General features: G+C 60.9%; 107 protein-coding genes, 5 tRNA genes and 5 pseudogenes (1 of these 117 running past the window's edge). 46 read left to right on the forward strand and 71 right to left on the reverse strand.

Annotated elements, in window-relative coordinates; translation table 11 throughout:
• Positions 1–283 precede the first annotated feature (283 nt).
• From L6963_RS07265 to L6963_RS07295, 7 genes are all read left to right on the forward strand, one after another.
• Positions 284–1,114 (forward strand): hypothetical protein, encoded by an 831-nt coding sequence (locus L6963_RS07265; protein WP_237222434.1) that lies wholly within the window; start codon positions 284–286, stop codon positions 1,112–1,114.
• Positions 1,115–1,151: 37 nt separating this feature from the next.
• Positions 1,152–1,523 (forward strand): hypothetical protein, encoded by a 372-nt coding sequence (locus L6963_RS07270; protein ID WP_237197527.1) that lies wholly within the window; start codon positions 1,152–1,154, stop codon positions 1,521–1,523.
• Between the two features lie 363 nt (positions 1,524–1,886).
• Positions 1,887–2,249: a hypothetical protein gene (locus tag L6963_RS07275; RefSeq protein ID WP_237207254.1), complete on the forward strand. Its 363-nt coding sequence runs from the start codon at positions 1,887–1,889 to the stop codon at positions 2,247–2,249.
• Positions 2,250–2,361: 112 nt separating this feature from the next.
• Positions 2,362–3,102 (forward strand): HAD family hydrolase, encoded by a 741-nt coding sequence (locus L6963_RS07280; RefSeq protein WP_237207255.1) that lies wholly within the window; start codon positions 2,362–2,364, stop codon positions 3,100–3,102.
• 27 nt (positions 3,103–3,129) lie between these two features.
• Complete coding sequence (locus tag L6963_RS07285) at positions 3,130–3,714, forward strand: hypothetical protein (protein ID WP_237207256.1); 585 nt, start codon at positions 3,130–3,132, stop codon at positions 3,712–3,714.
• Positions 3,715–3,799: 85 nt separating this feature from the next.
• On the forward strand, positions 3,800–4,036 hold the full coding sequence (relB, locus tag L6963_RS07290; protein ID WP_237188943.1) for a type II toxin-antitoxin system RelB family antitoxin: 237 nt from the start codon (positions 3,800–3,802) through the stop codon (positions 4,034–4,036).
• Position 4,037: 1 nt separating this feature from the next.
• Positions 4,038–4,310 (forward strand): type II toxin-antitoxin system RelE family toxin, encoded by a 273-nt coding sequence (locus tag L6963_RS07295; RefSeq protein ID WP_237196470.1) that lies wholly within the window; start codon positions 4,038–4,040, stop codon positions 4,308–4,310.
• Between the two features lie 235 nt (positions 4,311–4,545).
• Here the strand turns inward: L6963_RS07295 and L6963_RS07300 are convergent, their stop codons facing one another.
• The 4 genes from L6963_RS07300 to L6963_RS07315 all read right to left on the reverse strand — a co-directional run bounded on the left by L6963_RS07300 (position 4,546) and on the right by L6963_RS07315 (position 8,339).
• A complete protein-coding gene (locus tag L6963_RS07300) occupies positions 4,546–5,145 on the reverse strand; it encodes a methionine ABC transporter permease (protein WP_185174719.1) in 600 nt (199 codons plus the stop codon).
• Between the two features lie 59 nt (positions 5,146–5,204).
• Positions 5,205–6,257, reverse strand: a complete 1,053-nt coding sequence (locus L6963_RS07305) for a methionine ABC transporter ATP-binding protein (protein ID WP_237207374.1) — start codon at positions 6,255–6,257, stop codon at positions 5,205–5,207.
• A gap of 189 nt (positions 6,258–6,446) precedes the next feature.
• Positions 6,447–7,301, reverse strand: coding sequence for a MetQ/NlpA family ABC transporter substrate-binding protein (locus L6963_RS07310; protein WP_237199575.1), 855 nt, complete (start codon positions 7,299–7,301; stop codon positions 6,447–6,449).
• A gap of 231 nt (positions 7,302–7,532) precedes the next feature.
• Positions 7,533–8,339: a FadR/GntR family transcriptional regulator gene (locus tag L6963_RS07315; protein WP_237185149.1), complete on the reverse strand. Its 807-nt coding sequence runs from the start codon at positions 8,337–8,339 to the stop codon at positions 7,533–7,535.
• A 145-nt stretch (positions 8,340–8,484) separates the two neighbouring features.
• Here L6963_RS07315 and L6963_RS07320 point away from each other — a divergent pair, with 145 nt between their 5' ends.
• The 7 genes from L6963_RS07320 to L6963_RS07350 all read left to right on the forward strand — a co-directional run bounded on the left by L6963_RS07320 (position 8,485) and on the right by L6963_RS07350 (position 16,887).
• On the forward strand, positions 8,485–10,095 hold the full coding sequence (locus L6963_RS07320; RefSeq protein WP_237207257.1) for an ABC transporter substrate-binding protein: 1,611 nt from the start codon (positions 8,485–8,487) through the stop codon (positions 10,093–10,095).
• Between the two features lie 223 nt (positions 10,096–10,318).
• Positions 10,319–11,272, forward strand: coding sequence for an ABC transporter permease (locus tag L6963_RS07325; protein ID WP_237207258.1), 954 nt, complete (start codon positions 10,319–10,321; stop codon positions 11,270–11,272).
• Between the two features lie 2 nt (positions 11,273–11,274).
• Complete coding sequence (locus L6963_RS07330) at positions 11,275–13,368, forward strand: dipeptide/oligopeptide/nickel ABC transporter permease/ATP-binding protein (protein WP_237207259.1); 2,094 nt, start codon at positions 11,275–11,277, stop codon at positions 13,366–13,368.
• Positions 13,365–14,231 (forward strand): ATP-binding cassette domain-containing protein, encoded by an 867-nt coding sequence (locus L6963_RS07335; RefSeq protein WP_237207260.1) that lies wholly within the window; start codon positions 13,365–13,367, stop codon positions 14,229–14,231. The genes L6963_RS07330 and L6963_RS07335 overlap by 4 nt, the downstream gene beginning before the upstream one ends.
• A 75-nt stretch (positions 14,232–14,306) precedes the next feature.
• The gene (locus L6963_RS07340) at positions 14,307–15,227 is read left to right on the forward strand and encodes a dihydrodipicolinate synthase family protein (RefSeq protein WP_237207261.1); all 921 of its coding nucleotides are present in this window, start codon (positions 14,307–14,309) and stop codon (positions 15,225–15,227) included.
• A gap of 28 nt (positions 15,228–15,255) precedes the next feature.
• Complete coding sequence (locus L6963_RS07345; protein ID WP_237207262.1) at positions 15,256–16,191, forward strand: ROK family protein; 936 nt, start codon at positions 15,256–15,258, stop codon at positions 16,189–16,191.
• Positions 16,192–16,200: 9 nt separating this feature from the next.
• Positions 16,201–16,887 carry an N-acetylmannosamine-6-phosphate 2-epimerase gene (locus L6963_RS07350; protein WP_237207263.1) on the forward strand — a complete coding sequence of 229 codons (687 nt, stop codon included), beginning with the start codon at positions 16,201–16,203 and terminating at the stop codon, positions 16,885–16,887.
• Positions 16,888–16,935: 48 nt separating this feature from the next.
• Here L6963_RS07350 and nagB read toward each other — a convergent pair whose 3' ends face one another.
• Positions 16,936–17,745 (reverse strand): glucosamine-6-phosphate deaminase, encoded by an 810-nt coding sequence (gene nagB, locus L6963_RS07355; protein WP_237207264.1) that lies wholly within the window; start codon positions 17,743–17,745, stop codon positions 16,936–16,938.
• A gap of 72 nt (positions 17,746–17,817) precedes the next feature.
• Here nagB and L6963_RS07360 point away from each other — a divergent pair, with 72 nt between their 5' ends.
• Entirely contained in the window at positions 17,818–18,948 is a 1,131-nt protein-coding gene (locus tag L6963_RS07360) for an N-acetylglucosamine-6-phosphate deacetylase (RefSeq protein ID WP_237207265.1), read from the forward strand.
• Between the two features lie 210 nt (positions 18,949–19,158).
• Here L6963_RS07360 and L6963_RS07365 read toward each other — a convergent pair whose 3' ends face one another.
• Positions 19,159–20,877 (reverse strand): long-chain-fatty-acid--CoA ligase, encoded by a 1,719-nt coding sequence (locus tag L6963_RS07365; RefSeq protein ID WP_237207266.1) that lies wholly within the window; start codon positions 20,875–20,877, stop codon positions 19,159–19,161.
• A gap of 47 nt (positions 20,878–20,924) precedes the next feature.
• Between L6963_RS07365 and L6963_RS07370 the strand changes: the two genes are divergently transcribed.
• The 6 genes from L6963_RS07370 to L6963_RS07395 all read left to right on the forward strand — a co-directional run bounded on the left by L6963_RS07370 (position 20,925) and on the right by L6963_RS07395 (position 25,878).
• Entirely contained in the window at positions 20,925–21,074 is a 150-nt protein-coding gene (locus L6963_RS07370) for a hypothetical protein (RefSeq protein ID WP_237207267.1), read from the forward strand.
• A gap of 1 nt (position 21,075) precedes the next feature.
• Complete coding sequence (locus tag L6963_RS07375) at positions 21,076–21,717, forward strand: sugar O-acetyltransferase (RefSeq protein ID WP_237207268.1); 642 nt, start codon at positions 21,076–21,078, stop codon at positions 21,715–21,717.
• 27 nt (positions 21,718–21,744) lie between these two features.
• On the forward strand, positions 21,745–22,608 hold the full coding sequence (locus tag L6963_RS07380) for a hypothetical protein (RefSeq protein ID WP_237207269.1): 864 nt from the start codon (positions 21,745–21,747) through the stop codon (positions 22,606–22,608).
• A 179-nt stretch (positions 22,609–22,787) separates the two neighbouring features.
• Positions 22,788–23,501: a response regulator transcription factor gene (locus tag L6963_RS07385; protein WP_237185161.1), complete on the forward strand. Its 714-nt coding sequence runs from the start codon at positions 22,788–22,790 to the stop codon at positions 23,499–23,501.
• A 147-nt stretch (positions 23,502–23,648) separates the two neighbouring features.
• Positions 23,649–24,872: an ATP-binding protein gene (locus L6963_RS07390; RefSeq protein WP_237207270.1), complete on the forward strand. Its 1,224-nt coding sequence runs from the start codon at positions 23,649–23,651 to the stop codon at positions 24,870–24,872.
• The gene (locus tag L6963_RS07395) at positions 24,862–25,878 is read left to right on the forward strand and encodes a hypothetical protein (RefSeq protein ID WP_237207271.1); all 1,017 of its coding nucleotides are present in this window, start codon (positions 24,862–24,864) and stop codon (positions 25,876–25,878) included. Before L6963_RS07390 ends, L6963_RS07395 begins: the two co-directional genes overlap by 11 nt.
• Positions 25,879–26,390: 512 nt before the next feature.
• Here L6963_RS07395 and L6963_RS07400 read toward each other — a convergent pair.
• The 4 genes from L6963_RS07400 to L6963_RS07415 form a co-directional block, all read right to left on the reverse strand.
• Positions 26,391–27,929: a dihydrolipoamide acetyltransferase family protein gene (locus tag L6963_RS07400; RefSeq protein ID WP_237207272.1), complete on the reverse strand. Its 1,539-nt coding sequence runs from the start codon at positions 27,927–27,929 to the stop codon at positions 26,391–26,393.
• Between the two features lie 17 nt (positions 27,930–27,946).
• On the reverse strand, positions 27,947–28,948 hold the full coding sequence (locus L6963_RS07405) for an alpha-ketoacid dehydrogenase subunit beta (protein WP_237207273.1): 1,002 nt from the start codon (positions 28,946–28,948) through the stop codon (positions 27,947–27,949).
• 3 nt (positions 28,949–28,951) lie between these two features.
• On the reverse strand, positions 28,952–30,127 hold the full coding sequence (locus L6963_RS07410; protein ID WP_237207274.1) for a thiamine pyrophosphate-dependent enzyme: 1,176 nt from the start codon (positions 30,125–30,127) through the stop codon (positions 28,952–28,954).
• A 144-nt stretch (positions 30,128–30,271) separates the two neighbouring features.
• On the reverse strand, positions 30,272–31,408 hold the full coding sequence (locus L6963_RS07415) for a histidinol-phosphate transaminase (RefSeq protein WP_237207275.1): 1,137 nt from the start codon (positions 31,406–31,408) through the stop codon (positions 30,272–30,274).
• A 145-nt stretch (positions 31,409–31,553) separates the two neighbouring features.
• Between L6963_RS07415 and L6963_RS07420 the strand changes: the two genes are divergently transcribed.
• Positions 31,554–31,628 (forward strand) — tRNA-Thr (locus L6963_RS07420).
• 123 nt (positions 31,629–31,751) lie between these two features.
• On the opposite strand, the gene L6963_RS07425 is transcribed toward L6963_RS07420, so the two are convergent.
• The 4 genes from L6963_RS07425 to L6963_RS07440 form a co-directional block, all read right to left on the reverse strand.
• Positions 31,752–31,988, reverse strand: coding sequence for a hypothetical protein (locus L6963_RS07425; RefSeq protein ID WP_237199563.1), 237 nt, complete (start codon positions 31,986–31,988; stop codon positions 31,752–31,754).
• Positions 31,989–32,023: 35 nt separating this feature from the next.
• Entirely contained in the window at positions 32,024–32,875 is an 852-nt protein-coding gene (locus L6963_RS07430) for an HpcH/HpaI aldolase/citrate lyase family protein (RefSeq protein ID WP_423816777.1), read from the reverse strand.
• 86 nt (positions 32,876–32,961) lie between these two features.
• Entirely contained in the window at positions 32,962–33,720 is a 759-nt protein-coding gene (locus L6963_RS07435) for an ABC transporter ATP-binding protein (RefSeq protein ID WP_237196444.1), read from the reverse strand.
• A gap of 19 nt (positions 33,721–33,739) precedes the next feature.
• Positions 33,740–34,831, reverse strand: coding sequence for an ABC transporter permease (locus L6963_RS07440; protein WP_237207276.1), 1,092 nt, complete (start codon positions 34,829–34,831; stop codon positions 33,740–33,742).
• Positions 34,832–34,990: 159 nt separating this feature from the next.
• On the opposite strand from L6963_RS07440, the gene L6963_RS07445 reads away from it, so the two are divergent.
• Both L6963_RS07445 and L6963_RS07450 read left to right on the forward strand, forming a co-directional pair.
• Positions 34,991–36,400 carry a sensor histidine kinase gene (locus L6963_RS07445; RefSeq protein ID WP_237207277.1) on the forward strand — a complete coding sequence of 470 codons (1,410 nt, stop codon included), beginning with the start codon at positions 34,991–34,993 and terminating at the stop codon, positions 36,398–36,400.
• Positions 36,397–37,026, forward strand: a complete 630-nt coding sequence (locus L6963_RS07450) for a response regulator (protein WP_272878415.1) — start codon at positions 36,397–36,399, stop codon at positions 37,024–37,026. The genes L6963_RS07445 and L6963_RS07450 overlap by 4 nt, the downstream gene beginning before the upstream one ends.
• On the opposite strand, the gene L6963_RS07455 is transcribed toward L6963_RS07450, so the two are convergent.
• On the reverse strand, positions 37,023–37,400 hold the full coding sequence (locus tag L6963_RS07455) for a hypothetical protein (protein WP_237196438.1): 378 nt from the start codon (positions 37,398–37,400) through the stop codon (positions 37,023–37,025). The two genes, L6963_RS07450 and L6963_RS07455, sit on opposite strands and share 4 nt — an antisense overlap.
• Before the next feature lie 178 nt (positions 37,401–37,578).
• Here L6963_RS07455 and L6963_RS07460 point away from each other — a divergent pair, with 178 nt between their 5' ends.
• Positions 37,579–37,818: a hypothetical protein gene (locus L6963_RS07460; protein WP_237196437.1), complete on the forward strand. Its 240-nt coding sequence runs from the start codon at positions 37,579–37,581 to the stop codon at positions 37,816–37,818.
• 12 nt (positions 37,819–37,830) lie between these two features.
• On the opposite strand, the gene L6963_RS07465 is transcribed toward L6963_RS07460, so the two are convergent.
• The 5 genes from L6963_RS07465 to L6963_RS07485 all read right to left on the reverse strand — a co-directional run bounded on the left by L6963_RS07465 (position 37,831) and on the right by L6963_RS07485 (position 43,390).
• Positions 37,831–38,997 (reverse strand): acyltransferase family protein, encoded by a 1,167-nt coding sequence (locus tag L6963_RS07465; protein ID WP_237207278.1) that lies wholly within the window; start codon positions 38,995–38,997, stop codon positions 37,831–37,833.
• A gap of 147 nt (positions 38,998–39,144) precedes the next feature.
• Positions 39,145–39,630 carry a dehydrogenase gene (locus tag L6963_RS07470; protein WP_237207279.1) on the reverse strand — a complete coding sequence of 162 codons (486 nt, stop codon included), beginning with the start codon at positions 39,628–39,630 and terminating at the stop codon, positions 39,145–39,147.
• Positions 39,631–39,765: 135 nt separating this feature from the next.
• On the reverse strand, positions 39,766–39,954 hold the full coding sequence (locus L6963_RS07475; protein ID WP_185174047.1) for a YbdD/YjiX family protein: 189 nt from the start codon (positions 39,952–39,954) through the stop codon (positions 39,766–39,768).
• Positions 39,955–39,963: 9 nt separating this feature from the next.
• Positions 39,964–42,234: a carbon starvation CstA family protein gene (locus L6963_RS07480; protein ID WP_237207280.1), complete on the reverse strand. Its 2,271-nt coding sequence runs from the start codon at positions 42,232–42,234 to the stop codon at positions 39,964–39,966.
• A 163-nt stretch (positions 42,235–42,397) separates the two neighbouring features.
• Positions 42,398–43,390: an NAD(P)H-quinone oxidoreductase gene (locus L6963_RS07485; RefSeq protein ID WP_237207281.1), complete on the reverse strand. Its 993-nt coding sequence runs from the start codon at positions 43,388–43,390 to the stop codon at positions 42,398–42,400.
• A gap of 169 nt (positions 43,391–43,559) precedes the next feature.
• Here L6963_RS07485 and L6963_RS07490 point away from each other — a divergent pair.
• Positions 43,560–43,650 (forward strand) — tRNA-Ser (locus tag L6963_RS07490).
• Positions 43,651–43,761: 111 nt separating this feature from the next.
• Here L6963_RS07490 and L6963_RS07495 read toward each other — a convergent pair.
• Positions 43,762–44,148: a hypothetical protein gene (locus tag L6963_RS07495; protein ID WP_237205635.1), complete on the reverse strand. Its 387-nt coding sequence runs from the start codon at positions 44,146–44,148 to the stop codon at positions 43,762–43,764.
• A gap of 177 nt (positions 44,149–44,325) precedes the next feature.
• Between L6963_RS07495 and L6963_RS07500 the strand changes: the two genes are divergently transcribed.
• Positions 44,326–44,417 (forward strand) — tRNA-Ser (locus L6963_RS07500).
• 155 nt (positions 44,418–44,572) lie between these two features.
• Here the strand turns inward: L6963_RS07500 and L6963_RS07505 are convergent.
• From L6963_RS07505 to L6963_RS07550, 10 genes are all read right to left on the reverse strand, one after another.
• On the reverse strand, positions 44,573–45,100 hold the full coding sequence (locus L6963_RS07505) for a SixA phosphatase family protein (RefSeq protein WP_237199555.1): 528 nt from the start codon (positions 45,098–45,100) through the stop codon (positions 44,573–44,575).
• Positions 45,101–45,109: 9 nt separating this feature from the next.
• The gene (locus L6963_RS07510; RefSeq protein ID WP_237207282.1) at positions 45,110–45,892 is read right to left on the reverse strand and encodes an alpha/beta fold hydrolase; all 783 of its coding nucleotides are present in this window, start codon (positions 45,890–45,892) and stop codon (positions 45,110–45,112) included.
• 165 nt (positions 45,893–46,057) lie between these two features.
• Positions 46,058–46,831: a winged helix-turn-helix domain-containing protein gene (locus tag L6963_RS07515; protein ID WP_237185177.1), complete on the reverse strand. Its 774-nt coding sequence runs from the start codon at positions 46,829–46,831 to the stop codon at positions 46,058–46,060.
• Positions 46,832–47,293: 462 nt separating this feature from the next.
• On the reverse strand, positions 47,294–47,932 hold the full coding sequence (gene upp, locus L6963_RS07520; protein WP_237207283.1) for a uracil phosphoribosyltransferase: 639 nt from the start codon (positions 47,930–47,932) through the stop codon (positions 47,294–47,296).
• Positions 47,933–48,103: 171 nt separating this feature from the next.
• Positions 48,104–48,194, reverse strand: a tRNA-Ser gene (locus L6963_RS07525).
• Positions 48,195–48,259: 65 nt separating this feature from the next.
• Positions 48,260–48,910, reverse strand: coding sequence for a TetR/AcrR family transcriptional regulator (locus L6963_RS07530; RefSeq protein ID WP_237207284.1), 651 nt, complete (start codon positions 48,908–48,910; stop codon positions 48,260–48,262).
• Between the two features lie 107 nt (positions 48,911–49,017).
• Entirely contained in the window at positions 49,018–49,506 is a 489-nt protein-coding gene (gene tadA, locus L6963_RS07535) for a tRNA adenosine(34) deaminase TadA (RefSeq protein ID WP_237207285.1), read from the reverse strand.
• Between the two features lie 18 nt (positions 49,507–49,524).
• On the reverse strand, positions 49,525–51,744 hold the full coding sequence (locus tag L6963_RS07540) for a RecQ family ATP-dependent DNA helicase (protein ID WP_423816778.1): 2,220 nt from the start codon (positions 51,742–51,744) through the stop codon (positions 49,525–49,527).
• Complete coding sequence (locus tag L6963_RS07545; RefSeq protein WP_237207286.1) at positions 51,744–52,481, reverse strand: hypothetical protein; 738 nt, start codon at positions 52,479–52,481, stop codon at positions 51,744–51,746. The genes L6963_RS07540 and L6963_RS07545 overlap by 1 nt, the downstream gene beginning before the upstream one ends.
• 72 nt (positions 52,482–52,553) lie before the next feature.
• Entirely contained in the window at positions 52,554–53,060 is a 507-nt protein-coding gene (locus tag L6963_RS07550; protein ID WP_237185208.1) for an asparaginase domain-containing protein, read from the reverse strand.
• 446 nt (positions 53,061–53,506) lie between these two features.
• Here L6963_RS07550 and L6963_RS07555 point away from each other — a divergent pair, with 446 nt between their 5' ends.
• The 3 genes from L6963_RS07555 (at position 53,507) to L6963_RS07565 (ending at position 55,813) form a co-directional block, all read left to right on the forward strand.
• Positions 53,507–54,223: a hypothetical protein gene (locus L6963_RS07555; RefSeq protein WP_237207287.1), complete on the forward strand. Its 717-nt coding sequence runs from the start codon at positions 53,507–53,509 to the stop codon at positions 54,221–54,223.
• A 30-nt stretch (positions 54,224–54,253) separates the two neighbouring features.
• Entirely contained in the window at positions 54,254–54,823 is a 570-nt protein-coding gene (locus tag L6963_RS07560; RefSeq protein ID WP_237207288.1) for a hypothetical protein, read from the forward strand.
• 150 nt (positions 54,824–54,973) lie between these two features.
• Entirely contained in the window at positions 54,974–55,813 is an 840-nt protein-coding gene (locus L6963_RS07565; RefSeq protein WP_237207289.1) for a sulfurtransferase, read from the forward strand.
• 2 nt (positions 55,814–55,815) lie between these two features.
• On the opposite strand, the gene L6963_RS07570 is transcribed toward L6963_RS07565, so the two are convergent.
• Entirely contained in the window at positions 55,816–56,727 is a 912-nt protein-coding gene (locus L6963_RS07570) for a 3-hydroxyacyl-CoA dehydrogenase NAD-binding domain-containing protein (protein WP_237207290.1), read from the reverse strand.
• A gap of 481 nt (positions 56,728–57,208) precedes the next feature.
• Here L6963_RS07570 and L6963_RS07575 point away from each other — a divergent pair, with 481 nt between their 5' ends.
• Together L6963_RS07575 and L6963_RS07580 are read left to right on the forward strand one after the other, a co-directional pair.
• A complete protein-coding gene (locus L6963_RS07575) occupies positions 57,209–57,865 on the forward strand; it encodes a hypothetical protein (RefSeq protein WP_237207291.1) in 657 nt (218 codons plus the stop codon).
• Positions 57,852–58,478: a class I SAM-dependent methyltransferase gene (locus L6963_RS07580; protein ID WP_237207292.1), complete on the forward strand. Its 627-nt coding sequence runs from the start codon at positions 57,852–57,854 to the stop codon at positions 58,476–58,478. The genes L6963_RS07575 and L6963_RS07580 overlap by 14 nt, the downstream gene beginning before the upstream one ends.
• A 208-nt stretch (positions 58,479–58,686) precedes the next feature.
• Here the strand turns inward: L6963_RS07580 and L6963_RS07585 are convergent.
• Both L6963_RS07585 and L6963_RS07590 read right to left on the reverse strand, forming a co-directional pair.
• A pseudogene (locus L6963_RS07585) lies at positions 58,687–59,833 on the reverse strand (IS3 family transposase); the annotation flags it as partial.
• Between the two features lie 8 nt (positions 59,834–59,841).
• Positions 59,842–60,711, reverse strand: coding sequence for a 5-methylcytosine restriction system specificity protein McrC (locus tag L6963_RS07590; RefSeq protein ID WP_336603541.1), 870 nt, complete (start codon positions 60,709–60,711; stop codon positions 59,842–59,844).
• A gap of 137 nt (positions 60,712–60,848) precedes the next feature.
• On the opposite strand from L6963_RS07590, the pseudogene L6963_RS07595 reads away from it, so the two are divergent.
• Positions 60,849–61,508 (forward strand): annotated as a pseudogene (locus L6963_RS07595) (IS6 family transposase).
• A gap of 273 nt (positions 61,509–61,781) precedes the next feature.
• Here the strand turns inward: L6963_RS07595 and L6963_RS07600 are convergent.
• Together L6963_RS07600 and L6963_RS07605 are read right to left on the reverse strand one after the other, a co-directional pair.
• Positions 61,782–63,281 (reverse strand): multicopper oxidase family protein, encoded by a 1,500-nt coding sequence (locus L6963_RS07600; RefSeq protein WP_237207293.1) that lies wholly within the window; start codon positions 63,279–63,281, stop codon positions 61,782–61,784.
• A gap of 71 nt (positions 63,282–63,352) precedes the next feature.
• Positions 63,353–63,928 carry a CueP family metal-binding protein gene (locus L6963_RS07605; protein ID WP_237196406.1) on the reverse strand — a complete coding sequence of 192 codons (576 nt, stop codon included), beginning with the start codon at positions 63,926–63,928 and terminating at the stop codon, positions 63,353–63,355.
• A 405-nt stretch (positions 63,929–64,333) separates the two neighbouring features.
• On the opposite strand from L6963_RS07605, the gene L6963_RS07610 reads away from it, so the two are divergent.
• The 5 genes and pseudogenes from L6963_RS07610 to L6963_RS07630 all read left to right on the forward strand — a co-directional run bounded on the left by L6963_RS07610 (position 64,334) and on the right by L6963_RS07630 (position 69,634).
• Positions 64,334–65,056, forward strand: coding sequence for a response regulator transcription factor (locus tag L6963_RS07610; RefSeq protein WP_143539176.1), 723 nt, complete (start codon positions 64,334–64,336; stop codon positions 65,054–65,056).
• Positions 65,053–66,180: a sensor histidine kinase gene (locus L6963_RS07615; protein ID WP_237207294.1), complete on the forward strand. Its 1,128-nt coding sequence runs from the start codon at positions 65,053–65,055 to the stop codon at positions 66,178–66,180. Before L6963_RS07610 ends, L6963_RS07615 begins: the two co-directional genes overlap by 4 nt.
• Positions 66,181–66,294: 114 nt before the next feature.
• A complete protein-coding gene (locus L6963_RS07620; RefSeq protein WP_237207295.1) occupies positions 66,295–66,621 on the forward strand; it encodes a heavy-metal-associated domain-containing protein in 327 nt (108 codons plus the stop codon).
• A gap of 51 nt (positions 66,622–66,672) precedes the next feature.
• Complete coding sequence (locus tag L6963_RS07625) at positions 66,673–68,907, forward strand: copper-translocating P-type ATPase (protein ID WP_423816779.1); 2,235 nt, start codon at positions 66,673–66,675, stop codon at positions 68,905–68,907.
• Between the two features lie 47 nt (positions 68,908–68,954).
• Positions 68,955–69,634 (forward strand): annotated as a pseudogene (locus L6963_RS07630) (DUF305 domain-containing protein).
• Positions 69,635–69,828: 194 nt separating this feature from the next.
• Here the strand turns inward: L6963_RS07630 and L6963_RS07635 are convergent.
• Positions 69,829–70,338, reverse strand: a pseudogene (locus tag L6963_RS07635) (recombinase family protein); the annotation flags it as partial.
• A gap of 75 nt (positions 70,339–70,413) precedes the next feature.
• Between L6963_RS07635 and L6963_RS11905 the strand changes: the two are divergent.
• Positions 70,414–70,566 (forward strand): annotated as a pseudogene (locus L6963_RS11905) (helix-turn-helix domain-containing protein); the annotation flags it as partial.
• 91 nt (positions 70,567–70,657) lie between these two features.
• Here the strand turns inward: L6963_RS11905 and L6963_RS07640 are convergent.
• Positions 70,658–70,730: transfer RNA gene (locus tag L6963_RS07640), tRNA-Lys, on the reverse strand.
• 360 nt (positions 70,731–71,090) lie between these two features.
• Here L6963_RS07640 and L6963_RS07645 point away from each other — a divergent pair.
• Positions 71,091–71,801: a histone acetyltransferase gene (locus tag L6963_RS07645; RefSeq protein ID WP_237207296.1), complete on the forward strand. Its 711-nt coding sequence runs from the start codon at positions 71,091–71,093 to the stop codon at positions 71,799–71,801.
• Between the two features lie 120 nt (positions 71,802–71,921).
• Here L6963_RS07645 and L6963_RS07650 read toward each other — a convergent pair whose 3' ends face one another.
• Positions 71,922–75,821 (reverse strand): S8 family serine peptidase, encoded by a 3,900-nt coding sequence (locus tag L6963_RS07650; RefSeq protein WP_237207297.1) that lies wholly within the window; start codon positions 75,819–75,821, stop codon positions 71,922–71,924.
• A gap of 370 nt (positions 75,822–76,191) precedes the next feature.
• On the reverse strand, positions 76,192–76,332 hold the full coding sequence (locus L6963_RS07655; RefSeq protein ID WP_237207298.1) for a hypothetical protein: 141 nt from the start codon (positions 76,330–76,332) through the stop codon (positions 76,192–76,194).
• Between L6963_RS07655 and L6963_RS07660 the strand changes: the two genes are divergently transcribed.
• The 4 genes from L6963_RS07660 (at position 76,319) to L6963_RS07675 (ending at position 80,505) form a co-directional block, all read left to right on the forward strand.
• Complete coding sequence (locus L6963_RS07660) at positions 76,319–76,936, forward strand: DUF47 domain-containing protein (RefSeq protein WP_237196394.1); 618 nt, start codon at positions 76,319–76,321, stop codon at positions 76,934–76,936. The genes L6963_RS07655 and L6963_RS07660 overlap by 14 nt on opposite strands.
• A complete protein-coding gene (locus L6963_RS07665) occupies positions 76,936–77,946 on the forward strand; it encodes an inorganic phosphate transporter (protein WP_237207299.1) in 1,011 nt (336 codons plus the stop codon). The genes L6963_RS07660 and L6963_RS07665 overlap by 1 nt, the downstream gene beginning before the upstream one ends.
• 94 nt (positions 77,947–78,040) lie before the next feature.
• Positions 78,041–79,018, forward strand: a complete 978-nt coding sequence (locus L6963_RS07670; protein WP_237207300.1) for a glycosyltransferase family 2 protein — start codon at positions 78,041–78,043, stop codon at positions 79,016–79,018.
• Between the two features lie 2 nt (positions 79,019–79,020).
• On the forward strand, positions 79,021–80,505 hold the full coding sequence (locus tag L6963_RS07675; protein WP_237207301.1) for a polysaccharide pyruvyl transferase family protein: 1,485 nt from the start codon (positions 79,021–79,023) through the stop codon (positions 80,503–80,505).
• Positions 80,506–80,710: 205 nt separating this feature from the next.
• Here the strand turns inward: L6963_RS07675 and pstB are convergent, their stop codons facing one another.
• The 4 genes from pstB to L6963_RS07695 form a co-directional block, all read right to left on the reverse strand.
• Complete coding sequence (gene pstB / locus L6963_RS07680) at positions 80,711–81,490, reverse strand: phosphate ABC transporter ATP-binding protein PstB (RefSeq protein ID WP_135011575.1); 780 nt, start codon at positions 81,488–81,490, stop codon at positions 80,711–80,713.
• A 63-nt stretch (positions 81,491–81,553) separates the two neighbouring features.
• The gene (gene pstA, locus L6963_RS07685) at positions 81,554–82,651 is read right to left on the reverse strand and encodes a phosphate ABC transporter permease PstA (protein ID WP_237207302.1); all 1,098 of its coding nucleotides are present in this window, start codon (positions 82,649–82,651) and stop codon (positions 81,554–81,556) included.
• Complete coding sequence (gene pstC / locus L6963_RS07690) at positions 82,651–83,619, reverse strand: phosphate ABC transporter permease subunit PstC (protein WP_237205616.1); 969 nt, start codon at positions 83,617–83,619, stop codon at positions 82,651–82,653. Before pstC ends, pstA begins: the two co-directional genes overlap by 1 nt.
• An 83-nt stretch (positions 83,620–83,702) precedes the next feature.
• Entirely contained in the window at positions 83,703–84,812 is a 1,110-nt protein-coding gene (locus L6963_RS07695; RefSeq protein ID WP_237205615.1) for a phosphate ABC transporter substrate-binding protein PstS, read from the reverse strand.
• Positions 84,813–85,029: 217 nt separating this feature from the next.
• On the opposite strand from L6963_RS07695, the gene L6963_RS07700 reads away from it, so the two are divergent.
• The gene (locus L6963_RS07700; protein ID WP_237205614.1) at positions 85,030–86,511 is read left to right on the forward strand and encodes an FUSC family protein; all 1,482 of its coding nucleotides are present in this window, start codon (positions 85,030–85,032) and stop codon (positions 86,509–86,511) included.
• Here L6963_RS07700 and radA read toward each other — a convergent pair.
• The 3 genes from radA to L6963_RS07715 all read right to left on the reverse strand — a co-directional run bounded on the left by radA (position 86,508) and on the right by L6963_RS07715 (position 89,921).
• The gene (radA, locus tag L6963_RS07705) at positions 86,508–87,911 is read right to left on the reverse strand and encodes a DNA repair protein RadA (RefSeq protein WP_237196379.1); all 1,404 of its coding nucleotides are present in this window, start codon (positions 87,909–87,911) and stop codon (positions 86,508–86,510) included. The two genes, L6963_RS07700 and radA, sit on opposite strands and share 4 nt — an antisense overlap.
• Positions 87,912–87,962: 51 nt before the next feature.
• Entirely contained in the window at positions 87,963–89,030 is a 1,068-nt protein-coding gene (disA, locus tag L6963_RS07710) for a DNA integrity scanning diadenylate cyclase DisA (RefSeq protein ID WP_237196376.1), read from the reverse strand.
• Between the two features lie 96 nt (positions 89,031–89,126).
• A complete protein-coding gene (locus tag L6963_RS07715) occupies positions 89,127–89,921 on the reverse strand; it encodes a hypothetical protein (protein WP_237207303.1) in 795 nt (264 codons plus the stop codon).
• A gap of 86 nt (positions 89,922–90,007) precedes the next feature.
• Here L6963_RS07715 and L6963_RS07720 point away from each other — a divergent pair, with 86 nt between their 5' ends.
• A complete protein-coding gene (locus L6963_RS07720) occupies positions 90,008–90,973 on the forward strand; it encodes an A/G-specific adenine glycosylase (RefSeq protein WP_237207304.1) in 966 nt (321 codons plus the stop codon).
• Here L6963_RS07720 and L6963_RS07725 read toward each other — a convergent pair.
• From L6963_RS07725 to L6963_RS07840, 24 genes are all read right to left on the reverse strand, one after another.
• Positions 90,970–91,269: a hypothetical protein gene (locus L6963_RS07725; protein WP_237205610.1), complete on the reverse strand. Its 300-nt coding sequence runs from the start codon at positions 91,267–91,269 to the stop codon at positions 90,970–90,972. The two genes, L6963_RS07720 and L6963_RS07725, sit on opposite strands and share 4 nt — an antisense overlap.
• A complete protein-coding gene (locus L6963_RS07730; RefSeq protein ID WP_237205609.1) occupies positions 91,263–91,829 on the reverse strand; it encodes a hypothetical protein in 567 nt (188 codons plus the stop codon). The genes L6963_RS07725 and L6963_RS07730 overlap by 7 nt, the downstream gene beginning before the upstream one ends.
• Positions 91,830–91,854: 25 nt before the next feature.
• Complete coding sequence (locus L6963_RS07735) at positions 91,855–92,184, reverse strand: hypothetical protein (RefSeq protein ID WP_237205608.1); 330 nt, start codon at positions 92,182–92,184, stop codon at positions 91,855–91,857.
• On the reverse strand, positions 92,169–92,726 hold the full coding sequence (locus L6963_RS07740; RefSeq protein ID WP_237205607.1) for a hypothetical protein: 558 nt from the start codon (positions 92,724–92,726) through the stop codon (positions 92,169–92,171). Before L6963_RS07740 ends, L6963_RS07735 begins: the two co-directional genes overlap by 16 nt.
• Positions 92,727–92,816: 90 nt before the next feature.
• Positions 92,817–93,323, reverse strand: a complete 507-nt coding sequence (locus L6963_RS07745) for an amino-acid N-acetyltransferase (protein WP_237205606.1) — start codon at positions 93,321–93,323, stop codon at positions 92,817–92,819.
• A gap of 397 nt (positions 93,324–93,720) precedes the next feature.
• Entirely contained in the window at positions 93,721–96,339 is a 2,619-nt protein-coding gene (locus L6963_RS07750) for an ATP-dependent Clp protease ATP-binding subunit (protein ID WP_237205605.1), read from the reverse strand.
• Positions 96,340–96,663: 324 nt separating this feature from the next.
• Positions 96,664–97,017: a histone-like nucleoid-structuring protein Lsr2 gene (locus tag L6963_RS07755; RefSeq protein ID WP_237207305.1), complete on the reverse strand. Its 354-nt coding sequence runs from the start codon at positions 97,015–97,017 to the stop codon at positions 96,664–96,666.
• A 204-nt stretch (positions 97,018–97,221) separates the two neighbouring features.
• Positions 97,222–97,419 carry a hypothetical protein gene (locus tag L6963_RS07760; RefSeq protein WP_237196360.1) on the reverse strand — a complete coding sequence of 66 codons (198 nt, stop codon included), beginning with the start codon at positions 97,417–97,419 and terminating at the stop codon, positions 97,222–97,224.
• Between the two features lie 196 nt (positions 97,420–97,615).
• Positions 97,616–99,073, reverse strand: coding sequence for a lysine--tRNA ligase (gene lysS, locus L6963_RS07765; RefSeq protein WP_185174710.1), 1,458 nt, complete (start codon positions 99,071–99,073; stop codon positions 97,616–97,618).
• Positions 99,074–99,170: 97 nt separating this feature from the next.
• On the reverse strand, positions 99,171–100,037 hold the full coding sequence (gene panC / locus L6963_RS07770; RefSeq protein ID WP_423816780.1) for a pantoate--beta-alanine ligase: 867 nt from the start codon (positions 100,035–100,037) through the stop codon (positions 99,171–99,173).
• A 90-nt stretch (positions 100,038–100,127) separates the two neighbouring features.
• Positions 100,128–101,030 (reverse strand): Rossmann-like and DUF2520 domain-containing protein, encoded by a 903-nt coding sequence (locus L6963_RS07775; protein WP_237205603.1) that lies wholly within the window; start codon positions 101,028–101,030, stop codon positions 100,128–100,130.
• A 52-nt stretch (positions 101,031–101,082) separates the two neighbouring features.
• A complete protein-coding gene (locus tag L6963_RS07780) occupies positions 101,083–102,459 on the reverse strand; it encodes a hypothetical protein (protein ID WP_237205602.1) in 1,377 nt (458 codons plus the stop codon).
• Positions 102,453–103,157, reverse strand: a complete 705-nt coding sequence (locus tag L6963_RS07785) for an ABC transporter ATP-binding protein (RefSeq protein WP_237207306.1) — start codon at positions 103,155–103,157, stop codon at positions 102,453–102,455. Before L6963_RS07785 ends, L6963_RS07780 begins: the two co-directional genes overlap by 7 nt.
• On the reverse strand, positions 103,157–104,815 hold the full coding sequence (locus tag L6963_RS07790) for a PH domain-containing protein (RefSeq protein ID WP_237207307.1): 1,659 nt from the start codon (positions 104,813–104,815) through the stop codon (positions 103,157–103,159). Before L6963_RS07790 ends, L6963_RS07785 begins: the two co-directional genes overlap by 1 nt.
• On the reverse strand, positions 104,816–105,373 hold the full coding sequence (locus tag L6963_RS07795; RefSeq protein WP_237207308.1) for a PH domain-containing protein: 558 nt from the start codon (positions 105,371–105,373) through the stop codon (positions 104,816–104,818).
• Between the two features lie 84 nt (positions 105,374–105,457).
• Positions 105,458–105,985, reverse strand: a complete 528-nt coding sequence (locus tag L6963_RS07800) for a DUF3180 domain-containing protein (RefSeq protein WP_237207309.1) — start codon at positions 105,983–105,985, stop codon at positions 105,458–105,460.
• A complete protein-coding gene (gene folK / locus L6963_RS07805; RefSeq protein WP_237207310.1) occupies positions 105,982–106,488 on the reverse strand; it encodes a 2-amino-4-hydroxy-6-hydroxymethyldihydropteridine diphosphokinase in 507 nt (168 codons plus the stop codon). Before folK ends, L6963_RS07800 begins: the two co-directional genes overlap by 4 nt.
• Positions 106,478–106,888 (reverse strand): dihydroneopterin aldolase, encoded by a 411-nt coding sequence (gene folB, locus L6963_RS07810; RefSeq protein WP_237207311.1) that lies wholly within the window; start codon positions 106,886–106,888, stop codon positions 106,478–106,480. The genes folK and folB overlap by 11 nt, the downstream gene beginning before the upstream one ends.
• A 267-nt stretch (positions 106,889–107,155) precedes the next feature.
• Positions 107,156–108,049 (reverse strand): dihydropteroate synthase, encoded by an 894-nt coding sequence (gene folP / locus L6963_RS07815; protein ID WP_237207312.1) that lies wholly within the window; start codon positions 108,047–108,049, stop codon positions 107,156–107,158.
• 6 nt (positions 108,050–108,055) lie between these two features.
• On the reverse strand, positions 108,056–108,622 hold the full coding sequence (gene folE / locus L6963_RS07820) for a GTP cyclohydrolase I FolE (RefSeq protein WP_237196337.1): 567 nt from the start codon (positions 108,620–108,622) through the stop codon (positions 108,056–108,058).
• Positions 108,622–110,715 carry an ATP-dependent zinc metalloprotease FtsH gene (ftsH, locus tag L6963_RS07825; protein WP_272878932.1) on the reverse strand — a complete coding sequence of 698 codons (2,094 nt, stop codon included), beginning with the start codon at positions 110,713–110,715 and terminating at the stop codon, positions 108,622–108,624. The genes folE and ftsH overlap by 1 nt, the downstream gene beginning before the upstream one ends.
• Positions 110,716–110,928: 213 nt before the next feature.
• Positions 110,929–111,480 carry a hypoxanthine phosphoribosyltransferase gene (gene hpt / locus L6963_RS07830; protein ID WP_185173992.1) on the reverse strand — a complete coding sequence of 184 codons (552 nt, stop codon included), beginning with the start codon at positions 111,478–111,480 and terminating at the stop codon, positions 110,929–110,931.
• A gap of 84 nt (positions 111,481–111,564) precedes the next feature.
• On the reverse strand, positions 111,565–112,758 hold the full coding sequence (tilS, locus tag L6963_RS07835) for a tRNA lysidine(34) synthetase TilS (RefSeq protein WP_237207313.1): 1,194 nt from the start codon (positions 112,756–112,758) through the stop codon (positions 111,565–111,567).
• Positions 112,758–113,801, reverse strand: partial view of a zinc-dependent metalloprotease gene (locus tag L6963_RS07840; RefSeq protein ID WP_237207314.1) — the 3' portion only. The gene runs 84 nt beyond the window's last position; only the last 1,044 of its 1,128 coding nucleotides appear in the window; the start codon falls outside the window, past its right edge; the stop codon is at positions 112,758–112,760. The genes tilS and L6963_RS07840 overlap by 1 nt, the downstream gene beginning before the upstream one ends.

Consider the following 113,801-nt stretch of genomic DNA (forward strand, 5'->3'; position numbering starts at 1 on the left):
TCCGTTGGTGTCGCCGGTGGGTGCTGGTTGGTCTGCGAATGTGTATGCGTTTGTGGGTTTTGCTCCGGTGGGTTTGGTGGATCCGTGGGGTTTGTCTCCGATGACGGCGGGGGAGTTTCGGGAGTATCGGCAGGATACTCGCGGTAGAGCCTGGACACGGGTAGGTGGACAACTAGGCAACTGGGCCAATAAAAACGCAGATGGCCTTGCACTCCTAGCCATAGGCGTTGGCGTTATCGTAGGCGGAATAGCTCTCGCTGCAACCGGCCCTGTAGGGCTCATCGTGGCAGGAGCAATTTCAGGAGCAGCGCTCTCTGGTGGTCTTTCTATCCTGACGAATAAGAATGAGGATGGAACTGTGGACTGGAAGAAGGTTGGCTTAGATACAGTCATCGGTGGTGTTGCCGGCGGTGTCGGTGGTGCTGCTGTGTCACTAGTTGGTAAAGCAAGCTCACTCATGAATGCTGGCAGAGCAACGCGCACTGCTTTAAAAGCTGAGCGTGTAGGGGCAAAGGCGGGTGCTTTGGCTCAGAAAGCTTCTGGGGCTTCGTGGTACAACCCTATGAAGTATATGAATTCTTGGCGTGCTCAGCAGTTTGGTCAAAGGGCTGCTTCTTTGAGTGCTCGTGCTGATGAGTTTTCGCAGTTTGCTGCGCATTATGGTGATGTTGGTGGGTTTGCTAGGTCTATGTCTGGGCAGACTGTACAAGGTGTTGCTACGAATGTGACGAGTAATAATTTGGCGTATGCGACGGGTGATTTTAAGGAGCATACTGCTGGTGGGTATGCTCGTGCTACGGTTTCTGGTGTGGGTGTTGGTGTTGTGTCGCCAAGGATTACGCCGCTACGACAGCAAGTGTTTTCCTCTGCTAACCCTGATGCAGGATTGGTGGAGAAAACATTGAGGCCGGTTACTGCCTTTGCTGCTGATCGATTTGCTGATTTTGGTGTGGGTGTGGGTAATTATGTGGTGACTCCTCAGGAAAAAGATTTGACCTGGGACGACGCCTTCAAAGAAGGTGTTAAATCTACTGTTGGTGGTGGTGCTGGTGAGTTTAGCACTCGGCGTGCTGATGGTGTTCGGCCGGCAACTCCTCGGATGAGTGGTGAATAGGTTTAACGTAAGAATAAGTTCTTTGGAGTTAGGAAAAATGTCTAAGCGTGAAATTGTTTTTTCAGTTGTTACTCTATTCTTGGGGGCAATCGTTTTTGGTGGCTACCCTCTTATGAACAAATACCGACAAACCCACCCCATAGACAAACAGTGCACCATCGAATCAGCTGAAGTTTTTAACAGCTCCAGCGGTACAGGCGGAATCTCAACATCAAGTACCGAACTCAAAATCGACACTCTTGAGTGCGGGACGGTCTACGTAGACTATTCCATCGAGCCCAAGAAATCTTATCAAGAGATGGCTGATGACCTGAATCAATATCAAGGGCAGCAAGTGACCCTGATATTTCCCCCGTTTCAGCTACCTGCGGGCGGAGACTACGCCCTGGGTTACGGGTATCGTCTATAAAGACCCATCCAAGGCCCTAGCAGAATAAGTACGCCACATAAGGCTCAGACGCTCTTGGGCGGAAGTATGGATTGGGGTGCTACTAGTAGCGTATGGTTGAGAAGTCGACTGGTGAGGCTATTGATGCTTTGATTCCTGAGCGTTTGGAGGGTGTGATGTTTTCTCGGCGTGATGTGTTGAGTGGGGATTTGTCGGGGGTTTCTTCTGTGGATGTTTCTGGTGTGTATGATCAGCGGCGTCAGTAGCTGGGGGTGTCTTTTATGAACAAAGAATTTGACCAGAAACGCAATACTCAACCTACCCCAACAAAAAATAGTGATTCTCCTCAAAAGACAACGCAACAGGAAGGTGCTCTAGGCCCTCGTGGGCAAAAAAATCGGTAAAGCTTTACTTGCCTCATTTATAGTGCTGGTAATCGGTTATTACATTTTTAACCTCAACTTTTACCGCACTATTGATTGCACGGTGGTAAGTGCTGAGGCTACCAGTGGTGGGGGTGGTCTTCGGTCTTCTTCTTCTCGGCAGGGTGTTAATACCCAGACTGAGGAGTGCGGGTTGATCATCTTTGTGAAGATGCAGAATGAGGGGTTTGATAGTGCTCAGGATCTGGCGGATGAGTTGAACCGGCATAAAGGCGAGACTTTGACTTTTCGGGTAAGTTTCTTAGATTTTGGCAACTACGAGGCTCGTGCTGTTGAGTTGGAGGGGTTCCCAATTCGCGATTAGCCCCGGAGCCGGTGGCGTGTGGGCTAGGTCTTGCTACCGTCTCGCGTCCTTGCCCCACGGCGTCCGCCCCAGGCCCTCGCAGGCAGTCACCCCAATATGAGAGCATAGAACTATGTTTGAACTCCACTCAGCCCCCACCGATTTTGCCCCCGCCTGCGCTGTCTTCGACTGCGACGGCGTCCTGCTCGACTCCGAAACCCTCTGGGGCGAAATCCAGGCCGAAATGTTCAAGCACTACCGGGTAGACCTCACCCCCGAACTCGAAGCCTCCCTCGTCGGCGTCTCCGCCGGTGACCTCGCCGACCGTCTCTCAGCCCTCACCCCGCTGGCGTCCGAATTCGACGGCTCCCCCGAAGCCTTCCGCGACAGCGTCTACACCACCATCACCACCACCGAATTCGACATCATCGACCGCGGCGTCACCGCCATCGACGGCGCTCTCAGAGCCATTCAGCTGCTCTCAGCCAAGATTCCCGTGGCGGTGGCGTCCAACTCCGGCGACAAGCTGCTGACCAAAAAACTCACCCACTTCGGCTACGCCCCCTACCTGGACACCTGGGTCTCCTTCCACGACGTCGAAGAAGGTAAGCCCGCCCCCGACATCTACCTCGAAGCAACCCGCCGTCTGGGCTTTGCCCCCGAGCAGGCCCTCACCGTGGAAGACTCCGTCACCGGTACGACCGCCGCAACCGCAGCTGGCACCAACTGCCTGATTTACCAGGTCGAGCCGGACGCGGCCACCCCCGCTCCCCTACTGACAGCAGGTATCGGGCGGTTTAGCTCCTTCACCGACCCAGCCTTCCTCGCCCAACTCGACGCCTGGGTAGGGCACCTGCCCGACCGCGACCGCTAACCCTCACCACCTTCTCAAGGATGAGCAGTGATAGACCCCGAGAAGAACCCGCGCCCCTCCCGCTACGGCCGCCGCCTCGAAGACCTCAGCGACGACGAACGCGCCTACTACCGCGACTTCCTCCCGCCCCAGGCCTTTACCGGGGAGCAGGTGGCGGGGCAGGCGTCCGCCCCGCTAGAGTCAGAGGACGCCGCCCGCCCGGCGCGGACGGGCCCCGACACCCAGCAGGGCAAACGGCCCCGCAGCCGCTGGTACTGGCTACCACACTCCCTCACTATCGTGGCAGTGATTCTGGCAGTGGCTTCTTTTCTGGTGGTGCCTGCCATCTACAGCGACGCAACCCCGGAGCTACGCCGTAACTACGTGATTATGTGGGCTGAGCTTGCCTTCTTCTTCCTGCTTTTTGCGGCCCTGCTGTACGGCATCTTTGCGCTCTCGCGGTTCACCGACCACGATGATGAGGATGACGAGCGGCTCATGCGCCCCACCGATTTTGCTGAGCGTCTCTACGAGCAGGAGCTTGAGCGCGGCTCTGGCCGAAACGGCGGGAACGGGCCGGGGGTGGGAGGGCTCTACGACTCGTCCTGGATTAGCGGCAAGAAAAACGACTAGAGAGCAAAAGGGCCGGCTCCCGAGGGGGAACCGGCCCTTAGCTAAATCTATTTCTTTCATGTATTCACTGTCATACAATGAATACATGACTGTTGCCGATAGCGTCCTCACCATCCGCATTCCCTCTTCCTTGAAGGAACGTCTCAGCAAACTTGCTACTGAGTCTGACCGTTCTGTGGCGTATTGTGCCCGGAGCATCATTGAAGAGCATATCGCTGAAGCTGAACATGCAGCGCAGCTGCACGCCAAGGTCCAGGCTATCCAGAAAGGGGAAAGAGCAACCTACAGCACCGCAGAAATCCGGGCTGAACTAGGTCTCTAAGATGGCCGCGGAACAGTGGAATCTTCGCTATGACCCAGACTTCCTCAAGGACCTCAAAAAGCTAGATAAGCCGGTAGCTCGACGAATACTGGCTACTTTAGAGAGACTTTCTGAGTCACCGGAGCCTGTTGCCCAGTGCAAGGCCCTTACCGGTAATTACTCGGGGCTTTGGCGCTATCGGATTGGGAATTACCGGGTCATCCTCCACTTCAATCAGGGCGAGTTCATCATCCTGGCTCTTGAAGTTGGCCATCGTTCTAAGATTTATTTATAAAGATTTAGGGCCGGCTCCCGACGGGGAACCGGCCCTTAGCTACCCCGGTTTTTGTGCGAGTACCCCCGTTTTTACCCGGGGTATCTGCACCAAAACTGGGGTACTTAGTAGAAGGGGCTGGCAGGCATGCGCGGCGTCTGCTGGCTCGGGGCTGGCGTGAATCATGACGAGCCCCCAGGCGAGGAATGAGAGGGTCGCAGACGCAAGCATGCCTGCCAGCCCACCCTGTACTGCCTTATCGGCGCATGACCTTGCGGGCCAGCATGTTGCCCACCAGCTGGATGAGCTGCACCAGAATAATAATGACGGCGACAACCGACCAGGTGATGACTTCGTTGAAGCGCTGGTAGCCGTCCACCAGGGCGACCTTACCCAGGCCGCCACCGCCGATGTAGCCGGCCATAGCTGACATATCGACCACGCCGATGACCAGGAAGGTGTAGCCCAGGATCAGGGGCCCGAGGGCTTCGGGGATCATGACGGTGAAGAGAATACGCATCTTGGAGGCACCCATGGCGCGGGCGGCCTCAATAACACCGGGGTCAATCGATACCATGTTCTGCTCGACGATGCGGGCGATAGCGAAGGTTGCGCCGAAGACCATGGCGAAGATTGCGGCGTTGACGCCCAGGCGGGTGCCGACCACCATCTGGGTTAGGGGGCCCAGGGCTGCGAGCAGGATGATGAAGGGGATAGGGCGTACCACGTTGACCACGACGTTCAGCAGGATGTTGACGAAGCGGTTAGCCAGGATGTTGCCCTGGCGGGTGGTGTAGAGCAGCAGGCCGAAGATCATGCCCAGGGCGCCGGCGACCAGCATGGTCAGTGAGACCATGTAGAGGGTGTCGCCAAGGGCGGGGATGAGTTTGTCGGTGACGAAGGTTGAGTCCACGGTTAGCGTACCTCCTGCACGCGGGTGACGGTCTTGAGTTCAGCGACCACAGCGTCGAGGCTGGTGACGTCGCCCAGCAGTTCGAGGGTGAGGTTGCCGTAGCTCTTACCTTGCAGGGTTTCGAGGCCGCCCTGCACGATGTTGAAGGAGACGTTGCGGGAGCCCAGGTAAGAGAGGACCTTGCCGATGCCGTTGTTGCCTTCGGTGATTTCGATGTTGATGAGGTAGCCCTTGTGGCGGGCTTTGAGGTCGGCAGCTTCGTCGCCTACGGGCAGGGACTTGACGGTGGTGCCGACGAAGCGGCGGGCGACTTCGGTTTGGGGGTTGGAGAATACGTCGTAGACGTTGCCTGATTCGACGACTCGGCCGTTTTCCATGACGGCTACGCGGTCGGCGATGGTTGAGACGACGTCCATTTCGTGGGTGATGACGATGACGGTGATACCCAGCTCGGCGTTGACCTTTTTGAGCAGGTCGAGCACTTCAGCGGTGGTTTCGGGGTCCAGGGCGCTGGTGGATTCGTCGGCGAGCAGCAGGGAGGGTGAGGTGGCGAGGGCGCGGGCGATACCGACGCGCTGCTTCTGGCCGCCTGAGAGCTGGTCGGGGTAGTTTTTGGCCTTGTCGGCGAGCCCTACGAAGTCGAGCAGTTCGGCGACGCGTTCGGCGCGCTTGGCTTTGTCCCAGCCTGCGATGATGAGGGGGAATTCGACGTTGCCGGCAACGGTGCGGGAGTTCATGAGGTTGAACTGCTGGAAGATCATGCCGATGTTGGTACGGACCTGGCGCAGCTGTGATTCGCGTTTGCCTGCGATTTCAAAGCCGTCGACGGTGAGTGAGCCTTGGGTGATGGCTTCTAGGCCGTTGATTAGGCGAACCAGAGTTGATTTACCGGCACCGGAGTAGCCGATGATGGCGAAGATTTCACCCTTGTTGATGGTGAGGTCTACGCCGTTGACGGCGGTGACGGTTTTTTTGCCGACCTTGAACTCTTTGGTCACGTTGTTCAGCACGACCATGGGCTGGGGCCCGGTTGGCTGTAGTCGCTGTTCGGTCATGTCTTCTTCTTCGGTTGGGGTCTTGCTGTGGCTGTGGGCGGACGCACCTGCTGGGGGTATGCGCACAGCGGCAGCCTTTGCGGGGCTAGAGCTGGCACCGGACGGGGCCGAAGTGTCTAGCCTACCGCAGTTGGCTGCCGCTGTTGGGGGTGCGTGAGCTAGCTCAAGGGTGAGCTTTCACCTAGTGTTTTAGCCGTTGCGCTTCTGCTCTTCGAGGGTTGCCAGGGTGGAGCGCAGTTCGGAGACCTCGGTGGTAACTTCTACTGCGGTGCCCTGGGTGTCTTCCTGTACCACTGCCTGTACTTCTTCGGTGTGGTAGAGCTCTACGATCTTCTTGTAGGTCTCGTTGTCGGCGTTATCGGCGGTGGAGACGAAGAGGTTGACGTAGGGGCGGGCTGACTCATTAGCGGGGTCGTCCTGGGCCAGGGCGTCCTTGGGGTTCAGGCCGGCGTCCTTGAGGAAGTCGTTGTTGATGACGGAGCCGTCAACGGATTCGAGGGCGAGCACGGTCTGGGCTGCGTCGACGGGGGTGACGGTGACCTTGGAAGCAGCGGTGTCGACGTCGTCAACGGTGGGGCTGGTGGTTTCTGAGGTGAAGGAGACCAGGCCGTTAGCTTCGAGCAGCAGCAGGGCGCGTGCTTCGTTGACGGTGTCGTTGGGGATTGCGATTTCAGCGCCCTGGGGCAGCGCTGAGATGGAGTCGTGCTTGTTGGAGAACAGCGCCATGGGGTAGATAACGGTGGGGCCTACGATCTGCAGGTCGTCGTTAGCTTCTACGTTGTAGTTGGAGAGGTAGGCGATGTGCTGGAACCAGTTGAGGTCGATTTCGCCGGAGCTCAGGGCGGGGTTGGGCTGGGTGTAGTCGGAGAATTCAACGATTTCGATGTTGATTCCCTCTGCCTTAGCGACCTCGACGAGCTTGTCGTTGGAGGGGTCGGTGCCTACTACGCCGATTTTGACGACGTCGTCGCTGGATGATGAGCCGCAGGCTGCAAGACCGAATGCGAGGGGTACGAGAGCCAAGGTGGCAACAAATTTCTTCACGGCTATGAATCTTTCTGTTGAGAAAAGTGGTGTATGCGGCCACGATTCAGCGGCACCGTCTCTAGCGCTGTGTGCTGATGTGGTTTCGGGCGTCCAGGCTAGACGCCTCTTCTATTAGAACACTGTGGCGCCACCGCTCCTCAATACGGCTTCTTTTTGGGTCATATGTCACGTGTGTGACCGCAACAAAAAGTTACGGCGTCATAAAACGTCATAAAAGGACGGCCGGGTTCAGCTTTCTTTTTCTGCAAGCCAATTGGCCTGCCAGGAGGTGAGGCGGGCGCGAATACCCACAAAATGTTCACTCATAAGCCGGGTGGCGGCGTCCGCGTCCTTATCTCGTATGGCCTCGTAGAGCTTGCGGTGGGCATCGAGCAGGGTGCAGGTTTGCCCCTCGTCGAGGGGGGCTACCGTATCGAGCACGCCAGAGATGTTGTTGTAGACCTGCCAGAAGACATCGAGCATGCGGGAGAGCAGCTCGTTGCCCAGAGGCTCGAAGATAGCGGCGTGGAAGCGCTGGTCGCATTCGGCCAGCCAGATGCCGTTGTGCACGCTGGCTTCCATATCGTCATAGGCGGCTTTGATTTTGGCCAGTTCGTCGGGGGTAATGACTGGGATGACCGCGCGTAACAAACCGACTTCGAGGGCTTCGCGCACTTCAACCAGCTCGAGGGCTTCTTGGCCGCCGTGGTAGAGGGCTAGTTGGCCCCGGAAACTCAGGGCTCGGGCCATGGATGTCAGGGCGTTGCCGCCCACGAAGGTGCCAAAGCCGTGGCGCACCTCGACAATACCAAGGGCCTCAAGCACCTTGAGGGCTTCTCGCACGGAATTTCGGCCCACCCCGAGCTCGTCAATGAGCTCTTGTTCGGTGGGCAAGGGGTCGCCCTGGCCCAGCTGGCGCCGGAAGATGAGGGCGATGATGTCGTTTTGCAGCTGCTGCTGGCGTTTTTGGGCCGCGCTCAGTGAGGACGCCGGGGGCGGGAAGGAGGGCAGGGCGGCTCCTGCCGGGGTGCTGGTGAATGAGTCGTGGTGGTTCATACTACTGATTCTTACATCTTCTGCTTGACCAAGTTAGACGTCCGTCACTACTATACAGGATATAGGTAGGACGTCCTACCTCCACTTTAGTTAGACAACCTCCCGCTCCTTCCCGGAGCGCAGCCCCTAAAGGAGTGAGACATCGATGTCACAGCTCACCCGAGTCAAGGAATTTGACACCTCACGTCGCGGCTTCTTCAAGATTGCCGGCGGTATCAGCGCAGCCACCGCCTTTGCCGCCTCCATCGCAGCCTGCGGTAACTCATCAACCACCACCGACTCGTCCGCTAGCGGCAACGCCGCAGGTGCCAACAACGACGGCACCATCACCGCCGCTATCGCCTACGACGTCTCCACCACCTTCGACCCCTCGCAGGCATCAGGCGCAGCCCCCTTCGCCGCCAACATGCACATCTTCGAGGGCCTCTACGGCCTCGACCCCGCTACCCGCGCGCGCTACAACGCCCTGGCAACCGGCGACCCCGAGGTCGTTGACGAGACCACCTACCGGGTCTCCCTGCGCGAGGGCGCTAAGTTCCACGACGGTGCAGCTGTCACCGCCACAGACGTTGTCTCCACCTTCGAGCTCTACACCTCAGAAGAATCCCTCTTCAGCCAGTTCCTCTACTTCATCGACACCGTCACCGCTGTAGATGACGCCACCGTAGAGTTCAAGCTCAATCAGCCCTTCCCCCTCTTTGCTGACCGCATCGCCCTGGTCAACATCATGCCCGCTTCGGCAACCGATGACATCGAGGCCTTCGGTGCCCACCCCATCGGCTCCGGCCCCTACAAGTTCGTCTCTGCCACCAAGGGCGACCACATCGCCTTCGAGCGTTTCGACGACTACAACGGCCCCCGCCCCGCTCTCGCTAAGAACATGAAGTGGCTGATCCTGGTAGAGTCCTCAGCCCGCGTTACCGCCATGAGCTCCCAGCGCGTCCAGGCCATCGAGTCCGTGCCCTACGACAGCATCCCCGTACTGGAGAACACCAACGGCGTCACCGTTGAATCGGTGCAGTCTTTCGGCCTGCTCTTCATGATGTTCAACTGCGCCAAGGCCCCCTTCGACAAGAAGGAAGTACGCCAGGCCCTCTTCTACGCCATCGACATCGAGAAGGTTATCTCCACCGGCCTGCTGGGCAACGCCACCGCAGCCACCTCCTTCCTGCATAAGGAGCACCCCGACTACACCGAGGCCTCCACCGTCTACAGCTACGACAAGGCCAAGGCCCAGCAGCTGCTTAAGGACGCCGGGGTCGAGAACCTCTCCATCACCCTGCGCACCACCGACCATGATTGGGTCAAGCAGTGCTCCCAGCTGGTTCAGGAATCCCTGAAGGACGCCGGTATCGAGGTCAATCTGCAGGACTCCCAGAGCTCATCCCTCTACTCCGACTACGTTGACACCGGCGACTTCGACGTCGTCCTAGCCCCCGGTGACCCCTCCGTCTTCGGCAACGACCCCGACCTGCTGCTCTCCTGGTGGTACCGCGGTGCCACCTGGCCCGAGAAGCGTTTCCGCTGGTCAACGACCGAAGAATACGCCCAGCTGCAGGACGCCATGGCCAAGGCCGTCGCATCAGACAGCCCCGACTGGAAGGGCATCTTCGACATCGTGGCAGAGAACGTCCCCCTCTACCCCCTCTTCCACCGCAAGCTGCCCACCGCTTGGTCGGCTGATACCCTCACCGACTTCGCCCCCATTCCCACCACCGGCCTGTCCTTCCAGAACGTAGGCACCACTCAGGCCTAGGTGGTTCCACCGGCCCAACCTCCCCCAGCTGGATCAGCCGGTAACCCGTGAAAAGGTAACCCCATTTCCACACATCACACCCCCTTTTCACACCCCGCCCGGCACCTGCCCGCCCTCTACTGGGCAGGTGCCGGGCCCCACACAAGACCTCTAACCCCACCGGGGCGCCCATCCACCCCCAAGCTGCCCCGTCCCCGTCCTAAAACTTCAGGGAGCCAGACCCGTGTCAAACTTTCTCAGACTGCTCGGCAGGCGCCTTATCGCCCTGCCCATCATGATTCTGGGCGTCACCATCTTGGTCTTCGTCATCCTGCAATTCACCCCCGGCGACCCCGCAACCATCGCCCTGGGTGAGGGAGCCTCAGAAGAAGCCAAAGAAGCCTACCGAGAATCACGGGGCCTCAACGACCCGCTCATCGTCCAGTACTTCGCCTTCCTCTCCCGGCTTATCCGATTCGACCTGGGCATGACCACTCCGCCGGCTCAGCCCGTCATCGACCAGATCAAGGTAGCCTTCCCCACCACCTTGCAGCTGACCTTCCTGGGCGTGCTCATTGCTGCGGTAGCCTCCCTGATTCTCGGCGTCATCGCCGCCCTCTACCGCGACCGCTGGCCTGACCAGATTATCCGTGTGCTCTCCATGGCCTCCATCGCTACCCCCTCCTTCTGGCTGGGTATTCTGATGATCCAGTACTTCGCCCTGGGCCTGGGCTGGTTCCCCACCGGCGGCTCCGCCCCTCCCGGAAGCGGCTTTGGCACCTGGCTCTCCCACATGTTCCTGCCCGCGGTGGCCCTCGCTATCCCGGTTAGCGCATCGCTGACCCGAACCGTCCGTACCTCCATGGTTGAAGAACTCGACAAGGACTACGTGCGCACCGCCATCGGCAACGGCGTTCCCCGCCGCGAGGTCATCACCAAGAACGTGCTGCGCAACGCCCTCATCACCCCGGTCACCGTGCTCGGTCTGCGCATCGGCTACCTGCTCGGCGGCGCCGTGGTCATCGAAATGATTTTCTCCCTCAACGGCATGGGCAACCTCATCTTCATCGGTATCACCGGCAACGACATCAACCTGGTTCAGGGCGTCGTGCTCACCATCGCCGTCACCTTCGTGCTCGTCAACATCATCGTTGACCTGCTCTACCTACTCATCAACCCCCGTATCAGGAGCGTCTAACCATGCGTAGCGGACTAGCAGAACGCCTCTCAGCGCCAGGCATCCGATTCAGGGCGCTCCCCACAGGCTCCAAAATCGCCCTCAGCTTCCTCGCCATCATCGCCCTGGTCGCGATTTTCGCCCCCTGGCTGGCTCCCCATGACCCGCTGGCCTCCACCGGTGCCCCCATCGGTGCACCCAACTCCGAGTACCTCTTCGGTACCGACCGGCAGGGCCGAGACATCCTCTCCCGCCTTATGTACGGTGCCCGCGCCTCCCTACAGGTCGGCCTGGGCGCCGTTGCCCTGGCCCTCATCATGGGCGGTATTCTCGGTGCTCTGGCAGCGACCAGCTCCAAGTTCGTCTCCGAGCTGATCATGCGCGTCATGGACGTGCTCATGGCCTTCCCCGGCATCGCCCTGGCAGCCGTCCTGCTGGCTTCCCTGGGTAACTCGGTAGGCACCATCATCTTCACCATCGCCGTGGTCTACACCCCGCAGCTGGCCCGTGTGGTCCGTGCCCAGGTGCTGGCCGCTTGGGACGAAGACTATGTGCGTGCCGAGCGTGTTATGGGAGCCCCCCGCTTCTACATCCTGCTCAAGCACGTTGTACGCAACACCATCGCCCCCGTGCTGGTCTTCGCCACCGTCATGGTCGCCGACGCCATTATCCTCGAAGCATCCCTAAGCTTCCTCTCAGCCGGTGTGCGCCCGCCTAACCCCTCCTGGGGTAACGTCATTGCCGACGGCCGTGCCCTGGTACTGGCAGGCGGCTGGTGGGCTACCACCTTCGCAGGTGCCGTCATTCTGCTGACCGTGCTGGCCCTCAACGTGCTCTCTGAGGGTATGACCGACGCCATGGTCAACCCCAAGCTGCGCCGCAAGGTCAAGATTGATGACTCCTCCGTTATCGCTGGCACCACCGCCGGTGCCCTGACCGCAGCGCCCTCCACCGCCGACGATAAGTCCATCGCGGCCACCTCCCCCGATGCACAGGGGCAGGACGCCACCCCCTGGGGCGGGCCCGTCAAGCACGCTGGCTCCCGCTCGGCAGCCGAAAGGGACGCCGTCGCCGCAGCTAACCTGGCAGGTGTGCTCGAAGAGCTCAAGGGGGCAGAAGCCCGCCGTACCGACCGGCTGCAGGCGGATGCGTCCGCCCGTGTCATCCTGGAAGTCAAGGACCTCTCCATCTACTTCCCCGAACGCTTCGGCGACACCCCGGTCGTCGATCGTGTCTCCTTCACCGTCACCGAGGGCCAGACCATGGGCCTGGTAGGTGAGTCAGGTTCGGGTAAGTCCATCACCTCCCTGGCGATTATCGGCCTGCTCGATAAGAAGGCTAAAATCACCGGTTCCGTGCTCTTTGAGGGCCAGGAACTGGTCGGAGCCTCAGAGGCAGACTTCCAGAAGCTGCGCGGCTCGGTGATTTCCATGGTTTACCAGGACGCCCTGAGCTCGCTGAACCCCTCCATGCTCATCAAGGACCAGATGAAGCAGCTCACCCGCCGCGGCGGCCGCAAGAGCCCCGAAGAGCTCCTGCGCCTGGTCAAGCTCGACCCCGAGCGCACCCTGGCCTCCTACCCCCACGAGCTCTCCGGCGGTCAGCGCCAGCGCGTCCTCATCGCTATGGCCCTCTCCCGCTCCCCCAAGCTGGTCATTGCCGACGAGCCCACCACGGCCCTCGACGTCACCGTCCAAGCCGAGGTCATTAAGCTCCTCAACGAGCTGCGGGAACAGCTGGGCTTCGCCATGATCTTCGTATCCCACGACCTAGCCCTGGTAGCCCAGGTCGCCCACCGCATCTCGGTCATGTACGCCGGCCAAATCGTAGAAGCAGGCGCCACCAGCCAGCTCCTGAGCAACCCCATGCACGAGTACACCCGGGGCCTGCTCGGCTCCGTGCTCTCCATCGAATCCGGCTCAGAGCGCCTCTACCAGATTCCCGGCACCGTGCCCTCCCCCTCCGACTTCGCCACCGGCGACCGCTTCGCCCCCCGCTCCCAGCGCCCCGATGCTGACCCCGAGCAGAAGCTGGTCTTCACCCCCGTCCCCGGCGATACCGACCACCACTGGGCCTCCCACCTGGCCCCCGCCACTACTTCACAGGAGACAGCATGAACACCCAGCCTGTGACCCCCACAGCAGAAAACCTGCTCAACACCACCGGCCGTGCCGCCGTCCGCCGCGTCAGCGAACCCATCATTGAGCTCAAAGACGTGCAGGTACACTACCGGGCCCGCACCGGCGGCATCTTCAAACCCAACATTGTCAAAGCTGTGGACGGGGTGAACCTGGCCGTCCGCCGCGGCGAAACCATCGGCCTGGTCGGCGAATCGGGCTGTGGCAAGTCCACCCTGGCCTCCATCATCGTGGGACTGCAAAAGCCCACCGGGGGCGACGTGCTCTTCAAGGGCAAGAGCGCTCTCAAGCGCAATGCGGCCCTGCGTAAGGAGTTCGGTTCGGACGTCTCCATCGTCTTCCAGGACCCCTCCACCGCCCTCAATCCCCGCATGACCGTGCAAGACATCCTCAAGGACCCCCTCGATGTGCACGGCATCGGTGATAAGGCCGGGCGCGACCGCCGCGTCCGTGAGCTCCTACACCTGGTGGGCCTGCCCGCCTCAGCAGCGGACGCCCTACCCTCCCAGATCTCTGGCGGCCAGCGCCAGCGCGTCGCCATCGCCCGCGCCCTGGCCCTGGAACCCAAGGTGATTGTGGCCGACGAACCCACCAGCGCCCTCGACGTCTCGGTGCGCGCCCAGGTGCTCAACCTGCTCTCAGACCTCAAGGAAGAGCTCTTCCTCGGCATGGTCTTCATTTCCCACGACATTCAGACCGTCCGCTACGTCTCTGACCGTATCTGCGTGATGAATAAGGGAAAGATCGTCGAAGAAGGCAGCGCCGAACAGGTCTTCGATACCCCCAGCCAGGATTACACCCGCACCCTGCTCGGGGCAGCTCCCACCCTGCTCCACGTCTAAACCACCCACCCGGGCGGCGCGGCCCCTCACAGTCGAGCCACCGCGCCGCCCCCACCCAACCAAGGAGAACACCCCATGACCGCACCCGCTTTCTCCGGCGTCATCCCGCCCCTGCTCACCCCCCGCACCGCTGACGGTGCCCTCGATATTCCCTCCCTGCGCCGCCTCATCGACCACCTCATCGACGGCGGAGTAGACGGCATCTTCGCCCTGGGCTCCTCATCCGAGGTCCTCTACCTGACCAACGAAGAACGCGAAACCGTGCTCACAACCTGCGTGGACGCCATCGCCGGCCGGGTCCCCCTCATCGTCGGTATCAACGACATGACCACCGCCCGCGTCATCGACGAAGCCCAGCGCCTGCTGGCTATCGGTGGTGACGCCATCGTGGTCACCAGCCAGTTCTACGCCATCGACAACGCCTTCGAAGAAGAACGCCACTTCCGCGCTATCGCCGACGCTGTCGACGTCCCCGTCTTCGCCTACGACGTACCCGTGCGCACCAAGCAGAAGCTCCCGCTGCCCCTGCTCACCAAGCTAGCCCGCGAAGGCGTCATCGCCGGTGTTAAAGACTCCTCAGGCGACGACGTTTCCTTCCGCCAGCTGGTCCTCGCCACCCGCGACATCGACGGTTTCGCAGCCTTCACCGGCCACGAAGTCGTCTGCGACGGGGCCATGCTCTCAGGCGCCGCAGGCCTCGTACCCGGCCTCGGCAACGTCGACCCCGCAGGCTACAAGCGTCTCTACGAAGCCGCCCGCGCAGGCGACTGGGAAACCGCCCGCACTGAACAGGACCGCCTGACTAAACTCTTCGACATCGTCTTTGTCGAAACCCCCAGCGTCTCCGGCGGTGCAGCAGGCCTTGGCGCCTTCAAAACCGCCCTGCAGGTCATGGGAGTTCTTGACTCCAACACCATGTCCCAGCCCATGGAAACCCTCTGCGACACCGAAACCCAGCGTATCCGCTCTATCGTCGAATCAGTCGGGCTCATCTAGCCCCTCCACCTGAGAAAGGGACGCTCTCATGACCCACCAGCCCGTAGCACTCACCGCAGATCTCGGCGGCACTAAAACCGCCCTCGGCATCATCTCCCCCACCGGCGACGTCCTGCACCGGGATAAAATCCCCACCCAGGCCCAGGCCGGAGGAACCAAACTCGCCGAGCACACCGCGTCCGCCCTCGCCGACCTCGCCGACCTGGCCCGCAGCCGCGGCTACCAGCCCGTCGGCATCGGTATCGGATCCGCAGGCGTCATCGGTGAAGAAGGGCAGGTCATTACCGCGGCCAACCTCATCCACGATTGGAGTGGCACCCCGCTGGCAGCCATCGTCACCGACCGCACCGGCCTGCCGGCCTACGCCGTCAATGACGTCCACGCCCACGCCCTGGGTGAAGCCTGGCAGGGTGCCACCTCCACCGCCGAAACCAGCCTCATGGTAGCCTTCGGTACCGGCGTTGGCGGCTCCTACATCAGCGGTGGTACCCAGATGAGAGGAGCCCATTCCCTAGCAGGGCACGTGGGCCACTTCTCCTCCCCCTGGGCAGTCGGCATCACCTGCACCTGCGGCGGAGTAGGTCACGTAGAAGCTGTCGCCTCAGGCACCGGCATCGTCTCCAGCTACCACCGCCTCGGCGGCGAAAGCCCCGCCGCCAACCTCTTCGACCTTGAAAACCTGGCCGATGCAGGTGACCCTATCGCCTGTGACGCCATCGCCCTTGGAGCCCGCACCGCCGGTATCGCCCTCGGGGACCTAGCCACCATCCTCGACCCCCACCTCATCGTCGTCTCCGGGGGTGTCGTTAACCTCGGCAAACGCTGGTGGAACGACATGGCTGCCGCCTACCTCGGCGCCGCCCTGGGGCAGGCTGCCGAAACCACCATCGTCCGCGCCACCCTCGGCTCCGACGCGCCCCTACTCGGGGCCGCCACCCTCATCCCCGACTTCGTCACCCGCTAGGAAAACACCGTGTTCACTCCCGACCAGCTCACCGACCTCCTCGCAGGCCAGCTCATCGTCTCTGCCCAGGCCTACCCCGGCGAACCCATGCGCGACCCACGAACTACTGGCCAGGTCGCCGCCTCCGCCGTCCTCGGTGGAGCCGCCGCCGTACGCGTGCAAGGCCTAGCAGATATCCAGTTCACCCGCACTGCCGTGGAGGTACCCGTCATCGGGCTCTGGAAGGACGGCCACGACGGCATCTTCATCACCCCCACCCTGCACCACGCCCTCGCCGTTGCCCAGGCAGGAGCCCACATCGTCGCCCTCGACGGTACCCTGCGCGACCGGCCTGACGGTCTGAGCCTGGCTGAGGTTGTGCGCGGGGTTCATGAGGGATCAAACGCCCTGGTCATGGCAGACTGCGACTCCCTCGATTCTGCTCTTGCCGCGGCAGAGGCCGGTGCCGACTTCATCGGAACCACCCTGGCTGGCTACACCGGTGCCCGCCCCAAAACTGACGGCCCTGACCTGGAACTCCTCGAAGCCATCGCCGCCCGTAACCTTGGTCGCCCCCTCATCGCAGAAGGACGCGTGCACACTCCCGCCCAGGCCCGAGCTGCTCTCGATGCTGGCGCCCACGCCGTCGTCGTCGGCACCGCCATCACCCACCCCATTTCTATTACGGGTTGGTTTAAAGAGGCAATGACTCAATAAATAAAAAGGCCGGGGCAATATTTACGCCCCGGCCCTTTTTATATATTTTTATGCCCCGATATTTTCTGGCTTTTGGAAAAAGGGAATATTGTTTTGGGCAAAACGGTAATATTCTGCATTTTTAAGCTGGGAGGCAGCTGCCTCGTCGATAACCACGGTGACGTCAGGGTGCAGCTGCAAAATTGACCCCGGACAGGAAGCCGTTACAGGCCCCTCAGCCATACCGGCGATAGCGGCCGCCTTGTTCTCACCGTCAGCAACCAGCACAATTTTGCGGGCCTCCATGATGGTACCGATGCCCTGAGTAAGGCAGTGAACCGGCACCTTTGAGGTATCACCGTTGAAGAAGCGGGCATTATCTGCCACGGTCTTGAGAGCCAGAGTCTTGATGCGGGTACGAGATGCTAGGGAGGAGCCAGGCTCATTAAAGCCTATATGCCCATTGGCACCTATACCAAGGATCTGCACGTCAACTCCGCCTTCGTCCTTTATGGCGGCCTCGTAGGCGGCGCACTCAGCCGGAATATCTTCGGCCATACCATTGAGCACATGCACGCGTTCGGAACTCAGACCTACCTTCTGCACCACCTGGTCATCAATGACACTGTGGTAGGACTCCGGGTGGGCAGGGTCAAGCCCCACATACTCATCGAGAGCAAAAGCGCTCACTGCGCTCACATCGAGACCAGCTTGAACCCGGGCAGCAAGATGCTCATAGGTGCTCTCGGGTGACGAACCGGTTGCCACCCCCCACACGGTTGAGGCCCCGCGCTGATTATTTCGCTCGGTCACCATAGCAATAAGGGAGGCAGCATAAGCTCCCGCTTGATCCTTTGAATCACATATAATTATTTCCATAAGAATATAGTACGAAAATATATGTATAAATACCCACCAGCACAAAAATATGACGCATTGATAAGGGGCCCCATGCCGCGCACTATTCTTTTTCATTCCCTGACTCGACTCACCTCACCGGCCAGCCCCACCGGCTGGGCCCTAGTAGAAGGTGAGCGCCTGCTGGCTGCCGGTGAGGGTGACACCTGGAAGCAGCAGCTAAGTGCTGCCCAGCTAGCCCAGGCTGAGGTGCGCGATGCGGGAGGCTGGCTCCTAGCCCCGGGGTTCACCGATATTCATTGCCATGGCGGGGGCGGCACAGCTTTTGAGGATGCCCCCGATGTAGCTGCCGCCTTGAGCGTGCACGGGCAGGCGGGTACGTCCGCCCTGGTAGCGTCCCTGGTCTCTAACCCCCTGGAGCAGATGCAGGCCACGATGAAGGCCCTGCTCCCCTTGATGGGTCAGCAGGTGCCGGGGCAGGCCACCCTGCACGGGTTTCACGCTGAGGGGCCCTTTATCTCCCCCGCCCACAAGGGGGCCCACGCCCCCGAGACTCTCCAGGTGCCCACGCCCGACGCCCTTGAACAGCTCTGGGAGGCCTCTGAAGGTAGGCTCCTACAGATCACCCTGGCCCCCGAAACCGACCCCGGCTTGGCCACTCTGCAGCGCTGTGTGGAGCTGGGTATCAAGGTAGCGGTCGGGCATACCGACGCCACCTATGACCAGGCTAAAGCTGCCTTCGACGAGGGCGCGTCGCTACTGACCCACACCTTTAACGCCATGCGCCCCCTCCACCACCGGCAGCCGGGCCCGGTGGCCGCTGCTGTAGATAGCCCCCACGTCACCCTGGAGGTTATTTGCGATGGGGTCCACGTGCACGGGCCCATGGTGCGGGCCGCCTTCGCTCTGGCGCCGGGTCGGGTAGCCCTGGTCACCGACGCTATGGCGGCTGCTGGTTGCGCGGACGGCCCCTACCGGCTGGGTTCTTTGGCGGTAGAGGTGCAGGATTCGATTGCCCGCATCAGGGGCACCGAAACGATTGCAGGGAGCACCCTCACCCTAGCGCGAGCGGTAGAGCAGGCTGTCGCCTTCGGCATTCCCCTCACCGAAGCAGCCAGGGCTGCCACCAGCGTCCCCACCGCGGCCCTCGGCCTAGCAGAGCCCACAGACAGCTACGCCCTGCTGGGCGCCGATGGCTCCCTGCAGGGCGTGTTGCGAGGTTAGCTCTTTTTATCAGGATAGGCGGAGCAGGCTCGCAGCGCAGCTGCTGGCTGGGATGAAGTGAGCGGGTGCGAGCGCGCGAGCACGCAAGAGCGAACGAAATCCGCCGTCAGGCGGGGCGTGAGGGTCAGGCTTGCGCCTATTCCGCCCGCAGATTTATTTCCTCGCGCGCTCGGAATCTGCTGGGCTCCATCCAGCGCGAGCCTGCATAGCCTAGCTGTATTTGGCTTCGAGGCTTTCGCGCACCTTGCGACGCAGGGTCTTGCCCAGCATGGAGCGGGGCAGCTCCTCGACCTCGTAGTAGTTCTTGGGCACCTTGTAGCGGGTCAGGCGCTCGTAGCAGTGCTGTTTGAGCTCTTCGGGGTCGATGGCGTGGCCCTCAGCAGGGATGATTGCTGCGGTAACCTTTTCACCGCCTGAGCCATCGGGCAGGCCGACAACGGCGCAGTCCGCTACCGAGTCGTGCTGTTTGAGTACGTTTTCAACCTCGGTGGGTGAGACGTTGAAGCCGCCGGTGATAATGACTTCCTTGATGCGGTCGACGATTTCGATGAAGTAGTCGTGGTCCAGGCGCACAATGTCGCCGGTGCGTAGCCAGCCTCCGGGCAGCAGGGTCTTGCTGGTGTCTTCGCCGCGCTTCCAGTAGCCGCGCATGACCTGGGGGCCGCGTACCAGCAGTTCACCTTCGGCGCCGTCGGGGACGTCCTGGAGGGTTTCGGGATCAACGACGCGGATATCGGTTGAGGGGAAGGGCACACCAATAGAACCGGCTCGGCGGGTGGAGTTGAGGGGGTTGCAGGAGACCAGGGGTGAGCATTCGGAGAGGCCGTAGCCCTCTACGAGCAGGCCCCCGGTGGCTTCTTCCCATTCGGCGACGAGTTCGGTGGGCAGGTGCATAGCACCAGAGACCGCATAACGGATACCCTGCAAAGAGACGTTGCGTTTCTTGGCTTCTTCGAGCATGCGGCGGTAGACCGGGGGAACTGCGGGCAAAATGGTGGGGGTGGTGCGCTTCATGGCCCGGAAGATCAGGTCCATGTCTACGGTGGGGAAGAGCACCAGGCGTGCCTTACACACTGCCGCGATGGTCTGCCCCAGGGTCATGCCATAGGCGTGGAAGAGGGGCAGGACGGCGTAGATGACCTCGTCGTTGCCGGGCTGGATCCACTCTTCACCCATGCGGCCGTTTGATTCGAGGTTGCGGTGGGTGAGCATGACGCCCTTGGGTAGGCCGGTGGTACCCGAGGTGTATTGCAGTAGCGCCAGGTCGTGGGCGGTAGGACGGTGGTGGTCGGCGGCCAGGGGCTGGTTCTTCATGAACTGGCGCCAGGGGGTGGTGCCGCGAGCAGTACCTTCGAGCTTTTCACGGGATTCCTTGAGCTTGCCGATGGGCAGCTTGAGGGCGGTGCGCATGGTGAAGGGCATTTCTTCAATCATGTTGACCGCGTAGATGTTCTTGGGGCGAATATCGGTGGGCAGAGAGGTGATGTTGTCTGCAATCTTGTCCCAGACGATGGCGGCCTTCGCGCCGTGGTCTTCGAACATGTGGCGTAGTTCGGAGGAGGTGTAGAGGGGGTTGTGTTCAACCACCACAGCGCCCAGGCGCAGAATCGCGTAGAAGGCCACGATGTGCTGGGGGCAGTTGGGAAGGACGAGGGCCACGCGGTCACCGTGCTGGATACCGGCTTTGCGCAGGCCTTCGGCCACGCGCAGAATCTGGTCGCCCAGTTCACCGTAGGTGGTGGTGGCGCCGAAGAATTCAAGGGCGATTTTCTGCGGTACGGTACGCACTGCTTCTGCCATGAGATGGCTCAGTGAGGTTTCAGGTAGGGCAACGTCTCTGTTGCTTTCTGCCCTGTAGTTCTTGACCCAGGGGCGGTGGGCCAAGGGGAAGTCGGTGTGGGTCTGGGGTGAATTTTCGGCTGACTGCATACACACGATTGTGCCACAGGGGCGGTGGAGCTGACATACTTAGGGGTATGGCTCGACGTAGAAATGACGATATTAGCCCCGAGGAATTCCGGGAGCTCATGCGAGAGATTAACAAGCGCATGATTATTGCCGGTCTCATTGTGATCGGGGTTGGTCTGGCGATTATTGCTCTAATGACCCTGATGTATGGGAGCTAGCATGACGAACTGGGATGAACTGCGCGCCGGTAAGAGCGTCTTTGAACAGATGACGGCGGGCTTTGCCTACCGCCCCGACCAGGAGTGCGCCGATACCCATTACCGGGTGGTGGAGCTGGTTGAGGAGTACACCCGACTGTACCGGGCCCGCGATAGTCGCAAGCAGGAGGTGTTGGCCCAGATTGTGGGGTCGCTTGGCGAGGGGTCGATGATTCGTCCTTCGGTGGCCTTCGATTACGGGGTCAACACCCATATCGGGGCGGGCTGTTTCTTTAACTTTGGTTGCGTTTTTCTGGACGTTGCCCCCATTACCTTTGGCGATGCCGTCCTGGTGGGCCCCAACGTGCAGTTTTTGACCCCCACCCACCCCCTTAACCCGGTAGACCGCGAGGCCCTGTGGGAAGGTGGCCTGCCGATTACGGTGGGCCGCAACGTCTGGATTGGCGGCGGGGCTATCCTCTGCCCCGGCGTCACGGTGGGCGAGAATACCGTGATTGGGGCCGGGGCCGTGGTGACCAAGGATGTTCCGGCCAACGCTGTGGCTGTCGGCAACCCCGCACGGGTCATTAAGTATGTGAATGCCGATGAGCGCCCCGCCGACCCGGCCCACCAGTACAGCCCCCAGGCTCTGGGGCTAGCCTAAGTATTTCCACTACAGAAAGGGGTACCGGTGACCGAGCCGTCCCAGAACCGCCGCGACTTTGATGAGTGGGATGCCGTCTTTGAAGACTCCGACCCCACCCGGATTCTCGATCCGCGTACCTTTGGGCAGGACGCCCGCGGCAGCCAGGGTTCTACACCAGCGGACGCCGGGGTTTCGGCTACCCGCTACCAGCGCGTCCCGCCCGCAGAGCAGAACCACCAGCAGACCGCACCGCCCCAGGCGCAGCCCCAGCCCACGCAGCAGGTTTATTCTGCTGAACCGGCAACTCCTGCCCAGCCCCTGCAGGCGGTACCGGCGTCCGCCCGCCCGGCAGCGAATCTGGGTGCGACGGCGCCCGCTGCTGCCCTCAAACGGGTGCAGTTCATTCCGGCTTTCTGCGGTGCCCTGGTTGCCTACGGTTTGACCACCGGGGGCCTGGCCCTAGCTCGAACTCTCATGGGGCTGCTGGGAGTGTCCACCTACAGCGGCCTGACCGAAACGGTTCTGGCGGTCACCGCACCCGCTAGCCGCGCCCAGGCCCTGCCCTGGCTCATCACGGTCGCGATTCTTCTCTCCCTTGCCTTCGGTCTTGGCGGCTACGCTGCTACGCGCATGACGGCCTTTGCCCCCGGTAAGCAGGCTGTGGGCGTCCTGGCGGTCAGCGCCCTCGGCAGCCTGCTTGCCACGCTTCTCACCTGGGCCACAGCCCAGCTAGCCCACCCGCTGGCCCCCAGCTACGCTCTGCAACCGCTCCTATCCCCAGATGTGGCAATCGGCGCCCTCACGGTCCTGGCGGCCGGCGTCCTGGCTCTTCTTGCGGCCCTCGCCGGGGCCGGGCTTGGCTTGCGCTACCACCGTGCTCTGACCGGTGCGGACGCCCGCGCCAGCTAGCAGACGTGAAGGCGCGTCACAGCGCCCACAGTTCAGCCCACGAAGCACACTTTGCCTGTAAAATATTTTCGTAAGAAAAATACCCCAGTCTGCTCACCGCACTCCAGTTACAGGGCAACCGACGAGCAGCCACCACCCACAGGTGAAGGTTGCACCAGCACACGAGGTAAGTAGGGAACATGAGCGTAGTACGCGTAGGCATTGTCGATGACCACGAAGTTGTCCGTGAGGGCATGCGAGCCGTCGCAGCAGGCGCCAGCGAGATCGAACTGGTCGCCGCAGCCCCCACCGCAGCCGACCTGCTTGTTGCTCTGGGCCGCAGTCTCTCCGACCCCTCGTCCGCTGACCTGGGCAAGCTCAAGCGCGACTGCGACGTCGTACTACTCGACCTCTCCCTGCAAGATAAGTCCCGCCCCTCAGAAAACGTCGATATTCTGCAGCGCGCTGGCATTAAGGTGCTCATCTTCAGCATCGGCGAGAACCCCGGCCTGATTCGTGAAGCCCTCAAGGCAGGTGCCCTTGGTCTGGTTCGCAAGTCAGAGCCCCTGGAACACGCACTGGCAGAAGCCAAGAACATCGCCGAAGGCAAGGCCGTTGTCACCAAGGAACTGGCAGCAGCAATCGACGGTGACCACGAGTTCTCCCGCGCCAACCTCTCCCCTCGCGAGCAGGAAACCCTGCGCCTCTACGCCTCAGGTTTCGCACAGGTACAGGTAGCCCGCCGCATGGGCATCAAGCAGTCCGCTGTTAAGACCAATATCGACCGCATCCGCGAAAAGTACGCCCGCGTCGGCCGCCCCGCCCCCACCAAGATCGACCTGCGTATTCGCGCCATCGAAGACGGCCTGGTTGATTCCATGGAAGACACCTCCACCGCAGACCGCAACCTCTAAGAAGCGAAGACCTAAGGACGCACCCTGTCTACCACCACCGGCGGCGCCTCCCGGGACCTAGCCCACGCGCTACAACCGTCGCGGGCAGACCGCATCCGTTCCTTCTCCTTCAAGTCACTCTCCCTCACCACAGGGCAGCAGCGACTCATGGGGCCGAGCTCCTTCGGCCTCTACTGCACCCTGGAAATCATCTACTCCCTCATCGCTGTAGGTCTGCTATTCCAGTCGCTTGCCAACATCTCTGAGATTCGCGGGGGTGACTCCTACTGGTATCTGGCGATCATTCCCTTACTAGTAGCCCACGCTGCCCTGCTGATGTTCAACGGCATTCGCAAGGAGGTCTCTGCTAAGGTTGTGAGCTTTATGCTGGCAATCGCCTACGGCTCTTACCTTCTGTGGCCCTTCACGGTAGGGGCTGAACACTCCGCAATTCCCTGGTCTTGGCTCTTTGGCATCTATGCCATGCTGGTTCCGGTCTTCGAAGAAAGCCCGCGAGAGAGCATCATTCACAGCATCGTTTTCCCGGTGCTACTGGTCATCAGCTCGGTGTCTGCCCACGTGATCAAAGGCTCCCCCCTCGATGCCACCGAACTTCTCATTCGTGTGGCCTATCTAGGCTTCTGCTGCGCCCTGCTGGCCGGCCTGGCCCGCTTTGCCCTGAACGCCGTCCGCGAATCAGATAAAACCTACTACGAGACCCTCTCTGCCCAGCTTCTGCTCAACCGCTCCCGCGACTACGCCAAGGAGCTGCAAGACTTCGACAAGCTGGTGCACGATAACGTCATGGCAGCCCTGCTCGACGCCAGCCGCAACCCCGGCGAGCTACCCCAGCGCACCCGCCTACTGGCTCGCCGCGCCATCGGCGTACTCGAAGAAGAGGCGCTCAAGTCCCAGCCCCAGCGCCCTATCACCTTCCAGGCCCTAACCGAGCAGATTGCCGAGGGCGTGGAGCCCTGGAACCAGCGCCTGCGCTTTGTCTCCGACTCCATCGAAAAGCACCCCCTGGCCAGCCCAGACTCCACCCTGCCCTACACCGCGGCTAGGGCCTTCACCCACGCCGTCACCGAGGCTGTGTCTAACTCTGCCCGCCACTCGGGCACCCGCACCACCCAGATCTCGATTCGCACCGAGATGCGCCGCCCCTTCAACTCCACCCGCTCCGACGAGGTACGCCCCTATATTCTCTGCACCATCTCAGACAAGGGCCAGGGCTTCTCAATGAGCGACATCGACTTCCGCCGCTTGGGCGTGCGCGTGTCGATGATTCGCTCCATGGAGGACGCCGGCGGTATGGTCACCATTACCTCGGCACCTGAGAAGGGTACCCGCGTCGTCGTCCAGTGGCCCAACGAGGAACCCAATGCTGGCTAAGTACTACCGCTCCCGCATCCTCACCCTCATTCTGAGCACCGTCACCCTGCTGATCCTGGGGTCGTTCTTCTTCTGGTACGACCACTACACCGTCACCCGCGCCCCCCACTGGGCTATCCTGCTGAGTCTCTACGCGCTAGCGGCACTGCCGGTATTCCTACCCACCAAGCGCCTGGCTCTGCCCGACGTCATGATGCCCATCATCATGGTGCTGGGGCTTAACTCGGTTGATACTACGCTGAGCGCTATCAGCCACTCGATTACCTTCTCCAATCTCTCCTGGCCCCTCATGGCTTACACCCTGCTGGCTGCGGGGCTGGTCTTGCGCCGCCATACCTTCTTTGGCTGGCTCTTCTTTTGTGGCTTTGTGGTGCTGGTGCTGAGCTGGCACACCAACTATTTCGATACCCGTCTGACGCTCTCTACCGAGTTTGCTATCCCCTTCCTGCTCATGCTGGTGAGCATGATTGTGCCTAAGCAAATTGAGCAGGCGGTCTCTAAGACCAGGCAGGCCCGCGGTATGCGCATTATCGCGGACGCCGGGCGCGCTGAAGAGACCGATATGGGCGCTATCGCTACCCAGCGTGTGCAGGAGGTCCGCGCCCTGACCGAGGATATGCTGCACCGCATCGCCTATAACGAGTCACCGGTGACCCGCGCCGAGATGGACGAATTCCGCTTCACCGAGGCGCAGCTGCGCGATACGATTCGCGGTCGCTACATCGTGAATAAGGAGATTCTGGACGCCGCCTGGCTGGCCCGCCAGCGCGGGGTCAAGGTCGATATTCTGGACGAGCGCGGCTCGGCCCTACCCTCCCGCGTATCGCTGGCGCTTACCCAGTGTGCGGTTGATCTTTTTGATAACGCGTCAGGCGGTACTATCACGGTGCGTGCCTTCCCCGCTGACGATCAGACCGCTGTCATGCTGGTGCACGATGGCAATTCAGAGGACGAAGAACCTAGTGCCATTGAGATTTCTCAGACCGGCGTGGTGGAACGTTTCTAGAGCTTATTTAGTCTGGGCACCCTATCTATGGTGGGGCAGTCTTGTGGGCATTTTGAGGGAAGCGGTTAGCCTCCTACCCACGGTGTAGGCGCTAGTGTCGCCCTATATGAGGACATACAGACCGAGCCACCCTCGACTAAGATTTACAGTAACTTGAGTGTTTCTTGCACTGAGTCGGGGGACTCAGTGTTCTGGCGACGTTGGGGGACTGACCCAGAGATTATCGACAGGAGCACCTCAAGGGCATAAGGTAACCTACGAGACCTGAACTTATGTGGGCTCAGTGCCCATAGATTCGGATTTCTTGGGGGAGATAATTCGGATTATGCTCCAGGTTTCGTACCTTGGCGTTGTGAGGCTCCCGCCCTAACCGGCGGGAGCCTCACTCTGTTCACACTCGTTCCGTTGGTTTTTAGCCATCAGGTTGAACTTTCGACGGAGCCAGCGAGGTTACCGTGTGCTGCAAGGCCCGGGCGCTCTTTGAGTGCCCGGGCCTTGTGCTTTTCTACCCTTTACATATCGAGGAGGAGCGCGGGTTCCTCAAGGATTGAGGCGACGTCTGCCAGGAACTTAGCCGACAGATCGCCGTCGAGGACGCGGTGGTCAAAGGACCCGCCTAAGGTGGTAACCCAGCGGGGGATCACTTCACCGTCTACGACCCAGGGCTTCTGCTTGATGGTGCCGAAGGCAATGATGGCAGCCTCACCGGGGTTGATAATCGGGGTTCCGGTATCAATGCCCAGAGAACCGATGTTGGTGATGGTCATGGTGCCCTGCTGCATTTCGGCGGGCTGGGTTTTGCCTTCGCGGGCCCGGGTGGTCAGGTCGTTGAGAGCGAGCGCCAGCTCCCGCAGGTTCATGGTCTGGGCATCCTTGATGTTGGGGACCATCAGGCCGCGCGGGGTGGCTGCGGCTATTCCGAGGTTCATGAAGTGCTTAATCTGAATCTCGGAGTCAGTCCATGTGGCGTTGACCTGCGGGGTGCGGGCGGTTGCCCAGATGACGGCCTTGGCCAGGATCAGTAGCGGGGTTACTTTGACTCCCTCGAACTGGGGGGATTTCTTGAGGCGCTTGACAAACTCCATGGTGCGGGTGGCGTCTACATCGACGAAGATCGAGACGTGGGGGGCCTTGAAGGCTGATTCAACCATGGCTTTGGCGGTAGCCTTGCGGACGCCCTTGACCTTGATACGTTCGATGCGGTCGCCGCCAACACCTGCCGGGATCCAGAAGCTCTTGGGGTCGGTGGTGTCGGTGACGTTGGCCTGTTCGCTGAGGCTCAGGTGGGCTGCATAGTTGAGCAGGTCGCGTTTGGTGACCTGCCCCTGATCGCCGGTGGGGGTGACCTGGGCTAGGTCGATTCCCATGTCTTGGGCTGCTTTACGCACGGGGGGCTTAGCGAGGGGCTGGCGGCGGGGTACCTCGCTGGTGCCGGTTTCTACGGGTAGCTCGTGGCTTCCCAGGCGGCGGAGCACTCCCTTGCCGCCTTCGCCCAGGAGCTTGCCTGCGCGGGCGGGCAGGCCGGTCAGTAGCTGACGGCGGCTGTCGGTGGTCAGTGGTGCTGCTGCAGGTACCGGAGCGGACGCGTTTGCCCCAGCGCTTGCCGCAGGCTGGGGGACGGCGGCGGGCTGGGTAGCAACCGGGTGGGTAGCGGCTGTCTTCTTACGGGCCCGGCGCTTGACGGGGTCGGCCTTGGGGCCTGAGCCTACCAGGGCGTTGCCGCCGCCCTGCTCCCCTGCCGGTGCGGCAGACTGCTGGGGGGCGGCGTCCGGACGCTCTGCCGCAGGCCTACTCCCCCCGCCAGCTTCGGCGCCTTCCCCGGCGATAGCGATGATGGGGGTGCCGACCTCTACCGTCTCGCCCTCGGCAACCAGCAGCTCCTGCACGGTGCCCTCGTAGGGGGAGGGTAGCTCGACCACTGACTTGGCAGTCTCGATTTCAACAAGTACGTCGTTGATCTCGACGGTGTCGCCGGAGGCTACCTTCCAGCTGAGGATTTCTGCCTCGGTGAGGCCTTCGCCCACATCGGGCAGGTTAAAGATCTGTGACATGGTGTGCCTTTCGGGCTTTAGTAGGCCAGGGAACGGTCGACGGCTTCGAGCAGGCGGTCTATGCCGGGCACGTACTCTTCTTCGACGCGGGAGACCGGGTAGGGCATGTGGTAGCCGCCCACGCGGATCACGGGGGCCTCGAGGTGGTAGAAGCAGCACTCGGTGATGGCGGCTGCGATGTCTGAGCCGATACCGCCGAAAGTGGGGGCCTCGTGGGCCACGACCAGGCGCCCGGTTTTTTGTACCGAAGCCTCAATAGTGGGGATATCAAGCGGTGAGAGGGAGCGCAGGTCGATGACCTCGATGGAGTGGCCGTCCTCAACCGCGGCCTGGGCGGCAGCCAGAGCCACCGGAACCAACGGACCATAGGTGGCAATGGTGAGGTCGTCGCCCTCTCGCACCACCTGGGCGGTAAAGGGGTCGAAGTCGGTATCTGCGAAGTTGACCTCGCCCTTCATCCAGTAGCGGCGCTTGGGCTCGAAGTAGATGACCGGGTCGGGGTGGGCGATGGCTTTGCGGAGCATCCAGTAGGCGTCGTGGGGGGACGAGGGAGTCACCACGCGCAGGCCCGGGGTGTGGGTGAAGAGGGCCTCGGGGGACTCTGAGTGATGCTCTACCGAGCCAATCATGCCGCCGTAAGGGATACGGACGGTAACGGGCACCTCGTACTGGCCGTGGGTGCGGCCGTGCATTTTTGCCAGCTGCGAGGTGATCTGGTTGAAGCCGGGGAAGACGAAACCGTCGAACTGAATTTCGGGTACGGGCCGGTAGCCACGCAGGGCCATGCCGATGGAGGTACCGATAATGCCGGATTCGCCCAGGGGGGTGTCCATGACGCGGGTGGGGCCAAAGGTCTTTTGCAGGCCGTCGGTTACGCGGTAGACACCGCCGAGTTTGCCGATGTCTTCGCCCAGGGCCAGAACCTTGCGGTTGGCGGTCATTTCATCGTGTAGAGCGCGGGTAATAGCCTTAGCCAGGGTTAGGGTTTCGGTGCCCTGCTGAGGGGTCTGGTCTGACATGGTTTAGTCCTCCTCGAAGCCGTCGTTGTAGGCGCGGTAGAAGGCGCGGTCGTCCTCAACCTGCTGGTGGGGGGCCGCGTAGGCGCGGTCCAGGTAGGTTTCGAAGGTGTCGGGTTCACTGGAAAGAACGTAGGAGCGGACGCCCTTCACCTGCTCTTTGGTGTAGGCGGTGACCTCGTCAAAGAAGGCGTCATCGGCATGGCCTGTTGAGCGCAGGTAGGCTTCGAGACGCACCATGGGGTCGAGCGGCTCGTAGGTGGCGCCGTGGTCTTCGGGGCGGTACTTGGTGGGGTCGTCGGCCGTGGTGTGGGGGCCGAGCCGGTAGGTTTCTGCCTCAATCAGCACGGGCCCCTCCCCCGCCCTGATTTTGTCCATAGCGTAGCGGGTGGCGGCGTAGACGGCTAGCACGTCGTTGCCGTCCACGCGCAGGCCCTCGAAGCCGTAACCGGCGGCTCGGGTTGAGATGGGCACGCGGGACTGCACGCTAAAGGGCACAGAGATGGCCCAGTGGTTATTTTGCACAAAGAAAAGGACGGGCGCGTTGTAGCTGGCCGCAAAGACCATGGACTCGTGCACGTCGCCCTCGGTGGTGGAACCATCGCCGAAGTAGACCGCTACGGCCGGTTTCTCGGGGTCCTGGGTAGGGTCGGTAGCCTGCCCCTGGCCGGTTTGGGCTTCACCCGTTTCAGCCCGGATCTCAGCATCGAGGTTCAGCCCCATGGCGTAGCCAGTGGCGTGGAGCACCTGGGCGGCCAGCACCAGGGTGTAGGAGTGCACGTTGTGTTTTTTAGCGTCCCAGCCCAGGGTGCCTGAGCCCCGGAAGAGGGGGGTGATTTCTTCGGGGGTGATACCGCGTTCAAGGAGCACCCCGTGGTCGCGGTAGGAGGGGAAGATGTAGTCGTTGGCGGCAAGGGCCCGGGCGGACGCCACCTGGGCAGCTTCCTGCCCGCGGGAGGGAACCCAGAGGGCCAGCTGCCCCTGGCGCTGCAGGGAGGTCATTTCGTCGCAGAAGCGGCGGGTCAGGGCCATGGTGCGGTACATGTCTTTGAGGTCTTCGCCGGTGAGTTCGTCGGCGTAGGCTGAGAAGCTGGTGTGGGAGGTGGTCTCACCCGCTTCGTTCATGAGCTGGATACGCTCTGGTATTCCCCAGGGGTTACCTGGGGTTTGTGTCTGTGACATGGGGTCTCCGGTCTTGCTCTGTTACTACCTTTTCTTAACCCTACGCCTGCCGGTGGACAGAGAGGGTCCATTTTTAGAATTTTGAGGGATTAATTGCAAATAAGTTGAGGTAGGCGGGCGGTCAGATGGCCCCGTCCGCCTGCCCTAGAGGGGCTTGGTGGTGCGTTCTTCGAACTCTGCTGCGATGGCGAGCAGGCGGGCGTTGGCCTCGTCCTCGCCAATACTCACGCGCACGCCCTCGCCGGCGAAAGCGCGCACGGACAGGGCGTTGGCTTCAGCCAGGGCAGCGAAGGCTGCCGAGTGCTCACCCAGGGGGAGCCAGACGAAATTGGCCCGGGTTTCGGGTACCCAGTAGCCCAGCTCCTGGAGGCCGGCGACGACCTTTTCGCGCTCAGCGACCAGGTGCTCCACTCGCTCCATAACCTCGTCGTTGTGATCGAGGGAGGCCACGGCGGCCTTTTCAGCCAGGGCGCTGACCGCAAAGGGGGTGGCTCCCACGCGCAGGTGGGCGGTGACCTCGGGGTGGGTGATGGAGTAGCCCACGCGCAGGCCAGCCAGGCCCTGAGCCTTGGAGAAAGTGCGCAAAATAGCGACGTTGGGGTAGTCGGGGTAGACGTCCAGGCCATTGACGGGAGGCTCTTGCCCTTCAGGAATCTCGGAGGCCGCGCAGAACTCGAAGTAGGCCTCGTCAATCACCACGAGCACGTCACTGGGCACCTTGGCCAGGAAGTTGCGCACCTGTGACTCGGTGACGGCCGGGCCGGTGGGGTTATTGGGGGTACAGATAAGGATGACGCGGGTCTTGTCGGTCACGGCAGCGGCCATGGCGTCCAGGTCGTGGGCACCGTTGGGCAGGTTGGGTACCTGCACGCTCTTAGCACCGGCCAGGCCAACGCAGATAGGGTAGGCCTCAAAGGAACGCCAGGCGTAGATAACTTCGTCCTGCACACCGTCGGCGTGGGTACCTGCAAAGGTGGTCAGAATCTGGGTCAGGGCACCTAGGCTTCCTGCACCGGTAACGATATCCTCGGGGTCAACCTCCAGGTGCTCCCCCAGGGCAGTGCGCAGGGCAGTGGAGAGCGGGTCGGGGTAGCGGTGGACGGTATCAAACTCAGCCAGAATCTGAGCGACCGAGGCCACCGGCCCGAAGGGGTTCTCGTTGGATGAGAGCTTGTACTGAGTAAGCCCCTCAACCGGTGCCGGGGGTTTACCTGCGGCGTACTTGGGGAGCTGATTGAAAACCGGGCGGGGGTGCAGCCCGGAGCGCTGTGAACTTGTCATGCCATCCATTCTAGTGTCGCAGGCCACAAAATCTAGGGTTGGGGGTACCGCTCTTTTGGTCAGCAGCGCCCGCAACCGGTGGTTGCAGCCCTCTCTTTCTGGTAAAGTTTTCTTTCGTTCGCCCCCGATAAAGGGGTGGGAGCATGCCTCCATAGCTCAGGGGTAGAGCATTTCCCTCGTAAAGAAAAGGTCGTCGGTTCAAATCCGACTGGGGGCTCCATCAGTAAAAATCTCGCGGCCCGCACCGGTTCAGGTGCGGGCCGCGAGATTTTTTGTTGTCTATAGACCGCCCGTGCGGACGCGTCCGCCCGCTTCCGGCGACACCCGAGCCTGCGCGGGTGGGCTAGTCGTTGTCCATGTGGTTTTCGGCCCCGTAGCCAATTAGATAGGCCCAAATCCAGGCGGTGATAACCGCCAAGAAAGGTACCACCAGCAGGTGGGTGTCGTTGGCAAAGAGCCAGCGGTAGAAACCCCAGAGGGCCAGTGAGGGCACGAGGAGCAGGGCAAAGAGCAGCAGGAACCCGCGGGAGAAGCCGCCGCTGGGCGTCCTGCGCGTTTGAAAACCAAGATATTTCTTCACGCTGCCTATCCTACCGCTGCCACCTGGGAGTTCTTCTAGCTACGCCACAGGCCGTAGGTCTTAGCCAGGGACGAGACCTTGCGGGCACGGGCCAGACGGGGCAGGTAGGAGCCGTCCTTGGGCACGGAGTCGCCTTCGCTCTTCTGGAGCAGTTCGCGGGCCCATTCGATTTCATCAGCGCTGGGGGCCAGGCCCACGTTGATGGTTTCGGTCTGGCCGGGGTCGAGGGTGAGCTTGCCGGTCATACCGTGACTGGTGGTTACCGCGCAGTCTTTGAGCAGGTCGCCGCCGTGCTTGCCGACGGAGGGGCCGTCGATGGGGCCAGCCAGGCCGCCCACGCGGGAGGCCAGAACCAGCTGGGAGCGCGCATAGGCCAGGGCGATAGGGTCTGCGGAGACGCCGGTGTCGCGGCGGTAGTCGCCCACGCCGAAGGCCAGGCGGAAGGTGCCGGGGGCCTTGGCAATGCGCACCACGTTGACCATGCCCAGGGCGGTTTCGATGAGGGCAATGACGGGGGTACCAGCAGGGAGCATCATGGCGGTGCGGGTGACGTGGTCGGGGTGCTCGGTCATGGCCAGCATGACGCCTTTGAGCCCGGTTGCCCGGTTGAGGGCTTCAAGGTCTTTGGCCCAGTGGTCGCTTTCAATGCCGTTGATACGTACCCAGGCTGAGGCGCCCTGGTTGAGCATCTCGATAGTGTGCTCGCGGGCCTCGTCCTTCTGCTCTTCGGGGCAGCCGTCCTCTAGGTCGATGATGACCGAGTCAGCTTCAGATTCTAGGGCTGCGGCGATGGTTTCTTCGCTGGCGGCGGCAGATACTAGTAACCAGGAGCGGGAGAGACGGGCGGGCAGGGAGGCTGCGCGTTCGTTGCGGTGAAAGTTAATCACGGGTGTGTCCTTGTAAAGGTTATTTTGACCGCTTCAAGTTTACCCTGCCCGCTTGCCCCGGGGCTGGCTGTCTCTCGGAGTAAAGCCTAGGCTGCCGGTGAACTCTCTAGGCGGCCGTCGACCATGTGCTCGACCCGGTCGGTGAGCTGCACCTGTTCGAGGTCGTGGGTAATCATGAGGGTTGCGGTGTTGAACTCGGCGGTGACCTTGGCCAGGAGCTCGACGATGGCGGTGGAGCGTTCGGCATCGAGGGCGCTGGTGGGTTCGTCGGCCAGGAGTAGGGAGGGTGAGCCCATGAGGGCGCGGGCGATGTTGACGCGCTGACGCTGGCCGCCGGAGAGCTGGTGTACGCGGCGGTTGGCGGCGTCGCCCAGTCCTACCATGTCGAGTAGGTCGGCGGCGGTGGCGCGGGCGGCTTTGAGTTCTGCTCCGCGGGCACCGCTGATGCGGGCGGTGAGTTCTAGCTGTTCGGCGGCGGTGAGGGAGGCAATGAGATTGGGCTGCTGGAAGATAATTCCGATGTCGGTGCGGCGCAGGGCCGCAAGGTCGGCGTCCCTATAGGCGGTGGTGTCGGTGCCGTTGATCAGGCGGGCCCCGGCTGTGGGGGTGATGAGCCCGGCGGCAACCGATAGCAGGGAGGACTTACCCGAGCCAGAGGCACCGGTCAGGGCGATGAACTCGCCGCGGCTCGCGGTGAGGTTCACGTGATCTAGGGCGCGCATGGTGCGCGGGTTTCCCTTCTCGTCTACGCCGTCGGGGTAGTCCAGCACGATGTCGCGCAGTTCAAGGACGCTGGGGGCAGCTAGGGTTTCTTCGGCCAGGGGGCGGGTGAGGAGGTCAGTCATGGTGAGGCTCTTTTCTGTTCTAGTTGCCGCCGAGGGCAATCATCGGGTCGACGGTGGCGACGCGGCGCAGGGCGATGAGGGCCCCGCCCATGCCCAGGGCCCAGATGCCTGCGGCGGGCCCGGCGATGGTGAGGGCGGAGAGTTGGAAGGGTACGGCTCCTGCTGCCAGGGTGCCGAGGCCCCAGCCCACCAGGGCTCCCAGGGCGGCACCGACTGCCAGAATGACGGCGGCCTGGGCGAGGGCGTCCTTGGTGAGGAAGGCGCGGGAGGCGCCCAGGGCGCGCATGACGGCGATGTCGCGGGTGCGCTGGATGGTCCAGACGGTCAAGAAAGAAATAATGACTAGGGCAGAGATTCCGTAGAGGAAGCCCTGCATGGTTTTGAGGGAGCCGTTTTCTGAGGAGTAGGCGGGCAGGGCTGCGAATGATTCGCGGGTGGTCAGGGCCTGGGTTCCGGTGGCCTCTGCGGTAGTGGTGTAGTCTGCGCTGCCGGTTACTGCTAGGACGGTGCCGAGCACGGCGCTCTGCCCCTCGATTTCACGCTGGTGGGTGATGTTCTGCCAGGTGGCGGTGGTTGCCCAGCCTGCGTTGGTGTGGGAGTAGAAGGTGTCTTCGGTGATGCCTGAGATGGTTACGTCGGTGCCTGAGAAGGTAACGGTATCGCCCACGGTCGCGCCAATCTCTTCAGCGACGCCAGCGGGTAGGGCGATCTGGCCGTCACCGGGCTCGGCGCCCTGGAGCAGGGGCGCAGTGTGTTCAGCCAGGTCAGAACCGGCAGGGGTAGCGATCAGGCTCATCGAGGTGGCCCCGTTGCCCTCAACCTTGCCGGTGAGGAAACCGACCGGGGTGGCGTCCGCCCCGGCTGCCTGCCACTCATCCTGCAGCCCGGCAGTGACAGCAGAGTCGGTGAAGGATGCCTTGCCCCCGCTCTCAGACGGGGCGAATACGAAGCGGTCAGCCCCCATCTTTTCAAGGGCATCGGTGTTCTGGTTGCCCAGCCCGCCGGTCAGACCGGTCAGCATGACCAGCAGCAGGGTAATCAGGGCTACGGTCGCCCCAATCAGGGTGAAACGGCCCTTAGCGAAGAGGATGTCACGCCAACCAACGAACATGACTGCACTACCTTTCAAACACAGGAAAACTTGATACTTCTATTCAAGCTCCCACCGGGGGTTGCCCACATCGGGGTAAGGGTTGAACCTGGAATCAACCATTTGGTTGATGCGGCCTCGCCAGCTGCACCGGGTCGGCAAAAGGTAAAGTGAGTTTGTATGACGACCGCACCCAGCCCCCTCCCCGCTACCTCCTCGCAGCAGACCCTGCTGGTGCTCAAGATTCTGCGGGTGAGTCTGCACGTCATGTTCGCTTTTCTGCTGTGTTTTGGTGCCGTTCTGGCCGTGGTCGGCAGCGTCTACCAGGTGCGGCATACCGTTATCGGGGTGCTCTCACTGGCGCTCGGTGGAATCTATCTGGCCGGTACGGTCTACGAGAACCGGCGGGGGCTACCTGCAACCTTCACCGACTTCTTCCCCCGGCCGGGTGCGTCCGCCCGCTACCGGCAGGCAGCCCGCTTTACCCCTGCCCACCTGTGGCTGCTAATCATTACCCTGCTGTGGCTGGGGCTTATGGCGCTCGATAGCTCCTTCACCTGGGTGGTCTTCCCCATTATGTTCCTCTACCTGCACCTGCTCGCTCCCGCAGCAGGGGTAGCTGCCACCCTCGTCCTCTGCGCCCTGGCCATTGCCCTGCCCCTGGTGGGGCCTGCCGGGTTTGGCCTCGACTACCTTCACTCCGAGGGGCTAGCCCCCGGCTACCTCATCGGCCCCACCCTGGGGGCCCTGCTCGCCATCGTCATCTCCTTCACCTACCGCGCCCTGCGCGCCGACGCTGCCCGCCAGTACCAGCTCGCCCAGCAGCTTCGCGCGGTGCAGGCTGAGCTCGTCCAGCAGCAATACAGCGCCGGTAAGCTCGAAGAACGCGAGCGCCTGGCCCGCGAAATCCACGACACTCTGGCCCAGGGGCTTTCGTCTATTGTGCTGGTTTCCCGGGCAGCAGCGTCCTCCCTCCAAGAGGGAAAGGCGGACGCCGCAGCCGCCCAGGTGCGCGTCATCCAGGACTCTGCCGCCGCCAACCTGGCCGAAGCCCGCCGCTTTATCCGAGACCTCTCCTCCCCGGCCCTCGACGACTCCCTGGTCTCTGCACTCAGGGCGCTTGCCGCCTCCACCGAAACCGCCCAGGGGGCCGCAGGTAAGCCCCTCACCTGTGCCTTCATTCTTGAAGGTGACGAAGAAACCGCCAAGGCCCTGCCCGAGGCGGTTTCGGCAACCCTCATGCGTGTAGCCCAGGGTGCCCTCGCCAACGTCGCCGCCCATGCCGACGCCAGCCGCGCGGCCCTCACCCTCAGTATCTGGCCCGGCGAAGTCACCCTCGATGTCTTCGACAACGGCCGGGGATTCACCCCTCGTCCCTTGGGGTCTGGGGCCCTCACAGCCAGCACCCTCAGCGACACCGGAACCGGCTACGGACTCATTTCCCTCACCGAGCGAGTCACCCGCATCGGCGGTAGCCTAGACATTGAAAGCACCCCAGGCGAAGGCACCGTGCTCACAGCCCGGATCCCCCTCAACCAGACCAGTCAGCGGCCACCCCACCAGCCGCTACCCACCCAGGAGGCCCAGTGACCGTCCGCGCCCTACTCGTTGATGACCACCCCGTTGTGCGCGCCGGCCTGCGCGCCATGTTCGAAAGCTTTGAAGGCATCGATGTGGTTGCCGAAGCAGCTGATGGGTCGGCGGCGCTCGCCGTGGCTGCGGAGCAGGCCCGGGCGGGGGCGGCGCTGGATGTGGTGGTCATGGACATTCAGATGAAGCCCATGGACGGCATCGAGGCAACCCGCGCTTTCAAGGCTGCGGGCGGGCCGCCGGTGCTGATTTTGACGACCTTTGACACTCAGGGCGATATCGTTGCGGCTATTGAGGCAGGGGCCCTGGGCTATCTGCTGAAGGACGCCCCGCCCGAGCAGGTGCAGGCGGCGGTACTGGCGACGGCGCGGGGTGAGCGGACGCTGTCGCCCGAGATCACGGCGGCCCTGATGGAGCGTATGCAGCGGCCCGCTATTTCTCTGTCGGCCCGTGAGATGGAGCTGCTCAAGCTGCTGGCTACCGGGGCTACCAATAAGGAGCTGGCTGAGGCTCTCTTTATTTCTCAGGCCACGGTGAAGACCCACCTGGTGCATATCTACACCAAGCTGGGCGTCGATAACCGCACGGCAGCTATCGCGGCGGCCCGGAGCGAGGGGCTACTCTAAAAGTTTTCTTGCTGACGGAAGCGCGGAAACAGAAGGTAAATAGCGTAAGCGGCAGGAACAGCTAGCAAGAGAAAGACCAGGGCGGAACCTACCAAAACAATGGGGTCGGTAAGGTCAGATATATTTACCCCGAACATGCGGTAGGCATAGAGTACAACTCCAAGAATGCCTGAAATCTGTGCAATCCAGGCTGCGAGCTTATTACGAAGGTACGTCGCAAGCCAAGACCAGAAACAGGCGGCTACGAAGCATCCAGCACACAGCTCTACCAGCCGGGTGTTCATCGCATTTTCATTGGGTGCCTGAAAGATAAGGCTCTGAACCAAAAATAAAAGAGCGATAGCAAGAAAAATGAGTGCGGACTTGTACTTCACAGTGGCCTCCCGGCGTGGGCTAATGTGTCTTTAACATGAGACTACTCCTTGTTACACCTCGGGGGGAGCCACCTTACTTTAAGTAAATATTTCTTGATGTATTGACCTGGCAGGGCTGAGGCCTCACCATAAAAACAACCGTATACACGGGTATAAGGTTTCATGGGAGGTGGGCCTCATGGCATTCCAGAAGTCTCTACTACAGGCACGAAAAATACCGGCGGCTCTAACCCTGCTCTTTATGGTAGCGGCCCTAGGCTTCTACATGTCGGCGCGGGTCAGCGAGGAGCATTACATCGGGCTTGGAGTCCTATCGCTCTACATGTTTCTTGGGGCTCTGCTCTCTGGGGCTGTGTGGGTCGCCTGCATTGTGATAAGGCGGCACACCAGCCCCGCTCGCCCATCAGATAAACCGTAACGAGGGGCTGCTCTAGCTCTTGGTTCCCATGGGGCCGGGGGTATCGGCTGCTGCTGTCTGCTTCTTCCAGTTCGCCCCGAAGTAGCGGTCTTTAAAACGCATTACCGGCACTTCGACCACCAGATACATCGCCACACCGGCGGCCACGCCCAGCGGGGCCAGCAGGGCAACCTGGGCCAGGGTAGGCAGCCCGTGCAGGTGGGGTTCCAGGGCCTTGAAGAGCACGTCGTGCACCAGGTAAATGCTATAGCTCGACAGGCCAATCAGCTGTAGGGGTCGCCAGGCCAAGAAGCGGTGCACAGTAGCACCCAGCGGCTGGCGCGAAGCAACCAGGCCCCAGAGCATCACAGCGGACGCCGCCCAAGCCTGGAGTGAATAGCGCACCGTATCGCGGAAGGTATCATCACGAATCACCAGGGTCAGCAGGTAGACCCCCAGGGCGGCACAAAGCACCCAGTTGCGCCCCAGAAGCGGGATGGTGCGTCCGTCCTGAATCAGGGCCCCCGACCGGTAGCGGCGGCCCACGACCTCACGCCCCAGCACCATCTCATCCGCGGCGTAGCGGTGGTACCACAGGGCGGTAAGCATGCCGATGGCAATAGCCTCCATACGGGTGTCAGTACCGAAGTAGATGCGATCGGCGCTAGCACCGGCGTCATGCAGAACCCAGCGAGAGAGCGACGAGTAGAGCACCACGGCCACACCCAGCACAGTCAGGGCCCGCCGGTAGGCAGTCCAGCGCACCAGCACCAGCCAAATCAGGGCAAAGACCAGGTAAAACTGCTCTTCAATCGACAGGGACCACATCACGTGCGTACCCGGCAGTACCGTAATCTGCGAGTCCAGGTAGCGCAGGTTAAAGAAGAAGAAGACCTGCCCCAGGAAGTCCAGGGTATCGACGGCCCCACCCATCGACCGATAGACCAGCGTGGGTATCACAATCGCCAGAATCAGGGGCGGAGCGATTTTGAGCAGGCGGCGAATATAAAAGCCTGCCAGGTCGAACCCGCCGGTCTTATCACGCTCCCGCAGCAGCAGGTAAGTGATGATGAAGCCCGAGATAGCAAAGAAAATCGTTACGCCCGACCCTCCCGGCACAAAGGTTAGTCCGGCATGGGAAAACACCACCAGCAGCACCGCAAAAGCGCGCATCGCGTCAATGTGGGCATAGCGGTTCATGGCGTAGAAATCCCCTCTAAATCAAGTGCGGTGTGTGGCGGTGCCCTGAGAAAGCGCGAACAGGCACCCACCTACCTTACCGGCTAGCAGCGCAGGTGGGCAGGCACTTTTTAGGGGATAGCTACGCGATATGGGTGACAGAACCGGTTAGGACGCCGGGGCCAGCACCTCCTGCCGGGCGGCATCCAGGCGGGCTTCGGCGTCCGCAACGTGCTGCTGCACCGTTTCGACCCGACGGGCGATGGTGGCGGTGCGGGTGCAGTCGGTGCCGCAATCACCGGCGCAACGGGTCATAGCCAGGGCTTCAGCGCAAAGGGCTAGGGAGTTACCCGCCTTGGAAAGCGCCCGGTGCAGGTCGGAGTACACCCCGGTAGGAGAAGCGGGGATATCGTTTGATTCGCTGGGGGCCAGGCGCTGAGCCTCAGCGGCAATAGTGCGGACGCGCGGCAGCAGGTCAGCCAGGTCATTAGCCAGGGGGACAAGCTCTTCAAAAGTGGGACCGGCGGGCACACGCTCAAGAATCTGGTGGAAGCGGTCGAGGCCACGGACGAAGCGGTCGTGGGCGCGACGCCAGAGGCCTTTGCCGAGTTCGGCGTCGTCCCTGCGGCTCTGCAGGAAGTCTTTGATACCCACGGTTACTCCTTTCACGAGGTCTACATACTTAGGTTACCCTAATATCGCTGTTCCCCAGAGAAGGTACCATCGTAGTCAGAAATACCCAGCTAGTTCGTGGGTTTTTCTGACTACGATGGTACCTACCGTGGTCAGCTAGCAGCACCGAGCTCCCGGGTTCTTATCGAGGGAGTCGGTGTAGTCTTTCCAGAACTCCCGCTCGGTCATAGGAGCGTGGGCGCAGCCGCTGGCGCGGTGGTGGGCCAGGTACTTCTGGTACTTATCTGCGCCCATAACTCCGTTAGCGAACCAGCGGACGCGGGCGAGGAAAGAACGGATGCTCATACTCCCCTCCTAGTGGCCACTGTGCCCGGCAGAACCGCTGATCTGGTCGGGGTGCTTGCGGTAGAACTCCTGCCACTGGGCCTCTAGCTCCCGCTCGGCGGGGGTGGCAATCATGCCAGCCGGGGCGTAGAGCTTCGACTCGATGTAGGGGTTTTCCTTGCTTTCCTTCGCGTGGCCGTTCTTAGCCTTGACGACCTCAATCAGGGCGGTAACAACGACCACCAGGGTCAGCACCACGAAGAGGATTGAAAGCGAGCCCTGCACGAAGGTGTTGCGTACAACCGCCTCCATGGCAGCGACGTCCTTCGCCGCACCCAGCGAGGTTTCACCGGCCGCCAGGGCGTCCTTGTAGCGGAAGTGGTTAGCCCAGTAGCCCACAGCGGGGTTGGACGAGAAAATCTTCTGGTAGGAGCCCACCACCGTAACGACCAGGTCGAAGACCAGGGGCAGGGCGATAATCCAGAGGTACTTGAAGCGGCCCTTGTTCGCGGCAATCGCCAGGCAGACAGCCAGCGCAACAGCAGCCAGCAGCTGGTTGGCGATACCGAAGAGGGGGTAGAAGGTGTTGATGCCGCCGAGCGGGTCGGTGACACCCAGAATCAGAATCGAACCCCAGCCTGCCACCATGACGGCGGTGGTCAGCCAGGCGCCCAGTCGCCAGTTATGGTCGCGGAACTTGGGGAAGAAGTTGCCCAGGGTATCCGAGAGCATGAAGCGGGCTACGCGGGTACCGGCGTCCACCGCGGTGAGGATGAAGAGGGCCTCAAACATGATGGCGAAGTGGTACCAGAAGCTGGTGAGTTCGAACCAGGGCAGCATCTGGTTGAGAATCAGCGCCATACCCACAGCCAGGGTGGGGGCGCCACCGGTGCGAGAGACGATAGAGTGCTCGCCGACGGCGTCCGCAGTGCCCTGCAGCAGTTCGGGGGTGACGTGCACGCCAGTCAGGCCCAGGGAGTTAACGAAAACGGCCGCTGATTCGACGGTACCGCCGGTTGCCCCGGCTGCTGAGTTCATGGCGAAGTAGATGCCGCGGTCGATGGTGACAGCAGCGACCAGGGCCATGATGGCGACGAAGGATTCCATGAGCATGCCGCCGTAGCCAATGAAACGGGTCTGGCGTTCCTTTTCAACCATCTTGGGAGTGGTACCCGAGGCGATGAGGGCGTGGAAGCCAGACAGAGCACCGCAGGCGATGGTGACAAAGAGGAAGGGGAAGAGGGAACCTGACCAGACGGGGCCGTCGGCGCGGCCGGCGAACTCGCTGATGGCGGGGACGGTGATTTCGGGGCGGACGACGATAATGCCGACAGCCAGCAGCACGATGGTGCCCACCTTCATGAAGGTTGAAAGGTAGTCGCGCGGGGCGAGCAGCAACCAGACGGGCAGGACGGCGGCGATAAAGCCGTAGATAATGACGCACCAGGCCAGGGTAACGCGGTCAAGCAGCAGGTACTCCATACCCCAGGCGGTGTTGGAGACCCAGCCGCCGCCCACGATAGCGGCCATGAGCAGGACGAAGCCAATCAGCGACACTTCGCCCACCTTACCGGGGCGCAGGTAGCGCAGGTAAACGCCCATAAAGAGGGCGATGGGGATAGTCATACCTACCGAGAAAACACCCCAGGGGGATTCACCCAGGGCGTTGACCACGACCAGGGCAAGGATAGCGGTAATGATGATCATGATGGCCAGGGTTGCCAGAATGGCGGCGTAGCCACCTACGGTTCCTAGCTCTTCCTTGGCCATCTGGCCCAGGGAGCGTCCGCCCCGGCGCATGGAGAAGAAGAGCACCAGGTAGTCCTGCACGGCACCGGCAAAGATAACGCCGACGATAATCCAGATGGTGCCGGGCAAAAAGCCCATCTGGGCTGCCAGGACGGGGCCCACCAGGGGGCCAGCGCCCGCGATAGCGGCGAAGTGGTGGCCGTAGAGTACGCGGCGGTCGGTGGCGGCGTAGTCCTTGCCGTCAGCGTCGTATTCGGCGGGGGTCGCGCGGCGGTCATCGGGCTGGGTGAGCTTGGCTTCGATGAAGCGGGCGTAGAAACGGTAGGCAATCAGGTAGCTACAGACGGCGGCGAAGACGAACCAGATGGCGTTGACGGTTTCGCCGCGGAAGATAGCGATCATGGACCAGGAAACCGCTCCGACCAGGGCGATGAGGGCCCAGATGGCGATAGTTTTGGGCTTCCAGGTACGGTGTTCGGCATCGAGCACGTCGGGGTCGACGTAGGGCTTCGGCCGCTCCTGCTCTAGGGTTGAAGAGCTCTGTGGTGACATGGTGAGGCTCCAATGTGACTGTGATATCCCACAACTGTGTGGGTGTGTGCACTCACACAATACTCTCCTATGGGCGCCAGGTCACATATTACGGCGCTTGTGACGCTGCTTTTCGCTTACCTGCCGGTAGGGCACCCGCCTCAGAGGCGCGGACGCCCGCAGATTAGGGGGTCAGCAGGATTTTGCCGCGATGCTCCCCGGCTTCTAAATGGGCGTGGGCTTCTGATGCCCGCTCAAGCGGGAAGACAGCGCTGGTATGGTTCGAGATTTCCCCACTTTCGATTAGGGGCCACACGAGCTGCCCCACACCGTCCACAATGCGGGCCTTATCAGCAGCCGACCGCGAGCGCAGGGAAGTGGCGTGCACGCTCAAGCGGCGCGGGAGCATATAGCCCAGGTTGAGCTGCCCCTTGGGGCCGCCCTGCAGGCCGATGACGGCCATAGAGCCATCTACCGCCAGGGTCTTAATGTTCTCTTCTAGGTAGGCTCCCCCCACAACGTCCAGGATGTAGTCGGCCCCGCGTCCGTCCGTAAGCTGGCGAGCGGTTTTGCGAAAGTCCTGAGTGCGGTAATTGATAGCCTCAGCGCCCAGGGTCCGGATGAAGTCGCACTTTTCATCACTACCACCGGTGGCAAAAACCTGCAGCCCCAGGGCTCGGGCCAGTTCGATAGCGTGGGTGCCGATGCCGCCGGTGCCACCGTGAATGAGCAGGGTTTTGCCGTTGTTGCCCTCGGGGCGGGGTGCAACCCCCAGGGTAAGAACCAGGTTGGAGTAGACCGTTGCAGCCACCTCAATGAGGCCGGCGGCGTCTTCGAGGCTGACGCCTTCGGGCACCGGCAGGGTGTGGTTCAGGTCCACCGCCACGTACTCGGCATACCCACCGCCAGCGAGCAGGGCGACCCGCTCCAGGTTCAGGTAGGCTTCATCGACACCCTCCCCCATGGCTTCCACCGTGCCCGAGACCTCCAGGCCGTAGATGGAACTAGCCCCAGGGGGCGGAGGGTAAAAGCCCTGCCGCTGGGAGACGTCCGCCCGGTTGACCCCGCTGGCCGCCACCCGCAGCAGCACCTGACCGGGGCCGGGTGTCGGCGTAGGCTGCTCGCTCACGATCAGCACCTCGGGGCCGCCGTGTTCTTCTTCGAGGATGGCGCGCATGGGGACTCCTTTTCTCACAGGGTTTTCTGCCCCTTACCGGGGCAGCTAGGCGGACGGACGACTGCTATCCACCCTTACACCTCAGCCTAACGAGAGCAAGGGCACAAAGACCACTATTTTGCTTTAGGGCGGCAACTGTGTACCATGGTAGGAGTGCTCAGCACAGTTTGGATGGTTGTCCGAGCGGCCGAAGGAGCTGGTCTTGAAAACCAGTAGGCGGCAACCCCGTCTCGTGGGTTCAAATCCCACACCATCCGCCACGAAGCCCGCTTCCGTAAGGGAGCGGGCTTTTTCATGCCCGGGTTCAGAGACAGAAGCAGGGGCAAGGCCTCAGCCTACCCCCGCTCGTTCTACGTCAAAAACTTCTAGTATTAGTAGCTAGAAGAAGTGCCGGCGGTGCCAATCAGAATAACGATAAAGGCAATATAGGCGATGATAAACAGCAGGGAAAGGATGCCCAGAACCAGACCAATCCAGCCGGTGACCTTACCGACGGTTGCTTCAGCTCCGTAGGATTCAGCCTTACGAACCTGAGAAAGGGCAAGGGGGCCAAAAACCACGCCGAGGCCCGCAATCACGATGGACAGAATGCCGAAAATCATGGCGTTCTGGGCGTGCTTCTGCCCCTCGGGGTTTACAGCAACCTGGCCGTAGGGCTGGTTGTAGTTCTGGGCGTAGGGCTGCTCGCTGGGCGCACTGTAGGAGCCGTAGTTCTGCTGTGAGTTCTGTGGGTCGTGCTGGTTATACGATTCTGACACGCCTATTTCCTTACCGCTGATTATTGGACGCTATCTATGCCAGTTTATCAAGCTGGTCTCAGCCACCTCCAGGGTGAATGCCTGCATCTCACGGGGTTTTGACCGCCGCTACTTTTGTCGCTAGTATGGGTAGAGCTGTGTTGCTAGGCCACGTTGACGAGCCTCTACACAGACTATGGAGACGTGCCAGAGCGGCCGAATGGACTTCACTGCTAATGAAGGGTCGGGGTTAAACTCGACCGGGGGTTCAAATCCCCCCGTCTCCGCCACAAAACCCCGGTTGACCTTGGTCGACCGGGGTTTTTCTGTACCTTCACGGCACTCTGCTGGCAAGTGTGCTGCTAACCGCCAAATGTGGCGATGCCGCCGCCACATTTGGCGGTTAGCGCCACAGGTGCGGACGCCCCACCCGCGCGGACGTCCGCTAGAAGGTCGCGAAGTGGGTGAGGCGGGCCTCGCCCTCAATCAGCTGGTCCCAGTCACCGCTTACCTCAAAAACGGTCAGGGACGAGGGGGCATACCCGTAGGAGGCATCCATCAGCGCCTCGTACTCTGAATCGGGGCGGGCAAGCTGCAGGGCGGCGTCCTGCACTCCGGGGAGGTGGGCAATCAGCATCAGGGACTGCACCCCGGCGGGGGTGCGGTTGATAGCTGTGAGCAGGGCTGAGGCCGGTGCGTTGTAGAGGCGTTCATCCAGACTAGCGGTGGGCGCTTTCTCTCCCAGGGCGTCTGAAACCCAGGTAGTGGTCTGCCTGGTACGTAGTGCCGCTGAGCTGACCAGCATCTCGGGTATCAGCCCCTTCTCCTTCAACCATGCCCCGGCCCGCTGAGCCTGCTCACTCCCATGACGGGTCAAGGGGCGGTTGAAATCGTCAAGCCCCCAGTCAGCTTCAGCATGACGCATGATAATGAGGGTGCGGGCATCGTGACGTGGCAGGGCGAAATCGGTCATACACCCATCCTAACCGTCGAGGCCGATAAAGCGCTTGAGCAGGTAAATGGTCTCTTCAGGCTTCTCAGAGTGTACCCAGTGCCCGGCTCCCTTGATCACCACACGGCGCACCAGGGGGAAAAGCCGTTTCATGGGCTCAAGGTCGGCATCTGTAATATAGGGGGATTCCCCACCTGCGACCCACAGTACCGGCTTCTCAAAAACTCCGTCAGCCCCCGGCCAGCCCATAATCTCGGGCAGGTGGCGACGGAGCATCTGTAGGTTGGGTTCCCAGGAGTTACCGGTCTTAGACATGGTCAGATTCTGTAGAAGAAAAGCTCGAGTGCCGGCAGCTGGTACATTGACTGCCAGGTCAGCTTCGGCCTGGGAACGGGTAGTGTAGGTGTCGATCGGCAGGTTCAGCATAGAATCCATGAGAATCTCAAAGCTACCCTTAGATTCCCCCGGGGCGATATCGATAACGACCAGCTTGCTCACCAAGTGGGGGTGGCGCAAGGCCAGCAGCATAGCGATTTTGCCGCCCATAGAGTGCCCCATGAGCACGATGGGCTCACCGGCACTATAGTTTTCCACTGCCTCAGCTGCCAGGTCTGCCATCTGCCGATAGTCGAAGCTCTCTGTCCAGTAGCTAGCGCCGTGGTTAGGCAGGTCAACCAGCAGGGTCTGCACGCCCTCCCCCAGTCCCTTGGCGATACGGGTGAAGTTCTTTCCACGCCCCAGCAGGCCGTGCAGAAATACGGTTTTAGTGGGCCCAGAGCCAACCAGGGATGTTTTCAGAGCGGGTACAGTCATGCCCTCTACTCTACTACCGCCCGCTCACCCGGCGGCGGGGAGCCGGGGCGGGAGCGTCCGCTCATCCGGCGGCGGGGAGCCGGGGCGGGAGCGTCCGCACACACAAAGAGCGCCGCACCCAGCCTGCATAGCTGAGCGCGGCGCTCTCGTCTGATTGGTGTGTGCCTAGATAGAGTATTCCGGTGCCGCCCAGACAACGACCTCGGGGTGCTCGTAGAAGCGGTAGCCCTGGCCGCGCACGGTACGCACGGTATTCGATAGGCGACCCAGCTTAGAGCGCAGACGGCGGATATGCACGTCGATGGTGCGCTCATTGGGGATTTCTTCAGCGTCACGCCACAGGCTGGTGAGCAGCTCTTCGCGGGCAACGGTGCGCTGGCCGTTCTCAACCAGGTAGTTGAGGAGCTCAAACTCCTTGTAGGTGAGGTTGAGCAGTTCGCCGTCCAGGTAAACCTCGCGGCGGGAAAGATCAATCAGCACGCCCACTGAGTGGGTGGGCTTGGCGTCCTCGCCACCGTGATGAGCGGACGCCGGTACCGCCTCAGGCTGGTAGTGCACAGCGGTGGGATCGCCCAGAGCATTGCGGACGACCTCAAGGTCGCTACCCTGTGCATCGGCAGGGGCCAGCGCCACAGCGGCGTAGGACTCTGCGCCGGGCACCTGGTTCTGCACGTAGGCGCGGGTATCTTGGACGATTCGCACCAAAGAGGTTCCGTGGTTAGCGGCAGCTTCTTCGCTAAGGCCAACATAAATGACGAAGCCGCGAGCTTCGTTCTCCTGCGCAGCTGCGCGCGGAGGCTCAGGCTTGTAGGTCATAGGGCGAAGATTAGCGGGCTGCTGCTTTGCAATACCACGGCTATGACCGGCTACACCCTGCTGGCGCTGAGCGGCAGAACGGTTGCGCTGCGAGATGTGAACATACCCCGGTGCACCTGACATTTTGCCTACCTTCTCCCTGTATGAGTCGAGCATTAGTGTGTGGTTCCGCTAGAAAGCAAACCCCGTGTGCGGGTGGGCCTGCTGTCTACTTTTAATCGTTGTCCGAATTTGTATTTAAAGCAAGTAATATTCGCGTATTTTTTCAACTTATCTGAGTCTAGCCTCTGGGTGGGCGTCAGCAAACATGAAAACCCTTACACCCCACGGCATACTTTTACACTCTAGGTTCTGAATAAAGCCTTGACACCCCCGGTTTTCTGCATATTTTTACCTACCGAAAAAACCAGACAGCTAGAACGCCTGAAATTCAAATGTCAATACCTTTTTGTGGCCAAATCTCACCATGCAATATATTTGCCATCACGCACCGGGCCCGCAGCAGGCGTCCGCCCCTATAAAAACAGGGGCAGCCCGCCACCCGGCGAGCTACCCCTAGGCTAAAGGCAGTGAGCTAAAAAATCCCTACTCAGCGACCCCGTAGAGGCGGTCACCGGCATCGCCCAGACCGGGCACAATGTAGGCCTTCTCGTTGAGGCGCTCGTCCTGGGCGGCCAGGAAGAGGTCGACGTTCTCAAGGCCGTCAACGCCCTTCTCAAGGGCCTCAATACCCTCAGGGGCACCCAGTACGCATACGCAGGTGATGTGCTCAGCGCCGCGAGCGCGCAGGAACTTGATGGACTCAATCAGGGTACCGCCAGTGGCCAGCATGGGGTCCAGCACATAGACCTGACGGCCGGTGAGATCCTCGGGGAGACGCTCGGCATAGGTGACGATATCCAGGGTTTCCTCGTTGCGAGCCATACCCAGGAAGCCCACCTCAGCGGTAGGAATAAGGCGGGTCATGCCCTCTAGCATGCCCAGACCAGCGCGCAGGATCGGCACAATCAGGGGGCGGGGGTTGGCAATGTGCGAGCCGACGGTGGTAGCAACCGGGGTTTCAACTTCGCGGGGCTCAACGCGAATCTCGCGGGTAGCCTCGTAGGCCAGCAGAGTGACGAGCTCGTCAACAAGCTGGCGGAAAATCGGGGAGGGGGTGTTCTTATCGCGAAGAACGGTAATTTTGTGGTCAACCAGGGGGTGGTCCAGAACTTTAATACGCATAGTTAAAAGCTACCACTGGGCGCCAGTCCGTGAAGAGTTGGAGGGCAAACGAGTATCATGCGGGTAGCACGGCTGGGCAGGTTTATGTCAGATTTACGTTGCAGAGCCTTTCTCAGGCACGAAAAAACCCGCTCCCTCTAGCTCTCACTAGGGGAAACGGGTTTTTACTTGTGGCGGTGACGGAGGGATTTGAACCCTCGGTACGGGGTTACCGTACACAACATTTCGAGTGTTGCACCTTCGGCCGCTCGGACACGTCACCAAACTCTGGAAATTTTACCCTAGATACCCTGGTCACTCAACTCAGTGGGGCCAGTAGGCAGGGCTCTAGCCCTGGATGTAGCCGTCGATGGTGAGCATAGCCAGCTCGGCTCCCTCGTCGGGGGTGCGCTCTGCGCCGTGGCGGGTTTCGTCCATGGAGAGCATGAAGACCGCGCCAAAGATAATGAGGGAGACCCCCTCGATGGAGCGGTCCGTTCGAACGGTGTAGCGGCTTGCCAGTCGGCTAATGAGCTCGCGGATAAAGCGCATAATATCTGCACGGATCAAATCTGTGGTGGGTGACCAGTCAGCACCGGCCCGCCAGAGTTCTGAAACCCAGAGCCGGGCGAAGCCGGGGTGCTCGCGCAGGTAAATAATGGCTGCATACAAGGCGCTGCGCAGGGCTTCCCTGGGGTCCTCATGGTCGCTGGCAACCGTCATTTCAGCCAGCAGGAGCTTGGCACCATACTGCAGGAGCTGGTCAATCATGGTCTTCTTCGACCCAAAATTGTAGTAGACCGTACCTTTGGAAACCCCAGCGCGCTCTGCAATGTCTTCTACTGTGGTAGCGGTGGGTCCGCCCTCGCTCATGATGTCCATGGCAGCTTCGAAGAGTTTGAGTTGGGTCTTATTGGTGCGTCCGGGGCGGCGCTTGCTCGCCTCAACCACCGGTGTTTGGTGTGCGTAGACGACCGTTTCTGCCTGCTGCGCGGCCATGCCCTCCCCCTTACGGTACTTGAAAAAATGATGTTTCTTTTTCAAAGATACATGATGACGGGGCGGGGCAGGCAGTTTTCTGCCGTACGTTTGCGGGGCAATTCGGCCTAGGAGCGATGTTTTCTAAAGAAAGTAGTCAGGAGCTCGGCGCATTCCTTCTCAAGCACACCGGGGTAGACCTCCACCCAGTGGTTTACCTTGCGGTCGCGCAGCACATCGTAGACACTTCCCGCCGCCCCGGTTTTTTCTTCCCAGGCCCCCATGACTACCGTGGACAGGCGGGCTAGCAGGATAGCCCCGGCGCACATGAGGCAGGGTTCGAGGGTGACCACCAGGGTGCAGCCCTCTAGCCGCCAGCTTCCCAGGTGCTCCGCGGCCTGGCGGATAGCGATAACCTCGGCATGGGCGGTAGGGTCGGCGTCCGCCTCGCGCCGGTTGTAGCCACGCCCGATAACCTGCCCGGCAGCGTCCACAACTACCGCACCGATGGGCACATCGTCGCTGGCTAGGGCCAGCTTTGCCTGGTCGATGGCCTGGCGCATGAGGGCTTCGTGCTGTAGGTTGCGCGGACGCGTGGGCAGGGCGGATCGGGGCATGGTTCCTTCGGCGCGTGCTTAGTTGGTAAGGGCCAGGGCGTAGGGCAGGACGGCGGTCGCACCGGCTGCCCGCAAGGTGCGAGCGGTGACGGTGGTTGACCAGCGAGAGTCAATTCTATCGGTGACGAGGAGAACCGGGCCCGGGTTGGTCGCCAGATAGTTGGCCGCTGCCGGGGGCAGGCGGTAGGCGTTCAGCACCCCGGCACAGCGGAAGACGCTGTTGCCGCCGAAGTGGGCGGGGGCGTCCGCCAGTTCAAAGTCGCCCAGGTCGGCCAGGCGTCCGGCTGCGGCAATACCGCGGGCCAGTGAGGATGCCAGCTGCGGACGCACTGGCGAGGGCAGCCCAATGACGGCGACCGGGCGCTCCGCCCAGCCCCATTCGGCCAGTACCTGCAGGCTGGCCCTGCCCAGGTCGGTGGGGACGGGGCCGTCCACGGGCTGTCCGTCGGGTCCGGGGGCGAAAATCTCGCGCAGGCGGTTGCCCCAGCCCAGGTCGGTCAGGCGGGCTAGTGCCCGGCCCTCACTAGCGCGTTCAGTCTCGGCGATCTTGCCGCGCAGGGGCTTGCCGGTGACTTCATGTACCGCCTGGGGAACCAGGCGGTCAAGGCCGGTGGGCCACATGCCGCGCGGCTCAATGAGTACGCCCACGCGGGCCAGGGCCGCCCCTGCCTGCTCGGTCAGGGCCGGGTTGAAGCCGGTGGGGTACCAGGGCCCGGCGCACACGTCGCAGATGCCGCAGGGACGGGCTGTGGTGTCGTCCAGTTCGCGGGCGAGGAAGACCATGCGGCAGGTATCGGTGTGCTGGTAGGCCAGCATGGCTTCCTGCTCACGCTGACGGGCCTGACGCACCCGGGCATAGCGGGGGGCGTCATAGTGCCAGGGAGCTCCGGTCGCCACCCAGCCGCGGGAACCGCGTTCCACAGCCCCCTCTACCGCTAAGACCTTGAGAAGCAGGTCAAGAGAGGAGCGTCTAACATCGACTCGGGTTTCGAGGGCTGGCACGCTCAGCTCTGTGCCCGCGGCGGTTGCCTCGGTCAGCGCCGCCAGCACGGCACCGGTGTTTTCTTCGGTCGGCATCGAGGCGGTGGCGAAGTACTCCCAGATTTCCCTGTCTTCGCTGCCGGGTAGCAGGAGCACATCGGCCTTGATAGCGCCACGACCGGCTCGGCCCACCTGCTGGTAGTAGGCTACAGCGCTGGAGGGCGCCCCAAGGTGCACCACAAACCCCAGGTCAGGCTTATCAAAGCCCATCCCCAGGGCACTGGTAGCGACCAGGGCTTTGACCCGATTTTCTTTCAGGGCACTTTCGGCCTCGCGCCGTTCATCGGGGTCGGTTTTACCGGTATAGGCCAGCACCTCGTAGCCGGCGGCCCGCAGGGCTGTAGCGGTATCTTCAGCCGCTGAGACGGTCAGGGTGTAGACAATGCCAGAGCCCGGCAGGCTGCCAAGGTGGGTGGCCAGCCAGCCCAGGCGATCGCTGGCGGTAGGCAGGGTAAGGACGCCCAGGCGTAACGAGTCGCGGGACAGCGGGCCCCGCAGAATAAACACGTCATCAGCGGAGCCCGCACTACCCTGCTGCCGGGTGCCGAGCTGCTCGGCGACGTCCTGCACCACCCGCTCGTTAGCGGTTGCGGTGGTAGCCAGCACGGGGACGCCGGTGGGCAGGGCCGCAATCAGGTCGCGGATACGGCGGTAGTCGGGGCGGAAGTCGTGCCCCCAGTCAGAGATGCAGTGGGCCTCGTCAATGACCAGCAGGCCGCAGGTACGCACCAACTCGGGTAGCCAGTCTGAGCGGAAGGAGGGGTTATTGAGCCGCTCAGGGCCTACCAGCAGCACATCGAGTTCACCGGCAGCGAGCTGGGCGCGCACGGCGTCCCACTCGGTCACGTTCGACGAGTTGACCATAGCTGCCCGCACCCCGGCACGGGCAGCGGCCTCTACCTGGTCGCGCATGAGGGCCAGCAGGGGCGAGACGATGAGGGCGGGCCCGCTCCCCCGCCTGCGCAGGAGCAGGGCGGAGAGGAAGTAGACCGCCGACTTACCCCAGCCAGTTCGCTGGATTACCAGGGCCCGGCGGCGCTGCTGTACCAGGGCCTCAATGGCCTCAAACTGGCCGGGATGGAAGGCGGCAGCCGGGTTGCCGGTCAGGCGGGCAAGGAGCTCGGTAGCCTCGGCCCGCAGGCTCCCGGGCGAAAGGACGCCGCCCGCCACCGGGTCTGGCTGTTGAGGCAGGGGCACTAGCGCTGGCCCCGGTCAGCACCCAGGTAGGCCTGCTGCAGCTTCCACTGCTGGTAGGCCTTGATCTGACGCATGTAGGTTGAGACGGGGTTCTTCCAGACGAAGACCAAAAAGACGATAGCTAGCACACCAGCGAGCAGGTCTACCAGCATGGTCCAGTGGAAGACCAGAAGCAGGGTCAGCGCGCCCATGAGCAGGTTCAGAGCCTGGATGCTCGCCACGACGGTCAGAACGATACGGGCCCAGTTATGACCCTTGTTCATCATGATGGTGAAGAAGACGAGCAGGGCTGACCAGATAAGACCAAAGACCAGACCCATAATGAGGCCGGCAGTAGCGAAACCTGCATCTGCGCTCGCAGTTATCTCAGCCTCCGCCGCAGCGAAGTCTTCTTCGGTCATTATCCCGCTGAAGAGGGAGAGGATGCTGTTGCTCGTTGCCTGCTGAATCTCCTGATAGAAGATAGTGCCCAGAATAGACCCCAGAACGCCCAGGCCAATCATCACGTACATGATGAGGCTGGCGGTTTTGAGGGCCTGCGGGCGCTCGGGTGCATCCATGTGGGCGGGGAGGCCCTGCCCGTAGGCCTGGGCATAGCCGGCGTAGGCGCCCTGCTCGGTGTAGTAGCCGGGCTGGGTTGCCGAATAGGCCGGGGGCTGGGCCTGGTTGGGGTAGGCCGGGGGCTGCTGGGGCTGGTAGTTACCGGTGGTGTTGTCGTTGCCGGGGTACTGGCTCACGGGGTCCTCCTGGTCAGTGGGTGGCCGGTGCTTGCTTTAAGCCTACCGGCCGTTAGCCCCGCTCACCAGGGTTTACGCGATTTCGAAGATGCCGCGAGCCCGGTCCTTTTTTACGGAGGAGGCAGGGAAGATACGGCCGCTCATCGAAATGTAGACGCCGGGTTCGAGCAGGTTGAGGGCGGCGACTGCTGCGCCCAGGTTGAAGCTGGCGTCGGACTTTCGCATAGACGCCGGCTGCATGGCCCCGGTGAGCACAACTACCTTGTTGCCGAGGGTGGCGTTGGCTTCGAGGTAGCGGGCGGTTTCGGGCATGGTGTCGGTGCCGTGGGTGATGATGATGCGGTCGTTCTGTACGGCGTTGAGGGCCTCGGTCAGCACGGCACGGTCGGCATCAACCATATCGAGGCTGTCGAGCTTGAGCACGCTTTGAACCTCAAAAACGGTATCGGTAAGCACGTAGCTGAGCAGCTCGGGCACTGAGGGTTCGCCGATTTCCAGTTCACCGGCGACGGAGTAAACCTTGTCGAAGGTGCCACCGGTGGTCAGGATAGTAACGGTTTCTGCGTTGTTGATGGGCATGGCTTCCTTGAGGGTTGTGGGGTGCTTGTTTCTAAGTCTAGTGGAGGGGCAAGCGGACGCCCGTGGCTGGCCCAGTGGGCGGAATTAGGACTTCCTGCCCCTGATTTAATTCGCTCATAGCGAACATGGGCAAGAGAGCACTCCGTAAACACAGGGTAAACAACAGGAAAAGTAAGGTGCAACACAAAATTTTACCCCGAAAACGTCAAGTCTATACAACCTTAAAGTCGTCACAACTTTAAGGGATAAGCCCACCTATTTTTAAAGAAAACCCAGCAATATTTCAAACACTAAATAAACCCGCCCACCACCAAAGTCAAGACCCCGCACCCACCCCAAGCAAGGGCGTCCTAACCTGCGATATAAGCGCGCCAAAACCCGCTCCTAGAATGACTCGTAAGCCCCCAGAGGCCCACCCACACACCACCTCACCCTAGGAGCAAACCATGAAGCTCGCACCCAAAGTAGCAGCAACCCTCTCAGCAGCTGCACTCGCCTTCTCCATGGCGTCCGCACCCGCCACCGCCGCCGAAAGCACCGACGCGGGCAACGGCACCATCATCAACACCTACCCCGAAACCCCGGCCCTCAACGCCACCCTGCCCATCGTGGAGACCTACCACAAGAGCGACTCCCTCAAGGCCAACATCCTCAACGCCCGCCCCGTCTGCAACGCCTGGGAAGACTACCGCACCGTGGTCTACAAGGTCACTGACAACTTCACCCCCGTCGGTACCATCTCAACCACCAACAGCACCTCAGCCCCCGTCAACCTCACCCAGAACCTCTCCAAGACCCAGACTGTCACCATGAGCGTGAACGGGTCAAAGACCGAAACCGCTTCCTTCAACCTGGGCGGCACCCAGAACCTCGATAAGGGCAGCATCAACGCCGGTATCGCCTACTCCATCGCTAAGACCGTAGGTGGCGACGCCTCCTATTCCCTCTCCTGGAGCGTCGGCCAGACCATCGGCCCCTACGAAGTACCCGCAGGCTACACCGGCGAAGCCACCTACGGCTTCCGCACCATCGCTATGACCGGCACCCAGCAGTACTGCATGCTCAACGGCACCTGGTCCAACCCCGTGGCCTGGCGCGCCAACGTTCCCATCAAGAACCAGGTCACCGTCAAGCTCTACAGCAACCCTGCTGACTCCTACTAAACCGCCCCGTCTTTGAGAGAAGGTACCACCATGCAGACCGCTATCACCCGTCGCACCGCCCTCACCTCCCTAGCCCTGGGCACCGCCTCCCTAGCCTTTGCCACCTCAGCCCAGGCAGCCACCCCCGCCTACGACCTGGAACCAGTACTCACCGTCTCATCCTGGAAGGCAGAAGGCTACGCTGGTCTGGTCGCCCTGCGCCTGAAGAACGTGGGCACCGACCGCTACTACGGGGACTTCCCCGTCGTGTCCTTCCGCATCGACGTGAAGACCGCCTCGGGCCCTACCGGCGTTGACCGCCTCATTACCCCCGGCTGGTTCAACGGCGCCTACACCCGCGATCTGGGCTTCAACGCTGCCACCTCAACCCGTAGCTTCCTGGTCACCCTGGCCAACCCCATCAAGGTTGGTGAAACCCAGCTGGTCGCCAACCTCAACTTCGGTGATGGCCTCACCTCAGAGGGCCGCCTGCGCAACTACATCACCGTCACCCAGGTAGGCCGCATCGCCGGGGATACCTCAACCGGCAACGACCAGAACCGCGATTCTCGCGAGATCACCCTGACCGATACCGGCCGCAAGGCAAGCGGCATCTTCTAAGCCGCCCGGCCTCCAGGCCTCGATTACCCGGATTACTGCACCCCGGCGTCCTTCTGCTCCCCGCATGAGGACGCCGGGGCGCAGCCTTTCGCGGGTAGCGGCAGAGTCAGTAGCATGGGAGGGTAACAATCCCCCCGTGAAAGGCTGATCGTGCCCGAAACTTCCACCATTAACCTGCGCTTCCCCATCGTGGGAGCCCAGTGGCTGGCAGCCAATATTGCCGCCCCGAACCTGGTCATTCTGGACGCCTCCGTCGGCGAATTCGCCGGCGCTAGCACCGGCATACCCGGTGCCCGCCGCTTTGATATCGACGGTGAGTTCAGCGCCCCCGAGGGCGTGCACACCATGCTGAGCGCCGAGGACTTTGAAGCTAAGGTCCGTGCTCTCGGCATCAGCAAGGACGCCGCCATCGTGGTCTACGACCGCCAGGGCATGCTCTCTGCCGCTCGCGGCTGGTTTATGTTTGTGGCCATGGGGCACGACAACGTGGCCGTCCTTGACGGCGGCCTACCCGCTTGGGAGGCAGCAGGTTTCAACCAGCTCCCCCTCAATGAGGGGCCTTTCACTCCCGGTTCATTCGTGGCAGAAGACCGCGGCCTCTTCGTTGACGCGCTCACTACCAAGGCCTTTGCAGAGCGGGAGGATGCCGCCGTCATTGACGCCCGCAGCGCCGAACGTTTTGCCGGCACCGCACCCGAGCCCCGCCCAGGTCTGCGGGCTGGCCATATTCCCGGCTCCGTCAACCTGCCCTTCACCTCCCTGCTCGATGAGCAGGGGCGCTTCCGGGCCCCCGAAGAAGTCAAGGCAGCCGTGGATGCAGTGGCAGGGGATGCTGAAACCCTGATTTTCTCCTGCGGCTCCGGCGTGACCGCCTGCATTGACGCCCTCGCAGCCTATGTATCGGGCTATACCGAGCTGGCTGTCTACGACGGTTCCTGGGCCGAGTGGGGCGCAGAGGACCCGGCGGGCCTGCGCCCCGTTGAGCAGTAGCGCTACTTTCCGAAGTTTTCGGTCCAGTAGTCGTTGGCTCCGGTGATGTTGCCATCCTCGTCGTAGAGGTAGAAGCCCTTGCGGTCGGCAACACCGCTGAAGCCAGCTTCGAGAGCTTCCTTGAGTTTGACACCGAACTCGCGGACGGTTTCATCATCGCTTGCCGAGGCGATGTGTGAGGCGACGTTGAAGCCCACGGTGTCATAGGCTGCGAAGGGGCCTGCCTTGGTACCGGTAGCGATGGTCCAGGCCTTATCGATTTCTTCAGGGGTGCCTACGCCATTGACGTAGAGCTTTGCGCCGGCATCGAGCCAGGGAATGAGCAGGGAGTTCAGTAGGTAGCCGGGCTGCTCCTTGCGGACGTAGACAGGGACCATGCCGGTTTCTTCGGCGTAGCGAATGGCGTCCTTGATACTTTCTTCGTTGGTCTTGGCGGTGCCCATAATTTCGGCGGTATTTCGTACCCAGACTCGGTTGGCGTAGTGGATGGCCAAGAAGCGGTCGGTGTGGCCGCTAGCATCTGCGAAATCGGAGGGCAGCAGGGACGAGGTGTTGGTAGCGAGCAGGGTGCGCTCATCGGCTAGCTCCCCCACCTTGGCCCAGGTTTCGCGCTTGAGGTCGAGGTTCTCAGGCACGGCCTCGATGACGATATCGACGTCGCTGACCGCTTCTTTGAGGTCGCTGGTGGGAACGATGCGGGCGATGGCTTCGTCGAATTTTTCGGGGGTGTAGTCAGGAAGGTCTTGTTCGTAGCCCTGGCGGATCCAGGCCCAGCGGTCGGTGAGCTTGTCGAGGGCTGCGGGGAAGGCGTCGTAGGCAAAGACCTTCTTGCCGTGCCAGGCTGCCTGCATGATGATTTGGGACCCCAGAACGCCGGTACCCAGAACAGCTACGATGTTGAATTCGCGTGACATGGTGATCTTCTCCTTTGAAGAGTTATTTCATTGATGCAATAGATACTACGCCTGCTTACCCCAAAAGAAAAGCTTTACAGAGAAAATATTAAGGTGTGTGTCGCCTAGCGCTCAGGGGGTGCCCACACTTGTTCATACGCACAACATGTTCCACCCACCGTCAAATGTGGCAGCAGCACCGCCACATTTGGCGGCGAGTGCCACAGTTGGACGGCCGTTCCTTGACGAAGCCCAAAACATGCCCGCTCGACCCATACAGAAAAAGCACCTCACCTGCTTTACCAGGTGAGGGGCTTGTTTTGTGCGCCCTGTGGGGCTCGAACCCACGACCCACGGATTAAAAGTTCTTGACCAGCTTGCCTAAAGAAACTCAGCGGGGCTTCGAGAAATCTTAGACTGTCTTGAAAAACAGTAACCCCGGCGATATGCAAGAGCAGGGATCGTTCCGGGGTTTTCATTCTCAACTATAATGCTAAGAACCATGGGAAACAAGAAGGTATCAGTCGAAGAGTTAGAGGTGTGGTTCTCAGAACCTCGACTTCACAGGTACAGGATGTATAGGAATCCGGAGCAGGTCTACCACTGGAATGCTCATATCACCAAGGAACTCTTAGTTGACATCGGCCACCTCGAAATCCTACTGCGAAATGCAGTAGACAGAGCCCTCCGCCAAGATGACAGATACGGCAAATACTGGTTTCAGAACCCTGCCCTACCGCTGAGCTATCAAGCTCAGAAAAGCGTGGTTAAAGCGGTCGAACGCGCAACGCGGCGCGGGACAAGGCCTTTGGACGCCGGTCGGGTTATCGCAGAACTACCTTTTGATTTCTGGAGGTATTTATTCTCGAAGTACTACCAAGCAACGGTCTGGCCAAAGTTTGCTAGCTGCCTGTCAACCAAGGTCAGCAGAGTCGAATTTGAGCGCCATCTCAACTTTGTTTATATCAACCGTAATCGTTTCTCTCACCATGAACCTATCATCAAGGGAAGCTACGAGGATGATCTCGCATATGTTCAGAGTCTATTGGCTTCTATCTATTTTTTAGCATCTCTTATCTCAGACAATACTTCCTTGTGGATTCGACAGAATTCATCTGTAGATGAGAGGTTAGGGAATCATCCAGATGCCAACTCGTGAGGGCCACGCACAAACTATCGCTGCTTATTCTGAGCGTGCTCAAGAATATGCAACGGTGTTAGGACATATTAAAGCTACGAAAGAGGCCGATCGAAAGCTGGTTAGCTCTTGGGCCAGTTCCGTCGCGGGGATTATCCTTGACCTTGGATGCGGGCCTGGGCACTGGGCAAATTTTATTGCATCACAAGGTATAAAGGTGAAGGGCCTTGACCCCACTCCCCTTTTTATTGAAATTGCCTCAGAAAAATATCCTCATGAGCAGTTTGAGGTGGGAACAGTTGCAGATGAAGCAGGAAAGGAATATCGCGGGGTTCTTGCTTGGTACTCCCTCATACATTGCGCACCAGAACAACTCTTACAGGAACTAAAAGGTATCTGGTCGGTTCTTTCTGAGGACGGCACCCTCCTGCTTGGGTATTTTCGGGGAAAATCTCTAGGAATCTTTAACCACGCGGTCACCCCGGCCTGGTACTGGCCTGATAGTTTTATGGCCGAGATTCTTAGTCAGGCAGGATTCCAAATCCTTGACCAAGAGTATCGAACTGATCAAGATGCTCGCCCTCATGGCGCAATAGTTGCACAAAAGGTGACCCCTGGGAGGGGAGATTTTTAGAAGTTAACAGGCTATAAGACCCAAGGTAAATAAAGAGCCCCGCAGGCTATACCAGCGGGGCTTGTTGTGTGCGCCCTGTGGGGTGATATGTACTGGGTTTCGGTCACACCCACCACCCAAAAAAACTAACACATCAAACAACAGCAACTAAAGCATCATCCACCACCTCCTGAGGAGCCCGATAACCAAGAGCCGAATGCAACCGCTACCGATTCCACCAACACACCCAACCCGCCGTGGCAGCCCCCAACTGAGCAACAGATTCAAAGAACCGGCCACGTACAAGCTCAGTCTTATACGCACCGTTAACCGACTCAGCCAGGACATTATCGTATGAATCTCCAGTAGATCCCACGGACAACCAAACACCCAGCTGGACCAGCTCACGAGTGTAATCCTCAGCCACATACTGCGAGCCCCGGTCTGAGTGATGCACCACCTGCGTCAAACCAGACACTGAACGCCTGGCTTCAAACAAAGCCTGCTTGAGAGCCATCAGCGGCATACCCTGAGTATGCATAGTCGAGGAAACGCCCCAGCCCACAATTTTCCGGCTGAACACATCAGTGATGAACGCGGTGTAGCAAAACCCGCCAGCAGTACGCACATAGGTGAAATCTGCGACCCACAGACGGTTCGGCGCATCAGCGGTAAAACGGCGATTGACCAGATCAGGGCGGTGATCCAAGACAGTGGCAGGCCTAGTAGTCACAGGCTTACGCCCCCCGATGCACGCCCTGGAGACCAGCTGCACGCATCAATCGGTAGGTCTGGTCCCGTCCGACTGACCAGCCTGCTCGTCTCAACGCTTGCCACATTTTGCGCACGCCGTAGACTCCGTAGTTCTCCTGGTGGATTTTGATCAGTTCAGGAATGAGGAGCTGGTCGGATAGTGATCTGGCTGAAGCGACACGGCCAATTGCGCGGTAATAGCCGCTGGCCGTAATGAAGCCACCATCAAGATGCTCGGATAGGACTTGGCAGATGGGCTCGATTCCGAAAAGATCCTTATAAGTGTTGATGAATCGGATCATCATCGGGCCGGTGCCTCGAGCTCCGCGTACGGATTAAGCTGAGACGGTTTTCAAAATCTCGTTGGCCCTACGCAGTTCCGCGTTTTCTCGTTTCAGGTGTCTGATTTCGGCCGCCGCGTCACTAGTAGTACTGATTTCTTTGCCGGTGTCCAGTGCAGCAGTGTTGCACCAGCGGGCCAGGGTGTTGTGGGAAATTCCTAGCCGAGGGGCGATGTCTTTGATCGCCGCAGTTATGGATGGAGCGTCAGCGTGGTTGAGTCGGTCGCCTACGAGTCGTACTGCTCGTTCTTTGAATTCTTGGGGGGGGTATTTGGTGGGCATGGTTTTTATTATTCCTTCCGGTGGGGTGGGGGTGGAAGGTGTGGACTGAACCCAGTACATATCAGCACCGCCCCGGCCGGGTAATGAGAAACCAGGATGTTACCAACCATCACTTCAAATACCGTTGCCATATTCACCACGAAACCAGAGCCCTGATACACCCCAGCAGTTGCACTAAAACCTATCTGCTGAAGAACCATCGCAGCCCATCGAAAAACCTGCTCATAATGCTGATTGAGACGAGTAAAAACCACATCAGGTACAACCTGACCAGGAACAAGGGACTGTACACCATCAAAGCTCTGAAGAAATCTTCGATACGCCAGAGCTTCATCAGAGAACCGGCCGTCTTGTTCCAACAGGTGCATCAGATGCACCGCCGCCGTCAATAACACCTGATTGACTGGGATATTTACACCAAACTTTTGATAGCTCGTTTCAAAAGGATAAAGATTCCCATAATGACGAGTAAGTTGCTCATTCAGCAATAACCGGCCACGCAAAACAGAGGAATGCTCTTGCACTGAAACATACCCTTGTAAGAGGCCACCAGCTAAGATGCCTTCCACGAGAGTCCGATACATCTGGGCCATTGCACAGATTAGCGACTCCTGATTTAGAGGCGTATGCTCGCCTTTCCATTTGAGTGGAACATAGGCTTGTTGCATCATCCATATCACTGAACAAACAGGCAGCTTAGGGGCAATACTAAAAGTGGACCCTTCAAAACTGACCTGACCGGCGACCTGTTTTACAGAGACGTTAAAACATCCTTCTCTAGGGGAATGAGAAACGTCCGCTATCCCCTGCTCTTTGCACCTTTGGATCCGGTTAATGCGAATCGGTATGCCTATGCTGGTGGGGACCCGGTGAACAATTTTGACCCAACGGGTCTATATGGGATTGAAGAGGTGTTGTTGCAAAGTTGGGGCAGTAGGAAGAGCGACGTGAAATAATCACAGCCATGGGTATCTTCTCCTGTCGTCATTTCCCCCGTGACATCATTCTGTAGGCAGTGCGGTGATACTGCCGCTACGGGGTGAGCTATCGCGATCTGGAGGAAATGATGACTGAGCGGGGTGTGCCGGTCAACCACACCACGATCTACCGCTGGGTCCAGAAATACGGCCCTAAGCTGGACAAGCAAACACGGTGGTGCCGGCAGGTACCTGACTGGCAGGCCAGTTCCTGGCAGGTGGATGAGACCTATATCCGGGTCAGCGGCAGGTGGTGTTACCTCCATCGGGCAATCACCGCCGGTGGCCAGACCCTGGACTTTTACCTCTCTCCGAAGCAGAACGTGGTCGCAGCGAAGCGTTTCCTGGCCGAGGCCCACAGATCCAATGCGTCAGCCGGGTATCCCAGAGTGATCAACACCGATAAAGCACCCTCCCTAGCCAGGGCAATCGCCGAGTTGAAGTCAGAGGGAATCTGCCCGCCAACAGTGGAACACCGGCAGGTGAAATACCTCAACAATATCCTGGAAGGCGACCATGGTCGGCTGAAGCGGATCCTCGGTCCGAAAGGCGCGTTTAAGAACCGGACATCTGCATATCGGACGTTGAAAGGGATGGAGGCGATGCACTCATTGCGGAAAGGGCAAGGCACGATGTTTACCTACGGGCAACCGAACCCGGGCGCGGTGATCGCCAACCGGGTCTTCGAGACGGCCTGAGAACGCCCACACGCAGCGGTGATCAGGGAATAAGAAACTGAGTCTTCGCTGCTCTCCGCCCAACTTTGCAACAGCACCCGACGCACGAGGAAGCGAACGAGATCAGATCTGCAGCTGCCGCAGCCAGGATGCCGATCATCAGTAACCCGGTGGGGAAGAAGACGGTTTTCTGGTTATCCCGGAAGACCACAACACCGAGGAAGGTCATCGTGCTGCCCGGTGGGCGGTCTGCAGCAACTCTGCCCACCTGGGCACTCAACCCTGCTGTGGGGGTTACTCGTAGCGAAGCGAGCTGACCATCCCGGCTTCCATGTGATAGGCGTTATGGCAGTGAAATGCCCACTCACCGGGGTTCTCAGCGATCAGGTCGGCGATCATGGTTTCACCCGGGCGGAGAAGGACGGTGTCCTTGCGTAGCCCGCCGCTGCCGGGCAGCGCCCACGTGTGGCCGTGGATGTGCATGGGATGGGGCATCATGGTCCTGTTGCGCATGACCATCCGCAGGCGCTGGCCCTCCTGCACGGTCGCGGAGGAGGATTGGCCGTCGGTGAGAATGCTCCATTCATACGGCATCATCTGCCCGCCCAGGTCGATGCTGACTTCTCGGTCTGGTGTGCCCTCGGGCAGGAGTGCACGGTCTGCTGGCTTCAGGGAGGACAGAAGCAGTCCGGTGGACGACAACTCGGGGAAGTCGACATCGGGGCGGGGGGCCTGGCCGCCGGCGGTGCGGATGACAGCGAAGGCGCGGTCGTCCTTACCCACCGCCAAAGCCGTGAGCGGGAAGACGCCGTCGCCGAGGATGACCTCGACGTCGACACGCTCGCCCATGGACAGGTAGATCGATTCGGTCTCCCAGGGCTGGACAGGGAAGCCGTCGGTGTGGGTGACGGTCATGCGGTGACCACCGAGGGCCACCTTGAAGATGGTGTCACCACCGGAGTTGATAAACCGCAGGCGGGCCTTGTCGCCCGGGCGAGCATTGAAGGTCCGGTGAGCACGGGGGATACGTCCGTTGATGAGGTAGTGCGGATACATCACATCGCCGGCATCCCCGCCCAGTACCTGATCCGGGGTGCCGTGCATCATCTGGTCGTGACCTCCCATTCCCATTCCCATTCCCATTCCCATTCCCCCGTTATGGTCGCCCGAACCCATTCCGGTGAGCTTGTCGAGCTCATCGTCGGGAGTGCCCTGAATGCCATCGACCCAGTCGTCGAGCACGATGGTCCACTCGACGTCCTGGTCCTCAGCGTCTTGCGGGTCACGGATGATCAGCGGGGCGTGGAGGCCACGATCAAGCTGCAGGCCGGTGTGGGAATGGTAGAAGTAGGTGCCACCGTGGGGGACTTCAAAGACATAGGAGAAAGACTCGCCAGGTTCAATGGGGTTCTGGGTCATGCCGGGCACACCGTCGGCTGCGTTGTGGAGTGCGATGCCATGCCAGTGGATGGAGGTGCTCTCAGGCAGTTCATTGGTGATATCGACCTGGAGGACGTCGCCGGCGGTGGCCTCAATGGCCGCATCCCCGGTGTCAGAGACATATCCCCACGTCTTGGCTTCGATGCCGCCGATATCCAGGGAGAGGGGCCGGGCGGTCAGTGTCCGGCGCACCGTCGGCTCACCGAGCGCAGTGGGGGTGGGAGTGGGGCGAAGGGAGGGACCTGATCCCGAGGCAGCGGGTCCAGGGGCGCTGGTGCAGGCGGTCAGGGCCCCGGTGCCGGCGAGGACGAGCCCGCCGAGCAGAAACTGTCGTCGGGAAGACGCGTTTGTCATGATTTAACCTTTCTTGGGGCAAGATTTCAGTGATACGGGAGACAGGCGCAGGTGAGGACCCTGCTGAGCCATCACGTCAGGCGCAGGTCTGTGACACAGGTGGCACCATCGTCGGTGGTGGAAAACTCCGTGGTGCCGGTACGCCCCTGGTAGCTGACCTCAATCAGGCCGGTGGTATCATCAGGAAGCCAGAAGCCAATAAACCCATTGTCGAAGGTGGTTGTCGCCTCATCCACCAGCACCTCACCGGTCGCCTCATCGGTGATCGTGACCTGGATATCCTCATTGTCGAGTTCCCCCAGGCAGGTCGTGAGGCTGTGGTAGAAGCAGTCGTGGGTGGAGGTGAGATAAGGTGCGATCGAGACATACGTCTGATTGTCGGGAAGATCGACCACGACTTCCTGGTCATCGCTCGAGAGCAGCAGTTCATCGGCACGCACTGAGGCAATCAGATCCGTGGGACGCTCAGTGACCTTCTGCCGGTCGAGGTGATCAATGATCTCCACCGCGTCCATGTCGGCCAGGCCATGGGTAGTCAGGAATGTATCCTGGGACGCTGTCCCGTCGGCGGTGGGTTCCGGGTCGGCGGCCGAACACCCCGTGAGGGCGAGGGCAAGGGCGGCGGCTGCGATCGCTGCTCGTTTCACGTCAATCTCCTTAGATCGTGGTAAGACCGTGAGAAGACACCGTCTCAAGGTCGATGCCATACCTTATGTCTAACACGGGTGCCTGACGGCCTAGAAATCAAAAACCCTGCTCACAGCACTATGACAGGGCGAAAAGGGGGTGAATTCGGTGGGCTGGGTCACCACCGGGTCACCACCCCACAGCCGTGGGCGATGTCCTTCTACCCGCCCCGGATATGCGGTGCAGGCAGTGAAATCCCTGGTGGCACCTGCTGAACCTACCAGTGGAGGCGATGCCGCCGGCCCGGGGTGGGGCACAGGGGTGACGGCGGTCGAAGGGTGATGTTTGAAGATTTGATGAAGATTTCCCCGCCGGGCACTGAGCGAGGGTGGTATTCCCCCCTGGCCGGAGCGATACTGGGGTCTATGGCTGACTACACACCGACCACCGCCACGCCCCCGGGGCGGGTGCTGGTCGTCGATGATGAACAACCCCTGGCTCAGATGGTGGCCTCCTACCTCATCCGGGCCGGCTTCGATACCCGCCAGGCTCACACCGGCACCCAGGCCGTGGACGAGGCCCGTCGCTTTTCCCCCGATGTTGTGGTGCTGGATCTGGGGCTACCCGAACTCGACGGGCTGGAGGTGTGCCGACGGATTCGCACCTTCTCGGACTGCTACATCCTCATGCTCACCGCGCGTGGCAGCGAGGACGACAAGATCAGCGGTTTGACCCTGGGGGCGGATGACTACATCACCAAACCTTTTAGCATCCGGGAACTGGTGACCCGGGTGCATGCGGTGCTGCGCCGCCCACGCACCAGCACCACCCCACCGCAGGTGACCACCCCCTTGATCGTTGGTGACCTCATCCTTGACCCCGTCGCCCATCAGGTGCGGGTGGGGGAGACGACCGTGGAGCTCACCCGCACGGAGTTCGAGCTGCTGGTTGCCCTGGCTCTGCGCCCCGGCCAGGTGCTGACCCGCCACGACCTGGTCACCGAGGTCTGGGACACCACCTGGGTCGGTGATGAACGCATCGTCGATGTCCACATCGGCAACTTGCGTCGCAAGCTCGGCACCGACACCCGGGGCCGGGGGTTTATCGACACCGTGCGTGGCGTGGGCTACCGGGTGGGGCAGCCATGAATCACGGACCTGGCCTGACCTTCCGCTTCCTGGCCGCCCAGGTGTTGGTCGTGGTGATTAGCCTGCTGGTGGCTGCGGCCGTGGCCACGATGGTGGGCCCGACCCTGTTCCATGATCACATGTTGATGACCGACCAGGAGGACCCCTCGCTGGAGCTGCTCCATGCCGAGCAGGCCTACCGGGACGCCAGCCTGATCACCCTGGCCGTCGCCCTGCCCACCGCCTTGATCAGCGCCCTGCTGGCCAGCCTGTGGTTGTCGCGTCGCCTGCGCACCCCCCTGCAGAATCTCACCCGCGCCGCTACCAGCCTGACGGCCGGCAACTACCGTATCCACGTGCCCGCCGGAGAAGCAGGCCCCGAGGTCACCACCCTGGCGCATGCCTTCAACACCATGGCCGACCGGCTGGAACACACCGAACAGGTCCGCCGCCAGATGCTCTCTGATCTAGCCCACGAAATGGGCACCCCCTTATCGGTGCTCACGGTCTACCTCGATGGCCTCCAGGACGGGGTTGTGGACTGGAATAATGCCACCCACACGATCATGGCTGATCAACTCGCCCGCCTGACCCGGTTGATGGAAGACATCGACGATGTCTCCCGGGCCCAGGAACACCGGATCGATTTGGACCTGGCGGAGGAAGGGCTCGGGGATCTGCTCCATACCGCCGCTGCTGCCGCGGGGGAAGCTTATGCTGACAAAGGCGTCGATTTACAGGTCGAGACCATTACGGACACCGCCCGGGTGCTCGTGGACCGGCAACGCTTCGGCCAGGTGATGAGCAATCTCCTGTCGAACGCGCTACGGCACACCCCGGCCGGCGGGCAGGTCCGGATCAGCATCCACCGACAGGGGGCGTCCACCGCGCTCATCCACGTCGCCGATGACGGCGAGGGCATCCCACCTGGCCAGCTCGGACACATCTTCGAACGCTTCTACCGGGGGGATGCTGCCCGTAGCCGGGACAACGGTGGGGCCGGTATCGGTCTGACCATCTCCAAGGCATTGATCGAGGCCCACGGCGGCACTCTCACCGCCACCTCCCCCGGACCCGGTCGCGGAGCGGTGTTTACCCTCCGCCTCCCGCTGTCCCCTCCCGGCAATGAGGAGGCTGCTCGGTGACCGTACCCTGCCCCGCGTGAGGGCCGTACCCTCCACCCCTTCCCAATATACCCCCCTGGGGTATATGCTAGAGAGTAGCATCGTCGCATCCCGCCAACCCGTAGGAGCTTTCCCATGACCACCTCCCCGCCCCGCCTCTTGCCGATGGCCTCCCACGGCTGCAGCTGTTGCGGGCCTGCCTCACGTACAGACACCACCTCCATCCCTGCCACCAGCGACTCGTCAGCAGGAGGGTCCTCCCCTAGCTACCAGGTCACCGGCCTGACCTGCGGGCACTGCGCGAAAAGCGTGATCCAGGCCCTTCAGGCCCTTCCCCAGGTCGACAACGTCCAGGTTAATCTCGCTACTGGTGGTGTTTCCACCGTCACGGTCACCGGTGTCGTACCTCCGGAGATGGTTCGCCGGGCCATCGAGGAGGCCGGCTACGCCGTCTTATCCTGATCAGTTTTACCAATCACCTCAACCCCGACCGGGTTGAGCGGAAGGAACCTAATGAGCACTCCCCACCATTCCGGTAATCACCATGGTGATCACCCCGCTCCGGAAACAGACCACACCCACCACCCGGATTATGCCAGCCACGAGCACCACGCAGATGCTGACACCCATGGCCAGGCGACGCCCCACGATCACCCGCACTCCGTCCTGGACGAAGACCACCACGTTCATGGTCACGGCGAACACGCCGGGCACAGCACCGCAATGTTTCGGGACCGCTTCTGGTGGTCACTGATTCTGTCCATTCCCGTCGTTATTTTCAGCCCCATGGTCGCCCACCTGCTCGGCTACCACCTCCCGGCATTCCCCGGATCCACCTGGATCCCCCCGGTACTGGGCACGATTATCTTCGTCTACGGCGGAACGCCTTTCCTCAAGGGCGGATGGACGGAACTGAAATCCCGCCAACCCGGGATGATGCTCCTGATTGCCATGGCCATCACCGTGGCGTTTGTCGCCTCCTGGGTCACCACTCTGGGGCTGGGCGGTTTTGACATGGACTTCTGGTGGGAGCTGGCCCTGCTGGTGACCATCATGCTGCTGGGCCACTGGCTGGAGATGCGCGCTCTCGGGGCCGCGTCCTCCGCGCTTGACGCGCTGGCTGCCCTGCTGCCGGATGAGGCCGAGAAAGTCATCGACGGGACCACCCGCACCGTGGCCATCTCCGAGCTGGTCGTCGACGATGTCGTGCTGGTGAGGGCCGGTGCCCGGGTGCCGGCCGACGGAACCATCCTCGACGGAGCCGCCGAATTCGATGAGGCGATGATCACCGGCGAATCCCGCCCCGTCTTCCGCGACACCGGTGACAAGGTGGTTGCCGGTACCGTGGCCACCGATAACTCCGTCCGCATCCGTGTGGAGGCTACCGGCGGGGACACCGCCCTGGCCGGGATCCAACGCATGGTTGCCGACGCCCAGGAGTCCTCCTCCCGGGCCCAGGCCCTGGCGGATCGGGCGGCGGCGTTGTTGTTCTGGTTCGCGCTGATCTCCGCTCTGATCACCGCGGTGGTGTGGACCATCATCGGCAGCCCGGACGATGCCGTGGTGCGCACGGTCACGGTGCTGGTCATCGCCTGTCCGCACGCCCTGGGCCTGGCGATTCCGCTGGTCATTGCGATCTCCAGCGAGCGGGCCGCGAAATCTGGGGTGCTCATCAAGGACCGGATGGCGCTCGAGCGGATGCGCACCATCGACGTGGTGCTCTTCGACAAAACCGGCACCCTGACCGAGGGTGCGCACGCGGTCACCGGTGTCGCGGCAGCTGTCGGCGTCACCGAGGGCGAGCTGCTGGCCCTGGCCGCCGCCGCGGAGGCCGACAGCGAGCACCCCGTGGCCCGCGCCATCGTGGCGGCCGCAGCCACCCATCCCGAGGCCTCCCGTCGGCAAATCCGTGCAACTGGTTTCAGCGCCGCCTCCGGCCGGGGGGTCCGAGCCACTGTCGATGGCGCTGAGATTCGCGTGGGCGGGCCGAACATGCTGCGCGAGTTCAACCTCACCGCCCCGGCCGAACTCACCGACACCACCAGCGCCTGGACCGGGCGCGGGGCCGGTGTGCTCCATATTGTCCGCGACGGTCAGATCATCGGCGCGGTGGCCGTCGAGGACAAGATCCGCCCCGAATCCCGCGCCGCCGTGCAAGCCCTGCAGGATCGCGGGGTGAAGGTCGCGATGATCACCGGTGACGCGCAGCAGGTGGCCCAGGCAGTTGGCCAGGACCTGGGGATCGATGAGGTCTTCGCCGAGGTCCTGCCCCAGGACAAGGACACCAAGGTCGCCCAGTTACAGGAGCGTGGCCTGAGCGTGGCCATGGTCGGCGACGGTGTCAACGACGCCCCGGCTCTGGCCCGCGCCGAGGTCGGCATCGCTATCGGGGCCGGCACGGATGTGGCGATGGAATCCGCCGGAGTGGTCCTGGCCAGTGACGATCCCCGGGCAGTGTTGTCAATGATTGAGCTCTCGCGGGCCAGCTACCGCAAGATGATCCAGAACCTGATCTGGGCCTCTGGCTACAACATCCTCGCCGTGCCGCTGGCCGCCGGAGTGCTCGCCTCGATCGGGTTCGTGCTGTCCCCGGCCGTGGGCGCGATCTTGATGTCTGCCTCGACCATCGTGGTGGCCCTGAACGCCCAGCTGTTGCGCCGGATTGATCTGGACCCGGCCCACCTGGCTCCCACCAGTCCGAAGGAGGAACACACCACGCCTACTCCGGCATCCACTGCCGTCCACTGATTCACCACTTCTCTCCACTGCCCCATATGACACTGAAAGGCTCCACCATGAAGCGCACCCTTGTTCTTTCCACTCTCGCCGTGGCCTCCACCCTGGCGCTGGCCGCCTGCGGTGAGGCCACCGACGCCACCACCGACACCACCACCTCTGCCACCAGCACTGCAACGACTACACCTGAGACGACCGAGACCACCACGGCGACGACTGAGGCGGACGGGGAGATCTCCGCCGATCACAACGACGCGGACATCATGTTTGCCCAGATGATGATCCCCCATCACCAGCAGGCCGTGGAGATGAGTGAGATGCTCCTGGCCAAGGAGGGTATCCCCGCCCAGGTCGTGGAGTTTGCCCAGGGGGTTATTGACGCCCAGGGACCGGAGATTGACCGGATGAACGCCATGCTCGAGGCCGGGACCAGCAGCCGGTCACCAACTCTGGTGGCATGGATCATGGCAAGATGAGTGGCATGGATCACGGCGAGATGGGTGGCATGAGCGGGATGATGAGCCAGGAGGACATGACAGCCCTTGAGGAAGCCCAAGGCACCGAGGCTGCCCGCCTCTACCTGGAGCAGATGACCACCCACCACGAAGGTGCGGTCGACATGGCCCGTGACGAGGTTGCTGACGGCCAGAATCCCCATGCGATCACACTGGCCGAACAAGTTATCAGCGACCAGGAGGCCGAGATCGCCCAGATGCAGCAGATGCTCACTGGCCTATGACAGGTGCCCGTCTTTTTCTGATCCCGAGGACAGGAATCTGAAAAAGAGGGATAACCGTGACGATTGCCACCTGCTGCGGGCGATGGGTCGTTGTCACCGCAGCAGGTGCACCGGGGTGGATGTTTCTTCTCCCTCTGGTCGCACCACTGAAGAAAGGGGTAAGCTCCTGTGTCCAGCCCTTTGGAGGACTAGGACTATAAAGAAGAATCCGCGTCTTTGATTCTTCGGTAAAGCATCGCACGGGACATCCCCATATCCTTGGCAACTTGGGTTGCAGGTTCGCCGGCTTGGATGAGTTTGAATGCGGCGCGGATTTGGGATTCAGTGAAGGTGGAGCGTCGGCCACCGAGGTCGCCGCCGGTGGTGCGGCGTTTGGTGACGGAGTCGGTGATGCGTTCGCGTTTAATCTCTAGTTCCATTTGGGCCAGGGCTGCCATGACGGTGAAGACCATGGCGCCCATGGGTGTTTTAGTATCCACATCACCCCCACCCAGGTTGAGCACGCGCAATCCGATATTTCGTTCGCGTAGTTCCTCGGCCAGTGCGAGCATTTTCTGGGTGGAGCGCCCGAGCTTGTCCAAAGTGGTGATCACGAACGTATCACCCGGATGCAGTGCGGTCAGTGCTTTGTCCAAGCCGGGTCGTTTGGCCAGTGCGCCGGAGAGACCATGGTCGGTGTAGAGGTCATCGCGCCGTAGGGAGGCATGATGCCTAAGACATGGACAAGTGGCCCTGTTTCTGAATTTGAACTAGCTGTTGCAGGGGAGGTAAAGGCCTAGATGGGAAGACGTGGACTAAGTGCCCGTCAACTGGCAGACAAAATAGGCATGGCCCACTCTGCTTTGTCAAAGAGACTTCGAGGAGTAAGCGCGTTTACCATCAACGACTTAGGTGTGATTGCGGCACATATGGGAATCACCCTCGAACAGCTTCTTGGTCCTGTAGTTGATGTACCTCTCACCGGTGAAGATACAGAAAACCCCGCCCCGGCATCGCCGGAACGGGGTGAATCTGATGAAGATGTGCGCCCTGTGGGGCTCGAACCCACGACCCACGGATTAAAAGTCCGATGCTCTACCAACTGAGCTAAAGGCGCATCCACTGAGTAAACTCAGCGCCTTCCACTATACACCCCGTGACGCAAAGCTCCAAAAACCCGGCCGCAACAGGCGTCCGCACCGCCGCCGTGCTCTAATAGCTGTGTGACCGCCCTACTGAACAGCCCCCTCACCCACTACGCCGCAGCCCTCCTGCTCTTCGTCGGCCTCACCGCGGCCCTGCGCTCGCTGCCCAAAAGATTCAGCTCCGCTGGTAGCCCTATATCGTTATCCTGCGGGCCTGCCTGCAACTCGCCGTCATCGCCCTGATGCTCACCAGCGTCATCACGCGCACCCGAGTTTTACCTCTCAGCGCATAGCCTTTCGCTGAGTACCTCAGCAGTTCTACACTGGTAGGCATGCCTTCTGACGCCCGCTTCCACCGCCCCGTCCGCCTCTCTACCGAAAAGTTTGAACGCTACCAGGGGGCTGGCAGCCCAGAAGACCTCGCAACTGCCGCCCAGGCGTCCGCCCGCGCCCTACTAGCCCGCGGACGCGCCAACGAAGACCCCTCCGTCGCCAAGCGCCTGGTGCACTACACCGACGAATTCGGTATAGAAGCTGTCGCCGAACTCTGGTCGCGGGCTGCCCCCGTGACCGTTGCCGGTGCCCTCTGGCGCATCTACGCCCTGCGCGGCGTCATTCGCGCTAATTCTCAGCTCATGAGCCACTACTACGAGCGCGGCATGCACTCCAGCTACCTGGCGCAAGCTCTGGCGGGGGTTCCGTCGCCTCCCACCGCCGACGAAATCTGTGCCACCGTCGACGCTATCTTGGCCGGCGCCTACACCGGTGACTTCGACGTGGCTCTCAACCGCTTTGCGGCTTTCTGCCGGGTGCTGGCTCTAGGACAGGACGACGTCGCCCTGGAGCTGAGGCACGGCCAGCGGGTCTCACCCCGGGGCGGGCACCCCGATGAGGTGACCGAGCTACACCGCCCCTCAGCCGAAGTGCGCGACGAGGCCGCTGCGCGGGCCGTCCGCCTGCGAACCGCTGCCCGCAGGCTCACCGGAACCGCACGCGAGCTCGAAGAAGCCGCCCTCAACTGGCGGGCTGGAACCCTGGACTAATATAGGCCCAATAGCAAAAACTCGGCCCCTCTTCGATCTGGAAGAGGGGCCGAGTCTTGTTTCAACAGGTCTTGCTAGAAACCTAGCTACAGGACCCAGATGAAGTTTTCACCACCGACCTTAGCGGGGAGAAACATTCTGGTCGAAACGGTAGAGGAAGGCAGCCATTGCATCACGGGCGATGGGGGTAACGGGACGGAAAGTACCGTCAGCCCAACCGGTGGTTACACCAGACTCAGCCAGCCAAGAAATTTCCTTGTAGAACTGGGTGTCGGGAGCAACGTCAGAGAACTGGCCACCCTGGGGTGCCACATATTCAGGCTCACCTGCGAAACGGTAGAAGAAGGCAGCCATAGCGTCACGGTTGACGGAATCATGGGGACGGAAGGTGCCATCTGCCCAACCGGTGCTGATACCAGAAGCGTGCATCCAGGCAATTTCCTTGTAGAACTGGTGGTCAGTAGCTACGTCCTTGAAGGGAGACTCGCTCGGAGCGGTGAACTGGGGGCTACCGGCCAAGCGGTAGAAGAAGGCAGCCATAGCGCCACGCTCTACATTATCTAGGGGCTTGAAGGTGCCGTCGGGGTAGCCGGTGGTGATACCGCGCTCAGCCAGCCAAGCGATTTCCTTGTAGAACTGATCGTCAGGGCTGACGTCCTTGAAACGGGGGTTCTGAATCTTTTCTTCCTGAACCAGTGATACGATTTCAGCCTTGCCGCCGTCTTCACCGGCTTTGACGCCACTCAGGTCGCCAGTACCGTTATGCATGTGCAGGAGCAGTGCCTGAGCATCCTTGACGTTGACGCTGCCACGGTTAACCGTGATATCAGCCTCGGGGGCGTCAATGAACAAACCGCTTGCGTCAGACGCAGTGCCTTCGAACCACAGGTTGGGGCTGTGGGGATTGAAGGAAACCCAGTCAGTTGCATCGGTATGGCGGCCGTTCTCGTACCAGGAGTAGGTGTCTACCTTGTAGCGCAGGTCGCCAGCGTTATCAGCGGTAATACCCATCTTGGATAGCTGTACAGGTAGGGCTAGGACGTTGCTGTCGAAGGTGTTGGTATCAACGCTACCGAAAGCCCCATTGATGGGCTGGTGGTCCAGGGCGGTCAGCTTACCATTGACATAGCCAACCAGGGTTGCAACGGGGTAGTCAAGACCAGCAACACGGTTAGTGTAGACGTAGTAGTCTGCGCGGTTATTGCCATCAACATCGAAAGCTACTTCAATGCTGGTGGGGTTAGTGAGGTTCTCCCAGTTGGACCAGGTGGAGACACCGATACTCATCATGCCGTCCTTGGCGACATCTCCGCTAGTTGCCTGCAGGGCAGGAACGTTGGTAGAAGCACCGACGTACTGAAGGTCAACGCGCTGACTGGTAACAGCACCCAGGGTAGAGGTCTTCTTGCGTTCAGAAACAGCACCGAGCTCGAAAGCACCGACCAGAGACTTATAACCACCCTGATTAACGGCGGTCCCCTCAAGGTCGATGGTGCTCTTAAGGCTGTATTCCCCGAATTCAACGGTACTTGCAGCAGCCTTCATATCTGATACAGGCTTAGGTGCAATCTGCAGGGGCAGACGCATCTCGTTGCCGTTTTCAGTCAGCAGGAGACGGCCAGATTCAATGCTCATAAACTGGCGATCGTAACCCAGCTGCTGGGCTGAGCTGGCCGATTCAAGCTTCTTTTCCAGCTTGGAGGGGTCAACGGTGACAGTAACGACGAAGGTGGTCTTTCCACCAGCCTCAACAGATACGGTCTTAGGAGCCGATACCTCAACACCGGGCAGGTCGGAGGAAGCAGCGAATGAAACCTCGTAGGTATGAGCCTTGTTGTCTGAGTTATCGACGGTGAGTTTGCGGGTAAAGGTCTGAACACCAGCATCGGGGAGAACTTCAATCACGCCGAAGCTTTCAGAGACCTGATCGGGGTGATCAGCGCTGTAGGTCAGAACCTTCTGGTTGACAGCCTTCAGGGCGTCAACACGGCCGGAGCCCACACGCTCTACAGAGTGGATAGCGCCGTCTTCAGTCTTCAGGTCATGAACAGCTGAGTTCATGATAGCGGCCTTGACCTGGGGAGCTGAGTAGCTCTGGTTGGCTTCATAGACCAGGGCTGCAATACCTGCGACATGGGGAGAAGCCATGGAGGTACCGGACATTACAGCCTTATCAGAGCCGCCAGCAACGGCAGCTGAGCCGATGCCGGTACCGGGGGCGGCAACGTCCGGCTTGGTGTAACCGACGGTGCCGTGAACACCACGGCCGGTTGAAGTATTGACCTGGTCAAAGAGACCGTGCTCAACCAGAACGGAGGAAATCCATTCGTTCTTCAGCTCAATCTTGACTTCTTCACCGGCATCGAGAGCAGCACGAACCTTTTCAGCATCCTGAGCAACCAGACGGATGCCAGGGATGGTTGAGTTACCTGCGATACCAATCGTCTCGTAATCCAGGTTGGAGGCAAGGATTACACCCTTACCGCCTGCCTTTTCAATGTTGTTGAAGCGGACAGCCGAGCCACAAGGGAAGGTTTCAAAGTTATCGGTCCAGTCAATGAAAACCCATTTGCCGCCGAAGTCAGTGCCCTCGGGGTAGGCCTCACAACCGAAGGGGTTCTCGGGGGTGCTCTTGACGACCTCACCAATCAGCTGCTCAGGGGTAGCAGCTGAGTAATCGAAGCTGACAGAGTAGTCACCGCTGAGGTCACCGGCAAGAGCTGAAGGGGAATGAACCTTAGCCTTGTCGATAGCGGCGGTAGAACCGATGGAGTTAGCAACAGCCAGAGCTGAGCGGGCATTAGCCGGGTTACCGGAAATAGAGTAGGTATCGCCGTTGCCGTTAGCCGCACGGGAGTTGCCAGCTGCAGCGACAGAGAGGACACCCTGGCGGGTCAGGGCGTCAACAATGACGTTTTCGGGGTCGTCGGTAGCACCGTAGTCAGAGCCCAGGGACATGTTAACTACATCAACGCGGTCGTCATACTTACCGTCGTTGTTGGGGTCTAGGGCGCGGTCGAGGGCCTGGCCAGTGAGGTCGGTGGACCCTTCACAGCCAAAGACACGGAAGTCAACGATCTGGGCGCCCGGAGCTGAACCAGCACCGATCTTCATGCCCTTCATCTCTTCTTCGGTGATCTTGGTGTAATCGCCCTTGAAGGTGCTGCCGTCAGCGTTGACGGCGTAGCCCGCTGCGGTACCTGCAACGTGGGTACCGTGCCCTGCAAAGCGGCAGTCAAGCGGGTTATTATCAGGCTGAGGCAAGGCATCAGCAGCGTCGCTAGCTGAGTCGTAGTTGTCGCCGGCAAGGTCATAGCCACCGAGGTACTTTTCGGGGTCGTATAGGCCAGAGTCAGCGGCCGGCATATCGGTCATCTTGGAAGCCTTTTCGTAGGCTTCAGCGGTACCTGGGCCACCGAACTGGGTGTGGGTGTAGTCAACACCGGTGTCAATAATAGCGATCTTGACGCCCTTACCGGTGTAGCCGGTCTGCTGCCAGCTGGTGATGGCTTGGGTATCGATGACGGTGCCGGTATTGGACGGAGTCTTCGACACGATGGGGGAAATCATGACAACATCGCTGCGAGAAGCCAGTTCACGAATCTTCTCAGCGTCACCGCGAATTGCTACACCACGGACAGAGTTATGGGCGGTGTAGAGGACGCTTGCGCCAGTTTCAGCAGCCACTGCTCGCCCCTGACGCTCAACGGCCGCAGCAATGGCCTGAACTTCTGCCTGGGCATCGACAGGAGCCTGCTTACCTTGCAGGACGGCGGCAGGCTGGGTGCTCTCATAGGCACCTTTGCCCTTGAACTGGACAAATACGCTAACGGTACCCTCAGCCGCTTTCATGGAAGGAGTGAGCACCTGTTCGTTCATGGTCTGAGTAGCACTTTGGAACAGGTCAGCATCGGTCAGAGAGTTAGCCGCAGGCAGGCCCATAGAGAGAACCATACCGAGGCCAAGCAGGGAGGCCGCACCGCTGCGGGCTACCTTCTTGGGTGTGTATTTTTTCGTCATGGAAGGATTTCCTTTATCCAAGTGATCCGTTGTGGTGTATACCGCTAAATTTACGAGTGCTTCAACCATGACTCACATCACAACTGCTGGTCAATACCCAACCCGGATTTTGCTCGAAATTTTTATATAACTTGTCACAATATGAGATATCCATCCATGTCAACCCAAAGTCTCTTCAAGGAAACCATTTTCATACCCAGGGTTGACATCCCACTCCAACAGGAGAATGATGGATACCAAGATGTCAGGCTGCTAATAGGTAGCCCCGGGCTCCAAATCTTTAGCCGCTTCGAGCGGCCTTCCGCCGAGAGGCGCTCCCAGCCTGACATCGCTAAACTTCATATCGCGGTGCCGGGCTCCGCCTCTCTTTCTATGAGGCAGGTAGCTCGGCACTTGCGTCCGCACCGGGAATCTCACCGAGCTCTCCCCCGTTAACCTTGGCGCGGTACCATAAGCTCAGCACCTGCCCACCCGCCCACACCCAGGAGAGCTGGCCCATGCTCCAACGCATGTTCCCCCAAGAGAACACCTCGCTGACCGCCCTAGCCACACTCTCAGAGCAGGTTACAGGTGCTGCAGCCCTGCTCTCAGAAATGGTGGGCTCCCCCGAAGACCGCTACCCCGAGCTACTCGAGCGCACTCTCACCCACGAAGCTGCCACCCTCGACATGCTGCACACCACCATGACCGCTGTGCGCAGCTCCTTCTCAACTCCTATCCCCCGCGAAGACATCTACACCCTGGCTGTCTCACTCAACAATGTCGTTGAGAAGCTGACCTCAGCCGCCAACATTCTGCACCTCTACCACATCGTGCGGTTCTCCCCCAAGGCAGCGACCCTGCTCGACCTCATCCAGCGCCAGGCAGTGCTGACCACCGAAATCATCCCCAAACTCAGCACCCTACGCGACCTGGACGACTACTGGATTACTATGCTCCGCATCGCCAAGCAGGCCGTACGCATAGCTGAAGAATACGACGCCGACATTCAGGACCGCTACAAGCAGACCCGCTACCTGCAAACCACCCAGTTCGTGCGTAAGCTCATCGAAGCATCCGAAGCTATGCGTACCGTTGCCACCGAAATCGGCCGCATTATCGTGCAGGAATCCTAGTGACGCTCGCCCTCTTCACCCTCGGCTGCCTAGCACTGATTGCCTTTACCTTCGTCACCGGCTTTCGAGACGCCCCCAACGCCACCGCCATACCCGTGAAAACCAGGGCCCTCACCCCCAAAATCGCCCTACGCACCAGCGCCCTCTTTAACGCCGTCGGCATGGCCATGACCGGCATCATGCTAGGCTCAGTCACCACCCACTGGCTCACCGTCCCCCACAACAACACTGGCCTGGGTCTGGTACTCACCGCCCTCATCTCAGCGGTAGCCTGGGGCATTATCACCTGGTGGTTTCGCATCCCGTCCTCATCTACCCACGCCCTCATCGGTGGCCTAGCCGGGGCAGCCTGGGCCGCACGCTCAACCGATCTAGGCAGCTTCAGCCCCTTCTCTGAGCCCCTTGCCACCTTCCTTTTCGTGCCCCTCATCCTGGCCCCCATCGTCCTCTTCGTCCTCGCATGGGCAGTAGTCTTCCCCTTCTACGGGCTCCTACAACGCTCCTACCCCTCAACCGTCAACCGCTTCTCCCGCAGCGTCCTCTCCCTAGCCAACTCCCTCATCTCCCTCATCCACGGCATTCAAACCGGCCAACGAGCCGTCGTTATTTACGCCGTGCTTTTGCTTTCTGCCGGACTCGAAGTTCATCCCACCACCTACATCATCTCCGCCCTCTTCCTTGCCATGGTATTAGGTTTCGGCACAGCCCGAGGTAGCTCCCGCATCGGCTACACCTTCGCCCACCAAATGGTTAAAGTTGACCCCTTCCGCGGGGCAGTAGCCCAAAGCTCAACAGCCCTGGCCTTGGTATTTCTCCAGTTCTTCCTCAACACCCCGGTCTCATCCTCCCACCTAGCGGCCTCCGCCGTCCTCGGATCGGGAGTCAACCAGCGCTTCGCCGCGGTACGCCACAAAATCGTGCTCCGCATCATCCTTACCTGGTTTATCACCATGCCAGCCTGTTTTCTGCTCGCCGCTGTTCTCTTCCTGGCACTCTCCCCCCTGTTGTAGCGCTCCTACCTGCTCCGGCGCGCTCTCGGCAAGAAAGCCACCTCTTCGATATATTGGGGACTAAGACTACGCACCGTCCACGTGAAAGAGCAGCATGCCTACAGTTTCAATCATTGTTCGCACAAAAGACCGCCCCATCTTCCTCCAGCGAGCCCTAGCTAACATCGCGGAACAAACATTTACCGATTATGTTGTTGCGGTAGTGAATGACGGTGGCAACCAACAAGCCGTAGAGCGCGTCATAGCCCAAGAACCCCGTATCAAAGAGCTGCTGACTATTCACAATGAAGAGTCACGAGGCATGGAGGCCGCCTCAAACCAAGGCATTCAAGCTACACAGTCCACCTACATCGCCATCCATGATGACGATGACCTATGGGAACCCACCTTCCTCGAAACAACCGTTCACCGCCTCGAAGAAACCGGGGAAAACATGGTAACGGTACGCACTGACGAATACTTTGAACGCATTACCGACAACGGAACATTCGAGTTCATCGATTCACGCCCTTTCTGGGCAATTCTTAAGGACATCACAGTTCAAGATTTGACCCGTATCAACCGCGCAGTTCCTATCTCAATCCTGCACCGCCGGTCCCTCCACGATGAACTTGGTTTCTATAATGAGAACCTACCCGTGGTAGGCGACTGGGAATTCAATCTACGCGTCGCGGCCCGATACCCCATTCTGTTTATCGACGAGTTGCTTGCTCACTGGTCGCAACGCCCTGACCAGACAGAGGGTGCACTCGCTAATAGCGTTCATGCGGGCAAAGTTCTGCACGGAATCTACGACGGGCGTGTGCGAGCGCAGGCTATTCGTGATGATTTAGCAAACAACGGCCACCTCGGTTCCTACCTCTACCAGGCTCATCTCGCGAACCAGGTTGATGGCAGCGTGGGGCATAACATCGACCTCACCCACCGTGTTCTTGACGAGCTGAGGACGATTAGTGTCAAACTAGACCGTATAGAAGAAACCACTCGCACCACCTCAGAACGGCTCGAGCGCATCGAGCGGGCGTTGTCTCTCAAGTCTCGCCTCACACGCTTTGTGAAAGGAAACCGCTAATCATGCCTCGCATTCTTGTGCTCGCAGACCTAGGGCAGTCTGTGTACCACGTTGGCGACGAAGCTATGGGCATCGCAACCGCCGCTGAGCTCACCCGCCGCGGCTACGAAGTCTATATCGCTACCCGCTCTGTTGAGCACTCCCAGGCCTACATTGGTTCCGCTACTGGCTACATTAAAACCCTCGAATTCCCCTGGCCACCTGCAGAGCGCGAAATTTTTTTGGGCGACCTCAAGGCCTACCTCGCCGGTGACAGTGCACGACCTGAAATAGCTGATTTTGTGCGCCAGGTTGCCGATATGGACGGCATCGTGATCGCCGGTGGCGGCAATATGAATTCGACGTACGGCTGGCTCTTATATGAGCGGGCAGCCTATGCGCTCGTCGCTCACCAGCACGAGATTCCCCTGGTTATCTCTGGCCAGTCGGTAGGGCCGGTGCTCACCGACGCCGACGCCGAGACCCTGCGCGATATGCTCTCGTCAGCCCAGCTCGTGGGTATGCGGGAGCGCTTCTCGCATGCATGGGCTCATAACGCGGATATCGACTCCCACCTGATTGTGGACGACGCTACCTTCTACCAGCACCAGAAGCGTTCCCTGCCCGGCCGCCCGGTCGTAGACCTCCCCGAACACTATATTTGCGCTACTTTCTCGGGCCTTAACCCGGGGCAGGCCCGGGTCATCGGGCAGCTGCTTGACGATATGCACCGCGAATACGGCCTGCGCACCGTCTTCCTGCCCCACATGGGCGAGCCCCTGACCGACCAGGGCGATGTGGCAGTGCACGCCGAAATCGCTTCACACATGTTCTCCGACCCCGTGCAGCTGCCCATGGTGCACACGGACGACGCCGTGCAGGTTCATCGCGGCGCCTTCATCGCGGTCTCTACCCGCTACCACCCCGGTGTATTCTCCCTCTCAGCGGGTGTTCCCTTCGTGGCACTGCTGCCCGATGCCTTCACCGACATGCGGGTACGCGGCATGATGGAGCAGTACGGGGCTGAAAACTACGCTATCCCTCTGGCTCTGCTCAATTCTGATGCCCCGGCTGAAGCCCTGCACGAAGTCATTCAGCTCCGCAATGAACTCTCTGAAACCCTGCTGGCGCGAGCCGAGCAGCTGCGCGGTTTCTCCGCCAGCTGGTGGGACGCCGCCTCCCACGTCCTCCTGCACGGGGCAGGGCAGGCTGCCCCGGCCGTCCGCGAGCTGGGCAACACCCCCACCATCTTTACCGGCGAGTGGAACATAACCAACCTGCTAGTACGCGACGATATCGCAGACATTTCACTGGCTGCTGCCCGTGCCAGCGCAGAGACCGACCGGGCTCTCTCATGGGACTACCAGCGCCTTCTCCAGCGCGACCGTGCGCAGGCTCGTGCCGATGAGCTGGAGCGTCGTAACGCCGAGTTGGCTGACTCCCTTATTGAGGCCGAAGAAAATGCCACCCTGCGCGGCTGGATGCGCCGCAAGATGCGCGGCGAGTAGCTAGGCCCCGGCAGACAAGATGCACCCCGGTAAAAGCCGGGGTGCCACACTAAAAAGCCGCCCGACCCCGTCCTTTCCAGCAGCGAAAGGAGTTACGGGGCCGGGCGGTACACACATTCCCATGGTGTTCCCTCCCCCGCACAGCTACGGGGTGAGGGAAGTTTTGTATGCCCGCTTATAGCGGGCGGCTAGCGGGGCGCTAGGCTTAGCCGAAGCGGCCTGAGACGTAGTCTTCGGTGGCCTTCTGGCTGGGGTTGTTGAAGATTTCCTGGGTGGGGGCGTACTCGATGAGCTTGCCGGGCTTACCGGTGCCCGCAATGTTGAAGAAGGCGGTCTTGTCTGAGACGCGGGCCGCCTGCTGCATATTGTGGGTCACGATGACGACGGTGAAGTTTTCCTTGAGCTCATTGATGAGGTCTTCAACGGCCAGGGTTGAGATGGGGTCGAGGGCGGAGCAGGGCTCGTCCATGAGGATCACATCGGGCTTGACCGCGATAGAGCGGGCGATGCACAGGCGCTGCTGCTGGCCGCCGGAGAGTCCGGAGCCGGGCTTATCGAGGCGGTCCTTGACCTCGTTCCAGAGGTTGGCGCCGCGCAGGGATGACTCGACCAGCTCGTCTGCATCGGTCTTGGAGATCTTGCGGTTGTTGAGCTTGACGCCCGCCAGCACGTTCTCACGAATGGACATGGTGGGGAAGGGATTGGGGCGCTGGAAAACCATACCGATCTGGGAGCGGACGACCACGGGGTCAACGCCCTTGCCGTAGAGGTTTTCGCCGTCGAGCAGTACCTTACCTTCAACGCGGGCACCGGGGATAACCTCGTGCATGCGGTTGAGGGTGCGCAGGAAGGTTGACTTGCCGCAGCCTGAGGGGCCGATGAAGGCGGTGACGGTGCGGGGTTCGATTTCCATGGAGATGTCTTCTACCGCGAGGAAGTCGCCGTAGTACACGTTCAGGTTTTCAACGTCGATGCGCTTTGACATGGATTTTCCTTTTTCTAAAAGTCTTGGGGCCGGTGGGCGCGCTAGGCTGGTGCGCTGCTGGGTTTATCGGCCGGTCTTGGGGGCGAAAATCTTGGCGATGGCTCGAGCGATGAGGTTGAGTACCATCACGATGATAATCAGGATCAGTGCGGCAGCCCAGGCGCGGGTCTCTGAGACCGAGGCGGCGGTGGGGCTGGTGGGCGTCATAATCTGATAGTAGATGTAGGTGGGCAGGGTCGCCATCCAGCCGCTGAAGGCGCTCCAGTTGATGGAGGTGACGAAGCCTGCGGTCACCAGGATGGGGGCGGTTTCGCCGATGACGCGGGCGATAGCCAGGGTTACGCCCGATGCAATGCCCGAGATAGCGGTGGGAATAACCACCTTCATGATAGTGCGCCACTTACGGACGCCCAGGGCGTAGGATGCCTCGCGCAGTTCGTTGGGTACGATACGCAGCATTTCTTCGGCGTTACGCACCACGGTAGGAATCATGAGGACAGACAGGGCCACAGCTGCTACCAGGCCCATACGGTTCATGGGGTTACCTGATACCAGGGCGAAGAAGGAGGCCGCGAAGAGGCCCGCCACAATGGAGGGGATGCCGGTCATGACGTCCACGAAGAAGGTGATGGCTTTGGAGAGCCACTTGCCCTGGCCGTATTCCACCAGGTAGATAGCGGTGAGCAGGCCGATGGGTACCGAGATGACGGTGGCCAGCAGGGTAATTTCGAGGGTACCGATGATGGCGTGATAGATACCGCCGAATACGGGGCCTTCGCCTGCAGCGGCGGCGTTATCGTGTACGCCGGTGACGCCCTTCATGGAGGTGCTCAGGAAGTTACCTGACAGGCCGGGGATACCCTTGGCGAGTACGGTGTAGAGCACCGAGACCAGGGGGATGAGGGCGATGAGGAAGGTGCCGTAGACCAGGTAGCGGGCGAAGGCGTCCTGGCCCTTGCGCTTGCCTTCGAAGGAGGTGACGGCCAGGGGGCCGGCAATCACGAAGATGATGCCTGCAAAGAGGGCGAAGGTTGCGATAGAGAAGCCGGTGAGGGCACTGGCGGCGGCGCCCAGAATCAGGGAGCCTGCGCCGACGGCCAGGGGCAGCCACTTGGGGGCCTGGCGGCTGGCGAAGCGGGATGAGGTGGTAGCTACAGACATTAGTTAGCTCCTGAGAAGTCCTTGTAGCGGGCCACGATCATGCGGGCCAGGATGTTGACGATGAGGGTGATGACGAAGAGCACCAGGCCGGCTGCAATCAGCTCTGACATGCGCAGACCGTAGGCCTCGGGGAAGTTGAGGGCGATCTCTGAGGCGAAGGTCTGGTTCCCGGACTTGATGATGGAGGCGGTCAGCGGGCCGGACGCCAGTACCAGGGTCACTGCCATGGTTTCACCGAGGGCACGCCCCAGGGCCAGCATGACGGAGGAAATGATGCCGGTGCGGGCGAAGGGGAAGACGGTCATGCGAATCATCTCCCAGCGAGTGGCACCCAGACCCAGGGCTGCTTCTTCCTGCAGAGTGGGAGTCTGGATGAAGATTTCGCGGCACATAGAGGTGATGATGGGCAGAATCATGATGCCCAGGACGATGCCCGCGGTCAGGATGGTCTTACCGGTCTGTGAGGCGGGGCCTTCGAAGATAGGGATGAAGCCCAGGTAGGTGGCGAGCCAGTCGTAGAAGGGCACGATTTTGGGGGCCAGTACCGAAGCGCCCCAGGCACCGAAGATAACGGAAGGGATAGCGGCCAGCAGGTCAATCACGTAGCCGATACCCTTAGCCAGCTTGCGAGGGGCGTAGTGGGAGATGAACAGAGCCACGCCGATGCCGATAGGGGTTGCCAGGAGCAGGGCAATGGTCGAGGCAATGAGGGTGCCGATAGTCAGCGGGATGATGTACTGAATGAAGCTGCCGCTGGTGAGGTCTGCTGGGTCTGCGGTGAAAACCGGCAGGGCCTGGGCGACCAGGAAGATAGCGACAGCTGCCAGGACAATAAGAATAAGGACGCCGGCGCCGAGGGAGATACCCGAGAAGATTTTATCTGCCGCCGGGTTTCCTACATCGGGAAGGTCCTTGGTTTTCGCGCGGGCGCTGCTGGTGCCCGGCTGCGGTGCTGCTGTGGTTGACATGGGAATGTGAAACCTTTGTCGTTTTGACGCGGGTCAAGGTGCGACCGGGTCGGAGACCTGGCCGCACCTTGATGAACGCGGTGTTACTGGGTAACGGTGATGGATTCGATAGCCTTCTGGGCGTCAGCGGTCAGTGCGCTGGTCAAGGGCGCTGAGTGGGCCGCGTCAGCGGCGTCCTTCTGGCCCTGCTCGGAGACTACGTAGTTCTCGTAGGCCTTGACCAGGGTGACGTCGTCTTCTGAGGAGTAGCCGGAGCAGACGATGTGGTAGGAGACCAGCACAACGGGGTAGGCGGTGGAGTCCTCGGGGGTGCGGTTGATGTTGATTGCCATGTCGTTCTCGTTCATGCCGCCGACGCGCTCTGAGAGTTCAACGGTCTTGGCAGCGGCATCTGCTGAGAGTTCAACGTAGGAGTCGCCCACCTTGACGTTGACCTTGCCCAGGTTGCCGATGGCTGAGGCGTCCGCGTAGGTGATAGCACCCTCGGTGGATGAGGTGGTGGAGACAACGCCGGAGGTGCCCTTGTTGGATTCACCGGCGTACTGGGAGGGCCAGTTGCCGTCTGCTTCTACGTCCCAGGCACCGTTAGAGGCGGCAGCCAGGTATTCGGTGAAGTTCTGGGTGGTGCCGGAGTCATCTGAGCGGTGGACAACGGTGATCTTGGTGTCGGGCAGGGTAACGCCTTCGTTCTGTGAGGCGATAGCTGCATCGTTCCAGGTGGTGATTTCGCCCTTGAAGATCTTGGCAATGGTTTCGCCGTCCAGGTTCAGGGATAAGACGCCCGGCAGGTTGAAGGCTACAGCTACGGGGGAGATGTAGACGGGGATGTTGATGGCGCCGCCGTCGCCGCATACCTCCTTGGACTGTTCCCATTCCTCAGCCTTGAGAGCGCGGTCTGAGCCGGCGAACTTAGCGCCACCAGCGAGCAGGGCCTCGCGGCCTGCACCGGAGCCGTCCGGTGAGTACTGTACGGTGCCGCCCAGGTTAGCGAAACCGGTTTCCCAAGCGGTGATTGCTGCCTGCTGGGATGAGGCGCCGACGCCGGTCAGGGGGGTGGAGGGCAGGGAAGCTGCGCTGGAACCTGCGTCTGAGGAGGTGGCAGTGCCGGTTGCGTTGTCTGAACCGCAAGCGGTGAATGCGAGTGCGCCTACAGCTGCAAGTGAGCCCCAACGAGCAAGTGACTTAGCCTTCACAGGTGATTTCCTTTGAGTTTGTGTGCCCTACCCTGTCTCGTGTGAGAACTGTGTGAGACGGTGAGTAGGAAGGGAACGGTGTCTAACGCATCTGACTTTAGGAGCGTTAGGTAGCAGGTGGGCTAGCAGTGGGTGAACGGTGGGTGAACAGGGGGCGCACAGTTAGGGTTAAGGACGCCGGCGGTCGGGTTGAGGCCGCGGGTTTAGAATGGTGGGTATGGGTTTTGGTCAGCAGGTTAAAAGTTTAAAGAAGCGAGCTCAGGATCATAGTCGCCTGGGCTGGCAGCGTATGAAGGACGGCTTTTTCCAGTCTCTTCAGATTGTGGTCTCGGGTATCGGGGCCTATCTTTTTGCGGAGAAGGTGCTGGGGCATACCGAACCGATTTTTGCGGCAACCGCTGCCATTGTTTCTCTGGGTTATATCACCGGCGCTACCCACGCCCGCCGCATCCTTGAGGTGTCGTTTGGTGTGACCCTGGGTATCTTGATGGGTGACATGATGATGCTGGCCCTGGGTCGGGGCATCTGGCAGGCAGGGCTTGTGATGTTCCTGTCTATTATGCTGGCCCGTTTTTTGGATAACGGTATTATTTTCACGATTCAGATGGGTCTGCAGTCCTGCCTGGTGGTCTTGCTCCCGCCGAATGTTGACGGGCCTTTTGCCCGAAGCCTAGACGGTATTGTCGGTGGCCTGTGCGCTTTCTTGCTCATGTTCCTCTTCCCTAAAGACCCGCGTCGCATCCCGCGTGAGAATGCCCGCACGATGATGGGGGCTTTTGCTGCGGTCTTCCGCGATGCCGGTGAGGCGATGGAGCACTACGACGGCAAGGAGGCCTGGCATGCCCTGGCGTCCGCCCGTCGTCTACAGCCTCTCTATAACACCTGTGAGAAGGACATTATTACCTCAAAGGGCATGGCCCAGCTGGCCTGGACTGGCCGGTCTCATATGAAGGAACTCGACCGTTACTCACAGGCTCTGAGCAAGATTGACTACGCTATCCGCAACACCCGGGTGCTTAACCGCCGACTCGCTTCAACCATCAATAACGTGCATATTTCGCAAGAGGCTATCACCTCTATCGCTGAGGCGCTCAAGAGTATTGGTGACGCGGTGGAGGCGCTGGGTGAGGGTATGTCTGCCCCCGATGCGGACGTCCGTACCGAGCGGAAGATGAAGGCCCGCCGTGATCTCTCACATCTGGCTGGTCGCCTGGAGCCGCACATGATGGGTGTGCGCACCATGGAGGCTGAGGCCCTGGTGCTGATGCTCCGCCCTCTGGTGGTCGACCTTTTGGAGGCTTCGGGCCTGACCCACCAGCAGGCGGTCGATATGCTGGTGCCCCTGGGTGATTCCATGACGGAGCACGCCCCCACCACTACGATGCTCCCGGTGCAGGCTGATGCGGACGCCGGTGGTCAGCAGGGTTCCCAACGGCAGCGGGTGGAGCAGAAGCACCGGGACGATACCCGTCAGCTCACCACGGTTCTTCGCGCAAAAGACCGCGCCCCCATTCGGGAGATTCGCGAAGCCTCGGTACGCGACCCCCGCAGTATGCCTGCCGTACCGCCTGCGGGAACCGGGGCGGACGCGTCCGCCCAGATGCTCGACAGCGCCGCTAGGGTTGAGAAGCAGCAGGCCCTGAACACAGCCCAGCTGACCGTAATCGAGCAGAACCTCAAGAAGGAGAAGGGCGACTAGCCCTGGCCGGGGAAGAGCAGGGCCAGAGCCTCCCCCAGTGAGGCGACCTCGCGTACCGACACCCCGGCGGGTACATCACCCACACCGGCCGGTGAGGCAGGCACAATCACGTGGGTAAAGCCCAGCCTCCCGACCTCGGCGATACGCTGGCGGATGCCGGGAACAGCTCGTACCTCACCCGCGAGACCGACTTCGCCAAAGACCGCCAGCTTGCGGGGCAGGGGCTTATCTTGGGCGGCGGAGGCCAGGGCGATGACGCAGGCCAGGTCGGCGGACGGCTCAGAAATCTTAGCCCCGCCCACCGTTGAGATATAGCAGTCTAGCTTGCCCACGTTGAACCCGGCCCGCTTCTGGAGCACAGCCAGCAGCATAGATATACGAGAGCTGTCGAGGCCGCTGGTGGTTCTTCGGGGCTGCGGGGTGGCACTGGTGTCGAGCAGAGCCTGAACCTCGGCGAGCAGGGGGCGGCGGCCCTCCATGGTGACGGTAACGCAGGTGCCCGAGACCGGGTGCGGGGTGCGGGAGACAAAGAGGCCCGAAGGGTCGGTGACGGGGGCGATGCCGTCCTCGTGCATATCGAAACAGCCCACCTCGTCGGTGGGGCCAAAGCGGTTCTTGATAGCCCGCAGCATACGGATAGGGGTGTGTTTATCGCCCTCGAACTGGCAGACCACATCGACCAGGTGCTCCAGCAGGCGGGGGCCAGCGATAGTGCCCTCCTTGGTCACGTGGCCCACTAACAGGGTGCACATATTGCGGCGTTTAGCGGCAGCAATCAGCGAGGCGGCCACCTCTCGCACCTGGGTGACGCCACCGGCGCTCCCCTCGACCTCGGATGAGGCCAGGGTCTGTACCGAGTCCACAATCAGTAGGTCGGGGTTGACCTGTTCGATATGGGCCAGGGCGGTGCCGAGATCGGTTTCGCTGGTCAGGTAGAGGGTATCGGCCAGAGCCCCGATGCGGTCGGCGCGGAGCTTGACCTGGGCGGCTGATTCTTCGCCGGTCACATACAGGACGTTGTGGGGCTTTCCCGTTGACTCGCCGCGGGCAAAGGTAGCGGCTACATCGAGCAGCAGGGTGGATTTGCCGACGCCGGGTTCACCGGCCATAAGAATTACTGCCCCCGGCACCAGACCGCCGCCTAAGACACGGTCGAACTCCGGGTTGCAGGTGCTCATGTACTGGGCCACGGTGGAATCAACCCGCCCAATGGGCTGGGCGGGCGCCTGCACGCTCGATGCCACGGTGGTTTTCGCGGCAACCGGCCCGACAGCTTCTTCTACGGTGCCCCAGGACTGACATTCGCCGCAACGCCCCACCCATTTAGCGGTGGTCCAACCGCATTCGGTGCAGCGGTAGGCGTTAGCGGAGCGTGAGCGGGTTGTTTTACGGGTAGCCATATCAACAGCATAAGGCCGGTGGCTGACACTTTAAGCGCTGCCAGCTAAAGCCTACATAAATCTCTCTAAGAGCGAGCTTTCGGCCATGCGAGAGAGGGATTCTCGAATCACGCGAGCGCGCTGTTCACCGATGCCCTCAACGGCCCGCAGGTCATCGAGGCTGGCAGCCATCAGCGACTGTAGGCCGTCAAAGCGGTCGATCAGGCGGTCAGCGACCGCCCCCGGCATGGACTTGATACCGGCCAGTAGGCGGTGCCCGTGGGGGTGGAGCGGGGCGTCCAGTTCCTCACCCAACCCTGCGGTGCGGGCGATGGTCAGGGGGTCAACGATTTCCTTATCGTCGAGCTGGGCCAGGGCATCTACAGCGGCCTGAAGCTCTTCAGGGGTGGTGTCAGACGGCAGGTAGTCGCGCAGCACTACCCAGGTAGCTGGCAGGTTATGGGTCGTCAGCTCCTCGAGCTGCAGGGCAACCAGGCGGCCCACGTTACCCAGCTCCACCACGTAGTGGCCCGCCTCTACGGTGATTCTGCGAACCATTTCCATGCGCTGTAGGGTGCTGGCTACATCGCGCAGGGTTACGTTGGCTTCGATTTCTAGGGAAGAGAGCTGGTGGAGCACCTGTTCTAGGCGTTCGGTGTAGCTATTGAGGGTACGAATCGCTTGGTTAGCGCGATTCATGAGCGACTGGGTGTCTTCAACCGTGTAACGGATTCCCTCGGTATAGACCGAAATCAGGGACATAGACGCGCTCACCGCGATGACGGGGAAGCCGGTTTGTTTTGCCACACGTTCTGCGGTGCGGTGGCGGGTACCCGACTCATTGGTATCGATGGACGGGTCGGGTAGCAGCTGCACTCCTGCCGCCAGCAGGGTGGAAGCGTCCTTGTCGCAAACAATCGCGCCGTCCATCTTGGCGAGCTCCCGCACGCGGGTGGCAGAGAATTCGGTGTTGATAGCAAACCCGCCCGACGACATCTGCGCTACGGTCTTATCGCTGCCCAGCACGATCAGCGCACCGGTGCGGCCGCGCAAGATTCGTTCCAGGCCCTCGCGGAGTTCGGTACCGGGGGCGATTTGGGCGATTGTTTTCAGCAGAGATTCACTATAAACCGTTAGCACTCCACCAATTTTAGTGCACAGCTTAGCCCGGGAACGGCACCGCCCCGGCATGCGCAGGGCGGGCCGGGGCAGTAGCGGTCTGTGAGGCTAAGGTTCTTAGCCGGTGACGATGATACGGACGGGCTGTGAGGTCACGCCGTTGACGGTTGCGGTTGCCCAGTAGTAGCCGGGCTGGATGGTTGCTGAGGTGTTGCAGCCCAGGACGTTGAGGGAGCGGTTCCAGGTCAGGGCGGTGGTGTTGGTGGCACCTGCGGCAACTTCAGCGTCTTCGACGGGGTTGGCGTAGCACTGGGCGTAGTTGTAGACCTGGGCGGGGCCGGAGGTGATGTTAACGTCTACGTTGTTGGCACCGCCGGTCACGATGCAGGGGTTACCCGAGGTGTTGGTGTAGGTAACGGCCAGGGCAGGGTTCTGGCCCGCTGCGTAGCTGTTGCGGTCGGCGGTTAGGCTTACCTGTAGGTCGGCTGCGGTGCAGGCGGCCGCAACAACCTCGGTGGGTGAGGCGGACGCAGTGGGTTCAGCTGATTCGCTAGGCTCAGCGGACGCGGTGGGCTCGGCTGATTCGGTAGCCTCTGCGCTGGCGGTGGCTGATTCACTTGCGTCAGCTGACGCTGATTCGCTGGCGCTTGCGGAGTCGCTGGGCTCAGCGCTTTCTGAGGGGGTCGCTGATTCGGTAGCGCGCTGACTAAAGTCGCTGAAGGCTTCAGCGCTGGTGGAGGTACTTGCGGTGGCGGTTGCGTTGTCGGAGCTGTTACCGCGACCTGCTAACCAGCTGATGAGGCCGATAATGAGGAGCAGAACTAGGACCAGAATAAGCAGGGCAACAATGCGGCGGCGGCGGTAGACCTCGGGTGAGACCTCTTCCACCTGTGAATCAACGTTTTCAGACATACATCTAGAGTACCTTTTTCTATGCCGCCTGCGGAACTTTTGCGCCGTATTAGCTTGCGTGAAGGCCGGTGCTTTAGAGTGTTGGGGTGTCTTTTACTTTGCCGCTGAGCCAGCTGACTCCCCAGGAACTTGAGAACCTACATACCGAGATTAACGGGTGGTATTTAGAGAACCGCCGTGACCTGCCCTGGCGTACCGGGAGCAATACTCCCTGGGAGGTGATGGTCAGCGAGTTTATGCTGCAACAGACTCCGGTCAAGCGGGTCTTACCGGTGTGGGAAACCTGGTTGGAGCGCTGGCCTACTCCCGCTGATTTGGCGGCTGAGGATTCCGGTGAAGCTGTGCGTGCCTGGGGACGTCTGGGCTACCCCCGCCGAGCCCTGCGGCTGCATGCTGCGGCCCAGGCTATCGTTCAGAAGCACGGTGGCCAGGTACCCGGCAGCTACGAGGAGCTGCTGGCTTTACCCGGTGTAGGTTCATATACCGCTGCGGCTATATCTGTGTTTGCCTTTGGGGCGCGGGCCACGGTGATTGATACTAATATTCGCCGGGTCCATGCCCGCCTTATCTCGGGCAAGGCGCTGCCGTCTAAGGCACTCACAGCAGCCGAAACCCGTTTAGCTGACGAGCTCATGCCCGCTGACCTGGCGACGTCCTGCCTGTGGAATGTCTCGGTCATGGAGCTGGGAGCGCTCATCTGTACCGCTAAAGCCCCGAGCTGCGAGCGCTGCCCGGTGGTGGATTCCTGTGCCTGGGTTGCGGCAGGATGCCCCGAGGCCGACTATGTGCCTAAGGGCCAGGCTTGGGCCGGTACCGACCGCCAGTTGCGGGGTGCCATGATGGGCGTGCTGCGCGCCGCCCAGGAGCCGGTGCCGGACCAGCTGCTGACCAGTGTGGGGCGGGTAGATATGGTTGTTCCCGAGGGTCTTGTTCCTGCTGTTGCGAAGCTGCGGGCGCTCACTCCCCCGCCGGAGCAGGTTGAGCGCTGTTTCTCGGGGCTCCTGGCGGACGGCCTCGCCCGGCAGGTTGAGGGCGGCAGGGTCAGCCTTTAACCGAAGCTCACGGCCGTTGCGCTACCCCAGAAAATCGCTGCGAAGGGAATAACCACTCCAGCAATGAAGGAGAAGAAGAAGTAGCCTCGCTTGAAGACCCCGTGCTGGCGGGGGTAGCGCACCCCGTTTGCGTATGTGCCTGCGATGAGCAGAATAAGGGACAAGAGTTGAGCAGAGGGAATAAGGAGCACAAAGACCAGCACCGGGTACCAGGGCTGGGCGAAGAAGCCCGGCCGGTAGTTGAGGTAGACCTGACGGCCGGTGGTGTCGTAGTGGGTGTCTGTTCTCTTTAGCATGTCAGCCTCGCTTCTGCGGTACCCTCGCTGTCAATGAAGAAGTTCACGCAACGGGTGTAGCCATAGCTGTTGAGGCTGGTGCGGTTGAACTCCCGTACCACCGATACCCGGGCTGTCGAACCCTTTTCTTCCCATACCTCAGGCTCCCTGTCGTAGACCGAGTTATCGCCAAGCAGGGAAAAGCTAGATGAGGTGTAGGTGAGGTTGCTCAGATAGGTGATGGCAGAGCCGTCGGTACACCAGCCCAGTGAGAAAACCGTGGTGGTCAGGTCAGAACCCAGCAGGTTTTCTTCTGTCACCGGGGTACTCGCCTGCCAGCACTGATGGTCTGCATAAAGGGCCGCTTCTTTTTCGGTGATCTTATCGCGGGTTGATCCCGTCACCAGGTTGCTAACGCTCCAGGAGTTCACCGATACAAGTAGCGCACCGTCATTATTCCGCATGTGGTCCCAGTTCTTCATTTGCTGGCTAGAAACAAGCCAGCCCAGCAAGAGGGGCAGAATAACCAGCACAGCGGTACATACCCGCCCTAGCACGATGGTGTGATGCCTCGTTTTCACGGTTCTCCTCGCTTTCTCGATGGGGCTAGGGACGCCCGTCCGTCACACTCACCCCGGTTGCCAGGGTAAGCACCAGGTGTACCACGGGCAGGAGGGCCACAAGCACTACCGAAAGATAGAAGTAGACCGGGTAGAAGACCTCATAGACCCTGGGGTAGCGCACCCCGTGGGCATAAACACCAGCGGCTAGCACCAGCCACAGGGCTAGGGGCTGGTTCACCAGCAAAAGCAGAATCAGAGCAAGCGGATAAACCCAGGTCGCAAAGAGGCCGGGTACTGTCTGCAAAAAGACCGGGCGACCGTTCTCAGCCAGAACCGTACCGGGTACCTGATCAAGGTCTAGTTGGGAACGCACGAGAGCTCTCCTTCCGCTGTACCCTCAGCGTCGAGGGTAAAGGCCACACACCGTTCAAAACCGTAGCTCGGCAGGCCACTACTGTTATTCACCATGCGGCCAATAACCGTGCGGTATGACTCAAGGGAATCCAGCTCATAGGCCAGTGAATAGTCGGGGTTAGCAGGCGGGTCTGAGCGCATGTTAGGGCCCTCGTAGTCAACCGTGGTGGCGTCCTGCTGGTAGACGATGCCGCCGTCCTTCGCGCACCAGATAACGGAGAACTTATGGGCCAGAAGCTCCTTGCCCAGAATATTCGTTTCGGCCACGCGGGTGAAAGCCTGCCAGCACTGGGCGTCGGAATAGCCGGGTACTGCTGCCTTACGGGTCACCGTAATGTGTTCAATAGGCTCACTGCTCGGTGAGCGCCCTAAAGTTGAAGTTCCCGCCAGGAAAAACGAGGCAGCAACGGCGAGCAAAAGGCTCAAGCCGAGTGCGGCGCCGGCAACGATGCCGGGTCGCTTTTTCTGACGGTATGTTCCTTGCAAATCCTGATGATTCATGGTTCACACCTTTCAGAAGTTGTGAACTAGATTACCTTAAAAGCCGGGCATATTCCAGACCTGCAGAAGGAAAACCTCCAGCCCAGCCCCCTAGATTTCCAGAATCATCCGGGTATTTCCCAGCGTATTGGGCTTCACCCGGGCAAGGTCAAGAAACTCAGCCACACCCTCATCGTGCGACCGCAGCAGCTCCATAAAAGTCTCAGGGTCAATCTGATCCTGGTTCTCCATCACCCTAAACCCCTGGCGCTTGAAGAAATCCACCTCAAAGGTCAGGCAAAAAACACTGGCTACGCCCAGCCGCCGGGCCCGCTCCACCAGAGCGGCCACCAGGGCGTGCCCCACTCCCCGACCGCGCGCAGCAGGAGCTGCCGCCAGCGTCCTAATTTCAGCGATATTCTGCCACATCACGTGCAGGGCCCCGCAGCCGAGAACCTGCCCGGCGGCGTCCTCAACAATGAGGAACTCCTGGATAGCCTCGTAGTAGGCCACCGCCTCTTTATCAAGCAGGATTCCTTCAAGGGCCAGGGGGCGCACCAGGCTCTGAATAGCGGGCACATCGTGCACGGTAGCGGGGCGGACGGTCACATCAGTCATTCCTCAAGGCTACTGCCCGGCCTACTCTGGGCCAAAGCCGCATGAGACACAGAGGCCCTTAAGCAATAAATCAGCCCCCGACCGCTAAGCGGTGCGAGAGCTGATTTACATCATTACACACACATACACACAAGAGTCTTCTTGTCCTAAAGTAGCCCCACACACCGGGGCTTTGAGTCTTCAGGGGCTCTGTCGAACCGTATGACTCAAGTATGGCAAGCCAGCCTTGAGCGCAAGCCTTAAAGAGCTGGGCACAAGCTGAAAACTTGGTCAAGCTTTGGTTACATTTATCAAGAGCCATCACAGAAGCATCACGAACCTACCAGCGCAACACAAAGCCGCCTGCGGCGTCCTTGGTATCAGGACGCCACAGGCGGCTTAAGGTTATAAACGCGGCTTAGCGTTCGTCGGCCTCGCGGGCCTCTTCAGCCTCGAAACGCTGCTCGGCAGTCTCGTTAGCTACCTCAGCTTCGGGGATTGCGGGCAGCTCCTTCTCATCCTCACCAAAGGCCTTATCAAAAGCCTCGGCGTCCAACTCACCCAGGGGAGCTGACGAGAAGGTGAACTTAGCCAGGTCACCCTCACCCTCAACGTCCACGGTGATCTTCTCACCGGACTTGATCTCGCCGAAGAGGATCTTCTCAGAGAGCGGGTCTTCCAGGTTGCGCTGCATCTCGCGGCGCAGCGGGCGGGCACCCATGGAGGGGTCGTAGCCCTTAGCTGCCATGAGAGCCTTAGCCTTATCGGTCAGCTCGATTGACATATCCTGCTCAGCCAGGCGCTTGGCCAGGCGGGCAACGAAGAGGTCAACAATCTGCAGAATCTCAGACTCGGAGAGCTGGGGGAAGACGATGATGTCGTCCACGCGGTTGAGGAACTCAGGGCGGAAGTGCTCCTTGAGGGATTCCATCACGCGGCCCTGCATGCGCTCGTAGGAGCCCTGGTCGTCGCCGACCTGCTGGAAGCCCACGGGTACACGGCGGGCCATTTCGCGGGAGCCCAGGTTGGTGGTCATGATGATGACGGTGTTCTTGAAGTCCACCACGCGACCCTGGGAGTCGGTCAGACGGCCGTCTTCCAGAATCTGCAGCAGGGAGTTGAACAGGTCAGCGTGAGCCTTTTCAACCTCGTCAAAGAGCACAACGGAGAAGGGCTTGCGGCGGACCTTCTCGGTCAGCTGGCCGCCCTCCTCGTAGCCAACGTAGCCGGGAGGGGCACCGAAGAGGCGGGACACGGTGTGCTTCTCCTGGTACTCCGACATATCCAGGGTGATGAGGGCGTCCTCGTCACCAAAGAGGAACTCAGCCAGGGCCTTAGCCAGCTCGGTCTTACCGACACCGGTGGGGCCGGCGAAGATGAAGGAGCCACCAGGGCGCTTGGGGTCCTTGAGGCCCGCACGGGTACGGCGGATTGAACGGGAGAGAGCCTTGATAGCGTTCTCCTGGCCAATGACGCGCTTATGCAGCTCATCTTCCATCTTGAGCAGACGGCCGGACTCTTCCTCGGTAATCTTGTAGACCGGAACACCGGTGGAGAAGGCAAGGACGTCGGCGATAACCTCGGGGGTCACCTCGCCGAAGGCGTCACCAGCGTTGCGCCACTGCTGCTCAGCCTCTTCCTTCTCAGCAACCAGCTTCTGCTCCTTATCGCGCAGGTCAGCTGCCTTCTCGAACTCGTTAGCCGCAATGGCCTCTTCCTTCTCGCCCTTGAGCTTGGCGATGCGCTCTTCAAGTACCTTGATTTCGGGCGGAGCGGTCATGCGCTTGATACGCAGGCGGGCACCGGCCTCGTCAATCAGGTCAACAGCCTTATCGGGCAGGAAGCGGTCAGAGATGTAGCGGTGGGCCAGGTTAACGGCGGTCTCCAGAGCCTCATCTGAGATGGTCACGCGGTGGTGAGCTTCGTACTTATCGCGCAGACCCTTGAGAATCTCAACAGCCAGCTCGGGGCTGGGCTCATCGACCTGGATGGGCTGGAAACGGCGCTCCAGGGCGGGGTCCTTCTCGATGTGCTTACGGTACTCATCGAGGGTGGTTGCACCGATAGTCTGCAGCTCGCCACGGGCCAGCATGGGCTTCAGAATTGAGGCAGCGTCAATCGCGCCCTCAGCGGCACCTGCACCGACCAGGGTGTGAATCTCATCGATGAAGAGAATGATGTCGCCGCGGTTGCGGATCTCCTTCAGCACCTTCTTCATGCGCTCTTCGAAGTCACCGCGGTAGCGGGAACCCGCCACCATAGAACCCAGATCCAGGGTGTAAAGGTGCTTGTCCTTCAAGGTTTCAGGTACATCACCGTGCACAATCGCCTGAGCCAGGCCCTCAGCAACGGCGGTCTTACCCACACCGGGCTCACCAATCAGCACGGGGTTGTTCTTAGTACGGCGAGAGAGCACCTGCATAACGCGCTCCATCTCCTTATGGCGACCAATCACAGGGTCAAGCTTGCCCTCGCGCGCCGCAGCCGTGAGGTTGCGTCCGAACTGGTCAAGAATGGCAGACCCAGCCGGGGTGCCCTCGCGGGAGTTACCCGCACCCACACCGGCGGTCTCCTTACCACCCTCACCGTTGTTGTTACCTGGGTAGCCAGAAATCAGGTCCATCACGGTCTGACGAACCTTAGCGGGCTCAGCACCCAGCTTGGTCAGAATCTGGTTACCCACACCCTCATTAGCGCGCACCATACCCAGCAGGATGTGCTCAGTACCAATGTAGCCGTGGTTCAGCTGGATAGCCTCGCGCATCGACAGCTCAAGCACCTTCTTAGCGCGCGGGGTAAAGGGAATATGACCGCTGGACGCCTGCGGGCCAGAACCGATGATGTCCTGCACCTGGTCGCGCACAGCAGTGAGATTAATACCGAGCGACTCAAGAGCACGAGCCGCAATACCTTCACCCTCGTGAATCAGACCGAGCAGAATGTGTTCGGTGCCGATGTAGTTGTGGTTCAGCATGCGTGCTTCTTCTTGGGCAAGCACGATGACGCGGCGGGCGCGGTCGGTAAACCGTTCAAACATTGAACACTCCTTGGAAACTTACTATTACCCAAAAGATTACGCGCGTTTCTCAGCCTGCGGGGCCCTGTTCGCCACGGAATGAATGGTGTTCGCAGGGAGGGAAAGCCCCCATACCTTATACCGACAAGAGAGCTGGTATTCAGTCAGCTGCGCGACTCCAAGGTTGCCCACCTTTTTGTGTAGAGGCCCCTCTATATTTACTCGGTCAGATGCGCCTGGAGTTTATCTAGCATTTTCCATGCCTGTGCTTTATAGGACGCTTATAAATAATGAGGCGGAACCCGCTGACCGGGTTCCGCCTCAGAGAGACAAGAAGAAGATTATTTACTTGCTTTCTTTGCCCATAGCTGCGTAGTAGGCATCCTGAATATGCTGCTGAATACGACCGCGGTTGGAAACCTCGTGGCCGTTTTCCTGGGCCCACTTACGAATTTCAGCGATTTCAGGGTTGCGCTTAGTAGTGGTGCGTGAACCTGCGGGACGGCCGGGGGTGCGCTGGGCACCCTGAACGCGGCGGGCCTTAGCAGCGAAAGGACGGATGGCGTCACGCAGACGGGCAGCATTAGCGCTAGAAAGATCGATTTCGAACTGGCCGCCGTCGAGACCGAAACGTACGGTTTCTTCTGCGGGGCCGCCGTCGAGATCGTCTTCAAGAATAATCTTGACCTTCTGAGCCATTATTTTCTCCTTGGATGAATCTGTTGAGGGAATATGAACTCAATCGCGTTTTGGGTAGGGAAGCACATATAAGAGGATATTCCGCCTCTACCCTTTTCTGTGGGGCACGCAATCGAGTTAGTCACCCTTGATGACTAAAATAAATAGTACATATTCTTTTCTCAAAAAGGAAATAAAGTCACGCTTCAGAGAACAAAAAGACTTTTATTTAGTTTCTGATGTTCCAAAAGGATCCCGTGTTCCTTCTGCGTTTTTTACAGAGCGGTACCAGGCTTCGGCGTCCTTTTCGATATCCCGGCGGGCAGCACGCTCGGTGCGGTCAGCACGATTCATCCAGCGCAAAATAAAATAAAGCACCAGGCCCGCGCCTATGGAGGGAACCAGGCCAATCAGGAATTCCATCTCTTCTCTACCTTTCTCGGGTTTACAAGACTTGTCGAAACAATGGCTGTAGCAGGCTCGCAGCGAGCGCGAGCCTGCGAAGCCCTTTGAACACATCAGATACACTTCCTCCAATCTACCCCAGGTAACTGGCAAACAGGACATGAAAAAGCCCGCCCGGCAGGCTGCCAGGCGGGCACAAGAGCGTTAGGACGTTTTACTCAGCTTCGGGCTTCATCAGCGGGAAGAGAATGGTCTCGCGGATACCTACGCCGGTGAAGAGCATAATCAGGCGGTCGATGCCCAAGCCCAGGCCGCCCATGGGGGGCGCACCGTATTCCAGGGCTCGCAGGAAGTCGTCGTCGAGCTGCATGGCTTCGTCATCGCCACCGGCAGCCAGCTTGGACTGCTCTGTGAGGCGCTCCCGCTGAATCACGGGGTCGATGAGCTCGGAGAAGGCGGTGCCTCGCTCCATACCGCCGATAATCAGGTCCCAGGCCTCAATCAGGTTGGCCTCGGAGCGGTGCTGACGGGCCAACGGCTGGGCTGAGGGCGGGTAGTCGTAGACGAAGGTGGGGTTAATCAGGGTGGGCTCCACGATTTCGCCGAAGAGCTCAACGACTAGCTTCTCGGCGTCCCACTTGGGGTCAACGGGGACCTCGTGCTTCTCGGCGATAGCGCGCAGTTCTTCTGCGGTGGTGGCGGGGGTAATCTCAACGCCCACGGCCTCGGACAGGCCGGGGTAGACGCCCAGCCACTTCCATTCGCCGGTCAGATCGATGGTGCCGGCTTCGGTTTCGATCTGGTGTACGCCCACAGCGTCGGCGCAGGCCATGATGATTTCCTGCATGCGCTTGGCCATGACGAACTGGTCGGCGTAGGCCTCGTAGCATTCCAGGGTGGTGAATTCGGGGCTGTGGGTGGAGTCTACGCCCTCGTTGCGGAAGACACGGCCGATTTCGTAGACGCGTTCCAGGCCGCCTACCTCAGCGCGCTTGAGGAAGAGCTCGGTGGCGATGCGCAGGGTCATGGGCTGGTCAAAAGCGTTCAGGTGGGTTTCGAAGGGGCGGGCTGCCGCACCACCGTGAATGAGCTGCAGGATGGGGGTTTCTAGCTCGATGTAGCCGTGGTCGTTCAGCACGTTACGCACGGTCTGGGTGATCTTGGCGCGCTTGATGACCAGGTCGCGGGCTTCGTCGCGCACCATCAGGTCGAGGTAGCGCTGGCGGACGCGGGTCTCTTCGTTTAGGTCGGAGTGCAGGTTGGGCATGGGGCGCAGGGCCTTGGATGCCATCTGCCATTCGTCCGCCATGATGGAGAGCTCGCCGCGGCGGGATGAGATGACCTCGCCCTTGACGAAGACGTGGTCACCCAGGTCAACCAGGGCCTTCCAGTCAGCCAGGGATTCTTCGCCCACGCTGGCCAGGGAGATCATGGCCTGGATGCGGGTGCCGTTGCCCTGCTGCAGGGAGGCGAAGCAGAGCTTACCGGTGTTGCGGACGAAGACGACGCGTCCGGCCACACCAACGATGTCGCCGGTGGTCTGGTCTGCTTCGAGCTTGCCGTCGTACTTCTCACGGATTTCGGTGATGGTGTGGGTGACGGGGACGCCCACGGGGTAGGCTTCACGGCCAGATTCGAGCAGCTTGGCGCGCTTTTCGAGGCGAATCTGCATCTGCTCTGAGACGCCGTGGTCGAAGGCGGTGGTTTCGGCGGGGGTGTTGCCCTGTTCAGTCAATGATGTACCTGTTCTTAGGTTGGGTATAGAGGTCTTAGTTGATTTCCATGTTATCGATGAGGCGGGTGGAGCCCACGTAGGCTGCCACGAGCGCTAGCACACGTGCCTGTTCGCTCTGGGGGGCCTCAAAGGTGTCGGTGTCGACGACTTCGAGGTAGTCCAGGTGCACTCCGTCGGTGCTGTCGATGGCGGTACGGGCCTGGGCGACGTCCTCTGTGCTCAAGCTGCCGGTAATGTACTTTTCGCGCAGGGTTGCCAGGGTGCGGGAAAGCACCAGGGCCGCTTCGCGTTCTTCAGCGTTCAGGTACTGGTTGCGCGAGGAGAGGGCAAGGCCGTCGTCCGCACGTACCACGGGCACAGGCTTGATGGTGACATCGTGGTTGAAGTCCTTGACCATGCGCTGAATGAGGGCCAGCTGCTGGGCGTCCTTCTGCCCGAAGTAGGCGTTGAGGTTAGCCTCCCCGACCAGGGGCTTGAGGATATTGAAGAACTTATTGACTACGGTCAGCACCCCGTCGAAGTGGCCCGGGCGGGTCTTGCCCTCAAAGAGGGTACCCAGTTTGCCGGAGACCACGGTGATTTTGGGGTCGCCACCGGGGTACATGTCTTCAACGGTGGGGGCGAAAATGACGTCGACACCAGCTTCAGCTGCCAGGGCGGCATCGGCTTCGAGGGTGCGAGGGTAGCGGTCGTAGTCTTCGTTGGGCCCGAACTGGAGGGGGTTCACAAAGATAGAGAGCACCACAACATCGTTCTGTTCGCGGGCACGGCGAATCAGGGTGGCGTGCCCATCGTGCAGGGCACCCATGGTGGCTACATAGCCTACGGTGAGGGGCTTCTCTGCGGCGAGGGTTTCACCGGTGTCTCGGCGGCGACTGGCGGTGGTGAGGGCCAGCAGCATTTCGTTGCCAAGATCGGTGATGGTGTGTGCGATGGGGGTTTGACTCGTCACGGTGGTGAGGGGTCCTTTCGTGTTTTGCGCCCTCCTAGTTTACCCGGCGAGCGCTTTAAGCACAGCCTGGTAGCTCTCATCGGTGAGGGCGCCGCGGCTGTGGGCACGTTCGGCGGTGGCGCGGGCCAGGGCCAGGTAGGCGGCGGGGACGTCGTCGGCGTTTTCTTCGAGTGCGTAGCTGGCTAGGGTTTGGGCGTGGGCCGCAACGGTGTGGGCGTCTCCGCGGGCGACGGGGCCGGTAAGGGCGCTATCGCCGTTGGCGAGGGCGTTGTCGAGGGATGCTCTGAGCAGGGGCTCTATGTAGCGGGCTGGGTTTTCGATGCCGATGGAGGCCAGGATTTGGAGGGCCTGGCCGATGATGGTAACCAGGTGGTTGGAGCCGTGGGCAAGGGCAGCGTGGTAGAGGGGGCGGTCGCCTTCGGCTATCAGGACGGGCTCTCCCCCCATCTCAACGACCAGGGCCTGAGCGATGGGGGTGAAGGGGGCTGGGCCGGTGACGCCGAAGCTGGTGTTGGCCAGGCGGGGCAGGTCGAGGGAGAGGCCGGTGAAGGTCATGGCCGGGTGGATGGCTAGGCCGATAGCTCCCTGAGCGGTGGCGGGGGCAAGGACGGAGGTGCCGTGCCGCCCTGAGGTGTGGATGAGGATTTGCCCGGGGCGCCAGCCATCGGTTTCGGCTATACCTTTAACTAGATCAGGCAGAGCATCATCGGGTACGGCCAGGAGCACCACTTCACTGGTGGTAATGATCTCTGGGATGGTGGAGACGGGGACGCCGGGGAGCAGAGCCTCAGCCCGGGTACGGGAGGCTTCTGAGACGGCATGGACGCCGGTAATCAGGTGCCCAGCGGCACGGAGGGCTGCGCCGAGCACGGCCCCCACCTTGCCTGCTGAGATTACGCCGATGCCCAGGCGGGCGGGCTTAAGATGGTTGCTGGTTTGCACGGGGCACCTTTCTGTCTGCGTCCTGCCTGCTTAGTTTACCGGGGGCAGTCTCTTACCGGGTACGGCCTTTACTGTAGTGCTGCCCAAGACGCCACAGGCAGAAGGCTAGGGGAATAAGTAGCCCTTGAATAGTGCCACTAAAAACGGCCAGCGCAACCACCCCAATCTGAAAAGCAACGGTACTCGCAGCTACCAGAGGCTGAACCGGAACCACTAATCCCGACGGCAGGGCAACGACAAGGCTGTAGTCGTATTCCTGTAGAGGGTCAGTCTCTCCTAGCGCCACGGCAATCCCGAAAAAGAGAGCAGCACCCGTAATAATGCCCGGAAGCTGAAAGATGATGGTCATTGCCACGGCATAGATTACCGTAGCAACACCAGCGCCCACGATAAACCCCAACAAGGTTGAAAAATAAGGAGCTGTAAGCCACTGCCGAAGAGGCAGCTGGGCTGACCATTCCCGCGGTAGCCAGCGGTAGAAGAAGGCAATCAACCAGACACCTACAATCGTTACGATACCGATGCCAGACGCTCCGAAACCGACCCCCACAAAGATTCCCAGAGGGATACTCAGTAGGGTAATGAGAACGAGCGGGGCCAGGCTATCAGCTAAAGCAGCCAGCGATAGAAGGTAAGGACGAGAGTTCACAAGCTTTCTGCGGAAGGTACCGCCCTGCCCACCATAGTAGCGGTAACCCTGTGCTCCGCTGAGATTACGGACGGCGTATAGAAGCAGCGTGCTTCTCCCAAACCCCTGAGTAGCAGCAACCCGTTCCAGAGGACTATTCTGAGCTGAAATAACGAACACAAGAGCTACAAGTATTCCGAGGGACAGAACAAGCACTCCAAGACAGTAGATTAAAGCAACGTTTGCGCTTATGACTGAATCGGTGGTCGTAGCGATGAGCAATAGAAGACCCGTAACCGCTGCCAGACCTGCCCAGGCCAAAAGAAACTTTAGCCGTCCCAGTAGCTGCGCCGCAGCCATACCGTGCAGCATAAGCACCCCAAACGCGACAGCGCCCAGTGCCGTTCCCACCAACCAAGTCACCGAGAGCGGCGCAAAAATAGTCGCTAGCATTACGGAGAGCAGGACCCACGTGCCTAAAGCAACCCATATAGCCCGAAAATGCCAGGGATTACGGCTGGGATATGAAAGTCCAGAGTAACGCCAAAAGAGGTCAGCCGGCGAGTAAGCCAGCGGTCCCAACTGATAAAAGAGCCAGACTAGCCCAGCTCCAGCAATCAGCAGACCGCCCATAAAGAAACCGGGCGCTTGGAAATCTTCTAATGTGAAATATAGGTAGGATCCTCGAACCTGACGCAGGGAGACGCTGAATGACCCTGCAAGAGCAAGCCAGAAAACCAGGTAGAAAAATACCTTATAGACCGCACCGAGCCGATACCCTAACGTCCTGAGCGCTACCATGCGTTCTCGGCCGCCAGACCCAGCCCATCAGTCTCCAACGGAAACACCAAATTTTTAGTTCCTGGCAACGCGTTAAGCTCCGGGTCATGTGTGGCTATACAAACCGCTGCCCCAGCAGAGACTGTAGACTCCGCCCACTGAGCAATCCACTGCACTCCAGCAGTATCAAGACGCTTTTCTGGCTCGTCCAAAAAGTAGTAACGGGCAGGACGGAGCAACAAGGACGCAAGGCGGGAGCGTTGCTCCTGGCCAGAGCTCAGGGTGTGTGGTTCTCTGTCATAAGCCTGGGGTACTCCAAGTTCTTCTAGCGCCTGACGCACGCTCATACGCTGAGAAGAAGCCATTCCCAGCTTTTGAGCGATTTTAGGGCCTTCATCGGCCAGTATTTCAAGATGCTGCCCTACGGTTAGGCCGGGAAGCCACCCCAGCGCGTCGTTGAGCCCAAAAACCTGTAAACGGAAGGCCTCAGACGCAGAGGTCACCGGTGCCCCATCAATGAGCACCTGCCCTTCGGTTAAATCTTGATGCAGAAGAAGACAGCTCATGAGGGTCGACTTACCGGAACCGTTAGGGCCAGTCAAAGTGTAATACACTCCTGGCTCCAGCGTGACAGAAGCACCAGAGAAAATAACATTCTCGTCAAAGGCTTTGGACCCCTGATTTAGTTGAAGCGCAGGAACCTTTGTAGGTAAACCCATCAGTTTCCTATCTCAGTATCGGGCAGAGGTAGGAGCTCATAGGGCGGTAATTGCGAAGACGTATCGGAGGCTTTCCCGGCGTCCGCAGACGTCGGCGCAGGTGCAGGCGCAACCCCTAGCTGAGCCAGGCGGATAGCCAGGGCGCGGGCGACCTCGGCGTCCGCGTTATGCACCGCGGTGGGCAGGGTTCCCCCGGCGACCCGCAAGGACAGGTGGGCCAGCCCAGCCCGCTTCTGTAGGGGCCCCTGGCTCAGTTCAAGGCTCTGCACCTTGCTGTGCGGGACGAAGGAGAGACGACGCACCCAGCGTCCAGATCTCACCAGCAGGAGCAGGGGTGTTACCGCAAAGCCGTTGCGGCGGTAGGTCAGGGGGTCAAACCAGCGGGCAGACGCCGGGGAGACTGTAAAGCCCTGATCGGTGCCGCTACCTGCCAAACCGGCCATGAGCTGGGCAGGCGAAACACCGCCGTCCTGCTGGGCCGGCACCACCAGGGGGAGCACCCGCATCACGTCATCAAGGGTGCCTACCGGGAGCAGCTCACCGGCAAACTCACCCTGTCCCTCGCCCTTACCGAGCAGGGTCACCTTGACCCGGTACCAGCCGGTTATACGCCAGAGCAAGGGTTGCTCTACCGAAATACGCTGGACGCGCCCCTCGGGTAGGGTCTGGGTGGTGGTATCGGTAAAGCCAAAGCGGGTTTTCAGCCCGTCCGGGCTGGTGGAGAGCGAAAAGTTAAAACCGGTGTTAAAGCGCTTCCAGGTGCTCGAGACGATAGCCAGGATAACAGCCGCGTTCGAGGCAAATATAGCGCCCAAGGACATCTCTGCCCAGAGCATGAGGCCGCCCAGGCTCAGCAGGAAGAGAAGACCCACAAGCCAGCCCAGGCTCAGCACCATGGACCCTAATAACCGCGCTACCGGTACCTTGACAATCAGCTGCTCGCCGGCGTCCTTAACCCCCAGAAAATTCTCGGTAAGATGGTCACCCAGGCGGTCTGCCATGTCGCGGTGGGCGGGCTGGTCGGCAGGAGCGGACGCCGGCGCCGGGGAGTCTGCCGCATCGGCTTTGAGGGTGCGCACCCGGGCTAGAAGCTGCTCGCGCAGGGCGCGGGCGTCGGCGTACTTGAGGAACTGCACCCGCAGGGCAGAAGAATCGCCGTCTGCCACGTCGAATTTAAGCTCTGCCAGGCCCAGCAGGCGGGCCATCAGGGGGCGGTTGACGTCGATAGACTGCACGCGGTCCAGCCGGGCCTTGCGCTCGGTTTTGAAGAGCATGCCGCTCTTGATGTAGACATTGCGGTCATCGACGGCAAAACGGTAAAAGAACCAGGTTGAGAGGAAGGGCAGTAACAAGATGAGGAAGAAGACGGCCAGCACGCCCAGGAACCAGAAGCCCCCGAAGATGCTCGTCCAGGAGAGAAGGACGGTGTCTGGCGGGCCGCTCTGCCCGAGTTCGCGCAGGTCAAGGGGTTCTTCCCCGGTGAAGAGGTCGTCGACCAGGTTGTTAGCGATGGTGTAGACGAACACGACGATAATCAGCCAGGCCCTCACCAGGGGTGAGAGCGGGTGGGCACGACGCCAGGTGAGGGCGGCTTCTTCGCGGGCGGTGATATCGGTGGAAACCGCCGGTGATTCTGAGGTGGGTACCTGTTCACTCATTTAGAGGCCTGCCATTCTGGCATCTGACAGGTCGGTGAGAACCTCGCGCAGCTGGTCAGCATCGCTCTTGGCCAGGCCCGGAATGGTGATGCTGTTGGCCGCGGTTTTTACCTCGACGCTGGCCAGGGAGAGCGCGTTTTCAAGGGGACCGGAGGAAACATCGACGTACTGGATACGGCCGTAGGGCACGGCGGTGACCGAGCGGAAGAGCAGGCCAGAGCGCTTGAGCAGGTGGTCAGTACGTTCGCTGTAGCCGATTGCCTGCACCCGGCGCTTAACCAGCACCAGAGCCCACACGCGCCAGATAAGCACCAGACCGAACAGACCCCAGTAGGCCCAGGGCGCCCAGTTCCAGCTCTCCACCACAAGCGTCATGATAAGCGGCAAGGACGCCAGCCCCAAGAGAATGACAGACCAGACGAGAGAGGTAATGAGCTTAACCCGAACGTACTTGGGCGAGACCCGCTTCCAGCTGACCTCGGGCAGATCTATAGTCTGCTTGCCCAGGCCATCCAGGTCGAGCGGGGGCAGGGTAGGTGTAAATTGCGGCTCGTTCATGGTGCTCTCTCGTTACGTATACATGTCAGGGTGTGGTCTACACCATTATGGCACGGAGATGAGAAAGCTAAACCAAAGGTTACCTTATGACGAGGCGTCCGGCTTATTACGAGCCAAGGGGCCGGTCTGCGGGCGGGCCCCGCCGACCCCACCACCGGCGTCCTCATCCCCCGGAGGAATCTTGCACCAGTTCTCGGCGACGATACCGGCAACCAGCATCACCAGTCCGCCGGCTAAAGCGACGGAGCTTTCCACCAGCGGTTGCTCCGAAGCACGGGAGGTCAGCAGACCCAGCTGGTAGACCAGGATAGCCACCTGCCAGCCGGTCACCAGGGCGCCGGTGAGAGCCAGGGCCTGAGCGAAGACCGCTACACGGGCGGCCATGAGGGGGTTCATGGAACCGGCGTTCTTACGAGTCTCAACCCGGCTGAATTTGAGCACCTGCCGGGCGAAGTAGAGGGCCAGGGAGCCGAGAATCAGAGCCGCTACTACGGTCAGGGCGGGCAGGGAGAGCTCCGGTCCGCCAGAGCTCACGCTCAGGAAGTTCAGTACAGCACCGCTTGCAACCCCGACAGCCGCTAGGAGGGCAAGGGCTCGGCTTCGCAGTTTCACGCGCAGACCACCGGGGCGGGGTGGAACTCGCGGATGCCACCGGCGTCCGCGGCATCATCTGCCAGCTGGCGCACTGATGAACCCAAAAGGAGGGCAGCGGGGTCCATACGGGCCCAGGGTTCCAGAACAAAGGCCCGTTCAGCAGCCCGCGGGTGGGGCAGGGTGAGGTCGGGGTCGTCCATCTCAAGTGAGGCGATATCGATGATGTCGATGTCGAGGGTGCGCGGGCCCCAGCGGACGTCGCGGGTGCGGTGGTGCTTCTGCTCAATCTGCTGGGTGTATTCCAGTAGCAGGAAGGGGCGCAGGCTGGTCTCAATCTCGACCACCATGTTGGCGTAATCGGGCTGGCCAGCCGGGCCGCCCACGGGAGCTGTAATAGCGATAGGGGAAATCTTGGTTACCGCGATTTTCTCGTGGGAGCAGATATCACCAATCGCCTTGATGAGGGTGTCTTCGCTATCGCCCAGGTTAGAGCCCAGGGCAAGGATCGCTTTAACCGGCATGCTTCTCCCTAAAAATCGTCACCGACACATCAGCGAAGGTCACCTCGATAGGGGCCTTGGGCTTGTGCACGGTTAGTTCAACCGCGAGCAGGGGGAACTTCTCGAGCACAGCGGCAGCGATACGCTCGGCCAGGGTTTCGATAAGGTCGAGGGATTCACCGGTCACGATTTCGCGGATTACCTCTGCTACTTCGGCATAGTTGACGGTGTGCGCGACGTTGTCGGTGGCGGCAGCCTGGGTGAAGTCCGTGAACATGGTGATATCGACGAAGAAGGGCTGCCCGGTCTGCTTCTCAGAGTCGAGTACGCCGTGGTAGCCCACGCTACCCACGCCAGTGAGCGTAATGCGGTCGGTACGGGAGTAATCTCGTTGGCCCGACGATGAGCTGTGATCGTGCATGGTCACCTTTCACCGAGTCTGGTTCACCGGTGGTAGTTCAGGGTTGAAGCGCCGGTGCTTTGTAGCCATTATCCACGCCCCGGGGGCACTGCTCAGTGACCGCTGCGTGTGCCCTTAGACATACCTAAAGACAGCCTCACTCGGGTATTTGCTGGGAAAAGCGGTAGTTAAGCGGGCCTAAAGTACGACCTCTAAAGCGCTTAAAGTCACAAAGACATTTTCATTTATGACGCTTCTGTGTCGCACCCGGCTACAGCCCAGCTGCCCCTAGCGGGCGGACGCCCGCCGCCAGGCTGCGCGCACGGCCAGGGCGTCGGCGGTTGCCTGCACATTATGCACGCGCACGGCCCAGGCCCCTGCTTCAGCTGCCATGACTGAAAGAGCCGCGCTGGCGACGTCCCGTTCGGTTGCCGCTCGCTCAGTAACCTGCTCTGCCGGCAGACCGGAGGCTGCGGCGTCCTGCTCCTGCAAAAGCCGGGCGATAAAGCGTTTGCGGGAACCAGCCACCAGCACCCGGTGCCCCTCAGCTGTCAGGGCCTGCAGACCCGCTAAAATCTGCCAGTTTTGCTCCCCCTGCTTGGCAAAGCCGGGGCCGGGGTCAAGAATAATTTGTTCGGGTGCCACTCCCCCGGCCAGCAGTCTCTCGCGCAGGGTAAAGAGCTCGCTAAAGACCTCACCGGCAACATCGGTGTAGACGGCCTGAGAGTCCATGGTGATGGAGGTACCGCGCGAGTGCATGAGAATGTAGGGCACACCCAGCTCAGCGACGGTCTCAATCATGTCTTCGCGCAGGCTCATCCCGGCAACATCGTTGATAATGTGGGCCCCGGCGGCGACGGCAGCGCGGGCGGTTTCGGGGTTGAGGGTATCAACCGACATGACGATATTCTCGGCGGCTAAAGCTTCGATAACGGGCAGGACGCGGCGCTGCTCCTCAGCCAGCGGCACCCGGGTAGCGCCGGAACGGGTGGACTCCCCTCCCACATCGATGATGTCTGCCCCCTGGGCAACCAGGGCCTTGGCGTGCGCAACTGCCGTGGCGGCGTCCGCGTGCAGACCCCCGTCAGAGAAGGAATCGGGGGTGACGTTGAGAATACCCATAATCAGGGTACGGTCGGTCGGTAGATTCTCGTAGGATCCGTGCGCGTGGGGAAGAGTCATGAGAAATCAGGAGGCGTTGATCAGGCTCATTGCCTCGGCACGGGTAGCGGGATCGCGCAGGGCCCCGCGGACGGCACTCGTCACCGTCTTGGTTCCCGGCTTCCGCACCCCGCGCATAGACATGCACATATGTTCAGCCTGCATCACCACAATCGCACCGGTGGGCTGCAAATGCTCTTCGAGAGCCTCAATCACCTGGGTAGTCAGACGCTCCTGTACCTGGGGGCGCTTAGCGTAGACATCCACCAGGCGAGCCAGCTTCGATAGGCCCGTCACCTTGCCATCACCGCCAGGGATATAACCGATGTGGGCGTGCCCGAAGAAGGGCACCAGGTGGTGCTCGCAGGTCGAGTAGAAAGGAATGTCCTTGACCAGAACCAGCTCGGAGTGGTCAATGTCGAAAGTGGTACCCAGAATATCGCCGGCGCTCTGGTGCAGACCGGCAAACATCTCATCGTAGGCACGGGCTACGCGGGCCGGGGTATCGAGTAGGCCGTCACGATCGGGGTCCTCGCCGATAGCCAGCAGAATCTCACGGACGGCTGCCTCAATACGGGGCTGGTCAACTGCCATTAACGGGGCCCTCCCAGGGGATCAACGTCGGGGTTACCCGCGGGACCTGCGGCACCGGGGTGGGGGTTACCGGGATCCATGGGGTCCACGGTGGGCTGCTGAACGATCGGCTCTTCAGCGGCAGGAGCCTCATCGGCTTCTGCCTTAGCTACCTTAACCGGGGGAAGAGCAGAGGGCTCGCGGTTGGACTTGGAGTACCAGTGGTCGCGTTCGGGGCGCTTGCGCACGCCCGCGAAGATTTCTGCCAGGTCGTTCTCGAGCAGGGTTTCCTTCTCGAGCAGGGCCAGGGAAAGGGCATCGAGTACATCGCGGTTATCGCGCAGAATCTCGTAGGCCTCATCGTGGGCCTGCTCCAGCAGGGCGGCGACTTCCTGGTCCACCAGGTAGGCCATCTCGTCAGAGAAGTTGTTGCCGCCGCCAGCACCGCCACCCAGGAAGGGGTCGGATTCCTTGGCAGCTAGACGTACTGAGCCGACCTTGGCGCTCATGCCGTATTCGGTGACCATCTTGCGGGCAGTGTCGGTTGCCTTCTGGATATCGTTGGATGCACCGGTTGAGGGATCGTGGAAAATCAGCTCTTCGGCTGCGCGGCCGCCCATGGCGTAGGCCATCTGGTCCAGCAGTTCGTGGCGGGTGGTGGAGTACTTGTCGTCCTGAGGCATGACCATGGTGTAGCCAAGGGCACGGCCACGCGGCAGAATCGTAATCTTGGTGACGGGTGCTGAGTTGCGCAGGGCAGCTGCAACCAGGGCGTGACCGCCTTCGTGGTAGGCGGTGACGGTGCGCTCGTGCTCGCTCATGATGCGGGAGGAGCGCTGGGGGCCTGCCATGACGCGGTCAATAGCTTCGTCGATAGCGCGTTCGTCAATCACGTTGCCGCCGTCGCGGGCGGTGAGCAGGGCTGCTTCGTTCATGACGTTGGCGAGGTCAGCACCGGTAAAGCCGGGGGTGCGCTTGGCGACGGAGGCCAGGTCAACGCGGCGGTCAATGGGCTTGCCGGTTGCGTGCACCTCGAGGATGCGCTGGCGGCCCTTGAGGTCGGGGGCATCAACGCCGACCTGGCGGTCGAAGCGGCCCGGACGCAGCAGGGCGGGGTCGAGCACGTCAGGGCGGTTGGTTGCCGCGATGACGATGATGTTAGAGGTGCCGTCGAAGCCGTCCATCTCAACCAGCAGCTGGTTGAGGGTCTGCTCGCGCTCGTCGTTGCCGCCGCCCATGCCGACGCCACGCTGACGACCTACGGCGTCAATTTCGTCGACGAAGATGATAGCGGCCTTGTTGGACTTAGCCTCCTTGAAGAGGTCGCGCACGCGGGAGGCGCCCACACCCACAAACATTTCAACGAAGTCAGAACCGGAGATGGAGTAGAAGGGGACGCCGGCTTCACCGGCTACGGCCTTAGCGAGCAGGGTCTTACCGGTGCCGGGAGGGCCGTAGAGCAGTACGCCCTTGGGGATCTTGGCGCCCAGGCGGGTGAACTTTTCGGGTTCGGCGAGGAATTCGCGGACCTCTTCGAGTTCTGCTAGGGCTTCGTCAACACCGGCAACGTCGGCAAAGCGCACGGTGGGGTTGTCTTTGTTGAACTTCTTAGCGCGGGACTTGGAGAAGTTCATAATCTGGTTGCTGCCACCACCCATGCGTGACATCAGGAACCAGAAGAGGGCCACCAGGATCACGAAAGGCAGGATGAAGGACAGCATGGAGGTGAACCAGTTGGTCTGCACCGGCTGATCGGTGTAGGACTCAAGGTTGGCATTGTCCATGGCCGCGACAACGTCGGTAGCGCGGGGCTGTACGTAGTAGAAGCTCACGTTCTTGCCCTGGTTCTCACCGGCGGCGTTCACGTAGTCTTCCTTGAGTTCCAGGTCTACGCGCTGGTCGCCGTCGAAGATTTTGGCGCTGACGACTTTCTCGTCATTCAGCAGGCTGATACCCACGTTGGTATCAACGCGGGTTGAGGCTGCTAGGGAGTTTGCGAAGATCATGGGCACGGCAATGAGAACTGCCAGCAAGACCCAGAACCAGGGCCCTGAGATGAGCTTGCCGAAGAACCCCTTTTTCTTGGGGTCGGGGGTATTATCCGTATTCTGCACAGCCGCGCCTTCCACAAAAATAACGGGGCGGGGCGCCGTGTGCGCCCCGCACAAAGGTAGCCCCAGCACCCGGCGGTGGGTGCAGGTGGGCCTAGACCTATCTAATGTACCTAAAGTTGCTGGGTACTCGCTTAATGCCTCAAGGTTTTCACCTCAGGGCTAAAGCACCGGCGGAGGGGAGTCTGCCAGGGCTCTCTGACGCGTGCTCGCTGTTTAGGAGTAGACGTGGGGGGCCAGAGTGACGATGCAGTCCAGGTTGCGGTAGCGCTCGGCGAAGTCCAGGCCGTAGCCGACGACGAATTCAGGTTCGATATCCCAGCCGACGTACTTGACCTCAACATCGGTCTTAACGCTCTTAGGCTTGCGCAGCAGGGTGCAGATTTCGACCGAGTTAGCGCCGCGGGAGACCAGGTTCTGCTGGAGCCACTTAAGGGTCAGGCCCGAATCGATGATGTCTTCCACAATGAGCACGTCGCGGCCGGTCAGGTCGGTATCGAGATCCTTGAGGATGCGGACGACGCCGGAGGACTTGGTGCCCGAACCGTAGGAGGAAACTGCCATCCAGTCCATGGTGTAGTGGGCCTTGAGGGCGCGGGAGAGGTCGGCTACGACCATGATGGCGCCCTTGAGTACGCCGACCAGCAGTACGTCGCGGCCTTCGTAGTCCTTGTCGATTTGGGCGGCAAGTTCCTTAATCTTGGCGTCGATTTCTTCTTTGCTGAAGAGAACGTGCTTGATGTCGTTCTGTACGTCGAGTGCGTCCACGGTTGATCGCTTTCTGCTGGTTCAAAGGGTGTGCGCTCTGCCCTGTTGGGTAGGGCAAAGCGCGTGTTCACCTTTAAGTATGGTTTATGGGGTGGTGTTGAGTAAAACGATGAGGCCGGTTTTCTTGAGGTTGTAGCTCTGACCTGCCCGGGTGATGGTGGCGCCGGGGCGGCGACGGTAGGCCGAAATGTGCCCGGGCAGTTGCAGGGGACCCGCCACGGAGTATTCGGCGGCAAAAGCGTCCAGGGCAGCTAATCGCTCAAAGCCCGGGGCGATACCCCCGGCTGCTTCAAGGGCAAGGGCGAGGACGCGGGTGCGTAGGGCCGGGTGCAGGGCGGCAAGCGCGGCGCGGTTGAGCAGAACCATGTCCCTGCTGGGCTCTACCCCGAGCAGGCCCGCGATATCGGTGCCTGCGGGGGCGAGGGCGTCCGCGTCCACTAGCACTTCGGCCAGGGCCTGGCGGGCGGCGGACGCCAGGTAGTCGGCGTCCGCACCGGCGATGGTCGCGGTGCGGGCCAGGGATACAGCTACGCCGCCGCCCAGGTGTTCTTCGAGGTAGGGCAGGACGCTGTGGCGCACGCGGGCGCGCATGAGCGACTGGTCGGTGTTGGTGGGGTCCTGCCAGGGGGTGAGACCCGCATCAGCGCAGATCTCTTCGATGTCTGCCCTGCGCAGGGTGAGCAGGGGGCGGATGACCCGCACGGGGCCGGCGGGGTGGTCTTCGGTGCGGTCCACGGGCATACCCGCCAGGGAGCGGGTACCGGAGCCCCGGGCCAGGCCTAGCAGTACGGTTTCGGCCTGGTCATCGAGAGTGTGGCCCAGGGCGACGGCGTCTGCCCCGGTGGCGGCCTGGGCACGGGCGAAGGCACCGTATCGGGCGGTTCGAGCGGCCATTTCGGGTCCCTCTTTACCGCTCTCAACGGTCACTTTCTCGACCAGTACCGGGCCAAGGCCCAGCTCACGCAGGGTTTCGGCGGTGCGCTCGGCGACCTGAGCCGAGCCGTCCTGAAGCTGGTGGTCCACCACCACCGCACCCACGCGTACGTCCTGGCGCCGGTTAAAGTGGGCCAGCAGAACCGCTAAGGCCAAGGAGTCGGGGCCACCTGAAACGGCAGCCAAGACCAGGGGAACCTGCTGGGTCTCCGGTCCTGGGCCAGGGCGTCCTGACGAACCGGTAGGCGCCACCGTACCCGCCCCAAATACCTGCTCCAGCACACCGGCGACCTCGCGGCGGGCAGCTCCCACCAGGGGGTTCAGACGGGTTTTACGCTGCTGCACTAGTTCTTCTCTTCCTCTAGGTCTGCGCCCAGTACCCGCTCAATCCAGCGGGAAGGGGTGTGAATTTCGGCTACGGTAGGTAGGTTCTCGGGAGCCTGCCAAATACGGTTGAAACGCTCCATGCCCACTTCGTCGATCACGGCCTGCACAAACTTTTGGCCGTTCTTGTACTGGGCCATCTTGGCATCCATACCCAGCAGCTTGCTCATAAAGCGGGGGAAGAAGCCCTGGGTCTGGCTGCGGCGCTCAAAACGGCGGCGGATGGTTTTAACGGAAGGGACGATGGAGGAATCAACGGCGTCCATCACCACGTTGGCGTGACCCTCCAGCAGGCTCATGACGCCGGTGATACGGTCCAGCAGTTCCTTACCCTCGTCGCTGAGCAGCAGGGCGGCGCCGCTAGTGGTAGCCTCGGGGCTAGCCCCGGGTGCTTCCTGTTTCTTCATGCCCCGCACCGCCCCGGTAGCGGCAGCAGCAATGCGCTCAGGCAGGTTTTCGGTGGTCTCCCCCAGCTCGCGGCCCAGGCGATGCATGAGATCCAGCAGGTAGTCGCGTAGCCAGGGGGCAGCGGCAAACTGCACCCGGTGGGTCTGCTCGTGCAGGGCAACCCACAGACGGAAATCCGCCGGGTCAAGGTTCAGCTCTTCTTCCAGCTTCATCAGGTTGGGAGCCACAATCATCAGACGGCCGCCAGGTGCCCCGTGGCCAGCCAGCGCCGCGTAGGGGTCGTACTGGCCCAGGACGCGGGTAGATAGGAAGGCCAGCACACCCCCAATTTCTGCCGCCCCGCCAATCTCGGTCACAGCGTGCTCGGCATCAGAGAGTTTAGCTAAGCGCTGGCCCAGCACCTCTTCGGCGATGGGGCCCAGCATAACCTCAAACGACTGGGTGTTAGCCTTCACCCAGGTAGCCCTATCAACAACCAACAGCTCAGAGTCGTGCAGGTTCTCAGCCGCAGCCAGCTGCGTAATAGCGTGCACATGGTCAACAGCAGCGGTTGCCGCATAGCGCATCTCTTCAACAGCCCGCCGCTTAGCCGCGAC

The sequence above is a fragment of the Rothia nasimurium genome (assembly GCF_928392795.1).
In the GTDB taxonomy this organism is placed as follows: Bacteria; Actinomycetota; Actinomycetes; order Actinomycetales; family Micrococcaceae; genus Rothia; species Rothia nasimurium_F.

Excerpts from the sequence above, each read along its gene's own strand:
- folK (WP_237207310.1), bottom strand. The coding sequence starts at position 106,488 with ATGCCGGTTAAAGCGATCCTTGCCCTGGGCTCTAACCTGGGCGATAGC.
- tadA (WP_237207285.1), bottom strand. The coding sequence starts at position 49,506 with ATGCCCCGATCCGCCCTGCCCACGCGTCCGCGCAACCTACAGCACGAA.
- folB (WP_237207311.1), bottom strand. The coding sequence starts at position 106,888 with ATGCACGATCACAGCTCATCGTCGGGCCAACGAGATTACTCCCGTACC.
- radA (WP_237196379.1), bottom strand. The coding sequence starts at position 87,911 with ATGGCTACCCGTAAAACAACCCGCTCACGCTCCGCTAACGCCTACCGC.
- L6963_RS07715 (WP_237207303.1), bottom strand. The coding sequence starts at position 89,921 with ATGTCTGAAAACGTTGATTCACAGGTGGAAGAGGTCTCACCCGAGGTC.
- L6963_RS07300 (WP_185174719.1), bottom strand. The coding sequence starts at position 5,145 with ATGGTCTCACTGACCATGCTGGTCGCCGGCGCCCTGGGCATGATCTTC.
- L6963_RS07335 (WP_237207260.1), top strand. The coding sequence starts at position 13,365 with ATGAACACCCAGCCTGTGACCCCCACAGCAGAAAACCTGCTCAACACC.
- L6963_RS07725 (WP_237205610.1), bottom strand. The coding sequence starts at position 91,269 with ATGCTAAAGAGAACAGACACCCACTACGACACCACCGGCCGTCAGGTC.
- L6963_RS07375 (WP_237207268.1), top strand. The coding sequence starts at position 21,076 with ATGACGAACTGGGATGAACTGCGCGCCGGTAAGAGCGTCTTTGAACAG.
- L6963_RS07315 (WP_237185149.1), bottom strand. The coding sequence starts at position 8,339 with ATGAACCACCACGACTCATTCACCAGCACCCCGGCAGGAGCCGCCCTG.
- L6963_RS07390 (WP_237207270.1), top strand. The coding sequence starts at position 23,649 with ATGGGGCCGAGCTCCTTCGGCCTCTACTGCACCCTGGAAATCATCTAC.
- pstA (WP_237207302.1), bottom strand. The coding sequence starts at position 82,651 with ATGTCTGTAGCTACCACCTCATCCCGCTTCGCCAGCCGCCAGGCCCCC.
- L6963_RS07440 (WP_237207276.1), bottom strand. The coding sequence starts at position 34,831 with ATGTTCGTTGGTTGGCGTGACATCCTCTTCGCTAAGGGCCGTTTCACC.
- L6963_RS07395 (WP_237207271.1), top strand. The coding sequence starts at position 24,862 with ATGCTGGCTAAGTACTACCGCTCCCGCATCCTCACCCTCATTCTGAGC.
- L6963_RS07485 (WP_237207281.1), bottom strand. The coding sequence starts at position 43,390 with ATGCGCGCCATCCTCGAAGAAGAACACGGCGGCCCCGAGGTGCTGATC.
- L6963_RS07660 (WP_237196394.1), top strand. The coding sequence starts at position 76,319 with ATGCTCCAACGCATGTTCCCCCAAGAGAACACCTCGCTGACCGCCCTA.
- L6963_RS07760 (WP_237196360.1), bottom strand. The coding sequence starts at position 97,419 with ATGGAATTCCTGATTGGCCTGGTTCCCTCCATAGGCGCGGGCCTGGTG.
- L6963_RS07790 (WP_237207307.1), bottom strand. The coding sequence starts at position 104,815 with ATGAGTGAACAGGTACCCACCTCAGAATCACCGGCGGTTTCCACCGAT.
- L6963_RS07615 (WP_237207294.1), top strand. The coding sequence starts at position 65,053 with ATGAATCACGGACCTGGCCTGACCTTCCGCTTCCTGGCCGCCCAGGTG.
- L6963_RS07405 (WP_237207273.1), bottom strand. The coding sequence starts at position 28,948 with ATGTCAGACCAGACCCCTCAGCAGGGCACCGAAACCCTAACCCTGGCT.
- L6963_RS07365 (WP_237207266.1), bottom strand. The coding sequence starts at position 20,877 with ATGCAGTCAGCCGAAAATTCACCCCAGACCCACACCGACTTCCCCTTG.
- L6963_RS07385 (WP_237185161.1), top strand. The coding sequence starts at position 22,788 with ATGAGCGTAGTACGCGTAGGCATTGTCGATGACCACGAAGTTGTCCGT.
- relB (WP_237188943.1), top strand. The coding sequence starts at position 3,800 with ATGACTGTTGCCGATAGCGTCCTCACCATCCGCATTCCCTCTTCCTTG.
- L6963_RS07465 (WP_237207278.1), bottom strand. The coding sequence starts at position 38,997 with ATGAACCGCTATGCCCACATTGACGCGATGCGCGCTTTTGCGGTGCTG.
- folP (WP_237207312.1), bottom strand. The coding sequence starts at position 108,049 with ATGACTCTTCCCCACGCGCACGGATCCTACGAGAATCTACCGACCGAC.
- L6963_RS07555 (WP_237207287.1), top strand. The coding sequence starts at position 53,507 with ATGAAGCTCGCACCCAAAGTAGCAGCAACCCTCTCAGCAGCTGCACTC.
- L6963_RS07560 (WP_237207288.1), top strand. The coding sequence starts at position 54,254 with ATGCAGACCGCTATCACCCGTCGCACCGCCCTCACCTCCCTAGCCCTG.
- L6963_RS07670 (WP_237207300.1), top strand. The coding sequence starts at position 78,041 with ATGCCTACAGTTTCAATCATTGTTCGCACAAAAGACCGCCCCATCTTC.
- L6963_RS07750 (WP_237205605.1), bottom strand. The coding sequence starts at position 96,339 with ATGTTTGAACGGTTTACCGACCGCGCCCGCCGCGTCATCGTGCTTGCC.
- L6963_RS07370 (WP_237207267.1), top strand. The coding sequence starts at position 20,925 with ATGGCTCGACGTAGAAATGACGATATTAGCCCCGAGGAATTCCGGGAG.
- L6963_RS07295 (WP_237196470.1), top strand. The coding sequence starts at position 4,038 with ATGGCCGCGGAACAGTGGAATCTTCGCTATGACCCAGACTTCCTCAAG.
- L6963_RS07795 (WP_237207308.1), bottom strand. The coding sequence starts at position 105,373 with ATGAACGAGCCGCAATTTACACCTACCCTGCCCCCGCTCGACCTGGAT.
- L6963_RS07755 (WP_237207305.1), bottom strand. The coding sequence starts at position 97,017 with ATGGCTCAGAAGGTCAAGATTATTCTTGAAGACGATCTCGACGGCGGC.
- L6963_RS07510 (WP_237207282.1), bottom strand. The coding sequence starts at position 45,892 with ATGACTGTACCCGCTCTGAAAACATCCCTGGTTGGCTCTGGGCCCACT.
- L6963_RS07480 (WP_237207280.1), bottom strand. The coding sequence starts at position 42,234 with ATGTCACCACAGAGCTCTTCAACCCTAGAGCAGGAGCGGCCGAAGCCC.
- folE (WP_237196337.1), bottom strand. The coding sequence starts at position 108,622 with ATGGCAGTTGACCAGCCCCGTATTGAGGCAGCCGTCCGTGAGATTCTG.
- L6963_RS07580 (WP_237207292.1), top strand. The coding sequence starts at position 57,852 with ATGCCAACTCGTGAGGGCCACGCACAAACTATCGCTGCTTATTCTGAG.
- pstB (WP_135011575.1), bottom strand. The coding sequence starts at position 81,490 with ATGTCAAAGCGCATCGACGTTGAAAACCTGAACGTGTACTACGGCGAC.
- L6963_RS07410 (WP_237207274.1), bottom strand. The coding sequence starts at position 30,127 with ATGTCACAGACACAAACCCCAGGTAACCCCTGGGGAATACCAGAGCGT.
- upp (WP_237207283.1), bottom strand. The coding sequence starts at position 47,932 with ATGCGTATTAAAGTTCTGGACCACCCCCTGGTTGACCACAAAATTACC.
- L6963_RS07345 (WP_237207262.1), top strand. The coding sequence starts at position 15,256 with ATGACCCACCAGCCCGTAGCACTCACCGCAGATCTCGGCGGCACTAAA.
- L6963_RS07415 (WP_237207275.1), bottom strand. The coding sequence starts at position 31,408 with ATGACAAGTTCACAGCGCTCCGGGCTGCACCCCCGCCCGGTTTTCAAT.
- L6963_RS07700 (WP_237205614.1), top strand. The coding sequence starts at position 85,030 with ATGGGTTTTGGTCAGCAGGTTAAAAGTTTAAAGAAGCGAGCTCAGGAT.
- L6963_RS07780 (WP_237205602.1), bottom strand. The coding sequence starts at position 102,459 with ATGGTAGCGCTCAGGACGTTAGGGTATCGGCTCGGTGCGGTCTATAAG.
- L6963_RS07625 (WP_423816779.1), top strand. The coding sequence starts at position 66,673 with ATGAGCACTCCCCACCATTCCGGTAATCACCATGGTGATCACCCCGCT.
- L6963_RS07270 (WP_237197527.1), top strand. The coding sequence starts at position 1,152 with ATGTCTAAGCGTGAAATTGTTTTTTCAGTTGTTACTCTATTCTTGGGG.
- L6963_RS07360 (WP_237207265.1), top strand. The coding sequence starts at position 17,818 with ATGCCGCGCACTATTCTTTTTCATTCCCTGACTCGACTCACCTCACCG.
- L6963_RS07435 (WP_237196444.1), bottom strand. The coding sequence starts at position 33,720 with ATGACTGACCTCCTCACCCGCCCCCTGGCCGAAGAAACCCTAGCTGCC.
- L6963_RS07550 (WP_237185208.1), bottom strand. The coding sequence starts at position 53,060 with ATGCCCATCAACAACGCAGAAACCGTTACTATCCTGACCACCGGTGGC.
- L6963_RS07305 (WP_237207374.1), bottom strand. The coding sequence starts at position 6,257 with ATGACCGAACAGCGACTACAGCCAACCGGGCCCCAGCCCATGGTCGTG.
- L6963_RS07280 (WP_237207255.1), top strand. The coding sequence starts at position 2,362 with ATGTTTGAACTCCACTCAGCCCCCACCGATTTTGCCCCCGCCTGCGCT.
- L6963_RS07460 (WP_237196437.1), top strand. The coding sequence starts at position 37,579 with ATGGCATTCCAGAAGTCTCTACTACAGGCACGAAAAATACCGGCGGCT.
- L6963_RS07785 (WP_237207306.1), bottom strand. The coding sequence starts at position 103,157 with ATGGGTTTACCTACAAAGGTTCCTGCGCTTCAACTAAATCAGGGGTCC.
- L6963_RS07505 (WP_237199555.1), bottom strand. The coding sequence starts at position 45,100 with ATGACCGATTTCGCCCTGCCACGTCACGATGCCCGCACCCTCATTATC.
- L6963_RS07515 (WP_237185177.1), bottom strand. The coding sequence starts at position 46,831 with ATGTCAGGTGCACCGGGGTATGTTCACATCTCGCAGCGCAACCGTTCT.
- L6963_RS07575 (WP_237207291.1), top strand. The coding sequence starts at position 57,209 with ATGGGAAACAAGAAGGTATCAGTCGAAGAGTTAGAGGTGTGGTTCTCA.
- L6963_RS07650 (WP_237207297.1), bottom strand. The coding sequence starts at position 75,821 with ATGACGAAAAAATACACACCCAAGAAGGTAGCCCGCAGCGGTGCGGCC.
- L6963_RS07675 (WP_237207301.1), top strand. The coding sequence starts at position 79,021 with ATGCCTCGCATTCTTGTGCTCGCAGACCTAGGGCAGTCTGTGTACCAC.
- L6963_RS07655 (WP_237207298.1), bottom strand. The coding sequence starts at position 76,332 with ATGCGTTGGAGCATGGGCCAGCTCTCCTGGGTGTGGGCGGGTGGGCAG.
- L6963_RS07570 (WP_237207290.1), bottom strand. The coding sequence starts at position 56,727 with ATGTCACGCGAATTCAACATCGTAGCTGTTCTGGGTACCGGCGTTCTG.
- L6963_RS07620 (WP_237207295.1), top strand. The coding sequence starts at position 66,295 with ATGACCACCTCCCCGCCCCGCCTCTTGCCGATGGCCTCCCACGGCTGC.
- L6963_RS07340 (WP_237207261.1), top strand. The coding sequence starts at position 14,307 with ATGACCGCACCCGCTTTCTCCGGCGTCATCCCGCCCCTGCTCACCCCC.
- L6963_RS07475 (WP_185174047.1), bottom strand. The coding sequence starts at position 39,954 with ATGAGCATCCGTTCTTTCCTCGCCCGCGTCCGCTGGTTCGCTAACGGA.
- panC (WP_423816780.1), bottom strand. The coding sequence starts at position 100,037 with ATGCTGCTGGCCCTCACCACCGCCAGTCGCCGCCGAGACACCGGTGAA.
- nagB (WP_237207264.1), bottom strand. The coding sequence starts at position 17,745 with ATGGAAATAATTATATGTGATTCAAAGGATCAAGCGGGAGCTTATGCT.
- L6963_RS07745 (WP_237205606.1), bottom strand. The coding sequence starts at position 93,323 with ATGACTGATGTGACCGTCCGCCCCGCTACCGTGCACGATGTGCCCGCT.
- L6963_RS07645 (WP_237207296.1), top strand. The coding sequence starts at position 71,091 with ATGCCTTCTGACGCCCGCTTCCACCGCCCCGTCCGCCTCTCTACCGAA.
- L6963_RS07740 (WP_237205607.1), bottom strand. The coding sequence starts at position 92,726 with ATGAATCATCAGGATTTGCAAGGAACATACCGTCAGAAAAAGCGACCC.
- L6963_RS07530 (WP_237207284.1), bottom strand. The coding sequence starts at position 48,910 with ATGGCCGCGCAGCAGGCAGAAACGGTCGTCTACGCACACCAAACACCG.
- L6963_RS07330 (WP_237207259.1), top strand. The coding sequence starts at position 11,275 with ATGCGTAGCGGACTAGCAGAACGCCTCTCAGCGCCAGGCATCCGATTC.
- L6963_RS07320 (WP_237207257.1), top strand. The coding sequence starts at position 8,485 with ATGTCACAGCTCACCCGAGTCAAGGAATTTGACACCTCACGTCGCGGC.
- lysS (WP_185174710.1), bottom strand. The coding sequence starts at position 99,073 with ATGCAGATTCGCCTCGAAAAGCGCGCCAAGCTGCTCGAATCTGGCCGT.
- L6963_RS07600 (WP_237207293.1), bottom strand. The coding sequence starts at position 63,281 with ATGACAAACGCGTCTTCCCGACGACAGTTTCTGCTCGGCGGGCTCGTC.
- L6963_RS07400 (WP_237207272.1), bottom strand. The coding sequence starts at position 27,929 with ATGTCACAGATCTTTAACCTGCCCGATGTGGGCGAAGGCCTCACCGAG.
- L6963_RS07445 (WP_237207277.1), top strand. The coding sequence starts at position 34,991 with ATGACGACCGCACCCAGCCCCCTCCCCGCTACCTCCTCGCAGCAGACC.
- L6963_RS07610 (WP_143539176.1), top strand. The coding sequence starts at position 64,334 with ATGGCTGACTACACACCGACCACCGCCACGCCCCCGGGGCGGGTGCTG.
- pstC (WP_237205616.1), bottom strand. The coding sequence starts at position 83,619 with ATGTCAACCACAGCAGCACCGCAGCCGGGCACCAGCAGCGCCCGCGCG.